Source organism: Vibrio sp. QJM3NY_15 (assembly GCF_057785995.1).
This window is the reverse complement of record NZ_JBYMCW010000003.1, coordinates 57,672-173,014: the sequence shown is the minus strand read 5'-3', so window position 1 is coordinate 173,014 and position 115,343 is coordinate 57,672. Positions and strand designations below refer to the sequence as shown.

Below are 115,343 nucleotides of genomic sequence, written 5' to 3'. Positions count from 1 at the left end.
TATAAGCCTGTCCCAATCTTAGGTCAATGCTCCGTAGAGAGACGGCACTAAATAAAGCCTTAGATAACTTAATTGATTACTCATCGTACCAATCACTACAAGCCACCTTCTCAAAGAATCAGTTGAAATGCATATTGTTGCTTATTTTAATTTGAGGTAACCTTCACATTGGGAATGTTCCCAATATTAACAATGGACAAAATTTAAATGAAAAGTGTTATTGGCTTTGTGACCGGCATTATCGGCTTTATTGTTCAGTCTAAAGACGGCATCCTTCCCCCAACATCGCAAGCATTAGATTACTTAGAGGAGGCCGTATGACTTGTGATGTCATTAAAGAAACGGGAGTCATCGCTTGTGACAACGCGACTCCTTTACGTTCCAAAGTTGCCATTTTCGGGGCGGGTATTTCTGGCTTAGCAATGGCTCATAATTGTGTCAAACACGGTTTTGATGTTGCCATTTACGACAAAGAGCTCTTCACCGGAGGTAAGTGTATCGGAACGGTCGATGAGAGCGGTGCGGTTCACGAACTCACTCATCGACAGTTTTTTGCGAAAAATCATAATTTGATTAATTTTCTGAAAGAGATCCCTTCGGGCTCTGGAAGTTGTTTGGATTCGCTTTACCCTCAGGAGCTCGTCCAGTTTTCGTGGGCACAAAGTAACAAGACAATGCAGTTTCAACGTGGCTACTTTACCCGCTTGGAAAAGCTATGGGATGATGCAAAATCCGCTTATTCAATGATTTACGCTCAAGTATCATTGACGGATACGCTCTGGTTTAAGTCACAATTACAAAAGCCTTACACAACGGAGGCGTTACTTGGTGTTTCTGTGAGTGACTTTTTCTCCTATGACTCCAGGCCGCGACTGGCAGCTTTCCTCCGACCGGTATTATTAGGTTGGATTGGAGCCACCGACAATACACCAGCCTTGGCGGTGTTGGATTTGCTCAATAATAAAGTGGGAGAGTTGCACGGTTTAGCCCCCGAAGCGTACAGTTTGGGGATGAAGGAGCCGATTAGCGATGCACTTATCTCCCCACTGACTCATTACCTACAAAAGCAAGGTGTTCAATTTCACCTTGGTCATAAAGTGAAATCTCTTTATCCCAATAAAGCTCGAACTCGTATAGACGGCGTCCTTTTGCAAGGTGAACGTTCCGTTCAGGCCGATTTTTACGTGTTGGCACTCCCAGCTCACGTTACCCAGTCTCTACTTTCAGAGATAAGCTCTGCGTTGAGTTATGAATTCGTACTGAGCCACGGGTTTCAGTTTTATTTTTCTCGAAGACCTGACGCATTGAAGGGCAGGACAGTTGGTTTGGTACTCGATTCTCCTTGGGGATTGAGCTATCACGTGACTACTCGTTCTCACTCAAAAGGGGAGACAACGTGCCTGTCGGTGACGGCGACGGCACTCGATAAAGCTCGAGGTCTCCTCTACCAAAAACCGATGCTGTCCTGCACTGAAGATCAAGTGAGAGATGAACTATTGTATCAAGTTCTTGGGCGATTAGACTTATTAGAGCACCCTGCTTACCAAGGGTTTAGGGTGGGCCTCGGTGCGAAAATGGTCACGCCAGAAGAGTTAAACACCTTATATGCCGATCACTTTTATGGCGATGCCGTTATTAATGAACGAGGACAGGCTCGCCATTGGGTTCTGCAACACGCGTTAACTCAACCGACCTCTCAGAATGCGTTGACGACCACTGTGCAAAACTTCTCGAACGTTTTCTTAAGCGGGGAATATTTGTCGGACCCGAGACAAACTTGGCGAGTGCCTGTGACATTAGAGCGATGCATTGAAACAGCCAATCTGTGTATGATGGATCTAGCCGAGCGCGCGGCCTGCTATAAGGAGCAAAATGCATGAAATCTGCCTTGTATTCTCCCTTATCCTCCGGCTTATTCTTAACTCTGTGTGGTGTGTATGGCTATGGTTTTTATTGGCTTGTACAGAGCTCGATTTGGTTTGCGTTAATGCTCACATTAGTGCTGCCTTTGCTGTTTTGGCCGTTGACTCAACCTGTTGAAAATGCGGGCGAGATAAAGCGTATCCTGTGCTTAGAGACGGGGTTTAACTTGTTGTGTTTTCTCGCGGTGAGCCAGTGGCTCAGCCTAACGGACTTTGATAAAGGGTTGATGGTGTTTTTTGTTCTCCAATCCGTTGGTTTTATCTTGGTGCAGTTCAAAAAGAAAGCGTATCTCTCGATGCTTATTTCGGTGGTGCTTGCAGCGACGATCGCGCATTGGATGTGCTCTGGTGAGCAAACGAGCCTACTTTGTGAGGGAAAACTATTATTAGTTGGCAAGGCGATACCTTGGCAGTTAAGTGTTATTTATGGTGTTTGGTTGATACAACTTTTGTTGGTGGAGTATCGTGCTGTCTTACCCAAGTTGACATTGATTATTGGCCATTTAGCCTCATTTTTGATTGCGATTGGAGCCGATGACTTTTTCCATGCTCGCATCGTAACGGCCAGTCATCTTCTTTTCCTTAGTTTGTGCTTTAACCTAAAAAGTATCGATTGGGGAGGACGTAGTTTCGCAACTTCGAATCATTTGAATCAATTTATTCAAGGTCTTGCTATTCGAACCGCTCTTTCTAAGCTATTTCTGGTCTTGGTGACGAGCACCTATCTCAGTCTTTTTATCCTATAGGTTGAACGTACTGGTGCCTTATTTGACCAAAATAGAATCCGCATTAAACATCTTTCTTTCGTGAAACATCAAGACTTTGATGTCGTAAAAAATAGAGTGTAATGCTTTTGATATGTCGGATAATAACCCGACAGCGCCTGTTCTCACTCTAGAAAAATATCTTCACCATAAAGGCAATTTATGTATAAAAAAATAATGCTTGTCCTTGCTATGAGCATAGCTTTCATGACGTCAAACAATCCCGCTCTTGCTAAGGATAACGTCAGTGTTAACACCTCTTTACCGTTTGAGTCCCTCCCTCCCTTTGATAAAGCGTGGCGGCTTGATTTTGCGAAAGATTACGCGCACATGATTCTTTCCTTGCCAGACCCTATACGAGTGGCGTCAGATAAGATAAAAGAAGTATTAACTCAACACGGGTACCATGATATTGATCCTGATGCAGTTTTTTATCACCACTTTGACGGGGCCCAGAGTAGTCATCGAACTTATAATGGTTGGGCTCATTACGAGCACCCAAGCGAATCTTATACACTCACTCAAGCGGTTATGCTTAATGCCTTCAGTCGTTATCGAGACTCGTATCCTGGCACCATCAATGTTGATACTGGGATCTATACACAAGGTGCGACTGGTGAAGCGTTCGATGAAAAAAATGAAGTCCGCTTACTTTCATCGACCCTGTGGAATATCGCTTACAACGAGTTAGATATTCAAGGCGTTTATAGTGAGGCGTTAACAACGTTTTGGTCGGAGAATACAACACGCTACACCCAACTAGTGAGAGACAGTTACGCCTTTTCAGCCTATCAGCAGTACCATCATGGTTTGCTCAACCAAGCTCAGTATCAACTCGCCATCGCCACACTCTCTTCTTCTCAAAGAAGAGAGGTCAGTGTGTATCGTTTTGATGTCTACGGTTATGACTCGACTGATATCTTATTGATTGAGTCTAAAGACGGCCAAGGGGGCTTGCTCTATACTCCAGGCGCTCAGCAACCATTTTGGGCGTACCGCAGTGAACGTCAGCTCAAAAAACACTTATTCAAGAGTTTAAGAAGTCCCTCAAACCGAAAACATTTACAGTCACATTTCAGCCTTTATTTAAGGCAAGATGGCGCAACGTATTCCGGTGTGGATACGGCCTTAAAAGCATTTGCCACGGATAATTGGTCGGAGGGCTATATGATGATGAAGCGTCATCGTATCGACGGGAATGTGTTTGCTCGAATGACGGAACAGATGAAATCGCGTTTAGTCAGTGACGGAGATACCATGATCAAATCTGATCTTGAGGCACAACGCGACTACCTACTTTCTGTGGCTTATAGCGTCATGACCCTATTGCCGGTGGTTGAGGTTATTGCTCCTGAGATGGGTATTCCATTGAACATTGGTTTAAGTGCAAACCTGTTTGGATTGAGTCTTGACAAAGCGTTACACGGTGACACATTGCAAGAACGTTTAGAAGGCACAAAGATGAGCTCAATCAACGCCGCGATCATTGGAGCGACGACGCTTTTGCCCGCCCTTGCTCAATATGGTCGTGCATTAGCAGAAGCGACTGAAATTGCGACAGAGTCTCTCCCTAATGTTATGGTGGCCAACTTTGGTTTTCCCATCGAAGAGATGGAAGGATTCACCTCGATGCCTCGTTTAATCGTGCACCCTCAAACAAGCGAAGAGCTCTTAGGTGTCAAGTTAACCAATAGTGGTCGAAGTACTTTACTTCGTTCAGATGGGTTTGCTTACTATCGCGAAGTCGATCCTTCTAGTGGGCGATTAATAACGGACACGCGTATCGTCAGAACCGTTAACCCTGATACTGGAGAAGTACAATGGCTAGAGAATGCTGGACTAAGAGGGGGAGGTGATGTCGTCAACAATGATGTGACTTCTGAAAGCGAGAGAAGTACGTTACCTGAACTATTCTTACCGGAAGATTTGCCAGAACGCCCTGGCATGGGTGGATCTGGCTACGCTGATATGGGGGGAGGACGAGAAGACGAAGCATTGAAAGATTTTTTCGAGCTAGAGCAGAAGGTCGACCCCTATGCTTACCTAACCGACGTCGACAAGCTTCATGAAGTGAGTGCTAGAGCACAGCAGGAAATTCGCTCCCTTCCATTTTATCGCAATTACGATCCCGAGGTGAGAGGCTCATTAGTCTTTCGAGGCGATAACCGCCTACCGGATGAATTATTTCACTCTGGTTTCAATCGTAAAGTAGAGCCGATTGAGTATATTAGGCATGCTCACCATACTCGTGGGATCCGCGGCGTGATTTCAACCACAACCGATCAACGTATTGCGGTCAACTACGCATTACATAATCAACGTGGCTATGTGTATGCGATAGAGTTGAATCATGGTGGGAAGTCGGTGGATACGTTGTTGAGAGGGAAGTCTCTCAGTGAGATTGCGACCTTAAATATTCCGCCAGAAGACATTATGTTCGCGCTAGGGCCCTTCACGGGGGCTGAAACGTCGTACTCAACGCTAATGGAGAGCGAAGAACTTAGAACGGCGGAACTGATGATTAATCCTCATTCACAAGTTTCGTTGGAAGTGGCAGAAAGGGCTTTTGAGAAGATGAAAGGCACGTTGAAATACCCATTCAGTCCAGAGGTGTCTTTTAGCGAACGATATACAAAAAGAGCTGATTTATTTTGGCATGAGGCTGAAGCCCCGTTGCCGCCATTTGACTAATTCGGACTATTCCGGTTGCTTGTGCCTTGAAGTTCTTGGATTTGACCTGCTCTATCAATACTCAATGAAAAGCCTAGATGTTCAGTGAAGCCTTTTATTGAGTTTGATGGGAATACCATTATGGAGTATTCAAACTTCAGTTTGATGTTATTCGTTGAGTCATCAATTTCTGCGAGGTTAGTTTCAGAACGGAATAGGATCTATTTCTCGACGATATCTCCAGTGTTTGGTGCTGATGGGGTTTAGTATTCGTCTAAGTACTCAATGTGGATGTCAGTGAGGCTTTGGAACTGAATCCATAACTACGATCTGATCCGCTACATTCAGTCCCTCTCGTAGCTTTATGCCCAGATCACGTTATAAAACAACCAACTGGAAGCCGTACAACCAATCACTCATTAACCGTGGTTCTCTGACCTTTTTGATTGATGAAAAAGTGATGAGTGGCTGGGCGCAAAGCAAACAGAATAAGCGCGGGAGGCCTCGTCGATTCAGTAGTTTAGCTATCACGATAGCGCTTCAAGGGTTTATCAGCTCAATATTTATGCTAGCCCATGTACCACTAAGTTGTCCGCATTACACCAGTATACGTCGTAGAGCAGAGCAAGAGAACAGAAAATAGGAGCGATGTGTCAGGTGATGGTGCTTATGAAACGAGAGCCTGTCACGATGCGATTAAGATTAAGCGAGTAGTTGCGCTTATTCCTCCAAGAGAAGGGGGGAGCGCGGTCATCCCCGAAATCTCGGCGTGGGTTGTCAAAAGTTATACGGCTCAAATAAGTATTGGAAAGAGCGGTATGGTTACCACAAACGCTCACTCTCAGAAACCGCAATGTATTGAGTTAAACAGTTGCTAGGGGGACGATTGAGCTTAAGAAATTACAATGCACAGGTGGGGGAAACTTACGCAATGATAAAAGCGTTGAACAAACTTACTGGGCTAGGTATGCCTGAAACGTGTCGTGTTGACTAAAAAACACCCGAAACGGGGCTGCTCTGTCTCTAAACTGAATTACGCAACAAAGCCCCTTTGATGTAAAACCGAGGCTGCAACAAATTCTGTGTAACTGCCATTTAGTTAACGTGCTTTTCGAGACGTTCCTCGAACTCGATAATAAACCGACTCATAGCCTGACGCCAGTTTTGAATGGGCATCGTCCATTTCTTGCTTGCGTCTTTGATTACTAGGTACACCACGTTGATTGAGTTCAGTTAGAACACTCAGCCAAAACTTAGCACCCTCGTTTTCTGCTATCCACATGCCCATTAACTCTTTCTGACCATAGGTGTTAACACCTAGAGCGAGGAAGGTCGATTTATTGGTAATACGCTTGTCTTGGCGGATCTTGAACACAATACAGTCGAGATAAACGATAGGATAATGGCATCGAGTGGCCTAGATTGCCACGCCATCCTACAGCTGCAGCATATCACTGATGGTTGTTGTACTCATGGTTAGAGAACCGTACTAACGTATGCACCACAGAATAACTTGAGGCACGAAGCGTTTCATTGACTTACCGCGACTAACTTCAGGTTATGGTAGTTTCATACTTGAACTGATTTTTTCAATAAGCCTAATCAAACCTCTATGAGAGAGGCAATGATTACCCATATGAAAAAAGCTGAACACTTATGGTTTCCTCCGATAACGACTGGCTAAGCTCACCATCAATGGGAATAAACTCACAAAAAATGATTCATATCAAGTGAATGTGAAATATTTTCATTTTTTTGTGACCTTACATCAGATTTAGTTCAACTCTATACTTTCCTCATACCACCGCACTTAACGAGAAACCACTTCATGAGAACATCGTATTCACTGGGTAATAACATCACATTTAGCTATCCTAAACGCGAAATCCAAACGGACACGGGCGTCATTAAGCTTGGTGGTCGAGAGGCAAACATAATGCTGTTGCTCCTGGAGTCACCCAATACTCTGTTATCCAAACAATTCATCAATGATGAGGTTTGGGGCAACATCTTGGTCGCCGAGACATCTTTGACCAAAGCGATTTCTAACATCCGAAAAGCGCTTGCGCACCACTTAGATATCAACTGTGAGCTCAAGACCTTTCCGAAACAAGGTTATATGCTAGCCATAGATAACGATGTTCTCGAACCTACGGTCATCTCGGATGAAGCGTTGCACTCTGAATCAATTTCGCCAAATTGTGCCTTGATATCAGAGAGCGAAGCTCCATTATCCGAATTAAGTGGCGAGCGTCAGGCTTCTTTCTTTGGAGCCTTGGGTCTTTTACCGGTTGCATTCGTTGCGTTCTCTGCTTCCATCGTCACCGTGTTAGCCGAAGTAGCAGCGGTCAGGCTGCATCTTTTCTAAAAGGGTTGTTGAAAAAATAGTTTGAAATCTGGAATGGACATTTTATCGCCCAATTCTAGTCATAAACGTCGAAGACATCGTACAACTTATTAATTCTCATGTACTTGTTCTTTTACCGTCACGACGTAACTAGAAATCAAATTGCCCCTTGTTAGCCTCCGCTCCGTATGGTTTCAAATCCTTGACTAGTTAAGCAGACTCGTTTCATATCTTGAAATCATTGGTGGCAACAATTCGTTTGTAAATCGGCGTATGATATGCTTGAGTGCCGTTCTACAAATACTTAACCTGCCGATGCTCAGCATCTTCGTGTAAGCGGTCTCTTGATTACGCTTATGGGTGAAATGAAAATCTAACGTTTCAATAGCCCTATAAAAGATACTACCGCTTGCTTTTGAACTTAACGTAGATCTCATCCAGTTACTATGACCTATCGATCAGCAGCGTAATTGCTTACGTAAAGCGGCACTGTATTGAGTAAATCAACGGACACACCAGAGAATGGTGTCAAGGGCGAAGTGTTTCCATTTTAATTCGGATTTGGCCATAAGACGAGAATCGGCAGAAGATTATACATCAGCTCGTAACTCCCCCGAGTTTTTGCAATAGCCTCCTCTATTACTGCCTCTACTCGCTTATGCTGAGCTGGTTCCTTAAGGATTAGTCCTTTTAAATTGAAAGGTCTGCTTACTGAACCAGCCTTTAGTTCGTTTTTTGCCCAAATTTAGGTTAAGTCGTTTTATTTGACCGACCAAATTCCGAAATGATAAAGTCGCACATACGTGATGCCAGTACCTGATGTACTTCCTGACTCGGGTGCACTTCATCATGGAAAACATGGCGATGTGCAGGGTTAAAGGGTTAAAGGGTTGACTGTTGTCTTTAAAACCAAATACACGAGGTAAATCTATGTAACCAGCCTGGTTCTCAATAGTTGTATCGTATCCAATTTCTTTAGCCGTCTTTATTTGCTCCTTTAACTCCCCGCTAAAATCAAAGAAGCCTATCTTCACCCCCTTTTTCGCAAATTTTTTTTGCAACCCCTCCAATTTATCCTGGAGAAGCTTATTGTGGTAATTAGAAATACCTGACACTTCATCCCTATACTTCCTATTTTCTTTCTGTGCATGCGCAGTCGTCGATAGGTCTGGAATTCCAGTAACTAGAATGTTTTTTACCCCTTTAGATTCCACCATTTTAGTGATTTCTTTTTCATAGCAGTTGATCACCTTCTTCACATCGTGTTTATCAAACGTCATATAATCATTTGCGCTAAGTGCCAATATCACCATATCCCCATTCAAGAAACCTTCTTTTTTTTCATGTTTATGAATTTGTCGCTTCATGTTGGAAATAAACCAGAACGTCGGGTTTAATTTTGAGTAATTACCGGTAACAGCTCCGCCCTCTGCATAGTTAAGCAACTTAAAATTGTTACGCGTCTCATCATCCTTCATGTGTTTCTTCAAATAGGCGCCTGATGAAATAAAATCCGCCCAAACGAAACCGTTAGTAAACCGGCCTTTATTGTATTGTCTGGATGACAGCATAATTCCAAGAGTTTTCGATTTCATACGCCCCTCAGAATCCGACAAACTTTCGCCAATTACCACCAATCGTTTGATATGATCGAGCGTCTGGGAAGAATTTTTAACCGGCGGTACCTTCGTCATTTCTTTATTTTCAATAGCCAGTTCGAACGGCCAATTTTTATTTTCATTGCCATCGGTTGAATCATGCTTTAATTCAGAAATGTCGGTAAAATTTACGTCTACTCCATGTAATGAACGAAATACCAACGTTTTATTATTATAATTTTGGTTATGCGAGATTTTGGTTACATCTATCTTCCTCTCCGCTAGTTTCTTATTTTGTTCTATGGAAACAAAAGATCGGTCTAAAATAAAAAATTTCATATTGGGTATGTTAACTAATAGTTAATGGGACATTCATTTTCCCTACCTGATCAAAATTAACACGAGATATTTTCTGAAATATTATGTCAACTTCCAAGGTAAAAATATAGTCTGACGCGGCCCCAAGTTTTAGTTACCGAGTTTATTTATTACAATCATTAACGAGGTGATTTATTCTGATAAAGCGTCGGTGGAAATTTTATTTAAACTAATTGAATATGCTGTCGTTAGACCAATTTTTTCTTGAAGGTAGAAGTGCCTTTCCCCAGAAAATCGCGATGAACATATATTTCAAAATATTTCAAAAACAGCCTTGTAAGTGCGGCAGATTTAAGTGCTAGAGTAAGCTTTCATATTACTAATATCTGATTTTTTATGATAAGAGATGCTTTGCTATTAGGCCTCGACGGGTCTGTTCAAAACGAGAATAACAAAAATGACAACTCAGAGTTTGCAAGTGATATCACTTCTATTAAGCAAGTAGATAATACGAGTATGCGCCTTATCGCTAGAGGAGGGCATGGTAGTGTTTTTTTAAAAAATAATACAAATACAGTTATTAAGTTTGCGAATAATATTTGTGATAGACAATCTCTCGACAAGGAGGCTCAAATACTTAAAGAACTAAAAAATTTAAATTGTGTTGTGAGAATCAGAGAATCTCAAGATGTCGAAAACTTGGCTTTGGAGTATATTGATGGTTTTGATCTTTCTGAGGTAGAAAACTTGTTAGCTTCATCATTATTGAGCAAAAAAATATATATTGGCGAGTACTTGAATACGATCTTGTACTTAAATAAAGAATTATTGAAGTCTATCCAATCGGTAAGTCTTGCAGGCTTTAGTCATAACGATATAAAGCCGTCGAATGTTATGTATGACAAAAATACAGAATGTCTGAAATTAATAGATTTCGGAGAAGCATCCTCAATCGGCTCTGCTTACCGCTCTGGGCACGAAACGTATGCCTCGCCTGAAGGTCTATCGAGTATGGGTAGCAATAATAAATTTAATGCTGATGAAAGTGTTGATAGTTGGTCATTTGCACAGATCTTATTTAAGCAAGCTTCTCTGATGTTAGATGGTACAGCTGAGGCTTATCAATTTGAATTAGGCGAGCTTCAGTTTGGCCCTCGAGAATTTCAGGTTTTTCAGTTGTGGCGAGCTGCAGAAAAGTTTGTCAAAGACGGAAACTCTGACTATTGTGTACTTCCTAAAGACAAAGTTGATAGGGGTATTAAAAACCATTGTGGTGGGTATATTGAATCGGCAATCATGAATTTTGAACAGTATTCCGTGTTCAAAGAATTTGTAAATAATTCTTCAGATTTAATTAACCAATTGATGAAACCAAAGAAACATCAGCGGATTATACTTAATGATGCACTAAAACATAAGACTTTCGATTCAATGAATGAACATGAAGCTCGTCGAACGCTCAAGAGTTTAGTTAGAGTGCAACTTGACGATATTAATAGTGACAACTATTTATCCTGATAGGGTAGATAATAAATCAGGCTATTGCAAAAACTCGGGGAAGGTACAAACTGATGTATGACCTTCTGCCGATTTTTGTCTTATGGCCAAATCCGAATTCAAATGGAAATACTTCTGCCCTTGACACCATTCTTTGGCGTGTCCGCGGATTTATTCAATACAGTGCCGCTTTACGTAATAAATTACGCCGCTGATCGATAGCTCATGGTAACTGGATGAGACCTACGTTAAGGTCAAAGGCAAGCGGTACTATCTTTATCGTTAGATTTTCATTTCACCCATTAGCGTAATCAAAAGACTGCTTGCACGAAGATGCCGAGCATCGGCAGGTTAAGTATTTGAAGAGCGGCATTGAATCGTATCATACGCCGATTTAAAAACGAGTTGTTGCGACCAATGGCTTCAAGATACGGAAATTAACTAGTCAAGGATTTGAAACCATACGGAGGCTTAACAAGGGGCAATTTGATTTCTAGTTACGTCGTGACGGAAAAAGACCAAGTACAGGAGAATTAATGAATTGTACGATGTCTTCGACGTTTACGCCTAAAATGGGGCGTTAAAATGTCCATTCCAGACTTCAAATCATTTTTTGCAACAACCCTTTTAGAAAAGATGCAGTCTGACCGCTGCCACTTCGGCCAACACGGTGGCGATGGAAGCAGAGAACGCAACGAATGCAACCGGTAAAAGACCCAAGGCTCCAAAGAAAGAAGCCTGACGCTCGCCACTTAATTCGGATAATGGAGCTTCGCTCTCTGATATCAAGGCACAATTTGGCGAAATTGATTCAGAGTGCAACGCTTCATCCGAGATGACCGTAGGTTCGAGAACATCGTTATCTATGGCTAGCATATAACCTTGTTTCGGAAAGGTCTTGAGCTCACAGTTGATATCTAAGTGGTGCGCAAGCGCTTTTCGGATGTTAGAAATCGCTTTGGTCAAAGATGTCTCGGCGACCAAGATGTTGCCCCAAACCTCATCATTGATGAATTGTTTGGATAACAGAGTATTGGGTGACTCCAGGAGCAACAGCATTATGTTTGCCTCTCGACCACCAAGCTTAATGACGCCCGTGTCCGTTTGGATTTCGCGTTTAGGATAGCTAAATGTGATGTTATTACCCAGTGAATACGATGTTCTCATGAAGTGGTTTCTCGTTAAGTGCGGTGGTATGAGGAAAGTATAGAGTTGAACTGAATTTGATGTAAGGTCACAAAAAAATGAAAATATTTCACATTCACTTGATATGAATCATTTTTTATGATCATGCCGACATCGATAATGGGCTGAGCCAGCCGCTATCGGAGGAAATCATAAGTGTTCAGCTTTTTTCATCTGGGTAATCAGTACCTCTCTCATAGAGGTTTGATTAATGATGTCCCTGATAGAGACCATATGTGTTAGCCGAGGTCGCTTATTGGAATCGGTTGCGTCATGAGGGTCTCTATATGATCCCGATACGTTTGAGAGTAGCGCTTGGCGGTGTTTAGGATGATAGGATTGGCAAGTAACCGCAGAAAATCAAATTCATGGATGTATAAATTGCCAAACTTTGCATCAGGTAATGAGCAAATCGATTGCCCTCCTAGTGCTTCAGCAAACATTAAGCCTTCCCGACCTCGAAACACAATGACCACTTTTTTTTTCTTGGGGTAACGTTCGAGTATTAAGTTGGTGAACAATCCACATAATAAGAAAAAATGTTCAGATGAGCGATAGTAGGTTAACGTCACCGCGACACAGTTTTTTTCCGAATAATCCTGCTCATTCCTAGCGAAACCGATGCAATCTAAATGTGCGTTAAACCCGTGCAGCATCCAGACAAACGATTCTATCCCTGCATTGTCTTTCTCGCCAATAGCCAATAGCTCTGCGTTGACGTGGACATTGCTGCTATGAACTTGCTCGGTTATCCGCTTTGATGCGCCGATCTTGTCTGAGAAGCGTTTTACGTAAGGATAAAGATCCGTGTTTTTCCCCTGATGATGGAATAAGTATTCCTGATTTTCATACGCTAATATTTGGTGGTAAGGTGAATCAAAGCGATTGAGAAAATTGGTGAAAATGCGTTCATCGGGGTTACTGATTTTGGCCTCCTCAAAAGCGTCTATGTACGCGGGAAGGCACTGGCATGATTGGGCAATTAACAATTGTTTGTGAATACTGGGTTTTGAGGAACCCTTGACCCAACGGCTTAAGGTTAGGGAATCCAAACCGTGAAATTCTTCGTGTCCCAACTGGAGTTGAATCAATAAATCTTTCTTTGAGAGGGTGACTAAAACGTTATTTTGTAGGAACTTATCAAATGCATTCATATTATAAATTATAGAGATTTATTTTCATTCACTATAGATAGGGCTAAATCACAAATCAATATTTCTAGTCGCCATTAAAGGGCGGTATCACACAATTCTCCAAGATTGCCTTGCTGCTCAGTGTTTAACTAAGGTTTTCGCTCGTTTTTTCTGAAAAAGAAGGTAATGGTTTTACTGTAGATATGGTTCATATAACCAGTGATAGCGGGGTATCTTGTTGTAATAAAACTGGTAAAGCAATGTTCTTTACTAACGGTTTCAAACTCAAACTCAAACTCAAACTCTCCCATTGTGACCAAATACAACAATGATATAAAACTTAGATGAAGCTATAGATACTCATGTAGGTCTGACCTCCGAACCACATAGACACTATGTGGTAGAGTGGAGGTAATAAGTGAATCGAGCTAGTGAGGCTGGCTTTGCTCTCTGAAAGCTCTCCCAAGATGAAGAGAGGAAAGTTGGGTTCAGCAATAAAGCGGTAGTTTGTGTATGTTGCGTGACTAAACCATCTCAATTATCACCGTTTTTGTTTTATTTCCTGCAGAGCATAATTCACTAAGGAAATACCTTAATTACTTGCGTTTTATTCAGAGTTCATTGCAACCTTCATGCTTGAAATATTCCTCTAAGAAGCCAAAAATTGACCTAATGACTGCATTTTATACGCGGTGACCCCCTTCAACTCGTTCAACCAATGTTGAAAAACCTCTGCACCCAGCATAGAAATGCAGTGGCGGCTTTTCGGATCGGAATCTAAGTGGATGAACAGAGTTACGTAATGCGTAATGTTCTACGTCTCTGTCTACATCCTCTTTATTCAACCATTAATTCAACGAACAAGGCTATGGTCACTACTTGCAGCACTTAGTTAACGAGCTCTGTGGTGGACAGGTTGTTCAAAAATGCCTTTTGATTTAATGGCTTCGAATAGTAATAGCCTTGATGCAGAAATACGCCCTTTTTTCGTAAGTAATCTGCCTGTTCTTCATACTCTACACCTTCAGCTATCATAGTGATATTTGCAGTGTGTCCAAATTCAATGATGCCGTCTAAGACGTTAATCTTGATGTTGTCTGACATAATCGTGTCAACAAACATTTTGTCAATTTTTAGAATATCAAAACCTAATTCTTGTATGTATGAGAAGCTTCCATACCCTGTCCCGGCATCATCAAGTTCGAAAATAACACCGAACTGGGAGAACTTATCCATTATTAATCGTGCTTGTTTAGGATCTTTAAATGGTTCCCTTTCGGTGATTTCGAAAGCGAGTTTAAATGGGGGAGACGGATGACAAAAATCCAGCAGCTCTTGCACAAATTCAGGACGATCGAGTTGAGAAGGCGTGAGATTAAAACTGAAGATAATTGACTGACATATCGTATTATTCTCTTTTACCATTTTCCGTGTTTGATTAAGTAAGGATATGGTAATTAAATCAATGTATCCCGTTGATTCTGCCAACGGAATAAATACGTTGGGCATCATGATCCCCTTGCCGTGTGTCCAACGTGCAAGTACTTCGCAGTGTTGTCTCTTATTGTCTCTTGAATCCACAATTAACTGAAAATGCGGTACGATTTCGTGATTATGAATGGCTAGCTTTAGACGGTTTTTGGGCGATTGATGTTGGTTTGTCCTCCAAATCGAGATATAGCCAAAGGCAAATATATAGAAAAAGATGGAAACCACACTCCAAATGAAGGCATGCTTAGCATAAAAGGTGTGGATGGTCTTGATGTTGAACTTGAACGAAACAGGGATGTCCCCTAGGTAAAAACCCACCGGATGACCAGGTTGCTTTCCAATGCTGACCGATGCGCAATTTTGGCAGTCATGAGCACTAAAATACAAAGTCCATGGCTCTAGTAATGAGAACCAACGTTTGTCACCGATGTTTTTCGCCAACATGAGCTGCGAGCGACCATTAAGCAGTGATATTATGTCTAACTCCATGTCTTCTTCGTAAATATATCGATTCAGAATATTAGGCTTGTCAATCATCACATGGCTGTAACCGGGGCGGCTGGTACACGCCTGACGGTTATCCTCTAACCAGCCAATTAGTCGAGAGTTCAAGTCAAAGAATTCTTCGTCTCTTAGTCTAACTATGGCATCTTTATCGCAAATACTTAAATCAGACGATAAAGTGATAATTCGCTGTGAGGTGTCGTTAAGCTGCTGTTGAAATTCTTTGTGAAACGCGCTCTGAAAGTTTTGTTTAAACAACGTAGAATATGTGTAGAGTGTAACCTCAAATGAGGCGACACCAATAACTATTGCGCCCCCTAAGGTAAGTAAGATTTTTCTTTTTGAAATACCTGATATCATTAATATTAGCCCTTAATTTGTGGCACTGTTTTATTATTAATAGCTCTTTTCTGACGAAATTCCCAGTTATTGGTGTTCTTGGTTGCGCTTGTGTTTTTACTGCTGCCCCTTGCTATAGCGGATTTTCGAATCTGTAAGGAAATGGCGATTCGCCACTCTGTGACTGATACATAAAAAAGCGCACAACCGTGCGCTTCATTACGGTTTAATAGTAAGCGTCTTTAAATCGACTCATTCAATCTTTTTAATAAACGTCGTAACCTTTAACTTTGATCGTTAAAGGTACTCGAAAATGTCTCAGCATAGACCTCAGCAAGAATGGCTACGCCTTGTGCAGAAGTATTACAATAGTGAGCAGTCTGCCGCTCAGTTTTGTTTAGAGCACAATCTTCACCCAAAAACGTTTGACAACAACCGTCGCAAACTACACCACTTAGTCAACATGCCTAAAAAACGAGAAGATTCACTTTCTGAATTCATTGTTGTTGAAAAAACAGCTAAGCCAAACACCAAAACCGAGCAACGGCCTACCTCTACGTTACCTACGGAATTACGCCTTGAAGCGGGGGCATGCTCTCTTCATATACCTCGTGATGTAACACCTCAGTGGCTCGGCCTTCTATTGAAGGAGCTTGCTGTTGTATGAAAATGCTCCCTGATATCTCTGTTATCTATCTCCACAAAGCGCCCGTCGATTTTAGAAAGGGCATTAATGGCTTGAGCTTTATTGTTGAACAGAATATGAACCTTAATCCCTTCTCCGAAGCGCTATTCGTCTTCTGTAATCGCACGCGGGATAAGCTCAAAGTTCTCTACTGGCAGCGTAATGGCTTTTGCCTCTGGCAAAAGCGACTCGAAAAAGACAAGTTCGCTTGGCCAAGAAAAATGCCAGGGAAAACCCTCTCACTAACGGAAGAGCAGTGGCATTGGTTGCTTGATGGACTCGACATTGAAAAAATGAAACCCCATCAAACATTGAATTACCAAAGTCTTAATTAAATTACAAAATAATAGCGGATAAGGAACTTTCGCGTAACTCTGCGATCTTCCTTATATGCCAAATAAAAATAATCCAGATGAGCTAACGCTCTTACGTTCAAAAGTGACTGAGCTTGAATCTACGGTACTCACACTTCGCCAATCTCTAAACGAGAGCGAAATAACTATCCAATCGCTGGTTGAAAAACTCAACCTAGCGCGGCGTAAACGCTTTGGTAGCAGTAGTGAAACCCTGCCCCTCAGGACTTAGAGTTCAATGAGGCGGAGACTCATGCCGATACGACAGGTGAAGATGAAGCGACCAGCAATCAGAATGATGAAACATCGGACGCGAAAAGTACTTCATCCGAGACAAAACGTCGTGGTCGCCCGAAGCTTCCCGAAGGCTTACCACGAGAGCGAGTTGTGGTGGACATACCAGAAGCAGAAAAAACCTGCTCGTGTTGCCAGTCGATGCTCTGCAGGATGGGACAAAGCACTAGTGAAAAACTGGTGTATATCCCAGCCAGGTTGTATGTCGAAGTCACCGAAAGGCCCAAGTACGTCTGTCGTCAATGTGATGCGTTAGGAGAGAAGAGCGTTGTTGCAATGGCTTCACCGCCAGCATCGATTATCCCGAAAAGCATCGCGACGCCCTCTTTGCTTGCGCAAATCATCACGAATAAATACCACTATGCCCTGCCTCTCTATCGTCAAGAATCGTTGTTCAGACAATATGGGTTAGCGCTCAGCCGAAAAACGATGAGTCAGTGGATACTGCGTTGCGCTGATAAGGTAGAGCCGTTAATCGCCTTACTGAAAGAAAGCCTCCTTGCTCAAGATGTTCTGTTCGCGGACGAGACCACGTTGACCGTGCTCGATGACGAAAGAAAGAAAAGTTACATCTGGTTGTATGGGTGTGGTCCGGACCGAGGAGGGAATGCGAAATCCCCCGGTATCGTCTTGTTCGACTACCAGGAAGGGAGTCGCGGTCACCACTGCCCTGAATGGTACCTGTCAAACTACACTGGATACCTCCATGTTGATGGGTATAAAGCGTATGAAAAGACAGAGGCGAAGTTGGTGGGTTGCTGGGCCCATGCAAGACGCAAGTTCATAGAGGCAGAGCAGAGCCAACCAAAAGGCAAGCAAGGAAAAGGGGGTAAAATCCAGTGGGCAGTCAGTTGGTTCCAAAAGCTCTATCGTGTTGAACAAGCACTCAAAGATAAGACGAGGGAAGAGCGATATGCAACCCGCCAGTCAAATACTCAATCTCTGCTCAATGAGTTCAAAGCGTGGTTAGATAAATCGGTCACTCAGGTGCCCCCTAAAAGTAAACTGGGAGAGGCGATTAGCTACAGTCTCAATCAATGGTCGAAGCTAGTACGAGTTATCGATGATGGTCGGTTAAGCATGGATAATAACCGAGCGGAACGTTCAGTACGTCCGTTCACGGTAGGGCGGAACAACTGGTTGTTCTCTAAGACTCATAATGGAGCCCGCGCCAGTGCTGTGCTGTACAGTCTTATCGAAACCGCGAAGGCTAACGACTGTGAGCCGTATGAGTACCTCGAATACGTGCTACGAGAAATCCCGAAACTGAAGAGTGAGGAGGACCATGGTCATCTTCTTCCTTGGAATATGCCAAAAACAGACTAGTCCCCCTCCCCGAATAGCGTTCAGAATGACAGATACCGCCTTAGTTGGCGGTACCTGTGTTGATATTAGAAAGTCAATGAGTCGGTTCGTAGACGCTTACGATAGGATTAACTCCAATGGGTTTTGTTGCGTAATTCACTGGAACTAAATCCATAACGATCTGACCAGCTACCTACGTCCACTATCTTTCGTAGCCTTTCTGACATTTTGGATTGATGAAGAAAACGTTTTGGTTACCACAATCGCCTACTCTCAGAAACCGCGATGTATCGAGTTAAACCGTTACTAGGGGATGATTGAGCTTAAGAAATTACAATATACAGACGGGGGAATCTTACGCAATAATAGAAGCGTTGAACAAATTTACGGGGTTAGGTATGCCTGAAACTCGTCGTGTTGATTAAGAAATACACGAAACGGGCCGGCTCTGTTTCTAAACTGAACTACGCAACAAAGCCGGTTTCGCTGTGTCTGTGGAAAAAATCGACTCAAAACTTGCATCGGGCTATGAATTGTTTTGTTATTGAACTCAAGGGATGTCTCGAGAGACATCCCTTGACCATCAGTTATTTTATCTAGATAAAATTCAATACTACTTAAATGTATTTATGTAGCTATTTATTTTAGAAGAATTGTTCATTGTTAGATCTCCAGTCCATGTGAATTCTTTAAAAACCGTCAACCCTGGATTTACTTTCAATAAATTCTCGATCAGTTTATTGTTTTCCTGATGAACCTTTGTATTATTTTCTTTATCATTATTAAGCATTTGATGACAATATATTCCGCAAACTTTTAATGTATCCGTACCTTTATAACCTTCATAAGTCCGGATGTTTGGTTTTCCTACTACAAGTATTTCGTTATGTTTTCCGTTCGTTTTTTCGATTACATTCCTAGGTGTATCAATTTGGGCATATGTGCCACCATTAGGAGTGTATCCCTTTTTCCCTTGGCCTTTGAAGTAGCTTTCCGTGAGTGCATATGTATTTTGGGGTTCTCCCGGCTTATTTCCAGCATGATTTTGAAACATCACATCATGTGGGGAAGTTGAAATGACATTTTGAGGTGGTGTGGCAAGTATCAAGCCTACATCAGCCCATTGTGATCTTGAGTGTTCTCCCGTCTGCACAACCGAGGTACTGATAACATCCCATGTGGATAATAGCTTTTCAGCATTTTGGGTTAAGAGTGGCGATTCATTTTTAAAGTCGCGAATGGTATGCACTAAAAATTGTTTAGAGTCTATATGTCTTGTGTTAATTAGATTACGTCCACTTTTCCTAGCGTCATTGGCAGTCTTAAGTGTCTGACTTTGAAGTTCTTTCCATTTAGGTAAAGCTGACGTATGACTTTTATCACTCTTCGAGAAAATATTGGAGTTAATTGTTTGACCAAAAATACGCATTATTATCACCATGTTTAAATAAAAATGTAGGTATTGCAGGCACTATTGTGTAAAAATCGAACCCACGACGAATTGATTATCTTTCACCAATTTATAGGTGTCGACTAATGGATTTCTGTGAAAATAAACCCATGAGGGATAAATTACGGTCTCTGAAAGAGGGTATTTATGATAGCCGTACTTCTTTTTCCAGTTCTTATTTGACCACTGACTGCTTGCTAGGTTAAAGCTTTCTCCCTGAAGGCTGATCTTAACGGAACTATGACCGTTTTGCTTCGAATTGCGAATGCATGAATAATGAGGACATGACTACGGTACCTGAGCGCGCTTAAAAATAGTATTGATGAACTCTCAACGACATTGAAAATAAGCGTTTGACGATAAGAGCCGTCGTAAATGGCTAGTCACCAAATAAACGAGGTCTTCCACGACCATCTTGATTTGTTTGTTGCTATTGTTGGTGCGCCTCTTAAGCGACCCACGATTGATTAAAGCTTGATTATATTGCTTCCAGTTAGTTGTTTTATAGAAAAGCTTGGTCATTCATCTAAGTCTTTGACTGAACTTAGTTGATCAGATCGTGAGTTGAAGGTTTAGTTCCTTGATTTATGAAACAAAATCTTGTTCAACCGCTATGTTGCTTTCAGAACCGTTTTTTAGTGATATTTTGTTGAGGCTTTCTTTAACATCACTCCGCATGTTATTAATTAATTTAATTTTTTTTAAAAAAATTGTCTCTTTCTCTATGTTGTGAAGCGCCTTTATTTTAACAGGTATAGTTGGTTCGTTATCTGTTCTATTATGATCAAGGACAGGGGTAACTGTAGTTTTTATTTTCATTTCTGATGAACTCCAAATTAATAGGGTTTTCATGCCTAAATATAACAATATTGTTTTAGTTTTGGCTAGTGAGAAGATGTGAAATATTGTGAGAAATGTGAGAGGTCAGATAGTGTGAGTAAGGGATGGTATATAATACTATAATTGTGTTGTGTGATTGATACCAAAGGGTCGCATTGTCAATATGTCCATTATTTTTATGTTAAATACGTAAGCGAGGAAGGTGCGATATTGGCCGCTTTTAGAAGGTCATGATATTTCAAAAAAATAAACAATTAACCATTTGGATTAACGATAAGGCCGAGTCAAACTGCTGCGATGATTCACTAGAGAAGCGCACAGAGCGTGTTATATAAAGGCTATGACGACAGTACAACTAGACACCAAAAATCTCCCCATCCCCTCGAAAGAGTTATCTTACCCAGTGCCGACGAACATTCATTTAATTTGGGTTGCACCTCTACCCAAAGCGGTACAATGCGAGCGGATTAAAGAATGGGTGCATAAAAAATCCGACGTAACTGTCTATCTGTGGGTCGACTCAAAGCTCTTTGATACAGGCAACCGAAATGAATTGGATAGCAGTGAAATTAGCCTCACTGATAATCTATCTAACAACACAAAAGAGTGCGCGAGTCGCGCAAAGGTTAATTCAAATTTAAGGCGTTTCCCACCAACTATGGGTGCTCAAGGTTATTATCATACAGGGGGAGTCATCAGCGATCTAAAACGTTTTAATGAGCTGGTTACCAACTTACAAGTGCTCAGCAATATTCAAGTGAAAGATTTATCCGATCGCCATGATATAAGGCTGATGAATCGGAACGCCTATCAATACCAGAGGACGAAAAGGGACACTGCGGTTGCTTTAAAGATTGTGAGAGACGATATCTTACATCAATATGGTGGCGTATGCGTAGATGTTGCGTTGTTGACTTGAATGCAAACAATATTTTAAATTTTACGAGTTACATTGTCACGAAAGGGTGGTTGGGGCTTTCCCAAATAACATTGTGGCTGGGCATATTAAAACCAGGCAGTGTTTCTCGGACATCCTGTTTGTGTGTCACCAACGCTATGGTGAAAACGTATTTATGTCGTAAAAAGCGAGCATCAGCGTCTAAAAAACATGAATTATTAGCGGCCGGCTATGGGCTTACGTAAGAACATCTACGGACGTTTTAAGGGGGAATACCAGTCAAAACCTCGGTTTTTGGTTCACCAAAGCAGTACATAATTGAGCGTGAATGAACCGTGCGTTGAATCAATTACTTTATTGGGAGAGGACTGAAAGTTGGTTTGGGATAAGGGAGAATATAGTGACCATTCAGGCACGTTACTTATCCTCAACTAAAAGCTCGTTATGAGTGAACTCTAAGGTTATTTCCGACACAAATGCCCCCTCAACTTTCCTTCATATTGATTCAATATAGTCATGTTTTTTCTCTTTAAGCTCCCCAAAACTATCCATTAATATTAATTATGTATTCCAGAACCATGATAAAAAGCTTATGTGCGGGTAACCGTCTGATGAGAGTATTGCGATAACAAAGAACTGTTCAGTATAAATTGAAAATAAGTCGATGACTGCAGAAGAAGCCGTAATTACTTTACGTTTCAGCGACCAGAAAACGGGTGATGTCCTATTTCCCCATATTTATTCAATTGTCAATGTTGAGCCCATGAGGCTAAATAAGTAAAGCTGAGTAAGCTGAGTAAGCTGAGTAAGCTGAGTAAGCTGAGTAAGCTGAGTAAGCTGATTGCTCAAAATGTTAGTGAGTAAGGAACGTTGAATTGATGTTGTCGGAGATGATAAGCCGAATTTGTCTTTTTGCGCCAAACGTCAAGTCTATGTAGGTTTTCAACGGTCATTTAGAAAATCTGTATTACGAAGAGGTTGGCCTGACTTTGGGCCTTACATCGAACTTAAATATCAATAAATATATTTACCTTTTTATATGAACAAACCGTTGGCTAACTTTCGGTGGGCCACATGAGTTATTGTCGATCGTCGGGAATTTAAACCATGTATGTAATTAATAGCTGTATAGATAATCAAGGATTATTGCTTGATTGTAAAAGAAAGTCGGATCTCGAAACCACTCCTGAGGTTACGCATGTTCGTAACACCCCGTTCCAGAAGTCAGAATATCGCTCGCCCTGCAACACATACCTCAGATGGCATTAATCGAATTAAAGCCAATACTATTTCCGCAATTAAAAATGGTGAACATCTGAATGACAATCTTGAGCAGGCTAATATGTCCTACACGAGAAAAACCTTAGCTCAAGACCTATTAAACTACTTACCTGAAAAGTGGGACTATATGTCTGACATTGGACTGCAGGGTAAGCTTGATGAAAGTGAGTTTATCGAACATTGCTGGGTTGCATATCAAAAGTCGTATCTCTCGAAGGGAGATATGGCAATAGGGAGAGGCAATCATTTAATTTGGGCTGATTTATATAACAAAGTCGGAAATATGTCTGATGCTCAGCATTTAAACACGGATAATAAGCGACACGGGAATGTATTAAAAATGGACAGGTGGTCTTTGATCTTGAATGATTGCTGGATCCTAGGTGGCATCCATAGAAACGCAACATTTAGGGTTGTGAGCAAAATTGAACCGAAGCAGTTACTGAATCCCAACACCAAACAGTTAACGGTTACGGCAAGAGAAATGTTGGGACTAGACCATTTTGGCTATCAATATCAACAAGCCGGAATGTACAAACTGTTTAAACCGAGTGAGTTACCGGTTTATAAGCGACCCAATGTCGCTGATTACGCGAATTACATTTCGACAAAAGAGCAAAGGGCAGAGGCCACGGTGAAGATATTTATTGATTCGCTGAAACATCAATCTTAGATACTGTCGATCTTACTATATCTAAGTCCGAGTGACTTGTGATGATTCAACTCGCCTTCTGACACAATCATCAAGCGTTTCAGGTCGGAATACCCGTTTCCAACAGTTCTCCGATTAAGATGGGCCGACATCACGGAAGTCCCATAGTCAACGGTGATGCTCTTGCTATTGAGTTAATCAATATTAGGAGTGGGCCGACGGAACCCTCTAAGAAATTCTTGTGAGTCTTTGTTCAGTGTACAGGATGATTATGGATTGGATTTTGCTTTTAACCGACTGTAATTATGGGTTTTATTTAAGATGTAAAGAAGATTCATAAATATTCAGCTTTATCCATTGGATGTGAGGGCGTGATCTCTTTAAAGTTTTTGTAGGTCGACAATTTACGACGAATTTAAATAGGTACCGATATGCAGAGTCTTGGCATTGAGCAAATTCAACCGTCAGTTATGGAAGAGACGTTTAATAATGTAGGTGACGGGTTTCAGGAGATCCTGAATCAGATGGATAAAATCAACACCAATCAAACTATTACCACCGTGGACACATTAGCGTTACAGCAATCTATGTTTCACTACACGATGTTTCAAGAAATCGTGACTAAAGTCGCCTCGAAGTCAGCCAGTGCAATTAATGAAGTGATGAAGGCACAATGATGAGAATGTTTGTCTGCGCGTTACTTGTGCTCTTGACGGGCTGTAGTGATCAAGGTGGTGCCACAATCGCGAAGTTTGAATCGTCGGATATGGCAAATAAGGTCGTTGTTTTGCTCGCGCATAACAAAGTTAAAGCGGTGTTGAGTCAGGAAAAAGACACTTACTTAGTTAGCGTAGACGACAACTTAGAAGCTAAAGCACGTGAAATACTCACCCAGTTTAATGCCTACTTTCAGAAAGAGGATTTGAATGAGTTACTGGAGTCCAAGTTTGCAAGTTTGAGTAAGCTGGAAATGGTTAAAGGTAACCTGTTAGAAGGCCGCGAAATTTACAACAAACTCAGTGTTATTCCTGGAATACTTAGAGCCAACGTGGTGGTAACGGGGGATAAGAACAAACGTATCTCCGTATTGGTGATAAGCCTAGCGGGAATTGATACCGCCAACAAACATAACATCGAACGTTTCTTGAAAGGAGTGGTTGAGGATGGCGACAAGCTGACCATTAGCTACTTTGTTCAAAGTGTTAATGACAGTGACTTGAGCGATGAACAAGATTAAGCGTCGACACCAAGTACTGCTGCATCGTTGTTTAGCTAGCAAGCAAGTGCCTCAAGACGTTTTTTTACTGTTGAGTAAGCTTTCGGAAGATGAAGTGAGTCTGTGTTTTGCAAACAAGGTACGAGACGTCCGCTCGACGGTAGATACACTCGGTGCGCTTGTCGAGTATCAGGCGGCTAAACAGGCAGCTTGCGTATCAAAAATATGCGCTCTGCGCCAACAGTTGGGGCAGGAGTTATCTCTATGGTCAGATACGGTGGGCTTTGATTCATTGAACTACACACTTAGTCCTAGAGAGTTAGGTTTGCTGGTTCTTAAACTCCAAAATCGTCGTCAAGCTGCCGTATGGGCGCTCCGTTTGGATATGGCCTTACCCCAAGAGGTTCTGTCAGTGAGATCCCCTGGTCGCGTGCGTAACTTAGTGTCACGCGTTTCGAATAAATGTTTGTGACGATAAAGGTCGCAAAAAGTAATAACAAGGTTTATGTATGAAGTCCAAATTAATCGACTTGGGTGAAACGGGTGAGGAATTTTACGCGTTGCTTGAGAATAAAATGGTAGAGCAGGAGATCGCTGCAATACGACGATCAAGTAAAGTGTCTATCTCCCAGCTCAAGGCCATATTTCAAATGGGTGTGGAGTTTTACAACCAGTTTCAGTTTAAGGAAGCTGAGATTATATTTTCCGCATACAGTGCTTTAAACCCCTACGACCATCGAGGTGCCGGATGTTTAGCGTCGCTTTATCTGGAAAAGAAACAGTTCCAAAAGGCACTGGATATGTTGAACATACTCAAAACCTATCCCAGTAATGATTTGGATGAGACAGTCCTAAATATAGCATTATGTCACTATAAATTGGGTCAAAAACTGGAGGCATCATCAATGTTGTTGATCGTGAAGCCGGAGAACTTAAGTGAGTTTTTCTCTCAACGATATTGTTACCTTAAACAACAGCTTAACCCTTATTTCTCTTGAAAATTAAATAATAACGTGGATAGTTTTATGCTTAATATTAATACTCTTCAATTGAATGCTGTAGCTTCCGGGGAAGGACCTTTCGTTCCAAAGAAACCGTCGTTACAGTTAGTGTTAAATAAACTTAATAATCTGACAGGCGAGTCAGAAAACATGGCTGATACGCTTGAAATGCAGACGGTTTTCGCGACGTCTAAAGGGGCTACTGAAGCATTGATGGCGGCATCCGTACACCAAAAAGAAATCGTTGCTCAAATGATGAGCTCTAACCCAGAAGATTCTATTTCCTTGGCATTAGCAGCAAGTATTGAAGCTTATGGGAAGCAATTAGAGGACATTAATGCTTGGACCGAAGGGGGCGTTGCAGTCGTTGATGCGTACCTTCCCATGATTTTTGAATATATTTGTCAAAGAGAAAACCAAGACCCTTATTTGTTTCTAGAGGATTTGTTTCAGTTAGTTCTTATCGATTTTTTGCTTAATGCTGAAGATTATGGTTTGGGAGATTTATTAAACGATACTGAGTTCATGGACGCCGTAGGAATAATCCTTGAGTTCACGGGAAGCGGAAACCATCACGATTATTTTGACGAAAAAAATCAACAACTAATAATAGATGCTTATGAAACGGTATATCAGACATTATATGACAGAGCTCCTAATAATTCTTTGATGGCCGATATATTTGATGTTATCGAAACAAATGGTGGAGAACAGAAAATTATTGAGGGAATGAGTGATGAACATTATGACAATAATGGGGATATCGAAGATGATGATTATATTTCTCCTATGCTTACTTTAACGGTATTAGGTATTTATGCAGGGGGGGAGGAAGTATCACCAGATGAGTGGGAGCTAATTTTGTCAGGAAATCGAGAAACCATTGAACAACTTGTTAATCCTAATGACGAGTACGATAACCTCATACACTATATTTTCGTGAATCAACCCCCCCATAATACAGGTGAAGGTTATTGGGATTACCAGGAAGAGACAGGTTATTGGGATTACCAAGCCCCAGATGGTTTTGGCTATGAGGCAGGATACTTCGATCGTTTTTTTAGCGATTTTCCGGGAAGAGAACTTAAAGAAGAAGAAATTGAAGAAGTCAACCGTATTGGCGATCAAGTGAAAATGCTTCAACAGACCTTATTGTACTGGCTGAAAATTTGCCGTGACGAACAAATGGCCATTGCACGTAATACTTAAATAATAAATAAATGTTAATTACAAATTAGTAATACCCTGACGTAGTTATTATTAAGTGAATCTCCTAAATAAAAAAGTATTACTAATTCCAGTTAAAGGTGAAATTAAATGTTCAATATTAATTCGGTTCGACTGGAGAATTCAGGGTTCAGTGAAAGCCACTCATCTCAGAGGAAACAGTTAGAGTTAAATAAACTTAATAATCTGATAGGCGAGTCAGAAAACATCGTTGATACGCTTGAAATGCAGACGGTTTTCGCGACGTCTAAAGGGGCTACTGAAGCATTGATGGCGGCATCTTTACACCAAAAAGAAATTGTTGCTCAAATGATGAGCTCTAACCCAGAAGATTCTATTTCCTTGTTATTAGCAGCGAGTATTGAAGCTTATGGGAAGCAATTGGAAGCTATAAATGCGTGGACTGAAGGGGGGGCTGCTGTATTAGAACCAATGTTGGATATGATCTATGAATCCATTTTAGTGGATGGAGTAGAGGGAACAGAATACGAAGATTTAATGCAGTTACTGATCATCGATTTGACACTACATGAAGAGGAATGGGGGTTGGATCCCTCCGAAATCGATAAGAAATATGCCTCGAAGATTACCGAGTTTTTTGGTAGCGGTCAACATAACCCGTATGGTGATTATGGTAATTATCCGCCAGAAAAAGTCATTGCTTGGTTTCTGGATAGTCTTATACCAAGGTTAGAGTCGAAAATTCCCAACCCAATTCCGAACACTTCTCTGACTGCTCAAATCGTGGAATTTTATAGTGATGATAATAACAAAAGAGATCTAGAGCAGTGCGCCAATGACTATTGGAGCGATCCTGACGGATTTATTAACGGGTCAGATGAATTTGAAGCGAAACAATGTGAACAATTAAGTCCTATTCTGAAAATATTTATTATTTCCGATGCCGCTGAAGAAGGAAATATTACAGCAGAAGAGTGGGATCAATTGATCACCGGTGATGTTTCAGATTTTGAAGAGTTGCTGGGGTTGGATGATGGAGGGCTTGGAATGTACCTCATGACTAACGTCGATGGATGGATCCCCAAAGAAGGAATGCATGGTCATGAGGGCTCGGACGAGCACTGTGAAGAAAATCGATACCCTGATTGGATTGGTTGCAATGGCGAGGGTAGCACAGGTATCTCCGCTGAAGATCTAGTGTTTACACTCAACAGTTTCCCTCCAAGAGACCTAACCGAAGATGAAATAGAAGAAGTCAACCGTATTGGCGATCAAGTAAAAATGCTTCAACAGACCTTATTGTACTGGCAGAAAATTTGCCGTGACGAACAAATGGCCATTGCTCAGAACACCTAATGAAGAATTTGTTGTGCACGGCACTCAGGTTTTAATTTAAAAAGGCATGACCATGCTGGGGACATGCCGCTCTATCAGAGTACACAGACAGGTTGAAAACTTGCTTATTCCTAGCCAATAACATGAAGAGAAAACAATGAGTACATTCATGAATACCATCACAGCCACATCTTATGTAATTCCTGTGGATGAGGAATCGTCTAACACTGCCAGTGAATCGACTCAAGGTAAGTCGTCCGACACGGTTTCTCCAGGAGAGCCTCTTCCTGGAAGTGCGGTTTCGCTAAGTGGGCTTTGGCGTTTAGTCGAAGACCAAATGAAAGAAGTTGCGAATGCCGTATCGGGTACGGCTAAGGGAAACTCCGAAGCGAAAAAATCATTAATTGAAGTCCAAAAACAATCGCAAATCAAACAGCTTGAGCAACGTGAGAGCGATATCAATGAGCAGCAAAAAGCTCAGAAAAAGAAAGGCTTTTTTGGCAAGTTTGCCATGGCACTAGGCTTTATTGCTGCGATCGTAATCGCGCCGTTTAATCCTGCGATGGCTGCGGTGATGGTTGTTACTATGGTCGCTAGCTTGGTTGTTCCTAAAGTCGCGGATGAAATCATGAAAGCGGCAGGTGTTCCAGAAGAAACACGCGCCAAGGTAACGATGGGACTTCAATTGGCGATTGGTATGGCCAGTATGGTGTTAAGTTTTAACCCAGCCAAGATCGTAACTAAGTTAGGTCAAGCAACATCAAAAATGGCTTCTAAAGTGGCTAGCACAGCGGCAAATGTAGCAAGTAAAGCTCCTGTCCGCTCGGCAACAGCGATGATGTCAAAAGTCGGGGAGCTCAAGAATATTGTGACATCAATGAAGGCAATGCGCCCTCTATGTAAAATGACGGAAAAGGCTGGCAAGATGCTTGACGATATCGCCGAAAATCTTAAGGATTTTATGGTCAACAGTGATAAAGCTTCACTACGAGCCTCTCGAATGAGCCAGGCGGCCGAAGTAGGCTCTAGCTCCGCCTCCATTGTCAGCGCTGGCTACGGCGTGAAATCAGCGGACATTATGAAAGATTTAGAGGTCAATCAGGCGAAGCAAGAAGAATTGGAAACGCGCATACAACAGATTATGAATATGTTGAATCAAGCGATGCGTGCTGTTTCTCACGCGTTCGAATCCATGTTCAAAACCAATACAGATCATCACGACTTTAACGAAAAAATGATTTCAATCCATATGTAACCAAGCGGGTGAAAAAATGACAACAAACAATATCAATATGATGACAGTTAGTGAAGTGCCAGGGATTGTTACTTCGTCTCCCCTTGTTGGTCGCAATTTGGAATTGCAAAACCAGATGCAGTTAGTCGCTAAGGCTTTAGTGGGTACAGAGACAAGTGTCACGAATAGTCAAATGAATGACCTTGTCCAATTGTCTGTGGCTTTTGCGAGAGGTGATTTTTTAGTTGCTGATGAGAATCTAAACCGCTTAAGCGAGTCTTCGAGTACTGCACACGAAACTTCAATATCGGCTGAGTCAGTCGATCCCCATAGTAGCGTAACCATGGCGGATCTGCTTGCTCTGATGACACAAATCATCGAGTCTTCTCATGAACTTCGATCGCAAGTGATGCAAAACCGTATCAATGAAGCTTCCGCAACTTGTGATTTAGCTGTCTCGTTGGCGGCGGACAAATGCCGTGATGCGCAGACAAAGTTCGGTATTACTTTAGCCGCATCAATTGTCACGATGGGCGTGTCGACGTTTGCAACAGTGCGTATGGCTCAGCCTAAAACATTACAAGACAAACACGTACAAAGCATGTCTGGCGACAAGACCACTACGGTAAAATCTTTGGATGCCACATCTCGCAATGATTACGCGGCACGCTTGCAGGATGCGCGTACCGGGAAATATCGAGGGGTCTCACAAGGTGCTGAAATGGCGCAAGGCGTTGTGGGTAATGTCAATGAAATCCAAAATTCGGCGCAGATCCGAAATCAGGAAGAGACGCAGGCAACCAAAGACATGAAGGAGAAATTCGATTCTCAGCTAGACCAATACATCCAAAATCTGACTCAAGAGACGGCTAAGCTAAATGAGATCTTGGATTCGATCGCGAAAGCGAGCCTAGTCACGAACCGATAATAGGGAATGAGCGGGCGTGCCCGCTCATTTTATACTATGCGAAACATTTCGATTTCCATCCCACAACGAACCGAGCGAGTATCGAGAGGATCACCCGTTAAGCAAACGCGGGATGAGGGCAAGCTCAAGCGAGTACGTGATGTCAAAGGCATTGAAAAACGTCAACGGAAATACCCTCGTATTTTTCGTGTTCGACGTAAAGCTATGTCACCACAAAACCAGCGCCAGTTTGTCAAAATGATTAATAGTTATCAGCTTAGAGCTTTACGTGATTGGCAGGGGTTTGCTGACGCCTTGCCAGAAGCCGAATCTTTAAGCGAAGCCCAATTATTCATTCTGCAAGCCGCTCAGCAAAGTCAACATTTGTACCCAGCGTCAGTGAAGAAGACCCTTGGTAAATATGAGCAGATTTTGGCAACACTCAATGATGATTCGGAACCCAGTAGCGAATCTCTGCAACAGCTCATTGCTTATGACCACTACCTGGAAGGGTTGTTGTCTATGTTGGTGCTATGTCGTCGCTATGATAAGCCAAGCAAAAAACCGCCGAGGGACACCGATGAACATCAGGAAGACACCGATGAATAAAAAGCGGATCGGACATTGTAATTTACTCAACACTTCTTGGGATCCCTATGCGTTAATTGCCAATAAATCAAAACGTTTAAGTTGGAATAATGTTAGTGAAGCAGACGCGCTTCTGAGTAAAAAGGAAGTTATCGAATGGTTCGCTCTGCTGCGAGAGTATTCGGAGCAGACCGTACAAGCTATTCTTGTTGATGGTATTTTAAACAGCGAGTTTCACAATATAACCTTTATTCTCACCTTAGTGCAGAAGGCAGATTTCAAATCGGTTGCCTCCAAACAAGCGTATCAGATACTTTATGAATTTGTATCTCAAACGCCAACGGGGATCAGGGAGTGGATCGGTGACAAAGAGTTTTTAATGAGTAGAGATGTGTTGGCGCTACTATCTCGTAACAGGTAAACAATAATGAAAAATCAGATCGCAATAGTAGAGCCGGCAGCGCAGCTGTCTCGTCAGTCGCTTGACACCCTCAATAGTGTAGCGGGCCATGTATTTAACAACGGCGCCGTCGAGATAGAATTTCATGGCGTACAACCAAACGCAAAGCTACCGATGACTGGCGTCATTTTTCAGTTGAGCCATCAGGGGATTGAAGCCGAAGGGTATGTGCCCATTGAGGACATTCAACGGCTATTAGCGTTGGATATCCAGCACCTTGACTCTGAATACGTGTCCTACCTTTTAGCTCAGAAGGCCGCGAAGTATGGAGTCAGTGGTATACGCTATGTGGACGAAGATGCGCATGAATTCCTACCTTTGGTTGAAGCACAGTTTTGCTTAGGTGAGTTTACAATGAAGGGAGCCTTGAAAGTAAAGAAACTTTTTGTGGAGGAAGCCTTCTTGCGCACAAAAAAACAAGAGATCTCTGAACAGCTCAAACTGTCTGTTAGTTGGGCTCCTTTTGAAACGGCGTTACACACCGAAGAAATAGCCACTCTGACTGCACATGACTTAGTGCTAGTGTACCCCAAGTAAATGCCTGTGCTTAGCCCCATAGAACAGTTTCTATTGCGACTCGAGCGGAATGAACGAGATGTGTTCAGCCACAATCTCGATCATGTTTTGCTTCCGATCGTTCCATTTTTTCAGTTAGTTCATGTCGTGAACATCGACCACGTTTTAAGGCTGTTGAGTCAGTTTGAGCAAGGAGAAGGGAGCGCCCTTATCCGGATTGATGGATTTCTTACGTTAGCGGCAGAAGAAAAGAGTATTCCAAATGAAGATCTTCGACGTTGGACTATTAATTTATTTGAAGCCATGAGGTTTTAATATGCGTATAGCAGAAACAGTAGCCCCAAATTCCCCCGATGCTAGTTCATCTAAAGTAACTGGCCATGAGGATTTACAGTCGGCAAACAGCGAGCCATCGTTGTTGTCTTCATCCAAAAATCCGTTAGTAACCCCAGAGTGGAAGCGGGCACCAGATTCTGTTTCGGTTGAGCCAGCTCTACTAGAAGGCCAGAGTGAAAAAACAAACGAAACCCAATCGTCCTCCAAAGGAGACGATGCTAAGTCGAAGCGTTCCACATCGAATAAGTACAGTAACAAAACGAAAGCTAAGGTCCATTTAGGAGCCTGTTCTATTGGGGCTCTCACATTCGGTATTCTCGCTGGCCCTGTTGGGCTAGTGTTTGCGCCTGCCTACTTAAATGCAATATGCATGGCGACGTATGGAGGGCAAGGGTTCTTGGTCGGGGATAACAACACCAATCAGGCTAAGCCGGACTTAGAGGAACCGGATTCGGACCAACCAACCTCTTCAGGTAGTCAGGTGCCTCCTAAACCCACGCCCCCCAATTCGGAGGAAAGTCCGAGTAACGATGAGGAGGGCGAGGATAAGAAAGATAAGCCGCCAGGTCAGTTCTCATTCAATGGAAAAGGCGGTAATTTTACCTTTGCACCTGTCAATATCAATTACGCGCCGAACATTATCATCAGCGGTAATATCTATTTCCAGCAAGCTCCCGAACAGTCGGTGGCACCGGATGACAATGCAAGAAAAGGGACAACGAAAAAAGACTCTGAACAACAGACTGACCAAGTTATCCAAGATAACAAAGTGTCGGTGACAAATATCACGAAGATGACCGCGGATCAGGTATCTAGAGGCGTTAACACACAAACCAGCGAGTCAGGCGTCGAAATTGCGGAGGAGTTGATGGTTGATGAAGTGGATGCTCATCAGGTCACTTTCAGTGATGGCGCAAAGGCCATTATAACTGGTTTACCCGAAGCGGCGTATCATCGCGGCAAAGGCTTCAGTACGTTTAATGACGCCAGTGTTAAAGAGTCGCAGCAATCTTATGCTGATGAAAAAGTTAAGAAAGGTTCAGTCAAGGTTGGGGGAACTCACACTTGGTATAAAGAAGACAGAGGCCAATGGACGCTTAAGCCTATTACGATCCAAGATAGTATTGAGACATCACGACGTGATTACGAACAGAACGTTCCCCATAAACATAGTGATGGTGCAGGTTTACCCGAAGCGGCGCCGTCAGCGCAGCAAGGGGCTATAAATGAGAATACCCAGTCAACATTTGTTCAACAACTTGGTAAGAGATCAGAGCCCTCAACAAACGAGGGCATTGAGCCCGACAAAGATACGGCCAACTCTGGGGTAGGGACTAATAAAGTTAGCGGCAGGGAACAAAGCAGTGAAGGTTCTCCCGTCATTTTAAGCCCAGGTTCAGCACAAGCCCTCCCTGGAGGTCTGCACAGTAATAGTTCAAAAGGAGCAGTCTACAGTAATGAGGCCACCTTGAAACAAGTTAAACAAGCGGCGAACAGTGATGCTCCCCCTGTAATTTTAAGTCCAGGTTCAGCACAATCCCTCCCTGGAGGTCTGCACAGTAATAGTTCAAAAGGAGCAGTCTACAGTAATGAGGCCACCTTGAAACAAGTTAAACAAGCGGCGAACAGTGATGCTCCCCCTGTAATTTTAAGTCCAGGTTCAGCACAATCCCTCCCTGGAGGACAGCACAGTAATAGTTCAAAACGACTATTCAACAATATAGAGAAGTTTTCCCTAAAAAAACCTGAAAAAGACACGTCCAATGATAAGAGCGAGACCCGGCTCAGTCTAGTTTTGATGGGACATAGAGCATCTTATCCTTTGAACCGGGAAAAAATGGTTTACGAGCGCAAGAGAGCATCGTTATAGAAAAAAGCATCATGTTACGTAAGACTAAATCTCGATCCTTCAGGTTTAGTCTTTTTTTTTCTTTTGAGTGCGATGGTGAAGTTTGGTTATATTACTGCTCGCTCAAGAGATGAGGTGAAGCGTGTATATAGAAATAGAATCGGCACAGCGTGCAATTCCACAAATTAGCTTAAAACGAGACCGTCGGTCGAATGTGGTAAAAAAGTCTGAATTACACTTGTATCAGCAAGCTCAATCTCTTCTGGATAACTTGAAGGGGCGCGTTGACGAATACCAGTCCATTCTAGAGCAAGAAGTGTTGCAGCTTATTGAGGAGAAGGAACAGACCTTGAATGCTCACATTGCTCTGGTTTTTAACGAAACGTTGGAAAGTTGGAACGCCAAACAAAGTCAATGGCTCACCGAGGCTGAGGATAAACTGTCGGCTCTATTGACAGAGCAAAGCCACATCTTGCAGGCGTTGAAAGGTGAATTGAAATGTTCAATGGTCGGCGCTATCCAGTCGCGATTAGTCAGTTTCAGTCAGGATGAAACTTTAATTCAGTACTTAGTAGATGCTCTGCACTCAGAAATTGACGATGTAAGCCACGGTTTGAAGGTAGACAAGGTAACATCGGAGACGGGGGTGACCTTATCGATCGAAAATGATGAACGATTGATTTGTATCAATACGTCCGAACTTATCGAGAAACTAAGAAAGAGCTTGGATACTCTGTGATGAAATTCTTTAAAAATCCAGCGTTTTTGTTTAATCCGAGTAGCGTCATTCTAGCCCTGTTATTGCCCACCATCATTTTATTCACACTGCCGGGTGAAGTGATTGATGCGTTTATCCTGTTGAGCTTCATTAGTTCAGTATTTCTGATGATCATCATGTTAGAAAATGATGAACCATTAAAAGTCACCTTTCTCCCAACAGTTGTGTTGTTGTTGACAACCTTTCGATTGCTGCTGTCTATTGCTACGACGAGAAACATTATTGCCAACGAGGACGTAGGAGACGTGATCGAAACGGTCGGTCAGTTTGTAATGGGCGGTAACTTAGTATCGGGGTTGTTGATTTTTATCATCATTACCATTGTGCAATTTCTCGTCGTGACAAAAGGTGGGGAACGAGTTGCCGAAGTAGGTGCACGCTTTTCACTTGATGCGTTGCCAGGCCGTCAAATGACGATAGATGGCGATTTAAAAAGTGGCTTGATCTCCGGAGAGCAAGCGCAAACATTGCGAGCTAACCTCAGTACCGAAAATAAACTATTTGGGTCGTTGGATGGCGCGATGAAGTTCGTCAAAGGAGACTCAATTGCCGGGATACTCATTAGTTTGGTCAACTTATTTGGTGGTATTTATGTGGGTATCAATCAATTTGATTTGTCGTTGTCGGAAAGTGTTAGTCGATTCTCTGTCTTGACCATTGGTGACGGGCTAGTATCGCAAATACCTAGTCTATTGTTGTCGATGGCCTGCGGTGTGTATTTGACTCGAATTAAAGGTGCAGAGGAAGAATCGAAACCGTTTATAGCGCAGTTAATGACGCAGATTGGCGTTTTCTGGAAAAGCCTCATGATGATAGCAGGCGTCGTTCTTATTTTGGGAGCTCTCAATGTTGAATTATTGTTCGTTTGTTTGCCGTTAGCGATACTCTGTGCTTTTGGGGCGTATTTATTACGACATAAGCAGGCGCTCCCTGAGGGCATAACCAGCTTTGAGGAAAAAGGCAGTGGATTGTTTGAATCGCTTAAATTTGTGGTACGAGAGGATAATCATCAAGGTGTGATCCATCAACGCTTAAAGGCTCTGGAAGACGCTTTATGGGGGCAAACGCTTGGTGCTCCCGCGATGATTGTTGACGACAAATCTGAGTACGACTTGGAAGTGTACATCGCCGACATTTGTATGTACCAGTTTCGCCATGACACGGCGGAGGATATCGTGGAAATAATGAATGATGGACTTTTTATGCATCACGAAAATGTCACAGAGGATTTGTCGCAGATAGTTTCATATTTTTTAAGAAAACGCTTGATAGAAAAATACAATCTGCAATTTACTAGTAATGTGATTGACGGATTAGCGCAGCAAAGCGAAGTAATGAAAGGAGAAATTGATTCTGCCATTGGGCTTAATCGAGTACATGATGTCCTGAAAGAGATGCTTCGTGCTCCTGAGTTCTTTTTAGATCGAATTAGTTTTTTTGAGGCTCTGATTTATTGGTCAAGAATCGAAAATGAACCCAAAAACTGGTTAAACCGTATTCGCTCTCAGGCGAAATATGAGATTACCTCACGTTTGATTAATTCGCACAATCAAATTCATGTTGCGTTGCTGCCGCCGGAGATCACCGAACAGATCGAGTCGTTTGTCGCAGGAGAAATCGAAGACATCAACCGAATGATCGAAGTCCAACAAGGGCTTCGACAGGAGCTAATTCGCTTAACTGAATTGCATCGTTGTCTGCCTACCTTGGTCGTGAACGATCCGGAGGTGAATATGGTGAAGTCGTTTCTCTATCAAGTAGTATCGACCTTGCCAGTTTGTAGCCATGGCGACATCGCAGACTCTAGCTGTGTGGCAACGTCGGACGTGATACAAATCGCTCAATAGGAGTCACTGTGGAGTCCTCAGAACCCAAAAAGTACCCGCCGACGGCAAAAAAGCTCCGCGGTTTAAAGAAGAAAGGTCAGTTTCCTAAAACAGAGTTGGCACAACCGACACTCGAACTGGTGGTGTTTACTTTTATTTTCATTGCGTCCATTTTTCTTGCTTTTGAGCATATTAATCAATGGATCGAAATGATGCTCTATGCTGACGTTGGCATTGGCCTATCGTCAATGATAGACACGATTGGGTGGGCAATTGCTGGTTTGGTGGGGCTTAAGTTGGTGGTAACACTTTTAAATTGGGTTGTCCTTAATAATACCGTGGTGAACACAGAATCCCTAGGATTTAAAATGGAAAAAATAAACCCTGTCACAGGGTTTAAAAATATCTTTGGTCTCGAAGCTATGTCTAAGGCGTTGCGTAAAGTGCTAGAGCTATTGTTTTTACTTTTTTTGTTGAAATACATCTTTGACGTGGTGGGTGGAGATCTGACTTCACTCCGTGAAATGAACAATCAGAGCTACTTTATCTATTACTTGATGAGTTTTGTTGGGTTGTCTTCAGCGGCGTTTGTGGTCTATGGCGTGTGCGTAGGATGCGTCGATTATCTTGTGGAACGATTTCATTTTCATAAAAAAAATCGTATGACCTTTACTGAAATGAAAAACGAGATGAAAGAAACCGAAGGGTCACCAGAGATCAAGTCAGAACGAAGGCGGCGAATGCGTGAAGTCATGGATAGTCCAATCACAAAAGGGCGCAAACCAACATTTGCTTTGGCAAACCCGACGCACATCTTAGTGCCAATTTGCTATGAGCCAGGCATTGATAAAGCCCCGCTTGTATTGACAATCCGTACCGACAGTTTAGCAAGAGAAGAACGTCAGCGGCTGGTCGCTCTTAATGTACCTATTATCGAGAACAAACCTCTGGCGAGAGCGGTTTATAAAGTGATGAAGACAGGGGACGCATACATTCCAAAAGAGTTTTATCGAGATGTCGCTGTGATCATTTCAACATTAAAAAGGCAGAAGAAGCGTGGAAATTAAATTGAGAATGACGATAGTAAGCCTTATGGCATTAAACCTTTGCGCCTGTAGCACGTCAAAAATTCACGATGACCACCCTATTTTAGATTATGAGTGGCAGTCAGATATTTACAATATGATGTATCATAAGGTAACAGACGTCGACAGTTTTCAGTTCTGGGTACGCCAGAATCCAAGTTTTATTAGAGGTTCACCTCACCTAACGGCGTGCGTAGAGGTCGCACAGCCAGTGGAGTCCAATCGTTTTTATATGGCTAATCTCAATACCTATGGAGTGTTGGAAGTGTACAGCTGTGATGGCGACTATTCGGTCTTTTCCAATATTGTGTCGTCAAGAGGCTCTCAAGGGCTTGATAAGGCGGCATGGTTAGCCGTCGACGGTGTAAGCACCACACAGTTGGACAACGGTCGGTATCGATTCACTTTTACGGATTTATTTCCGGTCAACGAATACCAACTAACTGAACCGGGCAAAAGGACATTGCAAAAGGTCGTGGTACAAGCCCATAAATGGCAGGTAACACATATTCGAATATATGGTGTGGCCGACTCGTCAGGTGGTTACTCAAACAACCAGTCTTTGGCTAATGCGCGTGCCCAGGTCGTCAAAGAGTTTTTAAGGGAAGAGGGCGTGCATCAAATACCTATCTCGTTGCGCGGTAGCGTAGAAAACGGATTACCAAGTGCTGAGGAGCGTATTTCTCAGCGACGTTTTATGATTGAAATGATGTTAGAGACACGATGAAGAATCAACAATTTTCGTTATTAATGAGTGAAGTAGCACAACTGGCACGAGGGACAACAATGTCTTTTCGAACGGGAGATGCATTAGTCTGTACCTATGATGGATTGCAGTGTCGAATCGAAAACGGCGCCAGCGTTGGACTTGATGGGCAGGTTATTGTGCTGGCAGCACTGGAGGGATTCATTGATGAACGAGGGGCACTTAAGTTGAACGCCCACTTCGGACTAACGAAGGACGGTTATATTGCTATGTTGTTTGATTCCAAACTATTTTTTGTTCGTCATCGACCTATGCCTAAGCACCCTCAACAAATACTCGATGTCTTGAGCCAAACTGTCACCACCATACGACAATTGAAAGAAGAGCTGTAAACGCTATGTGGTTGTTTGAAATAATTAGTGGGCACCTCAACGGGGTGACACTCCCGTTAGAAAAGTCTTTGTGTGTGACTGGTTCAACAGAATCTGACCAACAGGATGTATTGCAGGTACCCGAATATTTATCAAAAGACAAGTTGATCACATTAGATTTTGATGGAGAACGGCTGTACGCCCAAGGCTTCTATCGTAAAGATAGGCGTAAGCGGCTCATAGCGAATCGTATCTATCAATACCAAGGACTTACTTTCTTTGTCTATCAACAAGGGCAACGAGCCCCGAGACTTCGTCGATATCGTTTTAAGCAATACCAACCTCTGGTCCTGATCAGCCTGGTGCTAAATACCATCTTGACCACAGGCGGGATCATGTGGTGGCAGGCCCATCAGACAACGTTGATAGCTGATTATTGGAAGCAAATCGATTCCGGATATATCAAAGGCCATCGCTTATACGTCTACGATGAAACAGTGTTAAATGGTTTGCCGAAGTATTTGAGCGCGAATATGACCGTTATTAAAAATGAGAAGTATTTACGAATGTCTCAGCTGTCGGCGGAGATAGTCTCCTCTGATACTGAGCTACCTATCGACTACTCGTTCACAAGCAAAAAAGGTCGTGATCAAATTCGGGTACACACTGGCGAAATCGATAATCAAGTCATGTCGTTATTTGGCCAATCTGGAGTAAGTTTCGTCAAAGATGGTCAAAGCTGGCGAGTGTCAGATACTGAACGGGCCACACTTGTCTTAAAGAAGCATGGGTTGGATGATATAGCGAAACGCCTCAAGTCATTTGATGACAGTCATGAACGCATTGAGGCGGATGCCTTTCCTTACGCCATTTTTTATTCCACTCAATCGGTGCGCTACATCTACGATACGAGCAGCCGTTATTGGGAAGGAAGTCTTGTTCCAAACCTTGGTGTGGTACAAGCCATCACGCGTGAAAAGGTCATCTTTAAGGATGGTCCTAAAACCCGAATTTATTATATCCAAAATCAATAGGAGAAAAAGTATGTCAATACAGCAGTTCGCGACTTTTCCAGAAATGGCTTCGAGGGTACATGTTAACGCTCCCGATGCATCTCTAGAGCAAATGGTATTAAATCACCCATCAGTTCAGCGTATGATGAATTCGAAAGACAGTGGCTCTGAATCCGTGTCCTTATTTACTCCCGGAGCCACAGACCCGTTAGATCTGATCGATAAAATTTTATCTGACTACATCGAAGTCCAAACGGCCAAAGCGGATGCCATGGCGCAAGAAATTGAGGTAATGTCCAATGCGATTGCTGAAATTAACCGCCTTTGGGGGCTGGTCATGCAGGACAACATTGCGTTTACAGATCCCAACTCGAATGACACAACAACGCTTCTAGGCGATTTCAACTCTGACAGTTATTTGACAGAAATAGATCGTTTGATTAGAGAAGATTTAGGAAACCCTGATGGTATCGAAGTCATCACCGGCAGAAATCTCACTATTTCGAAAATGACGGAAGTAAACTATGGTGAACTTCAAGAATTAAACGCCACCATGACGGCGTACTGTGACACGATCCAAGTGGATTTGGACACCAAGGAGCAAGAATTTAAGAACGTCATGACCGAGATCACTTCTGCGCAGGAAGAAATTCGTGATGTCCGTCGTGCGATTGTCGCCGTTACACAGGGGTAAACTATGAAAATTGCAATCGATGTTGTGATCGGGCACACCACCTTGACGCTCGAACAACTCAACCATTTACACAAAGGTCAGGTTAAACCGCTGACGGACTTTGTTCAATCTTCCGTAATGTTGAAAAGTGGTAATGAATTGATCGCCACTGGTACCCTGATCAAAGTTGATGATGGGTACGGTGTGCTAATCGAAGAGATTAACCAGCAAAACAGCTAGTTGTGTGAAAAATAAAGAAGGTATTGGCAGGGCTTAGGCCCTGCCTTTTTTTAGAAGTTTTGATTCCGTTGGATTGAGATTTCATAAATTTTCCAAGGATTTTCTTGTCTCTTTGTGTGATAAATAATGCAATATGATCTACATCACGTCGCGTTCTAGAAACAGACGCAATTCAAGGTGGTTTTGTAGTGAAAGTATTTTCGCTTGTCAAAGGCAAGTGGGGGCTGAGATCGAACACATAACTAAGTGTCGAAAATGAAATGACGGTAAAAGTTTAATTTATGATTAGAAATTATGTGCTAGGAAATCAGACGGTTTTTGACGTGCTAAAGCGAGAAGTGGTCTCACCAGAACGGAATATCACGCTCGGAGGACGAGAAGCAGAAATCCTTAAGTTGCTATGTATCCACACTAATGAGGTGATCAGTAAAGAACGAATGCATGAACAGGTGTGGGGCAAAGTGTTCGTAAGTGACACTTCACTCACTAAGGCGATATCAAACCTTAGAAAATCGTTGGCCCGATTAGAATCTTTATCGTGTGAGATTAAAACTATCCCTAAAGAAGGATACATGCTGATTTGTGAGGATAGAACCATATTTGAATATTCTTACGAGAAGATGCCTTCGCTTAACATTAAACAGATAAACAATAAAAAAAAGACACGAGGGCAATCCAAGTTTGTGTCCGGCAGTTATGTGGGTAGCCTCGAGGTGAAAGATGCCGTTATCACCCGACGGAACTTTTTGAGCCTCTTTTCCGCATCGCTTTTAGCCTCTCTCATGACGGGCGCAATCCTTTTACTGTTCAGGTAGAAGCCCTGTTCAAGTAAAATTATCGTGTCCAGATCGTCGTTACTAAAAACACCTTGAGAGGGGTAGTAGAGCACGTTCACGCTACCCCACATGTAGGCTATCCAGAGGGAGTCACCTCGTTCCTTCTAGACCACGCCATTACTAATGCCTTGCCAGTCAATGCGTTCTACCGTCCGTCCAGATATAGGTTACATCGCCACACCTCTTGCCGTCATTATGTCCGCAATGGTTCTCTCTCCAGTGGAACCGTTGCTAAACTCAGACGACAGAGTTCTCTCTTTATTCACCCAGTAATGGTAGTTACTGCGATGAACCCCGAACACTTCGCAAAGCCCTTTTACTGCATAACTCTTCTTGAGCTTCTCGATCATAGAGAAATGTTCAGGGAGTCTGACATCGAGAGAGCGGTTGTAGCCTTTTTTATATTTCTTTTTCTTCCTCAATGCGCTTAATTTTCTTTTTAAGATCACGGATTTCTCTTTGTTCTGGGTGAGTGGTGACGTACTTGGTGTGTTTTCAGCTCTTTCTGCTTTGAGTAGTCTTACCCAACTTTCTAATGCGCATTTGCCAATGCTTCTTGTTTCGCAAGTTTTTGTAGGCACGTCCTTGGTCAAGCACTAGCTGGACGCATTCAGTTTTAATCCAGGGGTTAAAAGTGCGTCTTTCATGATTAATTACAATGTCACCTTTTTAAGTATTGTGATGATCATACATCACCTCTTAATCAGGTGACCAAATTCACTATGCCACTTCATTCTGTATCTCCGTCCCGTTTACATGGATTGAAAACGCATAGATGGAATACTGCTTTGGCTGTAAGCATACCAAGAAAGATGTCGTTACAAAGTGGCCTATGCCTTGAAAGCAAACACAAAGGGTTTCTTGCATTTATCTTTGTGAGGTCGTAACGGATATCGCCCTCCACTTAGCCAATGAATCCAAGGGTGAACATGAACGCAGGAGATTGCCAAAGCAAGCCAGTGTACTGGCACACGTATGATTACGGGACTATCCACGGATTCAATGGTTATAACGATAGCAGAAAATACAGTAACTTAGTTTCTTCATGATGAGCGTGATTAGGACTTATCCAGAGTGAAAAAAGTGAGAGATTCTGACTATTTCTGGCCAACCTATGAAAGGGGTGATTTATCACGTTTATTCACTTCCTATGACTTGGAATGGGAGGGTAAATTACGCTCTTTGCAGCACAGTACTGCATCTTTTTAGTTAATCTACATAAAGGAAAGAAACCATGTCAGAAATGAGAGTAGCAGCGCCAACCGCCGATAGAGAATTAACAACAGCGGATGTCGCAGATAGTTTTGAGAGCTTTATTCAATCTGCGGATGACGATGTAGAAACATTTATTACGAGCAATACAAATGCTGATGGAGTCCTTGAAATGTCGGCTTCTCAATCTTTAGAGCTTCAGCAGTTAATGGCTGACCAAAGTATTGCTGCGCAAACGGGGACTTCTACCCTGAAAGGGGTCAAAGATTCCATTGTTGCTGCAGCGCGTAATATCTAATTCAGGAGGGACTGATGCCTGACGGTATTGATAATGGCTTGTTACGCCCTGGTCAATTGACAACTAGTGACGTAGCTGATGCCTTTGAGGGTTTTATTCAATCTGCGGATAGCGATGTAGAAAATTTTATTACGGACAATACAAATGATGATGGAGTCCTTGAAATGTCGGCTTCTCAGTCTTTAGAGCTTCAGCAGTTAATGGCTGACCAAAGTATTGCCGCGCAAACGGGGACTTCTACCCTGAAAGGGGTCAAAGATTCCATTGTTGCTGCGGCGCGTAATATTTAACCGTTGCAGGGCTAACGCCCTGCGACCTATTAGAGGTTGTCATGATAGAACTGTTAAATCCAGATAATGCCTTTTCAGGGGCGAACTTAATCGTATTATTGACCTTAGCAATGGTGTCTACTGTCCTATTTATTTGTTTTTCGGGGTTTGTTAAATACAACATTGTTCTAAACATCATCAAAAATGCGGTAGGTACACAACAAATTCCTCCATCGATTGTCGTTAATTTGTTAGCGGCATTGATGGCTCTGAACAGTATTTGGCCCGACATTACCCCCGGCCTAGAGAGAATTAAACCGTATTTCTCCGAACAACAAGGGGAAGAACAGGCCTTCTCTCTGGATATTCAGGAAATGCAAAACCAAGACCAACCTCAAAACATCACGATGTATTATTTGGTCGCTCACTTGTTTGAGTACTTTCCTGAGTTGCTAGAACGTGCAAAGGATAACACTGACACTTTGATGGGGATGATAGAGCTCCCTCTAAACTTTGATAGCAATGCGGATACGTTTAAGTACTTCTTGGGTAATTTGATCTTAGATTTGTACCAAGGTTTTGAAATGGGCCTTAAGATCTACATGGTATTCGTCAGTATCGACTTTTTGATTGCGGTGGTGTTGAGTGGCGTTGGTATGACGATGCTTTCACCAACGGTTATTTCGACACCGATTAAGCTGGCGATTTTTTACTTCTCTGACAGTTGGACTATGTTGTTTAGGGCGATGGGATAGCATGGAGAGCTTGCTATTTCCCAATTGGATGCTCTTTGCTGGGCTGTTTTTGTTTTTGAAAGTGTATGAGCCTACCCGGCTCTATTTGGACAACATTTGTTGTCTGGCTATCGCAATTGCATGTGCCATGTTTTTGGATAACCAACAGGCGTTGACTGATCTCAATCTTGGTTGGGTGGTCGCAGTGGTCATGTTCGCTTTATTGATGTCTGTTCCGTACTTGTTAGGTGGCACTGTGGGTAGTGTGATCCAACAACTATTGCTTCTCAACGAACAGTCGGTGCAAGACAAACGTTTTACAGACGAATCCGAATCACTCGCAAAGATAAGTAGCTTGCTGTTTGTATATTACGCATTGGCAGACGGAGCTCTATTCAGGCCGTTCATTCAACTCTTGAATTCGCCTACGTCCATCGGGATACACACCGATTTTGAACACTTATTTTTCTTGATTACTGACAGCCTGTGCATGTTGGTCGTGGTGTCTGGCAAATACATTGTCTTGATGATTGCCATCACGGTGTGCTGTGGTTATGTCGATTTGTTTTTTAAAAAGGCATCACTATCCCAATTCGTGACACCCAACATAAAAGCAGTGTTGGTGGTGATTTTGTTAAACCTTTGGTTTTTAAACGACCAGTTCTATGTCTTTAAACAGTTAATGCAAAAGGTAGGGTATGAATAACATACAAACGCAAGGTCTCGGCCAGGCGACCAGTACTTACGAAGAACCGAGTGATTTTGAAACGATAACCAACGAACTTGCTCAAAAAAAAGATACGCCTGAGGGCTGTGAAAACGGCAGTTCTGATGAGGTTCTTGGAGACGAAGAAGCAGTGGAAATGGTTTTAGAACAGACTATTATCAATGAAACTATTCGTCAAATGAAGCAAGACCAGCAACGGTTAGAAGAGATTTTCAATGAAACTTAAAATATGGCTGTTTGCGTTATGCATGGTGACCGGTTATGCCCACGCTAACGTCTTTTTCAAGCAGCAAGATATGAATGTCGGTCAAGCGTTGAGTGCCATTGCCAAAGACATGAAACTAAAGTTTGTGGACGATTTGGATGGTGAGGTCGGCAGACAAGTGATTTCTCGTCCACTGTCGGGCGAAGGTAAAGCGCTACTCTCTCAGCTATCGCAAGTCTACGATTTTGATTGGTATATCTACGGAAGTACACTGCGAGTGCAGTACGGAGAAGCGTACATCAATTATTCGTATCGACCAAAAAACATTCGACCAAGCGCTTTACTTGGCGAGCTAAAACGCACGTTTTTGACCAGTTCGACAGTCAAAATGGCGAGCGTTGAACGAGGACACTCGGTTTTATTTTCTGGGACCCGAGAATTTGTAAACGACGCAGTCAGCTATGCGGCGATGGTAGACAAAAACCAGTTTTTGGAAAATGGGAATAAGCTTGAGCTTGCCCGGATTAACTTTGATTACTTGTCAGTCGTAGATCGAAGCATTGAGACTTTTGACGGCAATGTCAACTTCCCTGGTGCGCAGTCGCTCATCGCAGCTGCCATCACAAATATTGGCCAGTTTGAAAACATCAGTGATCGGCAGGTGCTAGAAAAAGCCTATAAAGTGAAACTTAGTGACGGCGACAAACAGGCCCTAGATGAGGAAGAAAAAACCTCGAAAGTTCAGGTGCTGCCTTCTGCTAACGCACTCTTGATTCGTGGGACACCCGCAGAAGTGAAGTTGGCTAAACGCATTGCAGCCTTGATTGACATTAAAAGTCAGCAGCTATTATTTTCTGTGAAAGTGTATGACGTGGCTGTAGACCGCAATGAAACGATAGGACCAGACAGTAGTCTGCTCAATGGTTCACAAGGGATATACGATGTACTCTCATTGCCCTTTAGCGAAACCAAAACGTTTATGAAAGGGTTCCAAGCGACCACATCAAATGGCTTGGCACATGGTGTCTATGAGACGAACTTGCTGGTGCTGGAAAACCAGCAAGGTCACTTTGGCCGAAAGGAAACAGCGACCATCAGTTTGATCTCAGAAAAACAGGTTCAAACACAAGAGATCGAAGCGGATAACAGTATTTATGTCACTGGGCGTTTGCTTCCTTCTGGGCGAGTCCAAGCGAAGGTGGAATATAAAGAAGAGAGTTTAGATGACGATGAAGATGACGAAGGCAGTCAGTCGATTGAACCACCGAAAGTCAGCTCGCAATCTCTAGAGTCCGAAGTCTATATTAAAAAAGATCAAACGGTGATTTTAGGTGGTTTTGACAACACGGTGACACAGTCCACGGAAGTGGGAGTTCCCGTTTTATCCAGTATTCCTTTTTTGGGCGTGTTGTTTAAGAACACACACGAAACCAAGCGCAAATATAAGCGTTACATCTCCCTTTCTTTCAAGGTGATCGAGTGATGTTTGAGCATTACTTTAAAGTTATAGAGTCTTGTCAAGATACGGTTACCTGTCATGCCTCCATCGACACCTTTGTCGGCCAAGAATGTTTTATTCATACGGTAGACGGACAACGTATTAGGGGGGAGGTGGTCAAAGTACTTGGGCACCGGGTGGAAATTAAACTACTCCAACCAGGCGCAGTACCAAGGGGAGGGAAAATTGAGATCACCCCAAATCGTTTTTGTTTCCCACTCAACGAACAAGAGTTGGTGGGCAAAGTGATCAATTGCTACGGTCAGACCTTGTATGGTCAAGAGTATCTCGGTCAACCTGGAGACTATCTGGACTTGCCCATTGCCGTTGATCCTATACCATTGGCTATGAGAGCGCCGATTACGAATGTGTTTCCAACAAAATTGAAGGTCATCGATGGGCTGTTCACTATTGGTGAAGGTCAGCGTTTAGGTTTGTTTGCCCCTGCTGGGGCGGGGAAAACCACCACCGTTTCGATTATGGCCAATAATATGGACGCCGACGTGGTTATCTTCGCGATGATCGGTGAACGAGCCCGAGAAGTGGTGGAGTTTCTGGAAGGCGAAATCGGGCCAGAGGTGATCCAAAAGTCCATCACAATTGTTTCGACGTCGGAAGCTAACCCATTGGAAAAAGTTCGATCTGGGTTGGTTGCTGTCTCGATAGCACGACACTTTATGGAGCAAGGGAAAAAAGTCGTATTGTATTTCGATTCGTTAACACGTTTTGCGCGTGCACAGGCTATGTTGGATGGCACCCCGATAGAAGGCGGGATCCCCATAGGAGTTTCCCTTGCGTTGTCGCGTCTAGTAGAAAGCTGCGGTAACTCAATTCATGGTTCAGTAACGGGTATTTTTACCGTACTGATTGAAAAGGAAATCGATGAAGACCCAATTGCCCACGAAGTAAAATCGCTGATTGATGGGCACTTGGTTTATTCAACGACCATTGCGTCAACAGGCCGCTATCCAGCCATTGATGTGCTGAAAAGCAAAAGTCGTCTACAGAACAAAGTCCAAGACGCCGAATACGTCAGCATGTCCGAGTCGATCAAAGACATGGTGTATCGGTACTTTAATGTTGAACTGCTTATTCGAGTGGGTGAATACGAAAAAGGCAACGATTTGGAAACCGATGAGGCAATTGAACGGTACCCTTACATCATGGAGTTTCTAAAGCAGGGCTTTGACGGAGTAGAATATGAAGAAACCCTCGAAGCAATGGGTCGAATTCGGTCAGCTTATTGACATTATTGATATTCGAATTGGTAAGCAGCAGCGTAAAATCATCAAGCTCAAAAAGGAGCGCCAAACGGTTCTTAACCAAATCCAAACGTTATGGTCTCAGATTGAACAAGAACAAATTACGCTAAAGTCGCTCAATGTTATCCATGAAAACAACGCATTGGAGCGCCTGTTTCTGCGACGGGAAGATTGTAAGTCACATATTGAATCATTCTTTTTTGAAGTATCTATCAAGCAGCAAAAAAACGACGTATTAGCTAGCGAATTAGAAGCTAGCGAAGCGAAAAAAAAACAGTTGGAGAAACGAAAAGATGCATTGGGTGAACTGCGAGATCTGATTAGAGATAAGGAGCCATAATGGAAATTACCCCTGTAAATTTGTTACTGAATAGAGTCAGCGAAAGTTGTAATTTTGAAGATGAACTTGATGCGACAAACGACGCTAACACAGAGACGACTGATGGAGAGGTCTCAGAGCAGGATAGCGAGGACAAAAAGGTAAATCGTCTGGTTGAGAAGCAACGCTTAGTCAAAGAGCTGGCTAGAACTCAAACGTTTACTCGACATAAGAATAAATTTGGTCAAGTAAAGAAGAGCTGGCGTCGAGACGAAAAATCCGAGCTAGAAAATCAGAATTTGGCTTACAACCTGTCAATCGTACAGACGCTTGGGGGAATACCTTTCTCCTCTAATGACACTGTTGTGATAAAAAAGCCTATCGCCATAACTCAAATAAATCAGCCACGTATTTCAGGGGAACGCATGGTGAAATGGCACATTGAAGCTCAACTAAATGCTTCTTATCAAGCCGTTCCACGCGCGTTTGCGCTGAGCGATTGTCTGTTTTATGAGACACATAAAATCAAGAGTTATCGAGTGTTGTACCGAAATAGATACTACCTGTTTGAATTTGAAGGTGGAGAGATGAAAGAATATTGCGAGGTAAAGCATGACCGTACTTGATGTGACCGCCGCCTGTTTAGGTATAGTGAAAGACGCGATCATTATTTTTTCACTCAGTTTTGTGGTTACTGGAGTATTAGTCGGTATGTTACAAACGGTGTTTAGCGTTCAAGATCCCGGCTTACCGATGGCATCAAAACTCGTGGTATTTATGGTGCTGTTGACGCAGATGGGAGGCGGCATTTACGAACAATTTCACATGTTGTTCCGGCACTTATGATGTTGGAACTGAATTCATTTAATAGTTAAGAGGAAACATTTTTGAAACAGTTAAGAGAAGTCGTCTTTGAATCATTAGTGAAGAATTTAGGAGTCGCACCCACATTACTCTCCAGAGTGGAAGGCAATGAGCCTATTGTGATAGAGCTGTCTGGAGGGGAAGAAATTTATGTGAGTTTTCATGAAAAAAAACTGCATACCTATATTGAAATACCATTTAGGGATCCGAGAGTCGTTTCTTTTAAAGCTGAGAAGTTTATTGAAGCATTAGCCAATGATGAAGAGCTGTTTATGAATGTCCAGAAAGACAAGGTCATCGTGTATGCCGAACTTGGAGAAGATATGACGCACCTTGAACGGAAATTATCTGACAAATTTAATACCTTTAATAATTTGGCGCACCAGTTAAAAATTTAGCTTAGTAGGAGCGATAACTACTATATCACTATAAATGGTGGGGAGAGAGTAATGGAGTATGCAAGCTGCACTTTTCTCATCTTGCCATTAATTACTTAATAGAGTGTATTCGAATGGAATAACTCTCACTACCATTTTTATATAGAGGTCTGAATTTTGAAAATCCTTCCCCCTCAGAGCCACACTTCAATTGATGGAAATAGCTCCCCCAAAAAATCTATTTTTAATGTACGTAAAATTTCAAATGTACCTAAATCTATATTGAGATCCATAGCGGTTTTTTTTGGATTACGTTCTAACAAAAAGAGGCCCAACGTTCCTAAGAGTCATACACCTAATACCAAGGTAGCTTCGCAGCAAGCAAGCGGTAATAACTTATCAACTACCTCACCTTCGGTAAAAGCGATGCACCTGATGCACCTAAAGATAAGACAGATCTGCAACCAACAAGCGCTGATAACTTATCAACTACCTCACCTTCGGTAAAAGCCGATGCACCTGATGCACCTAAAGATAAGACAGATCTGCAACCAACAAGCGCTGATAGCTTATCAAATCGAGCATCCGCGCAGAATCGTCTTGATAAAAACCCAACATTCAAGGCTCTTCAAGAGAAGGTATTCTCTGAAATGACATCCAAGAATAGCTTGTTAAATCTAGAACAAAAGAAAGCTTTGGATGTAAAAAATAGAGAAGAACAAGAAGAGAAACGACTACAAAAACTAAAAAACGAAGATGGAAATATAGCATTAACGTCAAACGATGAACCAATACCTAATCCTAATTTTAAACCAGGACACATACCACCGCCACCGCCACCGCCACCAAAGAAAACACTTTCTGATGAGAAAAAAGTGTGGGCAACAGTCCAAGTAGACGATTCATTCAGCAAAAACAATAATAAAACTAAAGGTACCTCAACGCCTAAAGACAAAACACAACGTGCAATGCTCCTATCGGTGAATGAGGCTATGACGAATAGCCCTCTGTTTAAGGCGCAAAAGGAAGGTAATAACCAAGAGAATTAATTTTTACTATTTCAGAACGGTTATTTTCCCTGTTAATGAATACCTATACTGGTTGATTTACAGTTTAGGTATTCTCTTTATCAGATGTTGTGGTTTACTGACCAAAGCTGCCTCCCCGCAATATATCTCCACCAATATTAATAAAAAGACTCAATGTGAAAATCCTATCGCTTCATGCTGTATAAACCTGAGATACAGACAACATTAAGATATAATTGGTGATCAAGCATAAATTCGTAGCAATTTTCTTTAATCCTTCAACTCTTCTTTTTGTCCAATCAACGGCCTTTGAACATGGTAATTTTTCCGTTTACTGATAACCTCTCTGTATTAAAGCGTCACTTGAAATTCAATAAAAAAATAAGTCTGCTTTGCATTTAGAAAGTGTTTAATTCCAGTTTTTCACTTCGTTAGTATTGGGGGGGAATTTAACTCCGTGCCCAAAATTGGGCGAAGCTCATTTCAATTAGCTTAAATATTTTTTGGGAAGTCAAAAAATCAATTGGTTACATTCACATTTAAAAATGGGGGAGTAACTTATTCAATTGTTTTCTTTTAAATTCTGATGAAAATCGATAGATGATAATGCAATATCAATTTTAGTTTAAATTGAGAAAAGGATCACAAACGTAAACTATAAAAATCATAGTGATTAAACTTATTTTTTTGGAGGCGAAAACCTTCCCTAAAATTGCGTATCAATAGTGAAATACTCCAATAAGTCACCTCAAATATATGACAGGCTATTTCGTTTTCAACACAGATCTAGATCAACCAAAGGTTTTAGTTTTCATGATAAATAATAACGTTCTTACATTAAATTATCAATCGTTAAGCCCAGAAAATTCACAGGTAGAGTTAACATTCAAAACTAACGGCGTTAAAAGAGTCCCCGAAAATAAAACAATAAAACAATAAAAACATTACCCAGATTAGTCAAAGGAACTGCCAATAGCGTTGCACCTACGATTAATAATAATGTAGCTAGCTTCCAAAGCACAATCGCCAGCACACCTCTACCATCTGCAGAATTTACAGCATCAGAACGTAGTATTGATAAGGCTCAAGAGAAATTAGAAATAGCAGAGAGAAATAACGTTGAACCTGAACAGGCAATTCATGTAAAAAAGAGTTTTTTGAAAAGCTTTAAGAAAGGTAATGTCAAAGAGGCAATTAAACTGGCTTATGATAACCTACCTGATGGAGTTGTACCTAAGGTTATAGGTGGCACGTTGGCAACAATAGGCTTCATCGCTGGTACAGTCGCATGTGCGGCCACCGGGGGAACAGCACCTTTAATCGCGACCACTGTATTTGCTGGCATTAATGCTGCCCTTGGAGCGGCCGATGCTTTACGAGCATATAAGACCCGAAATAACAAAGAAAAACCATTTGCCAACGACAGCTTAGGCTACCTTATAAATAAAGTATGTGGTGATAAGCACAGGAAGATGTCCAATGGTATTTCCTCAGGTTTGCGTATTGGTTTATTTATGGGGGCGATTGCAGCCTTTGCAGCTAATACTGCTACTGCAGGTTCAGACATTGGACACTCTGTTGCTGCATCAGGTTCGGACGTTAGCCACTCTACTGTTGCGGCCCCGCACTGGACTCATGCTACAGAAGGGGCAACTCTAGTTCTAGAGACAGCTGCTAGTAAAATTGAGCTTTCTCAATCTGAGCGTGACCTTAATATTAACGGTCATTTTCAGCATGATGAATCTGGAAATAATGAAATGGAGTCGACTAACCTATAATGACTAATTTACAGCAAACACTAGTTCAAGTTAAACATGGGTTGGTATCAGCACCTGAATTACTGCAGAGTGAAGATACACACATGGCTAATTTGACATATCAACAAGGCGTTCGAGCATTTAATGCGAAAGATTACATTACAGCGTTAGACTTTTTTACCGTTGCAGTAATACAACTGCCATTTAATGCTACCTACTCATTCGCTTTAGCAATGACTTACCATGCGTTAAATGAGGAACAAGAGGCCATTAGTTTCTATATTCGTTCATGGCTTTTTGATGCGACAAACCCAGCGACTTGCTTTCGTTTAGGGCAATGTTATTTAACATTAAAGGAATATGCGGACGCTGTTGAGTCGGTGGAAACAGCGATTAAGCTGGCAGAGTTGGCCCCAGAACATCAAGAAATTTTAATGTTATCAAGGCAATTACTTGTTGAAGTCAAAGCTAGGAATACTTAGTACAATCTGATGTGTACTCTATTAATTTGAATCCCTGAAGTGGTCAAGTAAAACTGGCCACGGTTTTACTTGACCACTTCATTGGGAGCCTTACCGGCTCTTTCAATTTTGAGTTGCCTTACCCAGCTTTCTAACGTTGTTATTCCAATGCCCATCGCTTCGCAGGTTTCTTTGTAGATACGTCCCTGGCCAAGCACTAGTTGAGCGTATTCAAGCTTGAATTCTGGGTTGAAAGTGCGCCTTTCACGCTTAGTCATATTGTCACCTGTTTTAGTATCGAGATGATCATACATCACCTCTTAATCAGGTGGCCAAATTCACTATGCCACTTCACCCCTATGTCTAGGTCAGATACTAGAGCACCCTTCTTTCCTACGACCTGAAGCAGAATGAAATGTTGTTCATCACGAAGAGAGGGAAATCCATTGGGCAGTCTCTTTAGTGGCTATTAAGATCTCTGTCATATCGTGGCCATCTCACATGGGGTATGTGGCACGGTAAATATGATTCACTCCCTCATGGGGGAAAACTTCCTGTGAAGAAAGCTAACGCTGCCTTGTAATGAAGTAAGTAAAAACTAATTTTTTGCACGAAAATGAGCCCATTTCCAACTAGTCCACAACTCCTAAAATCAAACAGTTAAAGTAAAGCCCTGAACAATGGTATTGAATCAGACTATTACCACCAGTAGCTTCAAGACACGAAAGCGGACCTAGTCAACGGTTCAAGAATTCAAAGTCATCTGGATACTCAAAAAGGGGCAATTTGATTTTTGATTACGCCGTGACGGGGAAAAGAGTAACTGCAGGAGAGCTCTTCCTTCATTAATAATGATATTGATACTATTTGCAGCAAACAAATGGCTATCCGAGAGAGTAAATCAGTTTTTGTAACAGCCCCTCGTTAAGAGTGGAAGATTGAATTTTTTGTCACTCGGGTGTTTTCTTTCATATTTACCTTCGTAACTTATCATTATTAATCTAAGACCATAATGTATATATTCTTCTTAGTCCATTGAAACGTCATAAGGAAATTAAGGATGAAAAAAAACAGAACTACCACAGAATGGATAAGCGCGTTACTCATCACCGGTGTATTATTGGTCGGTTGTAAAGACAAGGCCCTGTTCGAAGAGGTCGACCTCGGTAACGTGGAGGTGAAAACGCGTTCATTTCAGATCCGCAGCTTGCTCGTCACAGTCGACAGTGACACGTTACCTGTGAATAGCACCGTCACGTTTGAGGTGTTCGCTGAAATGGAAGCTTTGTTTGATGACTCACAAGAGATTGCCGCGCATAGCCAACCATCCAGTGTGAACATTTCAGCCTTATCTGAGCTCACGTTTGAATCCATGGATCCGGAGATCTTGTATATTTCAGAAAAAGAGCGAACAGGTTTTGCTCGAAAGGAAGGTTCTGTCACGGTATACGCTCACTTTAGAGGTGTGCAGAGTGCACCGAAAACGCTGAAGGTATTACCAGCGTTAACCTTGCGTCGTGAGGTTGATAATTCCGATAAAAACAGCTCGAGGGTCGCCCCTTAAAGGGATTAGAGGCGAGGACAAGGTAGGGTTATAAACTAATTTTCAATAATTCAAGGAGAACTCTTGAGGATTACGGCTTTTTAACAAAAACGTCTATTAGAACGCGAGTCAACTCATGCCCTTTGAATTTTATCGAACTGGGTTATACAGTGGCGAAAATCTTCAATTACTTTAAAACGATTGATCTCGGAGTCACCAGTATGTTGCCTATGTCTGTAGCTTTTACCTACATCAATTTAGCTTAGTGTAGTAATCAACGAAAATTCCCCACAGTTTTATAAGTTTCCTAAGACTGTCTTTCCGACTCATTGGGTGTTAGCCCAGCGTTGTATTGATGGGACATACCTGGCTGTAGTACTTAACAATAGAGTGTCTATCATCAGCCAAACTTTGAACCCTATATGTTGGTACCCATTTTTGGCTTAAAGCTTCTGAATAAGCATCCATCGGAGCGTTATCTCAACAATTCCCTCTCTGATATAAGCTCTGCTTAATCTAATAGCGCTATAACGTTTTTCGGTATTCTCTACTTGTATAGTGGCTATCTTAATAGCTATGAAACATGACTCCTCGTGGTTTCCCACGATGCTCATAAGCCATCTTAAGTGCTTTACTCGTTAACTCACTATCTGGTGAACGAGATATTACCCAACCAGACGGTTTACGAGTGAATAGATCAATAACGACAACCAAATAAGCCCAACGATCTGATCAGTTACGTCCACTATATCTCGTAGCCTCATGCCTAAATCTCTTTACAAAACAACTAACTGGGAGCAATACAATCACTCATTAATCGTGGTTCTCTGGCCTTTTGGATTGATGAAGAAAAGGAAATTCTAAAAAAGGCTACGGCTCTCTTGATGTCAGACTCCCTGAACGGTTCTCGATGCTCGAAAAACTCAAGAAGAGTTATGCTGTGAAACGGCTTTGCGAAGTGTTCGGGATTCATCGCAGTAGTTATCGTCATTGGGCAAATAGAGATAAATCTCTGTCGTCAGAGCATGTGCTTGTTCGTGCCGAAGTTCGCCGATCTTATGAGCTGAGCAATGGTTCCGCTGGAGCGAGAACCATTGCTGACATAGTCACAGCGAGAGGTATTCGACTTAGTCGTTACCGAGCGAGCAAGTTCATGAAAGAACTAGACTTAGTCAGTTGCCAACCACCAAAACATACGTACAAAAAAACACAGCAGGAACGTGTTCATATACCTAACCGGTTAAATCGTCAGTTCGCGGCGATGTGACTTACATCTGGACGGGAGAGAGATGGTCTTATCTAGCCGTTGTTATTGACTTGTTGGCACGAAAAGTCATCGGTTGGGCAATGAGAGCCGCGGAAGGCCGTCTGGTGTAATGTTCCACTCGGATCAAGGTTGCCACTACACGAGTAAAAAATATCGTCAGTTGCTATGGAGATATCGAATCACTCAAAGTATGAGTCGTCGAGGGAACTGATGGGATAATAGCCCTATGGAGCGAGTGTTCAGAAATTTTAAAAACGGAATGGGTACCAACGAATGGCTATAGAAGTTTTACAGAGGCACAGAAAGCAATAACGGATTACCTGGTTGAGCATCGTCCGCATCGATACAATGGTGGATTAACACCAAATGAGTCGGAACGACAGTTCTGGTTCCCTTATAATACTGTGGCCAGTTTTACTTGACCGCTACACTAATATCTAAAACCACTGATGCTGTTTTAGAACAAGTTGTTGAGTGGCAAGCTCGCCCTCTTGATTCGGTTTACCCCATCGCTTACCTGAACTGCATTGTTGTGAAGGTGCGACCACATCAACAAAACCATTTACCTTACTCTCGGCGTCGATATGGAAGGTCGAAAGAACTTCTTGAGGTGTGAATGATATCCTCATCGCTTGTGTTGATGCCCTCAAGGGCTTTCCTAATGCCATCAATGCAGTTTATCCAAAAACTCAAATCCAGCTCTGTATCGTACACATGGTACGAAACTCAATGAAATACGTTCAGTGGAAAGACTACAAAACCACTACCGCAGACTTAAAGGAAATCTATCAAGCTACGACTGAAGATTAAGCTCTGTTGGCGCTAGAGCACTTTGGTGATAAATGGAATGAATAGCACCCTCAAGATATCCGTAGAGCTATCTATACAGCGAATGAGATTGAATCTCTGAACAGAGTGATCAGAAAAGCGACCAAGAAACATAAACTGTTCCCGACAAATGAATTGGCTAAAAAGGTGGTGTACCTAGCGATAATGGATGCTTCCAAGAGGTGGACAATGCTAATCCATCACTGGAAGCAAGCTCTAAACCGTTTTATGATTATGTTCGAAGATCGATTAACTGAATACTTGTAACCAAGAGTAGTTACACAGAATTATTTACAGGGTCTCAACGGTTACCTTTTGCTCAATACACCTATTTATAAAGTCTTTATACTTTGAAATTTCCTCATTTTTATCAATTAGTTTCATCGCCATTATGGAGCTTAAATTATCTGCCGGCATTTTATTAATATCAGAATACTTAGCAACCCATTGGAAAGTAGTAATTACGTCACCCAATGGCTCTGGGAGCTCACTCAGTGACGGTATGAGTTTTTTATCCTTGGAGAATTTATCAACCAACTTACTGATATTAGCTTTATCTTCAACTGTCAATGCATTTTCAAATTCCTTTTTTATAACACTGGAAATTATGATACCAGGCTCTTCACCACATTTACCTACTAATGACTCCATATTATCAGTAGCTAGGATAGCTTGCGCTGTGGGGCCACCTGCAGTTACAGATAGCCTAAAAATCCCCTCAGTCTTTAACAATTCAGGAGCTCCGTTTAACTTAGAAGTTAGTTGACTCAGAAATTGAGCAGAGGTCATTTCTGTTTTATATGACGATTTTATAGTCGCCGTTAATTTCTGATATTTTTCCTGCTTATCCAATAACTTGTTCAGCTTTTCCGCATTGCACTGGACTTTATCTAAAAGATTTAAACACTTACCTTCGTTTTTTTCTTGCTTTACACTCATAATCTTACAAGCAAGATCATGTTTACCCATTTTTTCTGCCGCACTTGAGTGATTCAGTACGTGAGCTCGAAAATTATTAACAACCGGCATAAAATACCATTAAATAAATTTTTATCACGCTAATAATCCCCCATACCACGACTAATTTCACGAGACTATTCCTGAAGTATTCTGAAAATACTCTACCGCTACGTTCTGAGGCTGATTGTCTTTGTAAAGCCCATTTTAAATGCCTCCCAAATAGAAATGTCCCTTTATGATCTAAATAGAGTGGGTGAGATAATTTTTGCTTTAGGATAATTGAAGTGTCAGGCGCGATGAATCACAGCTAACGTTTGGCGGGACGTGAGTTTTTGCAATAAGCCCGCCGAAGGAGAAGCGCATACCTATATGAGATCAATATTCCACTTAAGTTCAGACCCAATGATTTGAGGGGCACGACTTACTTTCCACATTGCTTCAATAATCTCTCCAGTACCTTTCTCTACTATAACTGCATCCATGGTGACGTTACTTGGTGATTTTTTTATGCTCAATATTGCATACACATCAGAGCCAGGAGGAATTTCAACTTCACCTGATTCTATTTTTGTTCCCTTTGAGTCAAAAATTTCACTCTTGTATTCAATCTGAAACCCAGACCGAGGAAATGTTGTCTCTAGCATTGAATCTTGTTTAAAAACAAAGAGTTATTGAGCCGTAGTCTTGCCTTGAATGAGTTTACCAATTAGATTACCATCACTATCTATTCTAGAAGGCTTAGCAACGCTTGAAATATTTAAACTGTGCCTATCCGATGGTGCTCTTCTTCGATTCCAATCACTGTGCACAGTATTCCCTTTCAGCGGTTTTCCTTCATGTACATTAAGTACTTTTTCTTTGGTCTGTCCTTTTGAGGTGATAAACAACCCCTTATCCATGCTAGCAATGCCAAAACTACGCTTATTTATCACCTCAAGTCCTAAATTACCTAAGGAGCCTTTATTAGCTTTTAATTTGATAACCTCAATGTGGGCATTCTTTAATAGATCTACCTCTGGTAGTGATTTTCTTTCTACGGAGCTAATTTCTACATTTGATATTTTAGATACAAATAGTTGATTGAATATATTACCATCTGTTTTTAGTGCACTGATTGACCTATCGACTTAATTGCTTGCTTTCATAAAAACCACATTAATTATAGGTATGAAAAATTTCATTGTGAAGAGCTAATGCGACGAGTAAAGTCACACTAGCTAAAAGTTTGGATTAAGTGACGTTACGTCAAATATTGAGATGTATATATGATTTAATATTATCGACTTGTAATTACAATGTCAGCTAGATCTCTTTCTTTTGAATTTTCACCTCCACCTTTAGATATTTTCGTAATCCTATCACCTTCAATAAAACCCATGGCAATTGATGCTGCACCATCTAAATTTAATGATTCATCATTAGGGGTAGACATAGTACTTACTGTGTTATTCCATTGCTTCATAGTCATTCCTAAATCTCTATCCCCCCCTTTTGTTGTTATCGTATGCATTCTAACACTGTTATCGTTATTCAAAGTTATGGCAGCGCGTTCATTCCTATTACTTGAGTGGGTTAAAGACCCAGCATATGTATTTAATTTGTTTGGTGTTTTCTCTGAGTCAATAAAATAGGTGAACCTATTACCTGTAAATTCAGATTCACTTTTTAAAATAGGGCCTGACGTGAGAATGATCTGACCATCTTTGTCTGTTAATGTTCCATAGTCAGTTTTCCACATATTAGGGACTGGGATTGTGTTTTCTTTTCCTTTGGTTTCACCAACTGTATATCCTATTGGGGCAGGGATACCATTAGTGGTTTTCAATCCGTCTCTATGTACAAAAAAACCACCATTTATAAAAGTAGTACCTTTTCTAATGGTATTTCCTTGAATTATGCTTGAGGGATTTGTCGGCGCTTGGTCATCTTTAATAGCCAAAACATCTACATTAGAACGACTATTAATTGTTAATAGAGAGTCATACTGAGCATCTTTTTGCACATTAGCCATAATTTTGGATAAACGACTGTGATCTGCAAACATTAAATTTTGGTCATTATGTTTTATTCTAGTATGGATAATGCCTGGTTGAATGGACCTAACTGAAACAACTCTCCGAACAATATCCCCAGCCTCTTGTGCCTTTTTCTTGTTATCTGCAATCACTGTCTTAACAGCACCAGCAACATTTGCTTTTTTTTTAGCATTTTTACCTAGTGTGTTTTTTTTATTAATCTCTTCCGATTTCAATTTCCCACCAGAAGGCAATGGTAATTGTTGGCTGGTATTAAACACTTTATTAACTGACCGACTGAAAAGGGAAGAAGATTCTGAATTACTACTTACTGGTAAAATGGAAGGTGTGGAGATAACTGGTGACAAGATTGTTAATGGCATAAGTACCTTAAAGCATTGAATTACAGGATTCTTCATTATCTCCCCACCAACAGCAAACCTCTTGTGAGTATTTCAGAAATATCCCGAAAAACTCTATAGTTACGTTCTTTTCTGGATTTTTTAGTGTAAATGAAGTGGTCATGTAAAACTGGTCACGGTTTTATGGGTAAACCAGAATTGTCGCTCTGACTCATTAGGTGTTAATCCACCATTGTCTTGATGTGGCCGATGTTGATTGTAATAACCAACCAGATAATCTGTTATTGCTTGGTGCGCCTCTGTAAAACTTCTATAGCCATTCGTTGGTACCCATTCCGTTTTCAAACTACTGAAGACTCGCTTGATAAGGCTATGACGCTCCTATGTCAGCATTTATGTCATAACAGAAAGATCTTTCAATATAATGGGGTAAAGTTCACGAACGATATAGTGTTTCAAACACCTTTGTATTTCTTTTGTCGAAAGGCCTTCTCCGATTCTCCTCGCTACATATAATTTTGTTCTAGGATCACTTCTCATCCTTATCAAATCTACTGTCCATAATGCATTATTGGCCTCTCTTGATCCCTCACGGTTTAGTCGGTGTCGGGATGTCTTTCCTGACGAAGCTTGTAGCGGACTCACTCCACAAAGTGCTGCAAATGCAGACTCTTTGCCTAATATCTGTGGGTTATCACCTGCTGTAACCAACAATGTCGCAGCTACACATGGTCCAATACCGAACTGTTCCAGTAATGTTGAAGCACTTTCTTTAGTGAGCTTCCGTAATACTTTGTCTATTGTATGTGGTTCATCGGTTAGGTCTTGCCATCGATGAGCTAGCATCTTAAGTGCTGATATGAGTGCGTATGAAAGAGGATCTTCGGAAGTAGATTCAAGCGATAGGCAGGCTTGAATGCATTGAAACGTCGAGGGAACATAGTACATTTGTTTAATACATTCAGGCGCAGTGACTAGTAAAGTAATGCACGAATCTGATTTGCATTCTGAGCCCTTGATTTTACAGAGCCTCTTCGTACCACCATAAAATAGCGAAGAGCTTCAACTTTACCGTCATGCGACTTAGGTGTCGCTGTAGATCCCTTGGCTAGTACCGATCTAGCTGCATTTTCGGTCGATTAGGTCAATTGACTTCATAAACACAGACGTTCGATTGCTCTAGAAAACGGCAAAGACCAACACCATAAGAGCTTGTACCTTCAATATCTGCTTCGATCAATTGACCGAATGAACGGCACCAGCCAAATAGTTCTTGAGATCCTTGCTCACAAACAGGAAATTCTGTTGTATCTACATGCTGACTCCTAGCACTAAGAAGCACAGCCACATGCTTATCTAGACGCGTGTCCACACCTAATTTAAGTGGATTAGTAGTATGTATTTCAACCATCATTCTACCCTCAGTATCCAGCTCTGGACGAGATAAAGATAGTGCAAGACAATGCTCCTATTAGGTCACAGAAGTTGGTCGTTGATAACTTGAAAACCGTGATGACAGGTCAACACAAAGACACTCTGTTAATCCCAGTACGAGTCAGAACACGTTTATCAAGAGCATAAATATAACCTTTATATCTCAACAAAAAAAGGGTTGAGCTAGCTAAATAAGTCAGTGAGACTCGTACTCATCGGCCCCAATTTAATCCGACATTTTGTGGAAACTTTAATCTACATAACCCCGAGTGAAGTGCCTCATTTTTACATTATTATTCAATAATAATGACATGATTTTTTGAAAGTGATCACGCCTAATTAGGAGTACTAGGGTATCTGATCATATGTGAGAGAATAGTGCATACTACAACGCTATTCTTTGGGCATTTGGGCAATACCGATTGAACGAATTTTTAATAAAAGTTGATTATGAGAATACTAAAAACGTCTACTCTGAACCGTCCCCTCAAACGGGCATGCTCACTAACGGAAACGCTAGCGGTCAAACAAATTACTAATTTACGAAAGAATACATCGGCCAATGAAACAAAAAGTGCTTTGGATCTCCGCCAGCGTCAAGTGACAGGTGATAGTAGGTATCTCAATGAGCCTACTAATAAATCAGAGTTGCTAGAACATGTTAAAAAAGAACTGTGTCAAGACGTGACCTCTCAAGAAAATCCGAGTGCCTTTGTCATTACAGGCCAAATGGGAGCCGGAAAATCGACCGCGACAAAAACTTGTTCTAAACAATTCAGTGGTAACTGCGTGGTGGTTGATTACGATGATCTGAAAAAATATATTCCAGGCTATTCGGAGTTGGCAAGGAGTGGACATCCAGGCACAGTGCCAAACTGTCAACAAACGGCATTGTTTCTATGTGAAGGTTTAATAAAGCACGCGCTTAGAAATAAATTTAACATGGTGATACAACGCTCCATGTTAGATCAACAGCACTCGATATCAAACGTTCTGACTGACTGTAAAAACAGTGGATTGAAGACTAACTTAAAAGTGTTGGCCGTGGATAAATCATTAAGCCGAATAGGGATATTTACAAGATATGAGTCAGCACTAAAACAGATTGATGAGGGAAAAGCAGTACCTGATGGCGCAAGAAGAACGCCCTTGGACAAACACGATGAAGCATATCGAGATATGGAAAACGTCGAGAAATTTAAAGAGCTTCTTCCACTATTAGATACGGTCACAGTGACATCTAGATCCGGGGAGGAGTTTTATATAGGAACTAAACCTGACGAAATTGTCGAAGCCTTGCAAAAGGGCAGATTGGCTAGCAAAAATGACAATAATTCACGGTTAAAGTCATTCAATATTCTAGCTGAACTTGTGAAGTCTAACGTCCAATCCTCTAACTACAATTACTATTAGCCTCCCTGGATAACACTGGCCCTCATCTAACGAGCTCAAGATTCCTCAGGTACCGCCCCCTAAATCGGTACCTGTCAATTCTTTCTTTTTATAAATATCCCCATCGATACGCGATAAAGGCTGTAGTGATTATCCTGGTTTAGGGCAAGTCACAACGGCTCAGAAAATAAGATTATTTTTCACAGCACGAGCTCCCTGAGCATCTTTATGATTACGCACGACAAGGATCTCGTTTCAGTAAGGTAACTATTTCTCATCATGCCAATGGGCGGAATGGTTCATGGTATGTGTGATAATAGATGATTAGCACAAGGCACTTGATCGGTCTCGTCTTCAAATAAACCAGACATCGACGTTATCAAGCCCCATGTGACCGAGGATATTAAGGATCGTTTCAATTTTGAATTTTTTAAAATCGTCTGGGATTTACTGGGATTGATAAGGAAGCGATAAGTGGCTGGGCGCAAAGCAAACAGAATAAACACGGAAGGCCACATCGATTCAGTAATCTCGCTATTACGACTGCACTCATGGTGAAACAAGTTTTCTCTGCAGCTAAGAGTGCTACAAGGGTTCATCGACTCGATATTTAAACTAGCCCATGTTCCGTTGTCCGCATTATACCTGTATCAGTCGTAGAGCAAAGCAAGTTGAGGTCTCATTTAAGACTAAAGCGAGAAGAGCAATACAGCACCTAGCCATTAATGCACTGGCCTTAAATTTTATGGCGAAGGTGAATAGAAAGTAAAAAAACACGGGACAGATGGCAAACGTAGAGTAGTTTATCTGGGTGCATAGACAGGAAGATACCTGTCTATGCCTTTTATAAACAGTAAAACTAACAAGTCGTTAGTTGCTGCAGTAGGCAGCCTATGTTCATTAGTCGGTATTGATGAGGTGCAATTAGAAAAGGATACAATTATCACCTCTCGTTCGTCCTATGACCTTAAAAATTAAAACACTAATCTAGAAGAGGATATTGAATATGAATCCGGCCTTATCATTGAATTGCTTCTCCAATGCGAGTACGAGTGAAATTAACATAAGTTCGCCTAATCAACCAAATGGTAGGGACCTATGGGAGATATTAAAAGGAAAGCAACAGGTAAGTATGATATGTGAACGTTTGTGGCACGATTGTGATAAAGATACTAAGTATCAATTAGTTGAGCAGCATATTAGATGCTATCCAGAGCGTAAGTTTAGTATCTCAGAAAAAAATGGAGACAAAACGATAAAAAAGAATGGTTTCAGCATGTGAAAGATGAGGTGCTGGTAGAGCCATTTGAATCAGGGGTTAGCTCATTCTTCTCTATGGTTTATAGCAATGGGAAACCGATTATCGGTGTTATTCATCCACTGGGAACAACGATCGAAAGTAAAAATTACGAGAACAAAAAGAAAACAGTGAGTTATGAAAAGATAGATGCATTAGTGGATGATGAAATACGTCGTACTGGAAGAAGCATTCCAACTACATCCCAAATTGATGAACTATTTGATCGGTTTATGTATTGTGGTGCTTATCGCTTCAAAGAAGAAGCTCCAATCCAACAGTGTGTATCCAAAGTAGACAAATTGGAACTTGAAAAATTACTGACAGATCTAGGAATAAATAAATAGTCTTAGTTATGCACAAGTAGGTGTTTAGTCCTGTGCGGTGATTCAGATAATCAAACGTCAACATGCCGCCTTTGCTGTAATGGCGTAGACACGAAGCCGACGGGCATTTCAGGTAGCGGCCAAGGTAACTGACCGTTTGTAAGATATTGGGTTCTGTCGCAAACAGGAGTGATCGGTTAAGCTCTTCATCAAAATTCACCACTGCCAACGCTATGACTATCAAATTTACAGGTCGTCACTTTCCTTCCGACATCATTCTTCAGGCTGTTCGTTATTACGTTTCTTATAAGCTGAGCTACCGTAAAATCGAAGAGATACGCACTGAGCGAGGTATCGATATTGATCACTCGACCATCAATCTGTGGGTCATCAAATACGCCCCACGATTGGAGCACCGAGCACGCCGAAGGAAGATGCCTGTTGCCGTTTCGTGGCGGATGGATGAGACCTACGAACCGGCGACGGTGTCGCCTGAGCGGCCTATGGCCGAAAACAAAGAGACTCAACCGACTAGAGTGTTGTGCATGAATCGCTTACTCTATAGGTAATGCATCCGAACAAGCCCATCAAACAACTCTTCAATGCCAACGATACTTGGCTGAACTATCTCAATAAACATCGGGGAACCCCTCCGAACCGTCGTCATTGAAAACGTCACCAAGATGCTCGCTTGCAGTACCGCCGCTTTTGGCTCTAAAGAGTATCGATGCAGCCATGCCAACTGCACCCATCACAAATACATTCACCAGACGTGTAAATCTCGCTTTTGCAGCAGTTGTGGCCTATTTTTCGGGATAATCGTTTTCTTCTCAATCATCTCTTTAGTTGTGCGCCAAATCTTCTTAGGATGGGCAAAGCAACTGGATATGGATATCGGCGTGTTCTGTGTACTTCACACCTACGGAAGAAAGCTGAATTGGAATGTGCACATCCATTTGTCTGTCACACGTGGAGGTTTATGTAAGAGGACAGGCCTGTGGAAGCCCATTGTCTTTAAAGCTAAGACTACTGAGAAGTGTTGGCGTGCCGCCATCACTCAACTTCTTAGCTCCAATTAATCAGAGTTAGATTTGAGTGGAGAGGGCTGCCCTTATATTCGCAATGAGCAAGATTGGTCACGATTTCTAACCAGCCAATATGCCGTCGATGGAAGCTACACTTTGCTAAGAAAACGGCCAATGTGACCCCCACCATGACCTACATGGGTTGATACCTAAAGCGGCCACCTATATCTGCGTCTAGGTTACGACATGATTTCCAGGGAGGCTTAGTGACGTTTGATTATCTTAACCATAGGAATGGACGGAATCCCTCATTTTTGAGTCCAGAAGCACTGATAGAGCGCATGATTGAGCATATCCCTGATAAGCACTTCAGAATGATTCGATACTTTGGTTTTCTATCGAACCGACGCCGTGGTGAGATGCTCCCTAAGGTCTACGATGCCTTAGGCATCGCACCTAAAGACTCACCAGAAATGTCCGGTTACGCCGCCATACTAAAAGGCTATGTGAAGGTTGACCCGTTTGAGTGCATTCTTTGTGGTCACAGCTTAACATTCATTCGTTTTAGAGTCGGAGAGCCGCTGTCGGAGTTGGTCCATCACGCCCTCATTCAATCCCAAATCAGGTCAATTTAGATTTTTCGTAGGATGAGTGTATCTGAAATAGCGAAAACAGTGTGAAAGTGTTCAATTAACACTCGACTTTAAATTGTAGGACAGAAGTTAGGTCAGTCAGGCACTCATTCTGGCATGAGTCATGCCGCGATTGTTCAGGTCAGGAAACATTGAGATTCCTTACCTGCGAGAAATCCCGAAACTGAAGAGTGAGGACGACCATGGTCATCTTCTTCCTTGGAACATGCCAAATTCGGACGAGTCCCCCGCCCCCGAATAGCGTTCAGAATGACAGGTACCGCCTTAGTTGACGGTATCTTAGTTGATATTAGAAAGTCAATGAGTCGGTTCGCAGACGCTTACAATTGAATTACGCAACAAAGTCCATTATGAATCATAATATAGATGCAGAACTCTTTATATGGTGTCAAATCAACAGATTTTCAATTGATCTTATTTACAATTAAAACATCAGACATGTATTGAGATTTGCTCACAAGTTTAGTTTGCTGTGGCGGAGAGGTTTGATGGCAAATACTACTGGCCCACTCTTAGACTCGCTTCCTCAGTTATGCGATTAAATTGAGTGAGGTAATAGCATTCTTGGTAAGTATGGAATTGTTTGCTTTTTTCAGTTACCTTCTGAATGCGCATCGTATTATTTAAGCCTTAGTACTCAATGATGCGTTCGCGTCTTAATTTGTTCTTATGCAAGCTAAGGCGCACCTATTTTTCAGTGCTTTTGCTAATTTAGCAAGCCATGAATAACTACAGGTATGCCAACGTAAAAAAAGCCCACTCTCAGACTGGGTGTGAGTGGGCAAAGTAGGTATTACAATATAATATTTCAAGCGAAGTATGCACACGCGACCATATACAACTAGACTACAAATTATCAATAAATCAATTGAAAATCAATAATACATTGATTTATAATCACTTCCCGTCTTCTCTCTTATTGTTGTAGTTTGTCGTTATTATCTTCCGCTCTATTTAACTTTAAAGGTCAACCCGTACAGTCTGTAACGCTCGAAAAGTGCACTCATTCTATACTCATCAAATGTAAGCGAGACAGACGCTGTAAAGTCGTTGACCTGAAGTGATCAAGTAAAACTGGCCACGGTTTTATGGGTAAACCAGAATTGTCGCTCTGACTCATTCGGTGTTAATCCACTATTGTCTTGATGTGGCCGATGTTGATTGTAATAACCAACCAGATAATCTGTTATTGCTTGGTGCGCCTCTGTAAAACTTCTATAGCCATTCGTTGGTACCCATTCCGTTTTCAAACTACTGAAGACTCGCTTGATAAGGCTATGACGCTCCTATGTCAACACTTATGTCATAACAGAAAGATCTTTCAATATAATGGGGTAAAGTTCACGAACGATATAGCGTTTCAAACACCTTTGTATTTCTTTTGTCGAAAGTCCTTCTCCGCTTCTCCTCGCTACATATAATTTTGTTCTAGGATCACTTCTCATTCTTATCAAAGCTACTGTCCATAATGCATTATTGGCCTCTCTTGATCCCCCACGGTTTAGTCGATGTCGGGATGTCTTTCCTGACGAAGCTTGTAGCGGACTCACTCCACAAAATGCTGCAAATGCAGACTCTTTGCATAATCTCTGTGGGTTATCACCTGCTGTAACCAACAATGTCGCAGCTACACATGGTCCAATACCGAACTGTTCCAGTAATGTTGAAGCACTGTCTAAAATCGACGGGGGCTTTGTGGGGATAGATAACAGAGGTATCAGTAAACATTTTCATACAACAGCAAGCTCCTTCAATAGAAGGCCGAGCCACTGAGGTGTACATCACGAGGCACATGAAGAGAGCATGCCCCCGCTTCAAGGCGTAATTCCGTGGGTAACGTAGAGGATGGCTGTTCACCATTGTAATACTTCTGCACAAGGCGTAGCCATTCTTGTTGAGATCTATGCTGAGACATTTTCGAGTACCTTTAACGATCAAAGTTAAAGGTTACGACGTTTATTGAAAGGATTGAATGAGTCGATTTAAAGACGCTTACACTATATCTCGTAGCCTCATGCCTAAACCTCGTTACAAAACAACCAACTGGAAGCAATACAACCAATCACTCATTAACCGTGGTTCTCTGGCCTTTTGGATTGATAAAGAGGCGATAAGCGGGTGGGCGCAAAGCAAACAGAATAAGCGCGGAGGCCTCGTCGGTTCGTTATTAAGCTCTCACGACTGCGCTCATGGTGAAGCGTGAGAGCGCTGCAAGGATTTATCGACTCGATATTTAGACTTGCCCACGTTCCATTAAGTTGTCCGTATTACACTTATATCAGTCGTAGAGCAAAGCAATTTGTGGTCTCATTTAAGACTAAAACGAGAGGAACGATACAACACCTAACCATTGATGCAACTGGCCTTAAGGTTTATGGCGAAGGTGAATGGAAAGTCAAAAAACACGGGACGGATGGCAAGCGGAGAGTCTGGCGGAAGCTGCATATCTAAGTCGATGCAAGCTCATAAAATTATTGCAGCCGAGCTAAGTTTATCGACGGTTACAGATGGCGAAGTCCTTCCGAACTTACTGAAATAAACAAACCAAAGTATCCTTGAGGTGTCTGGTGATGGCGCTTACGACACGAGAGCTTGTCACGCTGCTATTAAGATTGAGCGAGCCGTTGCGCTTATTCCCCCAAGAGAAGGGGCAGCCCTCTGGGAGCGTGGTCACTCTCGAAATCTCGCAGTGGGTTGCCAGAAGTTATACGGCTCAAATAAGTATTGGAATGAGCGGTATGGATACCACAGACGCTCACTGTCAGAAACCGCGATGCATCGAGTTAAACAGTTGCTAGGAGAGGACGATTAAGCTTAAGAAATTACAATGCCCAGGTGAGAGAAACTTGAGCGATGATAAAAGCGTTGAACAAGCTTACTGGGTTAGGTATGCCTGAAACTTATCGTCTTGGCTAAAAAACATGCGAAATGGGGAACCTCTATCTCTAAATTTAATTACGCAACAAAGCCGCACAAAGAGACATGAATATGAGTGATGGAAAAGGATAAATGACTTTGTTCTTTTCTCTTGGGGCAGGAAAGTCTTCTAAAAAATCTTCAATATCGCAAAGCAAGATAAGTAATCGTTATTGGCATTTGATCAAATACGATGGGCAATCGTAATAGATTTTGGTAAAAATGCTCATAAAAAGTCGCAGGCACTACCCCCTCTCTCATGTAACTTGTGTTTTTTCACAAAAATTCATTAGTTCGGTTGATTGAATGCATGGTAAATATTCCCTCTACTTGAGGCTGGCCTAAAAGACATAATGCATCTTTGCAACGTACGTTTTAAATCAATATAGCATGTTTTTGGGATTAATCTGAGGTGAGCTGATGCCTGCATTTCAATATAGGTAATACAAAGTTTTTACAGTGAAAACTATCCTGACGTGTGGAATCCACTCCTCTTTCGGTCGAGCTAAACTTGAGCGAGACACTTGATAAAAAGGACTTCACTATATTGAATTGACTAAAAACATTGTTGCTACTGACCTAGCAAAGAACACATTACAAGTTTGCCATATCAGTACTTATGGCGAGTCACGCAATTACAAAGTAATGGGTCGACAAAAAGTAAAAGGATTTTTAGCAAGGTTATCTTGCTATTTATGATCGAAAAATGTTGAGCTTTAATTTTATCACTACAACGGAGGGTGCCTTAAGTTGGGCATCAAAACGATATGGGTATCTCGAATAGAATCACCAATCATCATTCATTGGATGAAGCTGTGACATGCAAATTAAATAATAAAACGGTGTCGGGGTTTGAGGTCCAACGGAACGAAAGTGTACGTTTAGAGGGTTAAGTCATTGATTTTTAATCTACTACAATTCGAATTCGACTCGGTTTTTATCACCTTCACCAACGTTCAAGGATCTTAACTCTCCTTTCTCTAAGTCTTCCGGCAACGTAAAGGTATAATGACCTAACATATTGATATGCTTGTATATTAGTGGGGATAACCGAGAAATATCTTCTTCTATAATTTCTTCATTATTGGACCGCTTCCAATTTAATGCTTCCTGCATATAGAGAGTGTTCCATAACACGATGGCATTGGTAACGATGCCTAAAGCGCCTAGCTGATCTTCTTGCCCCTCTCGATAACGCTTTTTGATTTCTCCACGTTGACCATAGCAAACTGCTCTAGCGACTGCGTGCCGACCTTCTCCCCTATTGAGTTGTGTTAAAATCCTGCGACGATAATCTTCATCGTCTATATAATTAAGCAAGTACAATGTTTTGTTTACTCTGCCAACGTCCATAATGCCTTGAGCTAAGCCTGATGGACGGCTGCTCTTGAGCAAAGAGCGAACCAATTCGGATGCCCGAATGGTGCCAAGCTTCAACGATCCAGCGGTTCGCATCATTTCATCCCACTGTTCTTCGGCTTTTGAAAGATCCGTGCAGCTTCGAGCTAAATCATCTAACAGACCATAATCAGCAAACTTGTCTACTCGCCAAAATACCGCCTCTCCTGCATCAGCCAATCGAGGGGAGAACTGATACCCTAACAGCCAGAATAAACCAAATATAATATCGCTAGCGCCAGCAGTATCTGTCATGATCTCAGTTGGGTTGAGCCCCGTCTGTTGCTCAAGTATTCCTTCCAATACATAAAGTGAGTCTCGTAACGTTCCCGTCACCACAATTCCATGAAAGCCAGAATATTTATCTGATATGAAATTGTACCAAGTAATTCCACGTCCAGAGCCAAAGAACTTTCGGTTCGGACCTGCATTTACTGTTTTTGCGGAGGCTATTAAACGCATTCCATCTGCGGAAGCTACATTTCCGTCTCCCCAAGCACTTGTCAACGGTTGTTTTATATGGAAATTAACGAGTCTAGTATTCGCATTAGTTAATGTTTCAGCTCGAACGTAATTTTGTTTAACCCAACTTAATCTGTGACGAGTTAAGGCAGGAACATTGGATTTGATCAGTGGTTCAAGACCGATATTGCAAGCTTCAGCCATCAACACTGCACATACACTTATGTGTAAACCTTGAGCTCTCGCTTCGGACTCTCTTACGTGGGTAAATTCTTGCGTAAAACCTGTCCAAGCATCAACTTCTAATAATAACTCCGTTAAATCGACTGGCGGGATCAATTGTTTGACTCGATGGTTGAGTGCCTTTAATGACAGAGGCTCTTCTAGTTTATCTAAATTCATAATGGTCAAAGATGGGTGCTTGCCATCGGTACAGATACTAACTTCTGTGTTTTCATCAAACCTTTCAGCAACTTCTCTCCATGTTTCATCCAATTGTCTCGCGAGCTGCTGCATGGCTTCGTGACCATTAGTTGAGTGGCCAAGTGCCCGACAAACAGGAACCCGTTGAGCTTGCCACGCCTCACCATGCAAGAGCTTTTCTCTGGGGTTTCCCCAACGGTCACTATCAGTTACCCAGACATCTCTGCGACGCAATGAGTCTTGCAAACGCTCTAAGAAACACAAAGAGTAACCAGCACGCTGGGTGCGGCCGTCACCATCGTATACGAGCCTTTTCCATGATGCTTTAACTATGTGCTCAGGCGCTCCATCTAAAAATCTCTTTTTGGTCTTTTTTAGCTCAGTAAGATAGTGGATACTTTCCAGCATGTTCTCCCCAGCGGTAACCGCTGAAAAATGAAGTTCCTCTAAAACTGTCGGTAAAAAACGTTTGACGCGCCCATATTGTTCAACCATTTCGTCATAGAAATAGTTGTTTTGTGGGCGAGCGATCTCATTTATTTTTTCTACAGACTTAAGTAAGTTCTCTTCCGATACTCGCTTAAATATCGACTTTCTAAGCATCTCGTCATCTGTATTTTCATCAAATAAAACAGAACAGGCTCTTGCTAAAAGCAGAGCCGCTCTATCAAGATCTTTTAATGTCCTCAGTCGCTTTTTTTGACCGATTTTTTTTGCTTCACGTGTGATGTCAGTGATCAACATATCAAGTACATCAATGGCATCATCCAAAGCAATGATCTCTTGTGCTTTGACAAAAGCAGTTAACACGGCAAGTTTTCGTTCCTCTGGCATTCGAGAAATATACTTAACAGAAACCATCCCCGCATAGCGAGCCAAATTACGAAGTTGTATAAGGGGAAGGCCTGTAAAATTCAGTTTAGAAATTTCTAAGTTACGTAGAGTAGAATATTGAGAGAGCGCGCTCAGAACGGAAGGACCACTAATATTGGTGGGTCCTTTTCTTAATAATTCAAGTCGTGATAAACGCAGCCCCTCTGGAACTTCCAATAACTCAAGCAGCTGAGCGCTTTGCCATTGGGTAGGAAGAGAAGCCAATTGCTTCCAAAGCCTTTTTTGTGCTCGCTCTCTAATTTCACTAATTAAGCGAACTAATGTTGTGGCGCCAGGTAGCAACACCTTATTTTGAAGTAACCAAGCGGTAGCAAAATCAAACATGAGCCCTGGACGTTCATTACTCAACCATGCTCGAGTGAATAGTTGCCTCTTTAAACGAAAGGACCAAGGAAAACTACCAAAATTACGATAACCGTAATGCTCTTTAATTAGAAAGGTATGTTCACGATGAGTTGTGGGGCGTAGAGCATAACGCATTAGCACTTGTGTGTGACGGACTCCAATTTGTTTCGCGACAAACTGTTTTACACTGGGGTAAATCGGAGCTAAGTCGGTAACGAACGTACCGAGAAACCGAACAGTGGTCAGTTGCAGTGCAATACCTAGCCGGTTGTGCTTCCCACGACACTGCTGGATAAATGCCAGATCTCTCTCATCAAGATGAAAGTAACGAGCCAGTTGAACATCATTTGGCTCAGCAGCGTAACACCCATAGTTTTGCTTTTGTTCATCGGTCAAAAAATCTACTGGCATACTCTTTCCCCACAGATTCAAAATTAACAATCTCGCAACTGTCCGAAATGTTATAATTTAGAAGACACCATAAAACAGATGCTTATAAGTGTCTATTTAATCGACAAAATCGAATAGTAGACAAGAAGTGTCTACTATTCGATATAGGAGACAGTTTTGAGGTTATTTGGGTATGCTCGCGTATCGACCAATCAACAATCACTCGATATTCAAATTAAGGCGCTAAAAAGTGCAGGCGTGAAACCGAGTAGAATTTTTAGCGACAAAGCTTCCGGCAGTAGCCATCAGAGGAAAGGACTCAAATTACTTCAAATGAAAGTGGAAGAAGGTGATGTGATTCTAGTCAAAAAGTTGGACCGATTAGGTCGTGATACCGCGGATATGATCAGTTTGATAAAAATATTTGATGGTATAGGTGTGGCCATCAAGTTTTTAGATGATGGGATCAGCACTGAAGGCGAAATGGGAAAGATGGTGGTCACCATCTTATCCGCCGTAGCCCAAGCTGAACGACAAAGAATATTGGAGCGAACGAATGAGGGGCGGCAAGAAGCTAGGCTAAAAGGAATTAAGTTTGGTCGTAAACGCTCTATTGATAGAAAACAAGTACATGATTTATATAAAGGTGGCATTGGAGCTACGCAAATTGCACGTCAATTAAAAATTGCTAGGTCAACGGTTTATAAGATATTAAACGACATTTCATGAGGTAATTTTACATTGATGGGGTTTGCGCCCATTTTAGCGAAAAGTCTAATGTAAGCTGTCAGCCCTTTATTTATAAAGGCTGACAGCTATGTTCTATCCTTCGTTATATTTCAATAAGGTCTTTACTGATCTGTTGGGAGTAGCGCAAGTAGTGAACTTGCGCTTGTTTGAGGGGTTATTTATATGCACTAAAGCATTTAAGTTAAATCAGAATGAAATACCTAGCCCTCTTTTAATAAAAGCTAAAAAACAAACCATAATCACACTCCACATTCCTAATGTATTAATCCACATAAATACCTTAAACTTTACAGAGTCAGTGGTGGATCGTTTACGAATAAATGGATACTTAACCCAATAATCAAAACAGCGACTACCAATCTCCCAAGATGCTTGATATCTAGGCCGCATATAGCCTTTTTCGTCATAATATTTATCTAGGTCTTTTGCTAGCTGCTGATCAATAAAAATAATATGCTTAAAGCTACCTAAAGACACGATAGCGTTCATAATAACTGCTGGAACAGCCCAAGCGGTAGCATAAGCTCCCAAAATAACCACTAACCAATTCAACACTTATTTACTCCAAAGCTTCTTCAACACTTTCGTATATAAAGTCACCTAAGGCTTTACCTGATGCAGCTCCCGCAACGCCACCTACAGCACCGCCAACAACAGCACCACTAATAACAGCAATAGCCAGCACAGGGGCGGATGCCGTCACAGCAACAGCCAAAGCAATGCCAACACCGACAGAGCCTCCTTTAACCCCTCCATACCAACCACCAATAAACCCCCAAACTTCACGGGTCGTTGTCTTTCCGCATTCGCCAGAGCCGCCTACTTTGCAAGCTTCATAAATGCTGTCTACGCCACTCGCAACGCCAATACCTAGACCGATATAACCTAACCCTCTCGCAGCAGAGATACCCTTAGCAATATTCGCGGTTTTCTTTCCAAGACTTGGCACAAAACCCGATTTCAATATTTCATCCGCGTGATGAATTACCGATTTAGTGGAGAGCTTTAAATTACGCTTAACCTGACGATAAGCTGGGATTTGGACACTGCGCTTGGAGAGCATCGCAAACGAGCCGTCCAACTTTTGAAATAACGTCGCTCGCTCTGCGATAAACGAACCGTAATTCATTCCACCGGTTCGGCTCGCCATAGCCACTTGTGACGCATACAAATCATTAATCTCTAAAACAACATTTTGGATGTTCTTTAAGTTCTGCTCAACAATCGCAGCCGTAGCCCCAACGCCAGTAGACACCTGAGCATAATAATCACTCGGTAATCCATCCTCTCTGATGCGTTTTTCTAACTGATGGGAGAATAAATCAAAGTGACGATGCAATGTCGCCACTTCTTCATTGTTCAGCTTAGCCAGTTCAGTACTCGCGGCTTGAGCCTCCTCTTTTAAATCCTTGAGAGCTTGCTTATCTTTCTCCTCAACAGGTTTCATTGTCGGTAGAACAACTATCTCTCCCTGCCTTACATAAGAATTCAAATGTCGATTCTGACCTTTAATGAAATTGATTGTTTTCTGAGAAGTCTCTGGGGTAAAGAGCCCATCCCACATCAAATCTAGTTGCCCTGTTTCTTCAACCTGATACCAACCAAGCATAAACACATTATCGAGACAAACCTCGGTAGGAATTTCAGAGAGAACATTCCGTTCTGGAGACGCTAGAGGGGAAGACGTGGGTATACTCCCTAAACTCGGAGAAGGAGAGGAGCTAGGAGCGAAGGAGGCCGTCTCTTGTCTCATTTTCGCAACAGTTTCAGCTTGCGCTTGCTTTTGGTCTATCAATGTTTGAGTTTTAGGCGCGACGATAGGGTTTTTCATCATCTTTTGTTGTTGTTCGGTTTGCGCCTCAAACATGGCGACCGCTTCATTATAGGTTGTCGTCGTACTTGGATCAGACCAATACATCGACCGGGAATGAGGGAAAGGGTAATTGTCTTTAGCCATCAGTCAGTTGCTCATTATTATATTCAGTAATGAGCATACCAATAATTTCAGGTGTTTATTATTCCTAGAAAGGCGTTTTGGTCAATTCACTGCTTTAAATGACATTTTGACTAGCCAAAGGCTCATAGTGAAAAATCGAATGTTAATAACAGCGAACTAACGAGCGACACGGTCACTTGTTTAGGCACAATAAAGTTTGTACACTAAATCAAGATTGGAATAATAAAGTTTGTACACTATATTGTTAAGAATATCAGATTCATTCTCTATCATCTCCCAACCTAACTTGATGTGCTGATATTTTCAGCTTTTCTGAGGGGTTAACCATCACATCCAATGCACCCCATACAGAGCCACCAAGAACCGCTATCGGGCGCTGCTGCATCACTATTCTTGATAGCGTATAACTATTCTCACAAAGGTATTGAAGTGAAATTTTTTGAGGATCAACCTCACGAAGTTCTTTAGTGCCTTTAAGGTGGCAAGACTTCTTTTTACATGTTTCACAGTTTTCCCCTTTCTTTTTAGCAAAAACTTCTTTCAACCGCCCCTGCTTTCTTGGCCCAAGATCTAGCCAAATTAAAGTTATATTCTCAGCAAAAAATTCATTTAGCTTTTCAGCTTCAAATGAAGAGCATAGCAAATACACACCAGAAAAATCTTTCCGATAATCAAATTCATACATTTCCCGAAACTTATGAAGGTATTGGCCAGAAACTTTCTCAGCAAAACTTTTCAACTCTGGGTCTTTAAACTCATGGTAGCTTTCCCAAATCCACTCGGCAAAGTCTTTCATAAGGCAACCTGGAGCAAATTTTATTGGAAAGAAATACTGGTCTCTTGTATCCCAAGTATCATGAATTTTAAAGCTCCTAGATCTTGTAGACGTTGACTGAACTCCTTTAGCTTTCAGAGGGTGATTGAATCCCTTTCCTTTCAGTAGTTTCTTTACTATCTTTAATGACTTATTGAATCCCAATTCGGGGAGCCTTTCTAAAGGTTTATTATGTATTAGGCACTTATCAGAAGCGCTCCAGAAATGACGAAAGTAACCATAACCAACCTTCTTAATTCCCTCTTCAATACAGAATTGGCAATATCTTATATCAAGATTCGAGGTAGCCCTCATTCTTGATCTCCGACCACTAAAGAAAGTTGGCTTTATTTGCGACGTATAATTGGTGGGGTTATCAAAGAGTAAATTGCCCTTACCGTTTACAGATAATTCCACGTCAATAATTTCTAACAATACATGATCAGGATACCTATAAAAAATATGTTCATAATCCTTCTGAACAAAAGGGCTATTTATCCAACCTCCTGAATTACCAATAATTCCTATTGGTTTAACATTTGGGTCATAAGCCCATAATGCTCTTAATAACGTACTATGAAGAGATTCATCATGAGGAGATTGGTCTCTCAACAACTGAATAAATTCTGGGCTGCTACTCATTCAAATACAACTCCGCCATGCCATCGAGCTTGCTTTTCACTTCTTTCCAATGCGGCATAACACTCGTCAGTAAGCGCCAAAATTTCTCGCTGTGGTTATGCTCTGCGATGTGGCAAAGCTCATGGAGGATCACGTAGTCAATGCATTCTTTGGAGGCTTTAATTAGATGTGGGTTGAGCATCAAGTTGCCTTTGGCCGAGCAGCTTCCCCATTGTTTACTCATGGGAAGAACACGAAAGCTCGGTATGCCATCAACCCAAGTGGCTTGCGGAAGCAATTCAGATAAACGTTCATGGAAAATACGCTCCGCACGTACCTTGTACCAGTTACGCACTAATGCTCGAACCATGGCTGTTTTGTCATCGTTAAACCGAGTTAAGGTGACCAGTAATTTACCGCGAGTCATTTTTACTGTTGGTAGTGCTTTGGCATCTTCCACGATCTTCAATACATAACGACGACCAAGGTAGAACTGCATTTCACCGCTGACGTAGTGTTTAGGTTGGACGTATTCTAAGTGGCTGCGGAAGTCTTTCAATGCATCGTAAATCCACGAAGCACGCTTCATCACAGCTTGATGAATGTCGTTACGCTCTGCATCTTCTGGAGCAGTAATCACCACCTCACAATTAGGATGAACCTTTATGGTGATTTTACGTTTCTTACCGTCCAAATGAGGTTTGCGGACGACTTCGTAACACAAAGCTTCGTCGCCATAGACGAAGCTGTATTCTTCTTTATTGCCTTCACTGGAACTTACCGACGTCATTAATGATGTCCTGACACGCCAAGGCGGGTAATTTTGATGACATCGGTAATGATGGCTTGGGTTTTATCCATGCCTACCGCTTTGAACAACACAGGGATTAACTTACGTCGGATCTGATTCTCTATTTCTTGAGGATTAATGGAAAACTCAGCAACAGCGGCGGTAACGATTTCATCGATTTGCAACGCATAGTTAAAGCACTTATCTTCTGACAAAACATGATCCCCTAAATGATGAGGGAACAGACCATAGAATGCCTGTACGTGTCGTTTTATTTTAGGGTCGAGTTCTGAGAAGCGATCCGCTGGCATACCTTCTACATCACGTTCTTTTACCTGCTCTTCAAAATCAGCAAATAGCAGATATTGCTTTACAGGTGCATCGAACATCTCTTTTGCTTGTTGAATTGCTTGCCTAAGCAGTTTCGAGAAGTATTCTTGGGCATACGGGTCATCGGCAAGGTCTTGTTCGATCATTTTAGTAACACGACCAGTGATCTTATCTTTTTGGTTGCGGGCTTCATCGTCGGTGAATTGCTCAGGCTTAATATCCCTCCCCATATTCCCAACTAGGTAAACGCCTTTCGATTCTTCAATTTCAACACCTGCAATATGCTTATCGAACATGGTGCGGATATTTTCAGCATACTCATCGTAATCAATAGTTTCTTCGGCATCTTCACGAACTTGCTTACGTAATTCAGCCATGGACTTGAGCGTTTTCTTATAGAGGTCGCGCTTATCGTCAAAGCTTTTATCTTCAAAGTAAGTTGCGGATTGCAGTGCCACTTTTAAACAATTTGAAAAAGCAGTGAGCGTAGAGTCGAAGTCATCACGTTTTTTCTGGTTGGTATCGGTAAGTTGCCCATCAATGGTATCAATTTTCGGAGCGAGCACTTGCCGTAGTGCTGGGCCATCTTGTTTGTTGGATACTTCGGCAAAAATTACCCACAGCTCACTGTATAAACCGGGTAGTTTTTTGTATTCCGTATCCATACGATTATAAAGACCTTTTAAGTCTTCAATATCAAAACCACCTTGAGTACGATCGGCAAGATCTTGATAGTCGGCAATGGTGGCATCCAATTCTTTCAAAATGCCACGGTAGTCGATGAGGTAACCGAACTCTTTCTTCTGATGCAGACGGTTTACCCGAGCAATGGCTTGGATCAGATTGTGTTGCTTCAACGGCTTATCGATGTAAAGCACGGTGTTCTTTGGCTCATCAAAGCCTGTTAGTAGCTTATCAACCACGATCATAATGTCAGGGCCATCATCCTTACCGAACTCTTCGATAATATGTTTAGTGTAAGCTTTTTCATCTTGACCAAAATCAGAGCTGAGTACATTCTCTTTCCACCAATTCTGAACGATATCCGTGCTTTCACCATCAACTGTATCGTGCCCCTCTCGCGTATCAGGCGAAGACATAGCAACAACCGAGGTTACCTTGCCTATTTTATCGAGAAGCTTCTTATATTGGATTGCAGAGGCTTTAGAGTCACAAGCAAGCTGGCCTTTTAAGCCCTGACGCTTAAAGTTTTGGAAATGATCCGAAATATCATGAGCAATAAGCTCGATTCGCCCCTCGGTTTGATAGATCTGACCTTTCTGAGCGAACTTCCTCTTCAAGTCGGTGCGCTGTTTTTCGGTCAGCTTATCGGTGATTCGATCAAACCATGCATCTAATGCTTTATCGTTGGTGCTCAGATCTGGCACACGCTCTTCATACAAGAGTGGCGTGACGGTTTTGTCTTCCACAGCTTGCTGCATAGTGTAGGAGTGGATGATTTTGCCAAACTTGTTTTCAGTCTTGTCGTCTTGTAACAACGGTGTACCTGTAAAGCCGATATAAGCGGCTTTCGGTAGAGCTTGCTGCATACGAATATTATTCTCACCGTTTTGGCTGCGGTGGCCTTCATCGACTAGAACGATCATATCTGGACTATCGTTGTAACATTCTTCCAACTCAATCGCTGTACCAAACTTATTGATGATGGAGAAAATAATACGCTCATTACCTTTACCGATTTGCTCGGCAAGACGTCGCCCTGTTGTTGCCATCGAGGCTTTACGATCTTTTTCTGATAGCGCACCACCAGAGGCAAAGGTACTCGCTAGTTGGTCTTCTAAATCAACACGGTCGGTTACGACCACTACTCGACATTTAGCCAGTTCTTTAATCCATATGAGTGCCTTCGATAAGAACACCATGGTGAACGACTTACCAGAACCTGTGGTATGCCATATCACACCGCCATTACGTGCGCCTTTCTCATCAAAAGAGGTCACACGTTCAATCAAGGCTTTGATGCCGAATACTTGCTGATAACGGGCAACAATCTTGCCCGCTTTTTTATCAAACAGGGTGAATAGCTGAGTCATTTCCAGTAGTCGGTCATGACGCAGTAGTGAAACCAATAAGCGGTCTTGGTCTGTCACCACTAACTCACCGCCAACAATCAGCGATAAATATTCATCACGTACTTTAGCTGGGCGATGACCAAAGATTCTATCTAGGCTGTTTTGCTCAAGAGGCTTGTTCTTTAAGCGCTCAAAAGTGGCTTCGGTGATCTCTTCTTCTTTCCACTTTGCCCAGAACTTACTTGGCGTACCACACGTTCCGTATAAACCTTCGTGACCATTAACCGACAGTAATAGTTGGCTATAAGCAAACAAATGAGGGATCTCATCGACCTTCTGATTGCGAATATTTTGAGAAATACCCTCAGCGACGGTCGGCTTACCTCCGTGGGACGAATCAGGACGTTTGGCTTCAATCACGACCCAAGGCAGGCCATTTACAAAGCAAACAATGTCTGGAATTCGGTTGGCAGTACCATGAGCATTTTCAACGACAAGTTCTTCGGTGAAGTGAAACTGGTTATTGTTAGGCGTTTGCCAGTCAATGACATTGATGGTTGGGCTGGCTTTCTTACCATCAACAAATTCGGTCACACCAATGCCGTAGGTCAGTGCGTTATAGAGTTTTTCATTCGCTGCTTTCAGCCCTTCATTCATAGCTGGGTTAGCTAACTCGTGGACAATTTTATCGATAGCTGCTTCTGATAACGGGTGATCTTTGCCCATGAATGAGTAGGTTTTGTGTTTCAACACATCACGTAAAACGTCAGGCAAAATCACCGTGGAGAGATTGCCACGCATAGCCATGCATTCACCCGGCGGAATAAATTGGTAGCCAAGATTGGTAAGCAAGGTTAGTGCAGGAATTTTTGAACTGAATTCTTCTTTAAAATTTGCCAACTGATTCATTTTCTTTTTCTCAATCCCAGTTCCGAACATTTCGAATTGAAGGCGAGTCTTTATATAACTCACGGTGTTTAAGAGGCGAGTTTGCTAACATGCCCACGTTCTGTTCTCTGTCAGCATGCTTGTTGCAACATGCACCACACGTGCATATATAACGTCCCTCGCTACACTTATCTGTAATTTCTCGGCTATCAATAAGTTCATGGCATTTGTAATATAAACAATGATTTATATAATATTTTTGACCAAATGCACCGCATCCTTCTGTGTTACAACTAAATACCGTTAATCGATAGGCCGCGTTCACAGGAGTTGTTATTAATTGTTTGGTGTTAGGGTCGATAGTCTTAACTTCCACCCTCGCGTACTTCATATCAGGTATCATCAAATTGCCGCAACAACGGCAGTTCAATCTCGAATGTAACTCACGAATTCTGTTTACATAACCCGCAAGTTTGATTGAGAAGTCACGCTTTGAAGGGGCACTCTCTACCGCATAGTTGATGCCATAATGCGCCAGCCAATCAAATACCGAAAAATCAAAATAGGGTTTTGTGAGATCAGGCATCACTTGGGGATCATGACACTCTTGTGAGCGACACAAAAAACGCGCCGCCCCCTCTTTTGGAGTCCAGTGGAATGCTTCACAGGAAAGGTGCATGTGGGGGTAACGGTACTTTAAAGTATTACATTGAGGAAAAAGCTTAAACAACGCTGAGTGCTCGATATCAATGTGTTTCGTTAATATAGCTTGCCAAAGTTTATGAAGAATCACTTTTTCAATATCATCATGGCCGTTGCCTGCAAAAATCAAAGGTAAACTCTCACTCAAGAACCACATTTCAGGGTCGTGCCACAACGCTTTATCATTTTGAACGTCACCGATAAAGCTCATGTCTTTAAAAAACATTTTCCGTTTAATCAAACAGGGCTTAATGATTGGCGCTATTACAGGGTGCTGGCAATAATCAGAAAATGAGTCAAATCGTTCTCTGTAAATATCACGAACAAAATCATCTACCTCAACCTGATTTTCGCGACTCACAGTTCCTTCAACAAACAGGTTCAACAAAGTAGAAAAAGGTACTTGGTTACCAAATTGCCCTTTCTCTTTCTCCCAATGTTTAGGATGTGGTGCTGCACAACTAAAAATTAAGTACAACACCGCACTTAATGAAAGGGCGTTATTCAACTGTGTTAAAGCATTGATACGTTCGGCTTCTGATATCGCCAATAAATGCTCACTAAGAGTAGCAAGGTTTGACGTTATATAGTTGGGTGACAAAAGCGCGTAACCAAGAGTGGCAATGCTGTCGGAGAAACCGAGCTTGCTAAACCCTGCGTTATCAAAAAGCACACTCCAATTTTTGCAATCACAGATCAATTCCGCAATCGATTGTTTATGTGAACTCTCCAAAGAGAGAGTACAGATAAATTTATGTCCGTACTCACTTTCACATAAACTTTTTAAGCAATCCTTTAGCTCTGAATTATTTTTAAGATTGAGCAGCGATGGCTCTTGTAACAGGTATGCCAATAGCGGGGCTATCGATCCCTCTCGGCCTTTTTTTAGCTCTTCATCAGTGATACCAAAAACAAAAATATTAAGAATATCTTCGTTAAATGGAAACAGTCTCGTTACGCTTTCTGCTTTAATTCCCTTTTTTCCAGCAACTTGAGTAAATAGAACCGAATCGCCCTCTTCTAGAGATGAGCAGTTTTCTAGTGATGATTTGTGAACAAAAGCGCTCTCTCCATTATCCATAGAAATGAAGCCAAAATCGTTTTCGCGGTCTGTTTTACTGTTATGACCACCAAACCATTTCACTTTGCCGAGGTGTAAAGTTGTCAATGTTACCTAACCTAACCAGACAATGCTGGCACCAACTGAATGACAAAATGGGCCACATTAGCAGCCCAAAATAGTGTTATTTTTATGCAGTAACCAAAGCTACGTTAATGTATTCTTAGCATTTACCACTAGGCGACAGGCTCTAAGATGACAGGGATACGTGACGCTTACCTGTTAAAAGTTGCTGCATCAACGCCTTTTTCTCTTGCTTGAAGTGCGCAAGCTTGGCTTCTAACAACTCGATTTCTTTGTCGGCAGCGGTGAGGACTGAGGCGATTTTTTGTTGTTCAGAAATAGGTGGTAAAGGAACGATAGTGTTTCTAACTTGTACCAAACTTATTTGTGGATATGCTTGACCTGTCGTAATTCTCTCAAAGTTGGATTGATATTTATTATCTTGCAAGCAGTAGAAAATGAAGTCGCTACAAACGTTTTCATCTTTTAATGTTACTTTTGCTATGTGCTGATTAATATTTGCTTGAGGATACTTATTTGGCAATCGACAAACTCTTCCAACGTTACCAGTAATCGTAATTAAAATATCTCCTGGATACACTTTAGATCTCGCCATTGCTTCATGTGCAGCATCGCAAATATAGTTGAGCCCTGACTCTTTAAACCCATTTTTACCTACACATTCACTTCTTAGAAACGGAATGCCATATTCTTGCCATTCAAAACCATAAGTCGTTGGAGTTGCTCCTTTTGTTATAAACGATGATAGTTTCTCTAGAGCTAATTCAGACCAGTCGTTAGGTAAACTTTCATAAGGTGTTTTAGATTTACGCCACTCCCCCACAAACGCTTTACCCGTTTCAGGGTCAAGCAAACGCTTTTGCCCCGTCAACAACTGCTGCATTAAGGCTTTTTTTTGCTGCTTGCTGACATCAATCAGCTTTTCTGTGGTAGCAATCGCTTTGTCCCATGCTGATAGGATTTTGGAGATTTTGCGTTGTTCTGGGAGTGGTGGAAGAAATACGTCTAAACCTTGCAGGTCTGTAGTATCTAACTTACCAGCACCAATTCCTGTACCTGTCACCATGTTCATCAAACGATGTTCATAGGTTAAAAACCAATACAGTAAAAACTCTGTAGTTAGTTCGTCTGCATGAGGAATAAGACACTTTACATCTTGATTAAACGACACTCTTCTTGCTGCGATACCCACAGGAATTTTATTCCAAAGCATGCTGCCTCGAACAAGCAGCAGTAGGCTATCTTTAGGTGCCATTTTCGCACCGTTACTGACAGCTAAATCAGTTATTTTTAGCTCAGACTTATTAAAATAATGCCCTCGCATTGAAGCTGCGCTAATCCAAGGAATTTCACCACTCCAATAATCAGGGTTGCTTTTTGATGGAGTTCCGCCTGATGACCACTTAGTAATGCTTGATAGTGGTTTAACCTCCCAACCATTAGGCACCATAACCTATCTCCTTTAGGTAACCCGCCATTTCAGCTTCAAGGTCAGCTAGTTCATTTTGCAGTGCCAAACGTTCTGTGCGAACAGCAACTAGGTCGATCTCTTCTTCTTCCTCAAAGGTATCTACATAACGAGGAATATTCAGGTTGTAGTCGTTCTCGGCAATCTCTTCTAGGGTCGCTAGGTATGAGTATTTGTCTGTGGTTTCACGTGCCTTGTAGGTATCAACAATCTTTTGAATATTGTATGGTGTGATCTGGTTTTGGTTTTTACCTGACTTGAACTCACGAGAGGCATCAATAAACAGTACCTTGTTATCATATTTCTGCTTTTTGAACAGAAGGATTGCCGCTGGAATCCCTGTACCAAAGAACAGCTTTTCCGGTAGGCCAATTACTGTGTCTAACAGGTTTTCATCAATCAGTTGTTTACGGATTTTACCTTCAGATGAAGCGCGGAATAGCACACCGTGAGGCACTACCACGCCCATACGTCCAGATTGCGGTTTAAGCGTTTCAATCATGTGTGAGATAAACGCATAGTCACCTTTGGTCTTTGGCGGAATACCACGGCGGAAGCGACCAAAATGATCATTACCAGCATCCTCAAAGCCCCATTTATCTAACGAGAATGGAGGGTTTGCTGTTACCACATCAAAGTGCAGCAGGCCGCCTTCTTTGTCTTGCAGCTTAGGGTTGCGAATAGTATCGCCCCATTCAATGCGGTGGTTATCTTCACCATGTAGGAACATGTTCATCTTCGCTAATGACCAAGTAGAGCCAATTGCTTCTTGGCCGAACAGCGCGTACTGCTTAGAACCAGAAAAGTTGTTTTGAACTTGCTTGCCGCATTTCATCAATAGTGAGCCTGAACCACATGCAGGGTCGCAAATTGTGTCGCCTTGTTGTGGCTCTAGAATGATAGATAAAAGGTCAGAAACTTCTGGTGGGGTATAGAACTCCCCCGCTGATTTACCGCTACCCGCTGCGAAATGTTTAATCAAGTATTCGTAAGCGTTGCCTATAACATCTAATGTACCCACGCGGCTTGGGCGAAGGTTTAGGGTCTCTTTACCAAAGTCTTCCAGTAGATGACGCAGGATGTCGTTCTTCTGCTTTTCATCACCGAGCTTGTCTGTGTTAAAGCTGATGTCTTGGAACACGTTTTTAAGCTTAGTGCCATTGGCTTCTTCAATCGCATGCAGGGCTTGGTCGATACGTGAACCGTTACCTGCTTCATGGCGAGCTTCGTATAAATCCCAGAACGTTGAACCTGTTGGGATCTTAAAAGACTGAGTTTCCATCATTGCTGCAATCAATTCAGGCTCGTCACCGTACTCTTTAGCCAGCTCATCCACTTTATCTTGATGCACATCAGAAATGTATTTAAGGAACAGCATGGTTAAGATGAAGTCTTTATAGATTGATGGATCTACGGTGCCGCGGAAGGTGTCGCAGGCTGCCCAGACGGCTTTGTTGATTTGATCTTGGTTGATTGGGGTATTCATCGTTATTTATTCTCATTAAGTAATTGTTGAAACATGCCTTGAAGCATTGTTTTTCGATTCATTAGCAGTGCTTGGGTTAATGCCTGCTCTTTTTCCCATAATTGATTGAGGTGAAGTATCTTCTTCTGTGTCTCGATAGGTGGGATATTGAGCTTTATCTCATTGCCAATAGATGTTTTAAGCATGACAGCCATAGATGATCCCTGACTGCCCGCACCTTCAGATAATAAAAATTGAATTGAAGGTTGGTTTAATGACCAACACAAGAATTCGGGTAGTACCTCAACCGTTGGTGTAATCACTAAGAACTGACTCGTTACCACCAAAGGTAATGAATCTTCCGCATTATCAACAACACAGGATGCTTGGAAGTAACCGCCCCTCGAACCTCTTGAAGGCAGTATTACAGTTCCAGACTCGACTAACGCTTTATCTTTACCCTGCCAGTCAATAGCTGGCAGTTTGCTTGGATCAAGCAAGAAGGAATTTGAAGTTTCGGCTATCTCACGCACATCTTTAATCTGAGCAATACGAGCACTGCCAGTTTCTGCCTCAACTTCTTCCACCTTTTCTCTAAATGTGTACCCAGTTCGAATATCGGCTACTTCACTGAGTAATCGAAGATTAGTGTTTTGAATCATAAGAACTCTCCGAATCGGCTTCCTTCACTAGAAAACAGGCTTTTTTAGTCGAACCATCACATTTGTAAAACTTTGCATCTGCCCATCCATACCGCTTTGCTTCGTCCAAAAACCACTGCTCCATTGTTACTGTGAGCTTCTTTCGTGTGCCATAGTGATGCTTGTTATAAATATTCATCACACGATCATATTCACAAATAATCGAGTCGTTTTCTTCTGCCGATATTGGGAACTGATATTTCGCACGCTTTTGAGCTTTTCCACTAATAGGAACAACGGTTTCTTGAATGTTTTGAGGGTAACTATCTTCATTCAGAAGTTTTTTCTGAATGAAAGTGGTTGTAATTTCTTGCACACGCGCAGTTATTTGGTAATCTTGATGCATAAATAAATCTCCTATATGTCTAATCGTCGTATTGAGGTTTAGATAAGGTTCAGGTGGCCGCCTGAACCTTGCCAATCACGCCAAATAAATGCAGTAGAGCGTCTACAGATAACGTAATGACTCCATATTAATATGGAGTCATACCTACGTCAATGATTTGTACACTTTTCTTCTACTGTATTTTTTATCAGAAAACAAAACTTCTGCCTAAAGCTTGCGGAATCTATCAAGTCAGATTCCGCATTGAGTTATTTCTGCTTAACCCGAGGATAGCGATGTGGGTGGGATGGCTTAGGTAATACGGATTCAAGCCATTCAGGTTCATGATGATATAGCCAGTAAAACGCTGCATTGCAATCTCGCTTTATCTCTTTTCTAATCTTTAACGGGTCATTGTGTCGGTATCGAAGTATCTGAGATTTGTAGCGTCGCCGTTTCGATTCATGCTTACACTGCCGTCTCCACTTAACCAACCCATTTACGCTAGAAATCAACATTTCGACACTTCCTGTTGATACAGATACACATTTGGCGATCACAGAACGATGGAAACCTTTCCATGCAAGTGCAATAACTTGCTCTCTGACGGATGCTTTTAACTTAATAGGCTCAAACAAATCTTCCATATCCGACGAGTAAGCGACTGACTTCACATAAGTTCTACTCTTGCCAGTTTGCTTACTTATTGAAGAAATTGGTAATCCTTCTTTTAACAACGACAAACATTCTTGCTCTACGCTAGAGATACTAACGACACAACCTTCACTGCGTACTTCTGGTGTTGTTTTAGCCCTTACCTTCTGCTTTGATAACCAGTATTCAAATATCAAATACTTAAAAATATGCTGTGAATATTGGTTATACAGCAAATTGGTAATGTACTTATAATCCGATTCGGATGATGGTAGAACGTCTGAAGATAGAAAATGCAATCGGCTTGTAAAAGAATAAAAGTCAGAGAGTAACTTTACCCTGCGAATTCAACCACCCTTGGTCACATAGCCAAGATTCGATAATTTGTCTGAGTAACTAGCCGACCTAAATGTAGAAATATTGTTTGATTGTTCTCGAAGTACTTGCCGAGAAAACTGCGCCAAACGAAAGCTTTCATCGCTACTTTCGTGATACTCGGCTTCAAAAGAAGAAGGATACCCAACTGATAACTTTAATCGTTTAGGAAGGCGAACATGCACTAGTTGCTGCTGATGATCACAACAAGATTCGATAGCAGGTATTTGATGAACTCGATGCCAATAAGCCACTCCAAATTGTCTGATATCTTCTTGAATGCAGACTGGGCACAGTTTGAGAGTTAATTCGCTATGTTCTCTCACGCACGAGAGCTGGCTTAAACGAATCGCCGAATAATTATCCGTTGAGAATATAGCTTCTGATAATTTGGCTTTGTATTGCGGGTAATAATGCATAAACAATGGAGCAAGAGTTTGCCCCATTAGCAGGTCATTATTGTTCTCATTGTACAGACTTGAAAGCGAACTTAAACCAGCAGTAAGTATTGGGTTAATACTTGCTCTATGGTCTCCGTATACGCTTTTGAGAAATTCAGATATGGGAACCGCACCTACATTGCAATATCTAATCATTCGACTAAACAGTAGCTCATCGGGTAATGCATCAGGTAAACGCATATCACCTCCGATAGGTTCGCCATACAGCTAAATTCTAACTAAACGTCTCCAATGGGTCGTCACACAAAACACCCGAAGCCCTTAGGCTTTCAAGTGGATCACTATCCTGAGAAGCCCTATGGATCAGATTAGTATCCAATATCCGATCACTCAAACTCTCTGAAAAAATAAGTTCCGTTAGTTCGCCAATGAACTCAGGATGATGTGGACGAGTCAAGTCTCCTGGTATCGTTACCACTTTAGATTTGGTATTGATGACTTCTTTCGTTGAAACATCTTCACGTCGATGGCTGTTCGGTTCAGTATGACCATCTTTTCGATTTCTTTTTAGGATAGAAATCGCGTGTTTCTTTCTCATTTCTTCTGTGAGATTTTTCGTTGCCCGTATAGCAATACTGGCTCCAAGATCAAGAACCTCTTCAGTAATCCTCTCGTCTGAAGAACCAATAATTGCCTTTTGAGCTGAATAATAAACTCGAACAGCCAAATCCATATTACCAGCAGACAGTGAGTATAGTTTATTGTTCAAACTTGGGGTCAACGGCGTTTCAACATTCGTCCACTGTAAACACCAAAGTTCATCCACGAACAATTCCCACTCTTCATCATTCGTCATTAGTTCTACATCGAAATAGCCACTACTTTCCGCACGTCGCGCTGATTTAAAACTCTTGCTGAGAAGTTCATCGAATGGAGGATTTGCACAGAAAAGTATCGGAATACCTAAATTGTTAACTAAGTTATGCAAAAAGCCTAAAAGTCGATCAGCACCGCCTGCTTTAGCAAGGTTTAGGTTTTGCATTTCATCAATAACCAAAATCCCGAGGAAATTTGATTTCATTTTCGATTCAATTTGTTGAAGTAAAAGAGCTATCGTTCCCGCAGGTTTTGTTGGAGGGTGTCCTAGTTTTTGATCTATTTGCTCTAAGATGCGATGGCAGAGTCCCTTCACACTTGAGTCATCGGGACAATCTACTTTAATCCAAACAACTTGCGGAATTGCTAATACTTTATTTTGGTAATATCGGTGTTCGATGACATCTGGAAAGCAGTTGAGTACCTGTTCAAGCATGCAGGTTTTACCTACTCCGCTTTCACCAATTATTGTTATTCCACTGCCTTTAGGTTCAAAAAAGCCTGTTCGGGGTTCAACATCAGGTCGATTATCTAAAGAATAATGTAGATAGTTCATTGTTGTGGGAGATAAAGGATTTTTTGCTGAATATCCCTCTTTGATCGCTATTTCGATGGCCCTAAATACATCAAAATAGAGAGGTAGTGGCTGCCTCAACGCTTTTAATCGGGTGAGATAGTCCAACCTTTCAATTGCCTCTAACTTTGTTTCCTCAACGAACCTCTCAGGATAATTACTCAGCTTAATAACTAACTCATCATCCTCAACCTTAGGTGGCAAAGCTTCAATCAAAGGATTACCACGATGCTCGGGTAATATCGCTTCATGATAAGTGGCTTCTTCACATCTCATTATCGTTGGCCCTTTTTCGCTTGAGCATTGAAATTACTTTTTTCTTCTTGTCATCTAGGTGTTTACTGGGTATATCTGATTCCATATCAGGCTTAGCTTGATGAGGTTGAGATTCTCCGTCCTCAATCCTCTGTGCAAGAATAGCTTCCCTTCTCCTTGCTTTCATGCCCTTTGTTCTCTCAGATTTTGAACTCAACGATGGAGCCAATGCCGCTTCTTCTTTTGCAGTTTCGATAACCTGATTTCTTCTCTGGTGACGCTCTATCGATTTCGATGTTGGCTTAGCTTTGTTTTTTTCCAACTTAATCCAATCTTCAAAATACAGGATGTCTGCTTGATGCCTATGAGCAAAATTAGCCGACTCCTTCATCAAGTAACATCGGGTAAAACCACTAACTTCCTCAAGCCTGACAAATATGAAGCTTGAATTATCATGATCAACTAAAGCATCTAGTTGCCATGAACCATTATTTCTCGCGATTACTTTCCAAGTATCAAAATCAGCATGATCTGACTCATAATACATTTGATCGTTCAGCCGAATTCCTTTGCCTGTCATGGTCACTTTTACTGTTGGTAATAGGCGAGAACGAATATGAGCCTCGTCTGCTCGACTTAAAGCATGACGCTGTGCTTTAACATGTAGATTCCAATAGTTTAGAGGGGTTGGAGAAAACCCTGACTCAATAAGTAATGTACTTTGCTTAGCTAAATCTTTAAAAATTGAACTGTTGTGCTCTAAAACTTCATCAATAAGGAGCTTGGTTATTTCTCTGAGCGTAAAAGTAGCATCTAACCTTGGGTCTCTATCACTTCTGATGTAATGCCGTCCTTTCGTAGTCCCTAGCAGCTCATGGACTAATTTCTCGTTCAATATATTGAAACGATGTTCGACTATGCCTTTCAATTCCGCCCTGTATGGGGGAGCAATACTCAAGTGGCCAATCAATGGCACAGCGAGACTTTCGGCATCCTGACAAATAAACTCTCCTCGATCACAAAGCAATCGTTGAGGTATGTGGTTACAAGGCCAATCAGCTTCTTCTATTTCAATACCAAATTCTGCGCAATACTCTTTCTTAGAGGTAAAGCTGTTAATTAAAGCCTGCCGACCAGCCCTCCAAGAAGCATATTCCATGGAGACATGCAGCCCGACAATCATTCGACTTTCTTTATCAACTACACAATAAACGGTTGGTCTCCCCAATACATGATGTCTCTGAAAGTCAGATACGATATGTACATCCAAAACTGTTGCATCCAATTCAAAGCAACTGCCAGGAACTTCTGTATGATCGGTAGCAGAACCTTTTAAACCTCGCTTATTGCGGTCAAAGTCACCCTGATTTGTTTGTTTACGTATTAGAATTTGTGCTGGAACTAGTTTTTTGGCCCAATAAACAAACGCTCGGTAATTAGGTACTAACGCTTCTCGTGACTCAAATTCAGCAGCAATTAGCTCCTCTGCATAATATTCTTTGAGCATTTTGTCATATACACGACTGAACTTAACTTTTTCACCTTTGAGTCCAAACTTCTTCATCGCCTTAAGAAACAAAGTTTTATCGTGCTCAGTAGTATTAACACCTTCAGGAACTTCAATACTTGGACTGGAGAGTTGTATCGGAGAACCACGCTTTGTTACACCAGCTACTCTTGATTTACCTCTACCCCCAGAGTTCTTATAGCTCGGTAAAAGTGCATTTCGCTCTTGACCATATTTCCAATAAAGATTTAGTGCTCGATAGATATTCTGGATATATGTGTTGCGGGCTTTCGCGTGTGTCGAAACAGCTTTACTACGAGGTTGCTCAACCAAATTTAGCAAAAAATATGGATCAGATGCTAATTCACTAATAAGTCGATATTTTTCATCTCTTTTTACAAGATAACTCTCTGAAATATCGTCTTCTGACTGCAATTGATAATACGGAAGCTCATATGAACTCAATTCGGAATTACCCGTTTTAATGGCCTCATTAAAAAAGTCAAAATCAAGCTTAAGTGGTCGTTGCAAAGCCTTTGATTCGAGCAAAGGAAAAAGAATGACGATATGTTCCTTTGTATATAGTTGCAAAACCCTGTAAAGACCATCCTCAAGACCATCTAAGTTATGAACTCGCCAAACACTATTTAATTCAACTTGCATATTGCTGTGATTTCCCATCCATCTTAACTTGAACAATTTCTATCATCCCAGATAGAACTATGGGCCGCGCCAAATCTACAATAACTTCTTTATCAGCTATTAAATACTTTAACAAAATCAATGCATCATCATTCGACATGCCGACTTGATTAGAAAACATGTCACAAACATCGCTTAATTGCATTGTTCCCACCGTCAATATACGCTTGGCTTCTTCTCTAACTTTATTCGAAGGTGATGAGTAACTCTTACGTTTAGGATCGGTAATCCATTGAATATTCTTTGACTTAATCTGATTCAGTTCTGACAGGCAAAATATGTGAAATGGAATACCTAATAACTCCCACCAAACTCTTTCAATATCGAGCTTTTCTGCCGTCCTTTTATCTGAAAGCTTTTCACTAGGCTTCACAGAAACAGCTTCATACCAAATCCGCTTTCCATCACTACAGGTTAAAAGGAAATCAGTGGTCATGATGATTGGGGCTTTGGTTATTGGGTGCTTAGGATGCTCAACATCAAGCAGCTTAGATATTTTTAATGAGAGAGTGAGAGGAAGCAGAGGAAACTGCTCTCGAATATCGGTAACTGAATCGGAAAACTCAGCTAAATAGAAAAAACATGTCTCTTGCTCAGATAAGGTATGGTGAGTTCGTCCCGATTTTATTCCGTCAATCTTACCGCTGTGACCATGAGACTTAACATCCTGAACTCTTATCCAAGGAGTGTAATTAGCTCCTTCACCTAAGCCATATTTTTGTTTTAAAGCCCGCTTGAAATCAGCGAGCTTTTCAAGTTTTCTTCGTCCAGCCACAACGCATACTCTATCTAATTCGATAAAATATATTATAGCCTAGTGTACAAACTTTATTATTCCAAATAACATGTATGTACAAACTTTTTCAACAGTGTACAAACTTTATTGTTCCAAAACATCACTCTCGGCAATAAATTGAAGATATTCAGCTCGCCATCTTATTCATTGCTGAAATGAATAAGATAAATTGAGGGAAATGCATATAAAATCAATAATTTAACTATCTAATCGTACACTTTCGTTCCGTTGGACCTCAAACCCCGTGTCTGAAAAAACCATAAACAAAATGGTTAAAAAAATACTTAATGTATCCAACCCACAGGATAAACTTACAGTCCTAAAATCGGCTTTTGATGTTGCCAAGAAGATAAAAGGGAAACAAGCTAGAGAAAAAGTTACCTTTCTTTTAAAAAGTAATATTGACTTGCTTACACCGCGCACTTCAGATTCATCAGGTCCTGAGCATGAAATCGCTCATTTAACTTCTGTAGCGGAGGTTGGGGTATTGTCTAAATCTAAAGGGAAACGCGTCGCAAAATGGATCGAAGATCTTCCATTAACTGAAGATGCGATAAAGTCAAAGCAGCCAAATTTAAAGGATCTTCCAAAAATAAATGCCCTAAAAGGCTTTAAAGGTGACCTCAATATCAATGGACAGAAGATCTTTAGAAACTTCGTGTCAGTAGAGCCTGGAGTTTTATCTAGAGGAGCTGCTCCTCATTATCATAAAGTCGACAGTTCCCAAAAAATGTCTGTTGACGCGATTAATTTTCTTAAGGGTCAGGGTTTTAATCAAGTTATTAGTCTTAATTCAATTGAACTCAGTCACTCAGAAACGAAGTCTTTGGCTAAGGCAGGGATAAAATATATTCATATAAAAACAGAGGATTTTTCAGTCCCAGATAGAGAGCAATTACTACAAGCGTTAACGTCCATTAAAGGGAATAATACTTATGTATATTGCGGTTATGGTGCAGGAAGAACAGGGACTTTAGTGTCTACTTGGCAAGTATTAAATAACAAGGAAACTTTAAGGGCATCTACAGTTGAGAAAGAAGAGCAACTAGTCATGTTAAAAGACATAGATAAAAAACAAGCGATATCAAAAAGTATTGAAAGCCTTAAGGTATGGCGTCCAAGAAGCTGATTTGTAGTGGCATAGTTAATTTGGCCACCTAGTTAGAGGTGATATCATCACCTTAATACGCAGATATGAAAAATCCATAAATAACAACAAAATAACAACAAAATAACAACAAAATAACAAATAACCTTAGAAAATTTACAGCACATTGAGGGGTGGAAATTAAAATAATTAATCTATTAATTATATAAAACCCAAACAGGTCCTACGTTAAATATCACTTAATTTCTATTAAAATCAATAGTTTATTATTGTCAATCCCATTTTAAAATGTCCCGTTGTTAGGTCTTTCGACTGGAGGCTTTGAATGGTTCGAATTCTTCTTGTTGTTGCTGAGCAAACTTTAAAACTTGCCCGAGGCGTTTGTTGTCGACAATTTGGGCTTGTTGAACGTGCTCGAGTTTGTCGAAGGTTTTGAATTCGAGTTTTAGATGCCCGTATTGGGTGGCGATTTCACCGTTTGGGTAGTCGAGTATCTTGACGTGTTCGTGCGCGAGTCGGCTGTTTTCTTCAGTAGGTTCAATGAGATAGATCACTTTATCGTATTGAAATGTCAGCGACTTTGAGAGCTTGCGGGTTTCTTGCCAACTGAAAATATCGTCGAGTTCTTGCTTGGACTCTCGAACCGGACGATGCATGTCTTTTGGGTATTGAGCGGGCTTAGCAAAGCGATGGTTAAAATCGGCGATGAAGTAGGGAAGCCAGGCGTTGGCTTGTTCGATGGTGTCGATACCTTGTAAGCGCATCTCTTTAACCAGCCGGTCTTGCAGCGTGAGGTTGGCTCGCTCCACGCGTCCTTTGGCTTGGGAGCTGTTGGCACAGATGAGTTCTATGGCCAGTTCTTTCAACACGCGCCCGTATTGAGTTTGGCCAACTTGTTTGTGTTTCTCCTGATTCACTCGAAAAATCGAGTGCTTGTCACTGTAAAATGCGATGGGTTTACCGTGCTCATTAAGGTATTCACGCGTGGTCAGCATGTAATCAAACGCGGATTCTGTCTCACTGAATCTTAGGTTCATCAAGCGGCCAGTCGCATCATCAATGAACACTAGTAGGCAGCATTTGTCGCTGCGGCCCTCAAACCAGTCATGATGTGAGCCATCTATCTGAATCAATTCTCCAAGACAGTCTCGACGGTAACGAGGTTGATAGACTCTAGGTTTTCGTTGTGAGTGCGGGATCCAAAGGTTGTCGGCGATCATCCATTGGCGAAGTGTTTCTAACGAGATAGCTAAATTATGATTTTCTATGATCTTTTCACGTGCAAATGTGGGCGAGAAATCAGAATAGTATTTATGGATAGTCGAAAGAATCTCTTTGCGATACTCGTCAGAATAACGTCGATTACTGGGTTTACCTCTAGAAGCATGGGTTAAACTAGCCGCACCATGTTCGCGTAGTTTGTTCATTAACCTTTGAACTTGACGCTCACTTAACGAAAGTATCTCTGCCGCATCAGTACGACGCAAACGATGTTCACAGACGTCTTGAATAACTTTGAATCGACTAATTTCTTTTTCACTCATGGCAATCAACATCTCAGTAGTCCTTAGTAACCGAAGCTGGTACATGAAATGTAGCCAGCAACCAGCACTAAGGTGACATTTTAATCTAGCTCAAAAGTGACATTACTATCTGGGGCCTACAAGTCATGTCATGTCAATCCCCGATAGAAATGTCCTCTTCTCTCCCCATTAGAAATGTCCGCTTTGGGGAGAAAATAAATTGAGTTAACTTGAGTGGCTGGCGGTGAATTGGTCTGGTTCAAGGAGGACTGGATTTAATGCTCTTAGCTGCTCATTCATTGCTTGTCTCTGACCAACAATACTGACCGCGTTTGAGTTCCTCTTACGTTTGTTCTTAGCTTCAAACTCATCTTGCTTATCTTTGGCAAACAGCAATACCTGACCAAGTCTCTTGTTATCGACTACTTGACCTTGTGACACCTTTTCTAGTTTGTCGAATATCTTGAATTTTAATGAGCTATGGCCATAGCGTACGCTTATTAGTCCATCTAAATGTTCTAAGATGAGTATATTTTCTTTTACTAGTTTTGAATTTTCTTCTGTATTATCAATCAAGTAAACAACTTGGTTGTATTGGAACGTCAAGGCATTTGATAGCTTGCGTACAACTTGCCACGAAAAAATATCGTAGAGTTCATGCACATCTTCTCTTAATGGGCGGTGCATATCTTTCGGGTAGTTTGCTGTTTTTGCAAAGCGGCGATTAAAATCCGCCATGAACTCGGGTAGCCATAGATTGGCGTCGGCTATCGTGTCTAGTTTTCTTAACCTCATTTCCTTCACCAAGCGATTCTGGAGCGTTAAATTGGCTCGTTCGACTCGACCTTTAGCTTGTGAGCTATTGGCGCAAAAGAGCTCGATGCCGAGCTCTTTTAATGAACGACCAAATTGAGTCGAGTTTTTAGCCTCTATTCCTTTTTTGGTGCTGGAGTGAAATATTGCGTGCCGGTCACTGTAGAACGCCTGTGGCTTTCCGTGAGCTTCGACGTATTCACGTGTAGTAACCATATAATCAATGACGGATTCCGTTTCGCTGAATCGTAGGTTCATCAGGCGACCTGTGGCATCATCGATAAAGACGAGCAAGCAGCATTTAGGGCGACGACCTTCAAACCAATCATGATGTGAACCGTCAATTTGAATAAGCTCTCCCAAACAGTCACGTCGATGCCGTGGTTGGTAAACCTTTGGTTTACGTTGAGATCTTGGTTTCCAGATCAAGTCCGCAATCATCCAATTACGCAGCGTTTCTAGTCCTACAGGAAGGTTATGACACTCTAATAGCTTCTCTTTGGCGAAAGTGGGAGGGAAGTCTGGGTAGTGTTCTCTAATCGTATTTAAGACTGTCAGGCGGTATTCAGGTAAGTGGCATCGATTGCTTGGTTTACCTCTGGCCTTATGAACGATCGATGATGGACCGCTTTGCTCTAATTTCCTGACTAGTCGCCGCACTTGTCTAGGGGATATGTTTAATCGCTTTGCGGCATCACACTGACGTATTCGACGCTCGATCACGTCTTGCAATATTTTGATTTTTTCTAGTTCTTTGGTGCTCATGGTTATCAACATTCCGGTGAATCCTCTTTAGGTGATAAGACATAAAAGAGGACATTTCTAAATGGGTCAAACCGGACATTACTATCGGGGGCTCACATGTCAACTGCGTATTATATACATTATGTTAAATTAATTAGAGCCTATCTCAAACCCAAGGTTTTCTGTAACTAACAGATGACTCAGTGATTTTTCATTCTGAACTCGGCCATTGAGGTTTTACCTATTTAGGAAAAATTATGTATGAAGACTGTCAGGTGTGAGCACATAGCGTTTGCTGCTTTCTTGCCTTTTACTGGCCGTCTCTTCTTTCCTTTATATTGGAAATTGTGTTCATTTCGTTTCAAAAACAAGCCCAATCACTCCATCGTCTCACCTCCCCCGACCTCAAAATATGCTCGAAAAAGCACTATCGTAAACTCAAGAACACCACGATGTCACCTTAAAATGGGAAGTAACACGTCAGTCGCAATCGCGGTTTGAAGTATGTAAACGCTTCCTTGCTACCTTGAATATAATAAATTTCATTTTTCCTGCTTTAGAAACATTGTAAATCGCTTTGGATATGGCCTAGAAACAACAGAGATGTCCGAAAACGTGATGTTCCATTCAGATCAAGGGTATCAGTATAACAGCCGTAGATATCGTCAAAGACTTTGGCGATATCGTATAACTCAAAGCATGAGCCGTCGTGGTAATTATTGGGACAACGCTCCCATGGAAAGGCTATTTGCTTGGAAACCGAGTGGATACAGCAACAGGTTACCTGACACAAGCTCAAGCCAGAAAGACATCAACCATTACCTGATGAGTTACTACAATCGGCAACGGCCTCATCAAGAAAATAATGGGCTGTCGCCAGTAAATATCGAAAATCGGCTTAAGTCAATACCCGGAATTTGTTGACCAGTACAGACACTCTTTAGAATCATAAGTGCCGCCACCTGATACCGCACGGACCTTCCTTCGAAGCGGGGGAGTTACGCTGGTAGTACTTCACTATCTCCGACATTGACCATGCTTATCTATGCACTAATGATTTCACGCGTATCTGCATCAATAGCGAGTCATCCACCCAGAATGTAACTGACTCTCATTTGCATAGAGCTTTGTAGTATTAACTCCAGTTAGTTATCTTCTTTTTCGACTTACCTATCCCATGCATCTGCTACATGGGATCAGATCACAGTTATAGAAAAAGGTTCAATTCGATTTAGGCAACAACGCCATAAAACCACGGCACGACCAACACTTCACCAGTACAAAAAATAAACCTTACTTTTCAACAAATTAAATTATAAACAATAGTTTTCATAGCGCAACAAAACAGTCATTTCATTGCGCTATTTTTCGTTACCTAATTAATTAACTTATATAAACTTTTTTTTGGCGATCTTAGTTATTCAGGACTTCAAGGAGGAACTTTGACTAATACCAAAAAAAATAATATAGTTAAGTAGCGTATCCTGAGGCTATACGTGGACTTCCCGCCAAATCTATAGAGAGCCTCAAACAGTAAATTCAAGAATAGTAAACCAAATGGTTATTTTTATATTTAGCTAATTATCGGGAAGTGATAGCGATAAATATAAATTTTAACATTGGGAAACCTATCATGAATAAAGACCAAAGTGATCGAATTATAAAAAAACTACAGCTTCAATCTAGGATATTAGCTAGGGAGGCTGGAATTCCTCTTACAAAGTCTCATTACATATTATATAAGTTCATTTATGAGAAAAAGTCCTACATTGAGATAGTTGAAGACATAAAAAATCAAGTAGACTCCCCATTAATTAGAATACTAATTGCAAATGATATTAGTAAAATTGATCGCTATGACTTAAAATACGTGCAAGATAGAATCTATAACTATACAAAATTTGTTAGCAAAGAAGCAAAGATCAGCAAGTACAAATCTAAAGTAATAATTAAAAAACTACTTCGCTGGCATTCACCCGAATATCAGTTAAATATAAAAACCGGTCACGATGAAATTATTAACTTAAATTTGATACTTAATGGCATGGAATCAATATATTCAATACCTGGAGATAAATCCTATTATTTCCTAGCTGAAGGAATTATCTCTAAAATTAACAAAGTTAATGATAAAAACTATTACTTCATGAAACTACCTTTAATTTATTTTGAACGATACTTCCTTACTAAAACGCATGAATCGTTAGGTTTTGATAACAACATAGTTTGGACATCTACATTTAGTAATATTTTCTATGAGATAGTTGCTGAAAGTAACGGGGTTGCATTACTTAAAATCAAACAGTGTGAACTTCTAAATGTAATTATAGGTACACCTTAATGAACATTGATTTAAAAAACCCCTTAACCATTGCAACAATGATTAAGGGGTTCTAACAAAAAGGTTGGTTTGTGTTTGGGTGCGCACTAAGTGACGTTACGTAAAATAAACACACTAACCATGCATAGATCTGCGTAATTTGTCACTTCGAGAAAAAACAAAAAATGAGATAAAACAGAAAACCCATAACGCTGATGAGATTTGTAGACTAAGTAAAGTTTCAGAGATAAGAGGTAACGCTATTGAAAAAAGGAATAGCGCTACAACAAACAATTCGCAGACAGCACCTAAAAAAGAATACTTATGGCGAAAAAGAGCCCATCTATAAATCATCCTTAACTCCATAAAATAACCTGATTAAAAAGGGCGAAGGAGCATGCCCCTTCGCCTTCTTAGGGATTGTATAAACAACCCCAAGCTGACTTAATATTATGCCCGATTAGAGTGAAATAATAAATATTTGAATATCTGATCACACTCGTTAAAAAAAAGTGGTGTTCATTATTCCTGTTATGTAAAATCCGCGAGTTTGTTGTAAGAAACAGTACTCAGAGCGCCTCAAACACTCATAGCAAAGGTTTCGGACACTTGATCAAGGCAATGCTTCCATACTTTCTGGTAAGTTTGTGACGCTTTTAAGTGCGCTCCCCGCGTAAATTAACATCTTTTTAATTCAACCAAAAACTATACCGAATCAACGAGAAATCACACCTTCATGGACAGTCACTAAAATTAAGTAGAGACTCAAAAATTAATCATTGCAACAATGAATAATTAAAAGTAAGTGGGGGCATACGTTTGAAATAGTTGGTATGATTCTGAATAATTCTTCATCATCCAAGACAAAATGAATATTTTCAATCCAACAGACATCGACAATGACGTCCTTGACAAGAAAAACATGAAGAACTCAAGGGTTACGAATAATAAAGGTGATTTGTCTTTTGGAACTATTCCTAAGTTGAATGATAATTTTCCAAAAGGGGAAATACATCTAAAACTAGGCGATAGTGGTTTCTATAGCCATAACCATCACGAACCTAAAGGAGCTTTTGGGCTACGGCACATCTGGGACAAGCACGGGGATGAACTAAACTCTCAAAATGCAGAGGATGTGGTTAAGTTTATTGAAAGCGTTCTTCAGGTAGGGGCAGAGGTGATAATTGACCCTAAAAAGAGCCCCAACAAGCCATTAATAGTCGAATCAAATACCGGTATGGTCGTCGTCGATTTAAAAGAGCCTCAAAACGAAGAGCCTTTTTACAACATCATTACTGCCTACGATAAGAAAGCTCATCCAGGTAATGTTATGGGGAATCTAGAGTTATATGTCTCGTCCTAAAATACGTTGACAGTATTTCTACTAAGTCAACAGCGTCAGCTGTTGGCTTTTTTCATGCACCTCATTTGGAGTTTTCATCCTGAGACTAAGGTGCGGCCTCATGTTGTTATAGGTACTTATAGACTCTTTTACTAGTTGTTTAAGCTCTCCGAGGTTTTTACACTTATCAAGTAAGAACTCTTGTTTCAGTATTCCATTTACTCTCTCTGCTAATGCATTTTGATAGCAGTCATAACCGTCTGTCATCGAGGGGCTTATGCCGCTACTTTTCAACTTATCTTGATAAACACCTGAGCAATACTGGAGACCACGATCAGAGTGATGGATACACGAACGATGATATTGACGTCCCTTAATAGCCATATCTAGCGCTTTTACAACATCCGTCGCCTTCATTTCGTTGCTTAGCTCGTAGCCCATAATTTTCCGACTAAACGCATCAGTTACCAATGAGAGATAGTGAACTCCTTCATCTGATTGGATATAGGTAATGTCACTTACTAACACACCCTCTGGATTGCATGGTTTGTAGTTCTTTAATAAGTTCGGATGTTTTTTCATCCAATGCTTACTGTTTGTCGTTTTTGTAAAACTACGTTTAGGTCTTACCAATAATCGTTCATCACGTAAGTAGTTGAAAAGAGCATCTCGACCTAGCTTGATGCCTTGTTCTTGCAACTTTGGCTTAAGTAAAAAGTAGAGTTTTCTAGTGCCAACCCGAGGCATATAACGTCTAATATCCAACACCATTTGTTTGATGGGTTTAAGTTCCAACTGGCGATGAACAGCTCGCTTTTCTCGTTGATAAACGCTTTGTCTCGATATCCCGCATAGCTTACATACTCGAACTAAACTTATTCCGTCCTGTTCTTGAAGACTTCTTGCTCCTTGGCGAGATACTTTTTTCTGAGGCTAGTTCCGTGTTCAGTATCAAGAATATCAACCACTCTATTTAAAAAGAGATTCTTTATTTTTTCGTCTTCCAGCTCTTTCTCAAGGCGCTTTATTTTCTGTGCTGGTGACTCTTTAGGCTTAATTGATTGGTGCATGGTATTCATCCTTGGAGTTTGCGCCCAATTCATCTTACCGTGCTTTCGAAGCCAAGTTAAAACAGTTGAACGGCCTTGGATACCATAAATGGTTTGGGCTTGTTTATATGTCATATCGCCTCTTTCTACAGCGGCGACGACCTGTAATTTAAAGCCTAGTGTGTAATCACGCTGAGTGCGCTTAACGTAGGTATTATTTGAAGTAGTCATAATTCGTCCTCAATGTGTAAACACATTTCAGGACGGGACAATAGAACGAAAAAAGCCGACACTACGTGTCGGCTTTTTTCTTAATAGGTGTTGTTCGTGGCGTTCCCTTAGCTCTATGGGGTCGGGACAGGTGGTTAACCTTAACAACTTACTATGACTTTCTGGCTAGCCATAGGTAGCTTACAAATATGTAATCAAGCCAGATGCAGATTACATATCAAACCCTTCTACACACTCAGTATGGCAAATATCCCATATAATTGTCAATTCATTTAAATAATGATATCCCACTGAATCTTGAATTCCCCTATCCTTCACTATTTCATTCGTTTATTGATAAGTTTGAATAGTGACTCAAAGCTATAAATTACTTCTTCTGGAAGATTGCTACCTTTACCTTCTGAGAGTTTACTCATAAATAATCTCGCAGGCTTTGCTTTCACAAATTGTTTCTTGATACCGGAATCTTTCATCGCTTTTTCGAATCGTTTGCAGACCCTTGGAATCTTATCGTTGTATGTGAGGTCATCGGTGGTTACCTCGCCTCTATAGGCTTCTTCTGCCAGAGAAAGGAAGTACTCGGGACCAAATAGGTCTTCAATATCTAATTCAGCAACGTCGTTCTCTGTTGCTTCAGATACTAAAATGACGTTCCTTTTAGTTAGTTTGTGATTAGTTATCAGATCGTTTTTAGTGGCAAGTGCTTCTTTTTCATGATCGAGCAACACCAATAAATTAAGATGTTGAGAAGACAATAAACTTACCAGATATGGTATTTTTTGAGCTCCGCCAGCTGGAGTTATAGTTATCTTATCCATCAAACCTGTCCTACCCAACGATTTCAGGTACTCAGACATCGATGACAGATACCAAAAATCAGTAACCCCCTCGACAACCAAATTGTTTGAGCCAATAAATAACGACTGAGAAACTTCATACCCGAGTGCCGCTTGCAAAGGGAATAGCGTAGTTGAATCACCTGTGGGGTCGTTAGTAACTGTTGTTCCTTTTTCTTGGCATATATTCACAGTCTTGACTGTGGAAAGTTGTTTTGTCGGGACTAGGAAAGGTGAGTGCGTTGTATAAATAATCTGATTGCTAAAGTCTTCATCAAGATGCTTTAACAGATCACTTTGGGATTTTGCATGTAGGTATAGCCCAGGTTCATCCAAAAGAATGATAGCATTCTCTGCATCACCGCCATGTGTATCTGCAAAAAACGTAATGTAGAATGAAAAAAACCACCTAAACCCTCGGCTCCTTTCGTTCAGATTAACTTCAACATCATAAGTAGACGTCGGATCGGATATATACGTATCGAAATAGTTGCCATCCAAATTGAAACGGACTTTCAACTCACGGTCTGTCCATAAGCGTCTAATCTCACTGGTAACAACAGCCCCTGCCCTGTTAACTAGTTGGTTTCGTGTCTCAGGATCTGACGCTAACTCTTGGAGCTTAATTGGATCTATATCCGCAACTTTACACAATTTAATGAAACCTTCGTCTTCTGCAGTCAGCTGGCTATTTTGTCGATGCTGACTAAGAGTGCCGAGGTTCTGATGTCCATCCAAATGTGGGTATTCATCGATGTAAACAAAAATAGGGAGGCATTCCACTATAAACTCACGAGCTTTTTTCTCTTGTTCACCATCATTTAAAGCTGTCACTATTTGTGCGAAGTCATCTTTAAGGTCGAGGTAGTCGTCTTGCCTCTCTAACGTGTATTGTGCAGCATCTCTAAGCGTATGATCATATCGGCCTAAAACTGCTTCCAACCAGGTCTCAACAGAGAGAGCCTCAGTTGCTTTCAACATGTCGACCTCTTGTACTACGGCTTTGACATTTTCAGCGTTATCCTCGTTTTTTAGAGCATCTAGGAGCGTAACGATCTTATCAATAATTCTGTTTATTGCTTTTACATCTAAGCTCTGGTCTTTTAAGCCAACCAAACCTATGTATTTTGTTTTTCCATATCGACGAGCAATCGTGACGGTTGAAACTTCAGACGCTCTAGGAAAAATAGAAGACAGGGACTCTCTTTCCTGTTGCGACAACGTCCATTCAGTATCAAGGAACCGTGTATTTTCGTCCTGTTCTCCAAGTCTGCGATGGCGAGGAAAGTTCTTTATAGCTTCAATCTCTGTCATACCGCCTGAAGGGTTTAAGTGTTGAAGAGCGAGTAATATATTTGACTTGCCACTTTCATTACGACCTAGTATTGCAGTTAAGTTGTCTGTCGTAATCTCACCGCTATCATTGATTGAACGAAAATTTCTAACTCGGAATTTTGTGAGTTTCATAACTATTCCTTTTAAGAGCCACTACTGACAATCTGCGCTAAAATTGCCGCAATTGCCGTTGCAAAAGCGCCAGTCAGCGCAACCCAAACCTTCATATTGTTGTGCCTTGAGTCTTCTTTAAGACGTCTATTCTCTGCCTCTAAACCAATCATATTTGTTACTAGGTTAAGGAGTGTCTGCATTTCTTCAGAGGATAATGGTGCTGACCATTCCTTGAGGCCTCCCTCTCCTTCAATTTGTTTTTTAGTTCTTCTCGCATACCTGATATGCAGAGAGTACAAAGGTTCTTTCTGAGCACTTAGGTTAGAGGACTTTCTAAAAAATGCAGGATATCCGTCAAGAACATTCTCTACATCTACCTTATCCAAGCCAATACTATCAGCAATATTTCTTGGTGTTCTACTGTTCCACTTTTCATGAGCACCGAGATGCTGAATCAATGCAATTAAGCAATGAAAATCGCTCGTGAAGCTGCGCTCGATGACCTCAGAAACGAGTGTAATTGATTTCTCGTTATGCATTTTCTTACCAATTTAATATTTTATATTAAAAGAGCTATGGAGATAGAAACCTCTCATAGTTTGTGGCTATTTTTTGAGCATACCAGACAGAAGGTAGAGGGTAGAGGGTGAATCTTTACTCATTGTTTTTACTGAATAAGTTAGCACTGGTATCGTAGTCTTTTTTGGATATCATCAAAAAAGATTAGTTTCAATTCATCCACTCGGCGCAGCCCCTCGGAGGGATTGCGCTATTAGGGATTCAGTCTGAATTGGAGCTCAAGACTTCAACTCATTTGCTTGGACTTGCTAGAGCGATAGCCACATCAAAAAATAGGATGAGAAAAGTATGGTTTTCCTGATTGCAAGTTCAAAGCTAATTGATGCCAGCTAACATGATCTGATACTTGTTGATATGGTGGTTGTGACTGGAACGATGAAAGTCCTTGTTTAAGTATCCAGTCCTCCTTTTGGGTCATATCAAGGAGAAAGAAGCCGAACCTTTATCGAGAGGGTTCGGCTTTTTTATTTACTAGGATAATTTAATAGACAAAGTTAAAACATTGACTCGAAAGGACGATCAAACTGAAGTTTGCAAGCAACGAAAGTATAATCATCAACAGGTCCTTTACGTTCTATTCTACGCTGTAGGCTGGCTGACATTTTTGTAACACTATCCATTGTTCTTTCTGAAAACCTTGGTGATTGCTCCCAAAATGAATGGGCACCATCGCTCATTATGTAAAGAGACAAAGTATCGTTATCTAATTCGAGGTCATCAATAGGAATAAAATAATTACTCGGGTCCATCGAAACGACTTGCGAGATAGCAGTGGTAATAATGTTTTTACCTTTTACGTTCTTAAGTTGAGACTTGGTAAAGAGTTTTTCATCAAGGAATTTTTGATGCTGAGTATGGTCTTTAGTCAACTGCTTTAATTTCTTACCTTGTTTAACATACGCTCTACAGTCTCCGATATGACCGATATGTAGCCCTCGAGGTTCAACGAAGTAATAAGTTAATGTAGTAGAAGCACGTTCGTAAGCAGAATCGTACTGAGACAATTCTTTTATTTTATTGAGTATATCCTTAAACACCGTCGTATAATCAGTTATATGGCCAACCGATTCGATTTGGTTAAGGTATTCTACAGCTGATAAAGAAGCCAACTCTGCTCCTTTATATGAACCAACACCGTCAGCTACCGCGAAAAACACACCACCTGCTATTGTTTTAGGCGCTAACATTGCATCTTGGTTAGTTTTTTCTACAGACTTCCCAAAAGTGAAGCATGAACTTTCAATAATTTTAATCATTAAGCAGCCACCTTAGATAAAGACTCTAATGCAGTTTTGAGCTCTTCGACAGAAGAGTAGCGGTTTTCAGGGTCCATTTTTATACACGTTGCTATGATTTTTTTTAGTGCGGGGTCTTTGACTTGTAATTGTTCGAAAACTTTACCTATGGCGAAAATGTCCGACTTTTCCGTGTAATCGCTACCGATATACATAAGCTCAGGAGCTACAAAGTTGTCGGTACCTAGTCTAATATTCAAAGAGGTTAGTACATCAGATTCACCACTTGGGATAGTCTTTCGGACTAGACCGAAATCCGAAATCTTATAAACCCCGTTTCCATAGCGCAAGATGTTACATGGTTTGATATCGCGATGAAGATAGCCCAACCTATGAATGTGAGCTACACCTTCGCAAACCATTGAAATGATCTTCATTTTTTCATCTTCTGAGAGGTCTGTAGAAAGAAGCGACTGCAAATCACATTCAGCAAGTTCCATAATAAAGGAAGGTGTTTCTGTGTTGAAAAGATCACAAATGTAGATACTGACTATATTGTGATGCTGACACTTGCTTTGGCTAATCACTTCCCTTATGAAGCGCTCTTTATACATCTTCAGATCAACTTTAGGGTCTAGTACTTTTCTAGCATAAAAGCCCGAATGGGTTTCACTTAGATTGAACAATTCGATTCTATCTACGTAACCAAAGCCACCATTGCCGATTCGATTTAAAGTCTTATATCTATAGTTTGCAACCTGATCCACTAGGTACCTCTAAAGGCTGATTTTTCAAAATACTAATATGAAACATAAACGTCATATTCAAGGGAATACATATTATGTTATCCCCCTATGGTTAACCAGTTTAATATTAACCTTGTTGTAAAAAGAGATGACCATGATCAACTACTTAGCATTGAATGGCTTGCAACAGGTTGATAGACCGTTGAATTAACCTCGTGATACGGCATGGAGATTCACAACGAACTGAATTAGAACGAATGGATAACTTTTAGTTATTTAAGTACTTTCACCGCTCGGCGCAATCCCGTAGCTGGCGTAGCCAGTCGGAGGGTGAGCAAGCGGAATATCGCAAATCTTTTTCTATGGCACTGTCACTGTAAAGCCACTTCTTTTATAGATCGATCAAGTTAATCATTCGTACAAAACTGACGCGCTACGCTTGTCGGATTTGGGCGATGGATAACTATTCGCTCGTTCCTCACGAAAGTTCCCCACACTCAAATCTGAGTGAATACCGCTCTTTGTCTATTAATTCTTATGTTTTGCTTACCTGTTTATCTGTAGGGTTCCCTTTCAATAATTCTTTAGGAATCCATGTAATAAAATCTTTAGGGGGGAGGAGAACTATGAGTTTTTGGCGATTTTGATAGAAATTTCAGAGGGATTTTTACTTAATGGGTATGGTGATGAATCGTATTTTGAGAAGAAGATCACACTGGATTTATTCCAGGTGTATTGAGTCCTACCAAACTAACGGTATGAATGAAATTTAAAGGGGTTATTCAGGAGGAGTGTAATCTTCCCATTCAGGTATATCAGAAATATGGGCGTCATCGAGAAGCTGATTGATATGATCAACTCTAGAAGAAGCTGCTTGTTGAGTTGCTTTGTTTTCTTTGTTTTTCTTTCTTAGGTTACGGTTGAGCATTGCTTTTGCTTTGCTGTAGAACAGTCCAAACTTCTCAAGGACAAACTCGTACTTGTTAGCAATTTGTCGTGGTGCAGACTCGCCTTCAATCAGAATGAATTGAGCGGTTGATATTAGTCGTCCGGATTTTTTTGCTTTACTGATTAATTCAGTGACGTAATTGACGCAACGCCCCATTCTTGCCGCGATCTGCTTTCGGCTTGGGAACGCGCATTGATTAGAAAGGTTGTAAAAGGTGGATATAGCAATCAATAAGGATTTCTCATCTGCTGGGATGCTTTCATCGCAAGCAACTGCATTAGTCAGTTGGTTGTGATGTTCGAGAAACTTTAGGGTTTGATCAGATGTTGTCATGACACAGACCTTCTACATCTGACCATAAGTGTCTTTGAACACTGGTTGAATGTGAATGCTGACTGTGTCTGTTTAGAGTTAGTTGCAGTATGCAACTATAGATTAATTTTTTCATTTTAGATTCCGAAGAGATTTAGAAGGTTGTTTGGATTGAGAGTCCATACAATGAATCTATAATGTACATAAGATCGTAGAAAAGATCAAATGGCCTGAATTTTAAGAACAAAAAAGCCGTCTACTCTTCGGGTAAGACGGCTTTTTGCAAATGCTATATAGTTAGGTTCTCACACCCGACACATTCTAACTCTTGAAAAATACACTACATAGAAAACTATGTAGTAACGTGCTATGTAATGCACTTTTGCTCCAAGAACATAAACACATTTTAAGCTTTTATTGCTTATTTTTCAAATAAAGTTTTGCTTTAAAACTTATTTATACTGTATAGCACTCGTCCAATGATGCAAGATTGACTAAATTCTTTATGTGTCACCCTTTCATCTGCATATTCTTGGTTCAAGCTCTTTATCATTAAGCCATTAACTGTATGTTCAAAACGCTTAACTCTCAGTACATCGTCTTTTTTATAAACATATATTTTACCATCTATGATTTTTGTATCCGAGGTGTCTATGAACACGACACCATTATCAGATATTGCGGGTTCCATTGAATCACCATGTACTCGAAGCGCGATAGTATTTTTCGCTATATCCTCTGGAGGTATAGGGATTAAATGACCACTTATCATTAAAACATCAGAATGGCTATTATAACAGCCGACACCTGCACTACAGTGAATATCTTCGTAAAATGGAACTTCAAATAAATCATCTTTATTTGTATGTTTTACTCCATTAATTAGCCACTCATAACTCTCATTGAGTATGCCACATAGTTCTATCAATCTTTTTTGAGAGGGTAAATTAACATCATTTTCCCATTGATTGACCGCTGATTGACTAACTCCTAATAGCTGAGCCAGCTCTTTCTTGGATATATCTAAATTATTTTCTCGAGCTTTTTTAATTCGATACCCTAGTGACATCAGTGCTTTCCAGAATGTTAAATAATACTTCTCTAATTCTCCTATCTATTAGGAATAGTATCTCTTTAAATATCCCTGTTTAGCTTTAATTTTAAAGCTAAACTTTACATAGTTATTCTACTCGTTTACTATCAATAGTGCTGATCAAATGATCAGGCATGGATAGTAATTATGAAACAAGAAAATAAGAAGAGTACCCAGCTAACCGTGGCGCTCGATCATGAGACCAATATTCGCTTGGAAGGGTCAGCATCGGCGTATGGTCGAAGCAAACGCATTGAGGCTCTGTTTGTGTTGCGTGCGTTTTATCGTTTACCAACTGACAAGCAGAATGACATTTTGTCTCCCGATAATGGGCTCGACAAAATCTAGTTTTATCTCGCTCCTTGTGTGAGTTCAGATTAGGAGTGAAGTCTCATCATGAGACTCGAAGGTGGGCTGCCTTCACTATTGCAGAAAGCGCCGCAGAGGGGCGCAGGCGTGCGTAATATGCCTAATAAATTCAGGAGCCATCACTGGGGCGACGTCCAAGGCTGTTTTTCTACTCAATTAAGCGTGCTGGTTGAGGGGTGAAACAGAGTTACTTGGGAATACCAGACCTCACATCCTTTGGATGTGCGCATTCTACTACAAGAATGCTCAAGCCAGTTTGTAGCACGGCTCTTGAAAGAGAGCCCATTCTTTTTCTTTTGTTAAAGAGAAAAAGAATGTCCTAAAAAGGAGTGTGCATGATGCAAATTGTATATGGGTATTGTAGTGAAGATGAAGCGACGGATTTGTTAGGTCGTTTTGTTGAACAAGGCGATTTTATTGACGCTAAAAAGTTGGGTCATGTCGGGGGGGAGCACATTGCGTTCGCGGCCTTACTCCCTCTGACTGAGCGCCTTTCTTTTCCTTTTTATTGTAAAGGCGTTCATTTAGTTGCCATTCAAAAACAAGCCCAGTACTCGGCTCATCTCACGCCTCCAATATCCTGTAATGCTCAAAAAAAACGCTATCGTAAACTCAAGAATACTGAAATAAGCCCTCGAAACTGGAAACAACACATGAGTCGTAATCGCGGATTGAAGTTCGTTACGTCTTCGTTGGTATCTTAGGGTTATCCGTTTTTCCGGGTCACCTCAGTGGCCGGTGACCTTAATCTCCCCCCCCCCCCCCCCTTTATCTATTCTCTTTTGCGCTTAACCGCGTGAGTAAACTCTTCCGGTCTTTCGGCTGGTCGCTTTTTGGCGCCGCGTCGCGGCGTCCTAGTACCTTAAAAGTAAGGAAATTTTCCTATGCAAGTTAAAAAAATACCTCTTAAACCCCTGCCATTGCTGGCAGGCGTGGCCATTCTATCGGTTGCCCTGGCCCAGCCTGCTCTTGCCGCCGACTTATTTGCCACGGGTAAAGACATGGTGAAAGAAACCGCGGGCGATGATTCGGGGATTGAAACCGCGATGCTCGGCTTTTCCGCGCTCAGCGCGGCGGTGGTCGGCATTACCTCGCGCAACTGGTTTGGCGCCGTCGGCGGCTTTGCAGGCGGCATGATGTTCTGGGAGGTGGTGAAGCCACTGGTTGGCTTAGCGTAATCATAAGGCGGCGATGACATGGAAAATAAAGCGCAGTATTACGCGATCCCCAAGTACCTCAATTCAGGCAAACGCCTGTGCGGCCTTCCAAGAGAAGAGCTCCTTCCTGCGGTGTGCATCTTTGCGCTTGGCTTTTTTGCCAAACACTACGCGATTGGTTTTGTCCTCGCGGCGGCTTGGTTTATGGGATTGAGGTACATAAAAACGCAATACGGTGAACACATCGTCGCCTACGCCCTTTATTGGTGGGGCAGCGCTTCGATTAATCAAATGCTGTTCAAACATACCCCACCGGCGATTAAACGCTATTGGTTGTCTTAAGGAGTCGTATGGAAATTTCGAACAAAAAAGACCTGTTGGCGATGAGTAAGATGCTCAACGTATTTTTGGCGGTGGGCTTTTTCACCGCCAGCTTCGCCTGTGTGGTGCTCGCGGCGGCGTTGACCTACCTCTCACTCAAAGAGAGCCGAACGCTGATTCCGCCGACGCTCTCACAAGCGTTTTCGGTGTCCAATGGCGACGTGGATGAATCGTACTTGATGTTGATGGGCAGTTACTTCTTACACCTGAAATACGACATCACCCCCGCCAGCGTCTCTCGTCAATACGGGTTACTGCTCGATTATGTGCCCGCTGAGTCCTGGTCGGCGGTTCAACCGACCTTGCTGTCGGACGCGCAACAAATCACGACCAGCAACATCTCCAGTCGATTTGTGGCGGATAAAGATGGCGCCTTAGTGGCGTTGGGAACGATGCAGTTTAAACAGACCGGCACGCTCTACAAGTCTGTGGGTGACCGCGACTTAGCGCCTGAGAAAGTCACGTATGTCGTGCAAATGGCGTACCCCCATGGGGTACTGGAGCTGATTGGTATTAAAAGAGAAGGAGAACCCTCGTGAAACGCCTGCTGACCTTAGTGCCGTTACTGGCGGCCTTATCAAGCCCGTTATCGCTGGCCGACAATGTGGCGAAACGAGAAATTGATTTTAACGATGGGGACACCATCCCCGTCACCCTGTCTTCCCTTAACATCAACCGTTTGATGGTCAAGGACGATAAAATCGTCAACATCACCTGCCCCAGTGGCTTTTGTACCACGACCGCCAATCAAAAGGATAAAACGGGCTCGGTGTCGCTGAAAATCAACATTCAATTGCCGTTCAATGTTCATGTCACGACCAGTAAGGGGCGAGTCTTCTCCCTGTTTGTGAGCCCGAAAGCGACGCCGTCGGTAGTCACGGAGTTTTTACCCTCGGACAGAGCGCGTCAACAACCTTCAGTGTTTGACCGTGCGTTTGATTACCCCTCAGCGCTGGCCGAATTCACCAAACAAATGATGCATTGGCAATTCGATGGGACGCCAATTTCCGGTTTCACTGTGCATCCGGTCGACCCTGAAACGTTACCGCCTGACGAGGGTGCCTTACCCCTTATTCCGCAAGTGGTGTTTGTCGGGCAAGACTACTCGGGGATCATTTACGAGGTCCAAAACCGCTCTAATGAGACCGTCACGTTGACCACGGCGCAGTTTTACAGTTACGCGGCGCGCAGTGCGGCGCTCGACCGTTTAACGCTTGGCCCCAACGAGAGCACTCAGCTTTACCTGATCACGGGTGGAGGGGTGAGCGATGTTCGATAAATTCAGAGAGCGCTTTTTTAGCGATAAAGAGGGCGATTTTGACCGTGGCGGAGACATCAACGCCGAGACCACCAAGCGCAATCAACACATTACGTCCGTGATTGTCTTGTTTCTCGTGTTGGCCGTCCTTGGGGTGTACCAGTACACCCGTCCTAAAACGGTCAAAGTGGCGCCCACGACAGCGGTGGAGTTTGGGGCCATCGTGGATAAAGGCTTCACAGAAAAAGACAACCAGTCGGCCCTCACTCAGCAACAGATGTTGATTGCCACGCTCACCAAAGAGATGCGCGATCTTAAAGGGAAGATGCAAGGGTTTAAGAAAGAGACCGAGCAGCGTATCCGCAGCGCCAAGTTGGACACCGCGTCTTTGGTGGAAGACAAGGTGCGACGTGAAATGCAAAGCACGGTGGACGAGCTGAAAGCGAAGATGGCGGCGATGCAAAGCCCGGCTTCACCGCCTGTGGATGGGTTCAATGATGGCGGTGAGGCCGCGTATCCCCTGGTGGGCGGCGATGAGACGTTTGGACAAGCGAGGCTCCCTCCTCGGCCTTTGCCTTCCTCAGACAACAACCCCAACCTCGACACTCTGGCTTACCTCCCACGCCAGCAACGCTCCTTTGCTCAGCATCAGTTTGATAGCACAGATTTTTCGTGGCAGGAAGAGACCGAAGTGCCCCGCCGAACCACGGACAATTATGTCCCGACGGGCACGTTTGTCACGGCGGTCGTGACGGGCGGCGCGGACGCGAATGCGGGCGTTTTAGGGCAAGGCGATACCACCCCCATGGTCTTTCAGACCTTGAACAACGGCATCTTACCCAATGGTAAGCCCTCCAAACTCAAAGATTGCACCATCACAGGGGCGACCTACGGGGAAATCTCGTCGTCACGGGGCATTGTTCGGACTCACCGCATGAGTTGTATCTTCGACAATAAAGACATTTTGGACGTGGCGGTCAAAGGCACGGTGTTCAATTTTGGTCGTAACGGCATTCGCGGTACCACCATTTTAAAAAATGGCAAAGTGGTACAGATGGCTGGTATCTCTGGCATTTTGACGGGGCTTGGGGAAGCCGGTAAAGGTTTGTCGGAAACCACGTCTACCTCGGCGCTTGGCTCAACGAGCAGCGTCTCGGGCCAAGACATTGGCCTCAACTTGTTGGGGAATGCCACCGCGTCGGTGGGCGCGAAGTTGGCCGATTACTACATCGGGCTGGCAGAAATGTATCACCCCATTGTTGAAATCAATCCAGGCTCGGTGGTCAACATCGTCTTTCTGGAGGGGTTCCCGCTCGATCCGCTGGAAGCGGCCGAGTATGAACAGGCCCAAGCCCAAGAGCAGTCCTCTCAATCGAATCAACTCATGGAAGTGATCAGCAACGTGACTCAGAACCCATTAGCGAACCAAATCAACGCGCAAGGCATCCAAGTGCCGTCGTCGCCGTTTGGTCAAAAATAAGGAAACGTCATGCACAAACTCATTGTGTTTTTACCCTTGTTGCTCGGTGGCTGCGCGGCAGGCCTGGGCGAAGATTTCAGTTGTACGCAGGTGGGCGGCACATCCGGTTGCACCACCATGGATGAGATACGGCGCCAACCGATGGGGACCTCCCCAGTGTCTGCGGCGCAGGCGGCCCCTGACAATGTGTTCTTAACGTTGCCGCGGCGTGATCGTCAAGGGGTGCCTAAACGCACTCAAGATACGGTGAGAAAGATCACCATTTTCCCATTCACGGACACGCTCGGGCATTACGTCGACACCACGGATATTTACGTGATACTCGATGAAAGTCGTTGGTCTGGGCGTCCCGCTAATGCTATCTGGAAGGATTAAGCATGCTCAGTCAACTGTTGAAACGTAAACCTTCGTTGGGGCTTGGCGGTTTAGTCGCCGACGCCAATCAGCATCAAAACCACTTCCATCATGAATTGCCGTACCGCGACTTTGATGCGCAGACCCAACTCTTTCATAACCGAAAATCGTATGGCTTTGCGCTTAAGCTGACGGTGCTTGGCGGGGCCAATGACGAATTGGTGATGTCGCTCAACAAGATGGTGATGGATTTCCCTCAAGGCGATAAGTGGGATTATCAATTGTCGATGTTTGGTCACAATCGAGTCGCGCATTACTTAGAAGCCAATGGGGACATCATGGCCAAGCGAGGCGGTATTTGCCAGCGCTTAGCCGAAGAAGAAGTGCGCTACGCGGGGTTTTCTGCGGCGAAAGGGTTTTTCCATCGTCAGCGACATAAGTTTGATTTACGCGATTACGACGCGTATTTCTTCGTGTCGACGAAAGAGAAAAAGACCGATAAGTTGGATGATGTGCGCGCGGCGATGGAAACGGCGCTGTTGCAACTCGGTGTTGAGACCGCGCGGGTCGACCCCAAAGGGCTCATTACCTTTGCGGGTGATCTCTTGAACTTTGATGCCAAGCAAGACCGCCCGATTGAGCGTGACTACAACCCGTTCGATCCGATCAACCGCCAAGTGCTGTCGCCGGATACCGAGATGATAATCAAACGGGATCACATTGCAACGCGTCACACCAATCCTTTCGGTCAAGAGACGCGCGGGCGCACCGTGTGCATGGGACTCTCTCGAGCCCCCACCGACTTTCGGTTGTACGCGATGCCCGAAGCGTTTGCGTCGATTCGTAATGTCTCGCGCATGTTGACGTGCCCACATGTGTTGTCGTTGAGTTTTCGTCACAACGTCACGGGTAATTTTGAGCACGAGAACAACAAGAAAATTAATGATTTGACCAAAACACTGAAATCTCCGATGGCCATGTTTTCGCCCACCGCGGGTGAAGAGTTGGAAGAGCGCACGGCCTTGCAAAAGGGGTTGGCCGACAAAGCGACCTCGGTGTGCTCGATGGTGTTGAACTTGACCTTGTTTACCCATAAAGCGCAGCAGCGCCACGATGTGCAATCGGCCAAAGAAGCGTTTTCGGCCACGGGACTCGACATCAAAGAGCAAATCATGATGCAAAGTCAAAGCGTGCTCAGTGCGCTGCCGTTTTTAATGAGCGAAGGCGTGTGGGAGGATTGTGGTCGAGCGGGTCGCGTCCGA

97 protein-coding genes and 20 pseudogenes (1 of these 117 only partly in view) are annotated in these 115,343 nt (G+C 41.9%); 72 read left to right on the top strand and 45 right to left on the bottom strand.

What is annotated here, in order from left to right:
- The first annotated feature begins 317 nt into the window (after positions 1-317).
- From AC3CKG_RS25490 to AC3CKG_RS25475, 4 genes and pseudogenes are all read left to right on the top strand, one after another.
- Positions 318-1,880 (top strand): NAD(P)-binding protein, encoded by a 1,563-nt coding sequence (locus tag AC3CKG_RS25490; protein ID WP_488530032.1) that lies wholly within the window; start codon positions 318-320, stop codon positions 1,878-1,880.
- Positions 1,877-2,668, top strand: a complete 792-nt coding sequence (locus tag AC3CKG_RS25485; protein ID WP_488530031.1) for a hypothetical protein — start codon at positions 1,877-1,879, stop codon at positions 2,666-2,668. The genes AC3CKG_RS25490 and AC3CKG_RS25485 overlap by 4 nt, the downstream gene beginning before the upstream one ends.
- Before the next feature lie 225 nt (positions 2,669-2,893).
- Positions 2,894-5,377 (top strand): dermonecrotic toxin domain-containing protein, encoded by a 2,484-nt coding sequence (locus tag AC3CKG_RS25480; protein ID WP_488530030.1) that lies wholly within the window; start codon positions 2,894-2,896, stop codon positions 5,375-5,377.
- Between the two features lie 343 nt (positions 5,378-5,720).
- Positions 5,721-6,350: pseudogene (locus AC3CKG_RS25475) on the top strand (transposase).
- Positions 6,351-6,566: 216 nt separating this feature from the next.
- Here AC3CKG_RS25475 and AC3CKG_RS25470 read toward each other — a convergent pair.
- A pseudogene (locus tag AC3CKG_RS25470) lies at positions 6,567-6,784 on the bottom strand (transposase); the annotation flags it as partial.
- Positions 6,785-7,184: 400 nt separating this feature from the next.
- Between AC3CKG_RS25470 and AC3CKG_RS25465 the strand changes: the two are divergent.
- On the top strand, positions 7,185-7,724 hold the full coding sequence (locus tag AC3CKG_RS25465; protein ID WP_488530029.1) for a winged helix-turn-helix domain-containing protein: 540 nt from the start codon (positions 7,185-7,187) through the stop codon (positions 7,722-7,724).
- 653 nt (positions 7,725-8,377) lie between these two features.
- Here AC3CKG_RS25465 and AC3CKG_RS25460 read toward each other — a convergent pair.
- Positions 8,378-9,640: an SGNH/GDSL hydrolase family protein gene (locus AC3CKG_RS25460; protein ID WP_488530028.1), complete on the bottom strand. Its 1,263-nt coding sequence runs from the start codon at positions 9,638-9,640 to the stop codon at positions 8,378-8,380.
- A gap of 375 nt (positions 9,641-10,015) precedes the next feature.
- Between AC3CKG_RS25460 and AC3CKG_RS25455 the strand changes: the two genes are divergently transcribed.
- Positions 10,016-11,137 carry a protein kinase domain-containing protein gene (locus tag AC3CKG_RS25455; protein ID WP_488530027.1) on the top strand — a complete coding sequence of 374 codons (1,122 nt, stop codon included), beginning with the start codon at positions 10,016-10,018 and terminating at the stop codon, positions 11,135-11,137.
- Positions 11,138-11,439: 302 nt separating this feature from the next.
- Positions 11,440-11,610, top strand: a pseudogene (locus tag AC3CKG_RS25450) (DDE-type integrase/transposase/recombinase); the annotation flags it as partial.
- Positions 11,611-11,743: 133 nt separating this feature from the next.
- On the opposite strand, the gene AC3CKG_RS25445 reads toward AC3CKG_RS25450, so the two are convergent.
- The 3 genes from AC3CKG_RS25445 to AC3CKG_RS25435 form a co-directional block, all read right to left on the bottom strand.
- Positions 11,744-12,283: a winged helix-turn-helix domain-containing protein gene (locus AC3CKG_RS25445; RefSeq protein WP_488530026.1), complete on the bottom strand. Its 540-nt coding sequence runs from the start codon at positions 12,281-12,283 to the stop codon at positions 11,744-11,746.
- 257 nt (positions 12,284-12,540) lie between these two features.
- Positions 12,541-13,455 carry a hypothetical protein gene (locus AC3CKG_RS25440; RefSeq protein WP_488530025.1) on the bottom strand — a complete coding sequence of 305 codons (915 nt, stop codon included), beginning with the start codon at positions 13,453-13,455 and terminating at the stop codon, positions 12,541-12,543.
- Positions 13,456-14,322: 867 nt separating this feature from the next.
- Positions 14,323-15,789 (bottom strand): EAL domain-containing protein, encoded by a 1,467-nt coding sequence (locus AC3CKG_RS25435; protein WP_488530024.1) that lies wholly within the window; start codon positions 15,787-15,789, stop codon positions 14,323-14,325.
- Positions 15,790-16,081: 292 nt separating this feature from the next.
- On the opposite strand from AC3CKG_RS25435, the gene tnpA reads away from it, so the two are divergent.
- From tnpA to AC3CKG_RS25415, 4 genes and pseudogenes are all read left to right on the top strand, one after another.
- Complete coding sequence (tnpA, locus tag AC3CKG_RS25430; protein WP_108188340.1) at positions 16,082-16,435, top strand: IS66 family insertion sequence element accessory protein TnpA; 354 nt, start codon at positions 16,082-16,084, stop codon at positions 16,433-16,435.
- Positions 16,432-16,788, top strand: coding sequence for an IS66 family insertion sequence element accessory protein TnpB (gene tnpB / locus AC3CKG_RS25425; RefSeq protein WP_488530023.1), 357 nt, complete (start codon positions 16,432-16,434; stop codon positions 16,786-16,788). The genes tnpA and tnpB overlap by 4 nt, the downstream gene beginning before the upstream one ends.
- A gap of 55 nt (positions 16,789-16,843) precedes the next feature.
- Positions 16,844-18,426 (top strand): annotated as a pseudogene (gene tnpC / locus AC3CKG_RS25420) (IS66 family transposase).
- Between the two features lie 219 nt (positions 18,427-18,645).
- Positions 18,646-18,830: pseudogene (locus AC3CKG_RS25415) on the top strand (IS5/IS1182 family transposase); the annotation flags it as partial.
- A gap of 188 nt (positions 18,831-19,018) precedes the next feature.
- On the opposite strand, the gene AC3CKG_RS25410 reads toward AC3CKG_RS25415, so the two are convergent.
- Both AC3CKG_RS25410 and AC3CKG_RS25405 read right to left on the bottom strand, forming a co-directional pair.
- Complete coding sequence (locus AC3CKG_RS25410; RefSeq protein ID WP_280620468.1) at positions 19,019-19,834, bottom strand: hypothetical protein; 816 nt, start codon at positions 19,832-19,834, stop codon at positions 19,019-19,021.
- Positions 19,835-20,440: 606 nt separating this feature from the next.
- Positions 20,441-20,674 carry a hypothetical protein gene (locus tag AC3CKG_RS25405; protein WP_488530022.1) on the bottom strand — a complete coding sequence of 78 codons (234 nt, stop codon included), beginning with the start codon at positions 20,672-20,674 and terminating at the stop codon, positions 20,441-20,443.
- A 361-nt stretch (positions 20,675-21,035) separates the two neighbouring features.
- On the opposite strand from AC3CKG_RS25405, the gene AC3CKG_RS25400 reads away from it, so the two are divergent.
- The 23 genes from AC3CKG_RS25400 to AC3CKG_RS25290 all read left to right on the top strand — a co-directional run bounded on the left by AC3CKG_RS25400 (position 21,036) and on the right by AC3CKG_RS25290 (position 41,663).
- Entirely contained in the window at positions 21,036-21,614 is a 579-nt protein-coding gene (locus AC3CKG_RS25400) for a hypothetical protein (protein ID WP_488530021.1), read from the top strand.
- A gap of 1,129 nt (positions 21,615-22,743) precedes the next feature.
- The gene (locus AC3CKG_RS25395; protein WP_488530020.1) at positions 22,744-23,547 is read left to right on the top strand and encodes a hypothetical protein; all 804 of its coding nucleotides are present in this window, start codon (positions 22,744-22,746) and stop codon (positions 23,545-23,547) included.
- A 410-nt stretch (positions 23,548-23,957) separates the two neighbouring features.
- On the top strand, positions 23,958-24,203 hold the full coding sequence (locus AC3CKG_RS25390) for an EscF/YscF/HrpA family type III secretion system needle major subunit (protein WP_102482127.1): 246 nt from the start codon (positions 23,958-23,960) through the stop codon (positions 24,201-24,203).
- Positions 24,200-24,763, top strand: coding sequence for a type III secretion protein (locus AC3CKG_RS25385; protein ID WP_102482126.1), 564 nt, complete (start codon positions 24,200-24,202; stop codon positions 24,761-24,763). Before AC3CKG_RS25390 ends, AC3CKG_RS25385 begins: the two co-directional genes overlap by 4 nt.
- Positions 24,750-25,214, top strand: coding sequence for a hypothetical protein (locus AC3CKG_RS25380; protein ID WP_102482125.1), 465 nt, complete (start codon positions 24,750-24,752; stop codon positions 25,212-25,214). Before AC3CKG_RS25385 ends, AC3CKG_RS25380 begins: the two co-directional genes overlap by 14 nt.
- A gap of 37 nt (positions 25,215-25,251) precedes the next feature.
- The gene (locus AC3CKG_RS25375; protein WP_488530019.1) at positions 25,252-25,740 is read left to right on the top strand and encodes a tetratricopeptide repeat protein; all 489 of its coding nucleotides are present in this window, start codon (positions 25,252-25,254) and stop codon (positions 25,738-25,740) included.
- Positions 25,741-25,767: 27 nt separating this feature from the next.
- A complete protein-coding gene (locus AC3CKG_RS25370) occupies positions 25,768-26,952 on the top strand; it encodes a hypothetical protein (protein WP_488530018.1) in 1,185 nt (394 codons plus the stop codon).
- 108 nt (positions 26,953-27,060) lie between these two features.
- A complete protein-coding gene (locus AC3CKG_RS25365) occupies positions 27,061-28,287 on the top strand; it encodes a hypothetical protein (RefSeq protein WP_488530017.1) in 1,227 nt (408 codons plus the stop codon).
- Between the two features lie 136 nt (positions 28,288-28,423).
- A complete protein-coding gene (gene sctE, locus AC3CKG_RS25360; protein ID WP_488530016.1) occupies positions 28,424-29,521 on the top strand; it encodes a type III secretion system translocon subunit SseC family protein in 1,098 nt (365 codons plus the stop codon).
- A gap of 16 nt (positions 29,522-29,537) precedes the next feature.
- Positions 29,538-30,428 carry a type III secretion system protein gene (locus tag AC3CKG_RS25355; RefSeq protein ID WP_488530015.1) on the top strand — a complete coding sequence of 297 codons (891 nt, stop codon included), beginning with the start codon at positions 29,538-29,540 and terminating at the stop codon, positions 30,426-30,428.
- A gap of 36 nt (positions 30,429-30,464) precedes the next feature.
- On the top strand, positions 30,465-31,016 hold the full coding sequence (locus AC3CKG_RS25350) for a hypothetical protein (protein WP_488530080.1): 552 nt from the start codon (positions 30,465-30,467) through the stop codon (positions 31,014-31,016).
- On the top strand, positions 31,009-31,416 hold the full coding sequence (locus AC3CKG_RS25345) for a hypothetical protein (protein WP_488530014.1): 408 nt from the start codon (positions 31,009-31,011) through the stop codon (positions 31,414-31,416). The genes AC3CKG_RS25350 and AC3CKG_RS25345 overlap by 8 nt, the downstream gene beginning before the upstream one ends.
- Positions 31,417-31,422: 6 nt before the next feature.
- The gene (locus AC3CKG_RS25340; protein ID WP_102482119.1) at positions 31,423-31,992 is read left to right on the top strand and encodes a hypothetical protein; all 570 of its coding nucleotides are present in this window, start codon (positions 31,423-31,425) and stop codon (positions 31,990-31,992) included.
- 295 nt (positions 31,993-32,287) lie between these two features.
- Positions 32,288-34,177: a hypothetical protein gene (locus tag AC3CKG_RS25335; RefSeq protein WP_488530013.1), complete on the top strand. Its 1,890-nt coding sequence runs from the start codon at positions 32,288-32,290 to the stop codon at positions 34,175-34,177.
- A gap of 121 nt (positions 34,178-34,298) precedes the next feature.
- A complete protein-coding gene (locus AC3CKG_RS25330) occupies positions 34,299-34,895 on the top strand; it encodes a hypothetical protein (RefSeq protein WP_488530012.1) in 597 nt (198 codons plus the stop codon).
- Positions 34,892-36,781 (top strand): FHIPEP family type III secretion protein, encoded by a 1,890-nt coding sequence (locus tag AC3CKG_RS25325; RefSeq protein WP_488530011.1) that lies wholly within the window; start codon positions 34,892-34,894, stop codon positions 36,779-36,781. The genes AC3CKG_RS25330 and AC3CKG_RS25325 overlap by 4 nt, the downstream gene beginning before the upstream one ends.
- A gap of 8 nt (positions 36,782-36,789) precedes the next feature.
- Complete coding sequence (locus tag AC3CKG_RS25320; protein WP_488530010.1) at positions 36,790-37,827, top strand: EscU/YscU/HrcU family type III secretion system export apparatus switch protein; 1,038 nt, start codon at positions 36,790-36,792, stop codon at positions 37,825-37,827.
- A 25-nt stretch (positions 37,828-37,852) separates the two neighbouring features.
- Positions 37,853-38,572, top strand: a complete 720-nt coding sequence (locus AC3CKG_RS25315; protein ID WP_488530009.1) for an OmpA family protein — start codon at positions 37,853-37,855, stop codon at positions 38,570-38,572.
- Positions 38,569-38,943 carry a hypothetical protein gene (locus AC3CKG_RS25310; protein WP_488530008.1) on the top strand — a complete coding sequence of 125 codons (375 nt, stop codon included), beginning with the start codon at positions 38,569-38,571 and terminating at the stop codon, positions 38,941-38,943. Before AC3CKG_RS25315 ends, AC3CKG_RS25310 begins: the two co-directional genes overlap by 4 nt.
- A 5-nt stretch (positions 38,944-38,948) precedes the next feature.
- Positions 38,949-39,956 (top strand): hypothetical protein, encoded by a 1,008-nt coding sequence (locus AC3CKG_RS25305; protein WP_488530007.1) that lies wholly within the window; start codon positions 38,949-38,951, stop codon positions 39,954-39,956.
- Between the two features lie 10 nt (positions 39,957-39,966).
- Positions 39,967-40,629, top strand: a complete 663-nt coding sequence (locus AC3CKG_RS25300) for a hypothetical protein (RefSeq protein WP_488530006.1) — start codon at positions 39,967-39,969, stop codon at positions 40,627-40,629.
- 3 nt (positions 40,630-40,632) lie between these two features.
- Positions 40,633-40,848, top strand: coding sequence for a FliM/FliN family flagellar motor switch protein (locus tag AC3CKG_RS25295; RefSeq protein WP_102482110.1), 216 nt, complete (start codon positions 40,633-40,635; stop codon positions 40,846-40,848).
- 281 nt (positions 40,849-41,129) lie between these two features.
- Entirely contained in the window at positions 41,130-41,663 is a 534-nt protein-coding gene (locus AC3CKG_RS25290; RefSeq protein WP_488530005.1) for a winged helix-turn-helix domain-containing protein, read from the top strand.
- 188 nt (positions 41,664-41,851) lie between these two features.
- Here AC3CKG_RS25290 and AC3CKG_RS25285 read toward each other — a convergent pair whose 3' ends face one another.
- Positions 41,852-42,265: a hypothetical protein gene (locus tag AC3CKG_RS25285; RefSeq protein WP_488530004.1), complete on the bottom strand. Its 414-nt coding sequence runs from the start codon at positions 42,263-42,265 to the stop codon at positions 41,852-41,854.
- 653 nt (positions 42,266-42,918) lie between these two features.
- Here AC3CKG_RS25285 and AC3CKG_RS25280 point away from each other — a divergent pair.
- The 14 genes from AC3CKG_RS25280 to AC3CKG_RS25215 all read left to right on the top strand — a co-directional run bounded on the left by AC3CKG_RS25280 (position 42,919) and on the right by AC3CKG_RS25215 (position 52,716).
- Entirely contained in the window at positions 42,919-43,194 is a 276-nt protein-coding gene (locus AC3CKG_RS25280) for a hypothetical protein (protein WP_488530003.1), read from the top strand.
- A gap of 14 nt (positions 43,195-43,208) precedes the next feature.
- The gene (locus AC3CKG_RS25275) at positions 43,209-43,484 is read left to right on the top strand and encodes a hypothetical protein (RefSeq protein WP_488530002.1); all 276 of its coding nucleotides are present in this window, start codon (positions 43,209-43,211) and stop codon (positions 43,482-43,484) included.
- Positions 43,485-43,525: 41 nt separating this feature from the next.
- Positions 43,526-44,218, top strand: a complete 693-nt coding sequence (locus tag AC3CKG_RS25270; RefSeq protein ID WP_102482106.1) for a flagellar type III secretion system pore protein FliP — start codon at positions 43,526-43,528, stop codon at positions 44,216-44,218.
- A 1-nt stretch (position 44,219) separates the two neighbouring features.
- Entirely contained in the window at positions 44,220-44,903 is a 684-nt protein-coding gene (locus AC3CKG_RS25265; RefSeq protein ID WP_102482105.1) for a type III secretion system apparatus protein VscT2, read from the top strand.
- Complete coding sequence (locus tag AC3CKG_RS25260; RefSeq protein ID WP_488530001.1) at positions 44,896-45,150, top strand: hypothetical protein; 255 nt, start codon at positions 44,896-44,898, stop codon at positions 45,148-45,150. The genes AC3CKG_RS25265 and AC3CKG_RS25260 overlap by 8 nt, the downstream gene beginning before the upstream one ends.
- Positions 45,140-46,612, top strand: a complete 1,473-nt coding sequence (locus AC3CKG_RS25255) for a secretin (protein WP_488530000.1) — start codon at positions 45,140-45,142, stop codon at positions 46,610-46,612. Before AC3CKG_RS25260 ends, AC3CKG_RS25255 begins: the two co-directional genes overlap by 11 nt.
- Positions 46,612-47,874: a type III secretion system ATPase VscN2 gene (gene vscN2 / locus AC3CKG_RS25250; RefSeq protein ID WP_488529999.1), complete on the top strand. Its 1,263-nt coding sequence runs from the start codon at positions 46,612-46,614 to the stop codon at positions 47,872-47,874. The genes AC3CKG_RS25255 and vscN2 overlap by 1 nt, the downstream gene beginning before the upstream one ends.
- The gene (locus AC3CKG_RS25245) at positions 47,828-48,229 is read left to right on the top strand and encodes a hypothetical protein (protein WP_488529998.1); all 402 of its coding nucleotides are present in this window, start codon (positions 47,828-47,830) and stop codon (positions 48,227-48,229) included. Before vscN2 ends, AC3CKG_RS25245 begins: the two co-directional genes overlap by 47 nt.
- Positions 48,229-48,834 (top strand): hypothetical protein, encoded by a 606-nt coding sequence (locus AC3CKG_RS25240; RefSeq protein ID WP_488529997.1) that lies wholly within the window; start codon positions 48,229-48,231, stop codon positions 48,832-48,834. Before AC3CKG_RS25245 ends, AC3CKG_RS25240 begins: the two co-directional genes overlap by 1 nt.
- Positions 48,821-49,054 carry a flagellar biosynthetic protein FliQ gene (locus AC3CKG_RS25235; RefSeq protein ID WP_102482099.1) on the top strand — a complete coding sequence of 78 codons (234 nt, stop codon included), beginning with the start codon at positions 48,821-48,823 and terminating at the stop codon, positions 49,052-49,054. The genes AC3CKG_RS25240 and AC3CKG_RS25235 overlap by 14 nt, the downstream gene beginning before the upstream one ends.
- A gap of 41 nt (positions 49,055-49,095) precedes the next feature.
- The gene (locus AC3CKG_RS25230) at positions 49,096-49,470 is read left to right on the top strand and encodes a type III secretion system chaperone family protein (protein WP_488529996.1); all 375 of its coding nucleotides are present in this window, start codon (positions 49,096-49,098) and stop codon (positions 49,468-49,470) included.
- A gap of 629 nt (positions 49,471-50,099) precedes the next feature.
- Positions 50,100-50,498, top strand: coding sequence for a hypothetical protein (locus AC3CKG_RS25225; protein WP_488529995.1), 399 nt, complete (start codon positions 50,100-50,102; stop codon positions 50,496-50,498).
- A gap of 1,136 nt (positions 50,499-51,634) precedes the next feature.
- Positions 51,635-52,255, top strand: a complete 621-nt coding sequence (locus tag AC3CKG_RS25220) for a hypothetical protein (protein ID WP_488529994.1) — start codon at positions 51,635-51,637, stop codon at positions 52,253-52,255.
- Positions 52,255-52,716, top strand: a complete 462-nt coding sequence (locus AC3CKG_RS25215) for a tetratricopeptide repeat protein (RefSeq protein WP_488529993.1) — start codon at positions 52,255-52,257, stop codon at positions 52,714-52,716. Before AC3CKG_RS25220 ends, AC3CKG_RS25215 begins: the two co-directional genes overlap by 1 nt.
- A gap of 65 nt (positions 52,717-52,781) precedes the next feature.
- On the opposite strand, the gene AC3CKG_RS25210 is transcribed toward AC3CKG_RS25215, so the two are convergent.
- Positions 52,782-52,973 (bottom strand): transposase, encoded by a 192-nt coding sequence (locus AC3CKG_RS25210; RefSeq protein WP_488529992.1) that lies wholly within the window; start codon positions 52,971-52,973, stop codon positions 52,782-52,784.
- A 782-nt stretch (positions 52,974-53,755) separates the two neighbouring features.
- On the opposite strand from AC3CKG_RS25210, the gene AC3CKG_RS25205 reads away from it, so the two are divergent.
- Positions 53,756-54,259 (top strand): hypothetical protein, encoded by a 504-nt coding sequence (locus tag AC3CKG_RS25205; RefSeq protein ID WP_488529991.1) that lies wholly within the window; start codon positions 53,756-53,758, stop codon positions 54,257-54,259.
- Between the two features lie 286 nt (positions 54,260-54,545).
- Here AC3CKG_RS25205 and AC3CKG_RS25200 read toward each other — a convergent pair.
- Positions 54,546-54,964: pseudogene (locus AC3CKG_RS25200) on the bottom strand (DDE-type integrase/transposase/recombinase); the annotation flags it as partial.
- 136 nt (positions 54,965-55,100) lie between these two features.
- On the opposite strand from AC3CKG_RS25200, the pseudogene AC3CKG_RS25195 reads away from it, so the two are divergent.
- Together AC3CKG_RS25195 and AC3CKG_RS25190 are read left to right on the top strand one after the other, a co-directional pair.
- Positions 55,101-55,927, top strand: a pseudogene (locus AC3CKG_RS25195) (IS3 family transposase); the annotation flags it as partial.
- Positions 55,924-56,600 (top strand): annotated as a pseudogene (locus AC3CKG_RS25190) (transposase); the annotation flags it as partial. The pseudogenes AC3CKG_RS25195 and AC3CKG_RS25190, both read left to right, overlap by 4 nt.
- Positions 56,601-56,624: 24 nt before the next feature.
- Here the strand turns inward: AC3CKG_RS25190 and AC3CKG_RS25185 are convergent.
- The 6 genes and pseudogenes from AC3CKG_RS25185 to AC3CKG_RS25160 all read right to left on the bottom strand — a co-directional run bounded on the left by AC3CKG_RS25185 (position 56,625) and on the right by AC3CKG_RS25160 (position 61,081).
- Entirely contained in the window at positions 56,625-57,362 is a 738-nt protein-coding gene (locus tag AC3CKG_RS25185) for a Rho GTPase-activating protein (RefSeq protein ID WP_488529990.1), read from the bottom strand.
- Positions 57,363-57,658: 296 nt separating this feature from the next.
- On the bottom strand, positions 57,659-57,937 hold the full coding sequence (locus AC3CKG_RS25180) for a hypothetical protein (protein WP_488529989.1): 279 nt from the start codon (positions 57,935-57,937) through the stop codon (positions 57,659-57,661).
- A 24-nt stretch (positions 57,938-57,961) separates the two neighbouring features.
- The gene (locus AC3CKG_RS25175) at positions 57,962-58,225 is read right to left on the bottom strand and encodes a hypothetical protein (protein WP_488529988.1); all 264 of its coding nucleotides are present in this window, start codon (positions 58,223-58,225) and stop codon (positions 57,962-57,964) included.
- 344 nt (positions 58,226-58,569) lie between these two features.
- Positions 58,570-59,727, bottom strand: coding sequence for a phosphodiester glycosidase family protein (locus AC3CKG_RS25170; RefSeq protein WP_488529987.1), 1,158 nt, complete (start codon positions 59,725-59,727; stop codon positions 58,570-58,572).
- Between the two features lie 102 nt (positions 59,728-59,829).
- Positions 59,830-60,036 (bottom strand): annotated as a pseudogene (locus tag AC3CKG_RS25165) (IS3 family transposase); the annotation flags it as partial.
- Between the two features lie 27 nt (positions 60,037-60,063).
- Positions 60,064-61,081: pseudogene (locus tag AC3CKG_RS25160) on the bottom strand (transposase).
- A gap of 473 nt (positions 61,082-61,554) precedes the next feature.
- Here AC3CKG_RS25160 and AC3CKG_RS25155 point away from each other — a divergent pair.
- The 3 genes and pseudogenes from AC3CKG_RS25155 (at position 61,555) to AC3CKG_RS25145 (ending at position 64,140) form a co-directional block, all read left to right on the top strand.
- Complete coding sequence (locus tag AC3CKG_RS25155; protein ID WP_488529986.1) at positions 61,555-62,517, top strand: zeta toxin family protein; 963 nt, start codon at positions 61,555-61,557, stop codon at positions 62,515-62,517.
- 434 nt (positions 62,518-62,951) lie between these two features.
- A pseudogene (locus AC3CKG_RS25150) lies at positions 62,952-63,255 on the top strand (transposase); the annotation flags it as partial.
- A 519-nt stretch (positions 63,256-63,774) separates the two neighbouring features.
- Positions 63,775-64,140, top strand: coding sequence for a hypothetical protein (locus AC3CKG_RS25145; RefSeq protein ID WP_488530081.1), 366 nt, complete (start codon positions 63,775-63,777; stop codon positions 64,138-64,140).
- A gap of 4 nt (positions 64,141-64,144) precedes the next feature.
- Here the strand turns inward: AC3CKG_RS25145 and AC3CKG_RS25140 are convergent.
- Positions 64,145-64,288, bottom strand: a pseudogene (locus AC3CKG_RS25140) (IS91 family transposase); the annotation flags it as partial.
- A gap of 64 nt (positions 64,289-64,352) precedes the next feature.
- On the opposite strand from AC3CKG_RS25140, the pseudogene AC3CKG_RS25135 reads away from it, so the two are divergent.
- The 3 pseudogenes from AC3CKG_RS25135 to AC3CKG_RS25125 form a co-directional block, all read left to right on the top strand.
- Positions 64,353-64,592: pseudogene (locus AC3CKG_RS25135) on the top strand (IS6 family transposase); the annotation flags it as partial.
- Positions 64,593-64,687: 95 nt separating this feature from the next.
- Positions 64,688-65,779: pseudogene (locus AC3CKG_RS25130) on the top strand (IS91 family transposase).
- Positions 65,780-66,726: 947 nt separating this feature from the next.
- A pseudogene (locus AC3CKG_RS25125) lies at positions 66,727-66,852 on the top strand (ISL3 family transposase); the annotation flags it as partial.
- A 9-nt stretch (positions 66,853-66,861) separates the two neighbouring features.
- Here AC3CKG_RS25125 and AC3CKG_RS25120 read toward each other — a convergent pair.
- The 3 genes and pseudogenes from AC3CKG_RS25120 to AC3CKG_RS25110 form a co-directional block, all read right to left on the bottom strand.
- Positions 66,862-67,068 (bottom strand): annotated as a pseudogene (locus AC3CKG_RS25120) (IS3 family transposase); the annotation flags it as partial.
- A 27-nt stretch (positions 67,069-67,095) separates the two neighbouring features.
- Positions 67,096-67,467: pseudogene (locus AC3CKG_RS25115) on the bottom strand (transposase); the annotation flags it as partial.
- Positions 67,468-67,547: 80 nt separating this feature from the next.
- Entirely contained in the window at positions 67,548-67,712 is a 165-nt protein-coding gene (locus tag AC3CKG_RS25110) for a hypothetical protein (protein ID WP_488529985.1), read from the bottom strand.
- Between the two features lie 99 nt (positions 67,713-67,811).
- Here AC3CKG_RS25110 and AC3CKG_RS25105 point away from each other — a divergent pair.
- A pseudogene (locus tag AC3CKG_RS25105) lies at positions 67,812-68,713 on the top strand (IS5 family transposase).
- 912 nt (positions 68,714-69,625) lie between these two features.
- Here the strand turns inward: AC3CKG_RS25105 and AC3CKG_RS25100 are convergent.
- On the bottom strand, positions 69,626-72,646 hold the full coding sequence (locus AC3CKG_RS25100) for a Tn3 family transposase (RefSeq protein WP_488529984.1): 3,021 nt from the start codon (positions 72,644-72,646) through the stop codon (positions 69,626-69,628).
- Positions 72,647-72,802: 156 nt separating this feature from the next.
- On the opposite strand from AC3CKG_RS25100, the gene AC3CKG_RS25095 reads away from it, so the two are divergent.
- Entirely contained in the window at positions 72,803-73,354 is a 552-nt protein-coding gene (locus tag AC3CKG_RS25095) for a recombinase family protein (protein WP_488529983.1), read from the top strand.
- Between the two features lie 207 nt (positions 73,355-73,561).
- Here AC3CKG_RS25095 and AC3CKG_RS25090 read toward each other — a convergent pair whose 3' ends face one another.
- The 15 genes from AC3CKG_RS25090 to AC3CKG_RS25020 all read right to left on the bottom strand — a co-directional run bounded on the left by AC3CKG_RS25090 (position 73,562) and on the right by AC3CKG_RS25020 (position 92,732).
- Positions 73,562-73,930: a hypothetical protein gene (locus AC3CKG_RS25090; protein ID WP_102479431.1), complete on the bottom strand. Its 369-nt coding sequence runs from the start codon at positions 73,928-73,930 to the stop codon at positions 73,562-73,564.
- A 4-nt stretch (positions 73,931-73,934) separates the two neighbouring features.
- Positions 73,935-75,332: a hypothetical protein gene (locus AC3CKG_RS25085; protein WP_488529982.1), complete on the bottom strand. Its 1,398-nt coding sequence runs from the start codon at positions 75,330-75,332 to the stop codon at positions 73,935-73,937.
- Between the two features lie 259 nt (positions 75,333-75,591).
- A complete protein-coding gene (locus AC3CKG_RS25080; protein ID WP_488528624.1) occupies positions 75,592-76,788 on the bottom strand; it encodes a hypothetical protein in 1,197 nt (398 codons plus the stop codon).
- Positions 76,781-77,557 (bottom strand): M48 family metallopeptidase, encoded by a 777-nt coding sequence (locus AC3CKG_RS25075; RefSeq protein ID WP_488528623.1) that lies wholly within the window; start codon positions 77,555-77,557, stop codon positions 76,781-76,783. The genes AC3CKG_RS25080 and AC3CKG_RS25075 overlap by 8 nt, the downstream gene beginning before the upstream one ends.
- Complete coding sequence (locus tag AC3CKG_RS25070) at positions 77,557-80,829, bottom strand: type I restriction endonuclease subunit R (protein ID WP_488528622.1); 3,273 nt, start codon at positions 80,827-80,829, stop codon at positions 77,557-77,559. Before AC3CKG_RS25070 ends, AC3CKG_RS25075 begins: the two co-directional genes overlap by 1 nt.
- A 10-nt stretch (positions 80,830-80,839) precedes the next feature.
- Positions 80,840-82,678 (bottom strand): cold-shock protein, encoded by a 1,839-nt coding sequence (locus AC3CKG_RS25065; protein ID WP_488528621.1) that lies wholly within the window; start codon positions 82,676-82,678, stop codon positions 80,840-80,842.
- 142 nt (positions 82,679-82,820) lie between these two features.
- Positions 82,821-84,104, bottom strand: coding sequence for a restriction endonuclease subunit S (locus AC3CKG_RS25060; protein ID WP_488528620.1), 1,284 nt, complete (start codon positions 84,102-84,104; stop codon positions 82,821-82,823).
- Complete coding sequence (locus AC3CKG_RS25055) at positions 84,094-85,608, bottom strand: type I restriction-modification system subunit M (RefSeq protein ID WP_488528619.1); 1,515 nt, start codon at positions 85,606-85,608, stop codon at positions 84,094-84,096. The genes AC3CKG_RS25060 and AC3CKG_RS25055 overlap by 11 nt, the downstream gene beginning before the upstream one ends.
- Positions 85,609-85,610: 2 nt before the next feature.
- Positions 85,611-86,249 carry a restriction endonuclease subunit S gene (locus tag AC3CKG_RS25050; protein ID WP_102548332.1) on the bottom strand — a complete coding sequence of 213 codons (639 nt, stop codon included), beginning with the start codon at positions 86,247-86,249 and terminating at the stop codon, positions 85,611-85,613.
- The gene (locus AC3CKG_RS25045) at positions 86,233-86,634 is read right to left on the bottom strand and encodes a hypothetical protein (protein ID WP_017089035.1); all 402 of its coding nucleotides are present in this window, start codon (positions 86,632-86,634) and stop codon (positions 86,233-86,235) included. Before AC3CKG_RS25045 ends, AC3CKG_RS25050 begins: the two co-directional genes overlap by 17 nt.
- A gap of 248 nt (positions 86,635-86,882) precedes the next feature.
- Entirely contained in the window at positions 86,883-87,287 is a 405-nt protein-coding gene (locus tag AC3CKG_RS25040) for a TnsD family Tn7-like transposition protein (protein WP_488528618.1), read from the bottom strand.
- Between the two features lie 327 nt (positions 87,288-87,614).
- Positions 87,615-88,283, bottom strand: a complete 669-nt coding sequence (locus AC3CKG_RS25035) for a TniQ family protein (protein ID WP_488528617.1) — start codon at positions 88,281-88,283, stop codon at positions 87,615-87,617.
- Positions 88,284-88,317: 34 nt separating this feature from the next.
- A complete protein-coding gene (locus AC3CKG_RS25030; protein ID WP_488528616.1) occupies positions 88,318-89,769 on the bottom strand; it encodes an ATP-binding protein in 1,452 nt (483 codons plus the stop codon).
- Complete coding sequence (locus AC3CKG_RS25025; RefSeq protein ID WP_488528615.1) at positions 89,759-91,918, bottom strand: transposase; 2,160 nt, start codon at positions 91,916-91,918, stop codon at positions 89,759-89,761. The genes AC3CKG_RS25030 and AC3CKG_RS25025 overlap by 11 nt, the downstream gene beginning before the upstream one ends.
- Positions 91,908-92,732, bottom strand: a complete 825-nt coding sequence (locus AC3CKG_RS25020) for a TnsA endonuclease N-terminal domain-containing protein (protein WP_488528614.1) — start codon at positions 92,730-92,732, stop codon at positions 91,908-91,910. Before AC3CKG_RS25020 ends, AC3CKG_RS25025 begins: the two co-directional genes overlap by 11 nt.
- 265 nt (positions 92,733-92,997) lie before the next feature.
- Between AC3CKG_RS25020 and AC3CKG_RS25015 the strand changes: the two genes are divergently transcribed.
- A complete protein-coding gene (locus AC3CKG_RS25015; protein ID WP_488530076.1) occupies positions 92,998-93,882 on the top strand; it encodes a protein-tyrosine phosphatase family protein in 885 nt (294 codons plus the stop codon).
- Between the two features lie 308 nt (positions 93,883-94,190).
- On the opposite strand, the pseudogene AC3CKG_RS25010 reads toward AC3CKG_RS25015, so the two are convergent.
- Positions 94,191-95,405 (bottom strand): annotated as a pseudogene (locus AC3CKG_RS25010) (ISNCY family transposase); the annotation flags it as partial.
- A 204-nt stretch (positions 95,406-95,609) separates the two neighbouring features.
- Positions 95,610-96,962: an ISNCY family transposase gene (locus AC3CKG_RS25005; RefSeq protein WP_488530078.1), complete on the bottom strand. Its 1,353-nt coding sequence runs from the start codon at positions 96,960-96,962 to the stop codon at positions 95,610-95,612.
- Between the two features lie 594 nt (positions 96,963-97,556).
- Between AC3CKG_RS25005 and AC3CKG_RS25000 the strand changes: the two are divergent.
- From AC3CKG_RS25000 to AC3CKG_RS24990, 3 genes and pseudogenes are all read left to right on the top strand, one after another.
- Positions 97,557-97,865, top strand: a pseudogene (locus AC3CKG_RS25000) (IS3 family transposase); the annotation flags it as partial.
- A gap of 709 nt (positions 97,866-98,574) precedes the next feature.
- Positions 98,575-99,282, top strand: coding sequence for a hypothetical protein (locus tag AC3CKG_RS24995; RefSeq protein ID WP_488530075.1), 708 nt, complete (start codon positions 98,575-98,577; stop codon positions 99,280-99,282).
- An 847-nt stretch (positions 99,283-100,129) separates the two neighbouring features.
- The gene (locus tag AC3CKG_RS24990; protein ID WP_488530074.1) at positions 100,130-100,624 is read left to right on the top strand and encodes a hypothetical protein; all 495 of its coding nucleotides are present in this window, start codon (positions 100,130-100,132) and stop codon (positions 100,622-100,624) included.
- Between the two features lie 21 nt (positions 100,625-100,645).
- On the opposite strand, the gene AC3CKG_RS24985 is transcribed toward AC3CKG_RS24990, so the two are convergent.
- From AC3CKG_RS24985 to AC3CKG_RS24955, 7 genes are all read right to left on the bottom strand, one after another.
- Positions 100,646-101,883 (bottom strand): IS3 family transposase gene (locus tag AC3CKG_RS24985; RefSeq protein ID WP_145572392.1). Its coding sequence is split into 2 segments (ribosomal slippage): positions 100,646-101,517 and positions 101,517-101,883, totalling 1,239 coding nucleotides; the frame shifts between segments, so codons are not numbered across the junction.
- 317 nt (positions 101,884-102,200) lie between these two features.
- Positions 102,201-104,186: an AAA family ATPase gene (locus AC3CKG_RS24980; protein ID WP_488530073.1), complete on the bottom strand. Its 1,986-nt coding sequence runs from the start codon at positions 104,184-104,186 to the stop codon at positions 102,201-102,203.
- A gap of 11 nt (positions 104,187-104,197) precedes the next feature.
- A complete protein-coding gene (locus tag AC3CKG_RS24975; RefSeq protein WP_102537203.1) occupies positions 104,198-104,707 on the bottom strand; it encodes a hypothetical protein in 510 nt (169 codons plus the stop codon).
- 534 nt (positions 104,708-105,241) lie between these two features.
- Complete coding sequence (locus AC3CKG_RS24970; RefSeq protein WP_488530072.1) at positions 105,242-106,003, bottom strand: PP2C family protein-serine/threonine phosphatase; 762 nt, start codon at positions 106,001-106,003, stop codon at positions 105,242-105,244.
- Positions 106,003-106,749, bottom strand: a complete 747-nt coding sequence (locus AC3CKG_RS24965) for a serine/threonine-protein kinase (RefSeq protein ID WP_488530071.1) — start codon at positions 106,747-106,749, stop codon at positions 106,003-106,005. Before AC3CKG_RS24965 ends, AC3CKG_RS24970 begins: the two co-directional genes overlap by 1 nt.
- Positions 106,750-107,506: 757 nt before the next feature.
- The gene (locus tag AC3CKG_RS24960; protein WP_488530070.1) at positions 107,507-108,010 is read right to left on the bottom strand and encodes a hypothetical protein; all 504 of its coding nucleotides are present in this window, start codon (positions 108,008-108,010) and stop codon (positions 107,507-107,509) included.
- 424 nt (positions 108,011-108,434) lie between these two features.
- Positions 108,435-109,058: an XRE family transcriptional regulator gene (locus tag AC3CKG_RS24955; RefSeq protein ID WP_102530551.1), complete on the bottom strand. Its 624-nt coding sequence runs from the start codon at positions 109,056-109,058 to the stop codon at positions 108,435-108,437.
- A 171-nt stretch (positions 109,059-109,229) separates the two neighbouring features.
- Here AC3CKG_RS24955 and AC3CKG_RS24950 point away from each other — a divergent pair, with 171 nt between their 5' ends.
- From AC3CKG_RS24950 to traC, 9 genes are all read left to right on the top strand, one after another.
- Entirely contained in the window at positions 109,230-109,430 is a 201-nt protein-coding gene (locus tag AC3CKG_RS24950; protein ID WP_016768232.1) for a TraY domain-containing protein, read from the top strand.
- Between the two features lie 359 nt (positions 109,431-109,789).
- Positions 109,790-110,155 (top strand): hypothetical protein, encoded by a 366-nt coding sequence (locus AC3CKG_RS24945; RefSeq protein ID WP_102340863.1) that lies wholly within the window; start codon positions 109,790-109,792, stop codon positions 110,153-110,155.
- Positions 110,156-110,335: 180 nt separating this feature from the next.
- Entirely contained in the window at positions 110,336-110,629 is a 294-nt protein-coding gene (gene traA / locus AC3CKG_RS24940) for a type IV conjugative transfer system pilin TraA (RefSeq protein WP_032545169.1), read from the top strand.
- Positions 110,630-110,647: 18 nt separating this feature from the next.
- Positions 110,648-110,950: a type IV conjugative transfer system protein TraL gene (gene traL, locus AC3CKG_RS24935; protein ID WP_016768463.1), complete on the top strand. Its 303-nt coding sequence runs from the start codon at positions 110,648-110,650 to the stop codon at positions 110,948-110,950.
- Positions 110,951-110,958: 8 nt separating this feature from the next.
- Positions 110,959-111,528: a type IV conjugative transfer system protein TraE gene (traE, locus tag AC3CKG_RS24930; RefSeq protein WP_102537202.1), complete on the top strand. Its 570-nt coding sequence runs from the start codon at positions 110,959-110,961 to the stop codon at positions 111,526-111,528.
- Positions 111,525-112,268: a type-F conjugative transfer system secretin TraK gene (gene traK / locus AC3CKG_RS24925; protein WP_488530069.1), complete on the top strand. Its 744-nt coding sequence runs from the start codon at positions 111,525-111,527 to the stop codon at positions 112,266-112,268. The genes traE and traK overlap by 4 nt, the downstream gene beginning before the upstream one ends.
- On the top strand, positions 112,258-113,727 hold the full coding sequence (locus AC3CKG_RS24920) for a TraB/TrbI/VirB10 family type IV secretion system protein (RefSeq protein ID WP_488530068.1): 1,470 nt from the start codon (positions 112,258-112,260) through the stop codon (positions 113,725-113,727). Before traK ends, AC3CKG_RS24920 begins: the two co-directional genes overlap by 11 nt.
- Before the next feature lie 9 nt (positions 113,728-113,736).
- The gene (gene traV / locus AC3CKG_RS24915; protein ID WP_016790712.1) at positions 113,737-114,102 is read left to right on the top strand and encodes a type IV conjugative transfer system lipoprotein TraV; all 366 of its coding nucleotides are present in this window, start codon (positions 113,737-113,739) and stop codon (positions 114,100-114,102) included.
- Between the two features lie 2 nt (positions 114,103-114,104).
- Positions 114,105-115,343 carry the beginning of a type IV secretion system protein TraC gene (gene traC, locus AC3CKG_RS24910; RefSeq protein WP_076645890.1) on the top strand. It continues 1,344 nt past the right edge of the window, so 1,239 of the gene's 2,583 nt are visible here — the first part of the coding sequence; it begins with the start codon at positions 114,105-114,107; its stop codon lies beyond the right edge, outside the window.

Coding starts and splice junctions, on each gene's coding strand:
- traE (WP_102537202.1), top strand. CDS start 110,959: ATGGAAATTTCGAACAAAAAAGACCTGTTGGCGATGAGTAAGATGCTC.
- AC3CKG_RS25180 (WP_488529989.1), bottom strand. CDS start 57,937: ATGCTAGAGACAACATTTCCTCGGTCTGGGTTTCAGATTGAATACAAG.
- AC3CKG_RS25270 (WP_102482106.1), top strand. CDS start 43,526: ATGATAGAACTGTTAAATCCAGATAATGCCTTTTCAGGGGCGAACTTA.
- AC3CKG_RS25390 (WP_102482127.1), top strand. CDS start 23,958: ATGCAGAGTCTTGGCATTGAGCAAATTCAACCGTCAGTTATGGAAGAG.
- AC3CKG_RS25485 (WP_488530031.1), top strand. CDS start 1,877: ATGAAATCTGCCTTGTATTCTCCCTTATCCTCCGGCTTATTCTTAACT.
- AC3CKG_RS25350 (WP_488530080.1), top strand. CDS start 30,465: ATGCGAAACATTTCGATTTCCATCCCACAACGAACCGAGCGAGTATCG.
- AC3CKG_RS25445 (WP_488530026.1), bottom strand. CDS start 12,283: ATGAGAACATCGTATTCACTGGGTAATAACATCACATTTAGCTATCCT.
- AC3CKG_RS25405 (WP_488530022.1), bottom strand. CDS start 20,674: ATGAAAATAAAAACTACAGTTACCCCTGTCCTTGATCATAATAGAACA.
- AC3CKG_RS25210 (WP_488529992.1), bottom strand. CDS start 52,973: ATGACTAAGCGTGAAAGGCGCACTTTCAACCCAGAATTCAAGCTTGAA.
- AC3CKG_RS24975 (WP_102537203.1), bottom strand. CDS start 104,707: ATGCATAACGAGAAATCAATTACACTCGTTTCTGAGGTCATCGAGCGC.
- AC3CKG_RS25005 (WP_488530078.1), bottom strand. CDS start 96,962: ATGAGCACCAAAGAACTAGAAAAAATCAAAATATTGCAAGACGTGATC.
- AC3CKG_RS25340 (WP_102482119.1), top strand. CDS start 31,423: ATGAAAAATCAGATCGCAATAGTAGAGCCGGCAGCGCAGCTGTCTCGT.
- AC3CKG_RS25110 (WP_488529985.1), bottom strand. CDS start 67,712: ATGTCTCAGCATAGATCTCAACAAGAATGGCTACGCCTTGTGCAGAAG.
- AC3CKG_RS25185 (WP_488529990.1), bottom strand. CDS start 57,362: ATGCCGGTTGTTAATAATTTTCGAGCTCACGTACTGAATCACTCAAGT.
- AC3CKG_RS25050 (WP_102548332.1), bottom strand. CDS start 86,249: ATGATTCAAAACACTAATCTTCGATTACTCAGTGAAGTAGCCGATATT.
- AC3CKG_RS25370 (WP_488530018.1), top strand. CDS start 25,768: ATGCTTAATATTAATACTCTTCAATTGAATGCTGTAGCTTCCGGGGAA.
- traA (WP_032545169.1), top strand. CDS start 110,336: ATGCAAGTTAAAAAAATACCTCTTAAACCCCTGCCATTGCTGGCAGGC.
- AC3CKG_RS25225 (WP_488529995.1), top strand. CDS start 50,100: ATGACATCCAAGAATAGCTTGTTAAATCTAGAACAAAAGAAAGCTTTG.
- AC3CKG_RS25260 (WP_488530001.1), top strand. CDS start 44,896: ATGAATAACATACAAACGCAAGGTCTCGGCCAGGCGACCAGTACTTAC.
- AC3CKG_RS25400 (WP_488530021.1), top strand. CDS start 21,036: ATGACGACAGTACAACTAGACACCAAAAATCTCCCCATCCCCTCGAAA.
- AC3CKG_RS25465 (WP_488530029.1), top strand. CDS start 7,185: ATGAGAACATCGTATTCACTGGGTAATAACATCACATTTAGCTATCCT.
- AC3CKG_RS25355 (WP_488530015.1), top strand. CDS start 29,538: ATGACAACAAACAATATCAATATGATGACAGTTAGTGAAGTGCCAGGG.
- AC3CKG_RS25045 (WP_017089035.1), bottom strand. CDS start 86,634: ATGCATCAAGATTACCAAATAACTGCGCGTGTGCAAGAAATTACAACC.
- AC3CKG_RS25100 (WP_488529984.1), bottom strand. CDS start 72,646: ATGCCAGTAGATTTTTTGACCGATGAACAAAAGCAAAACTATGGGTGT.
- AC3CKG_RS25280 (WP_488530003.1), top strand. CDS start 42,919: ATGTCAGAAATGAGAGTAGCAGCGCCAACCGCCGATAGAGAATTAACA.
- AC3CKG_RS25310 (WP_488530008.1), top strand. CDS start 38,569: ATGAAGAATCAACAATTTTCGTTATTAATGAGTGAAGTAGCACAACTG.
- AC3CKG_RS25290 (WP_488530005.1), top strand. CDS start 41,130: ATGATTAGAAATTATGTGCTAGGAAATCAGACGGTTTTTGACGTGCTA.
- traV (WP_016790712.1), top strand. CDS start 113,737: ATGCACAAACTCATTGTGTTTTTACCCTTGTTGCTCGGTGGCTGCGCG.
- AC3CKG_RS25060 (WP_488528620.1), bottom strand. CDS start 84,104: ATGGTGCCTAATGGTTGGGAGGTTAAACCACTATCAAGCATTACTAAG.
- AC3CKG_RS25080 (WP_488528624.1), bottom strand. CDS start 76,788: ATGAGTAGCAGCCCAGAATTTATTCAGTTGTTGAGAGACCAATCTCCT.
- AC3CKG_RS25255 (WP_488530000.1), top strand. CDS start 45,140: ATGAAACTTAAAATATGGCTGTTTGCGTTATGCATGGTGACCGGTTAT.
- AC3CKG_RS25345 (WP_488530014.1), top strand. CDS start 31,009: ATGAATAAAAAGCGGATCGGACATTGTAATTTACTCAACACTTCTTGG.
- AC3CKG_RS25085 (WP_488529982.1), bottom strand. CDS start 75,332: ATGGCTAAAGACAATTACCCTTTCCCTCATTCCCGGTCGATGTATTGG.
- AC3CKG_RS25300 (WP_488530006.1), top strand. CDS start 39,967: ATGTCAATACAGCAGTTCGCGACTTTTCCAGAAATGGCTTCGAGGGTA.
- AC3CKG_RS25295 (WP_102482110.1), top strand. CDS start 40,633: ATGAAAATTGCAATCGATGTTGTGATCGGGCACACCACCTTGACGCTC.
- AC3CKG_RS25315 (WP_488530009.1), top strand. CDS start 37,853: ATGGCATTAAACCTTTGCGCCTGTAGCACGTCAAAAATTCACGATGAC.
- AC3CKG_RS25055 (WP_488528619.1), bottom strand. CDS start 85,608: ATGAATACCCCAATCAACCAAGATCAAATCAACAAAGCCGTCTGGGCA.
- AC3CKG_RS24990 (WP_488530074.1), top strand. CDS start 100,130: ATGAATATTTTCAATCCAACAGACATCGACAATGACGTCCTTGACAAG.
- AC3CKG_RS25030 (WP_488528616.1), bottom strand. CDS start 89,769: ATGAGATGTGAAGAAGCCACTTATCATGAAGCGATATTACCCGAGCAT.
- AC3CKG_RS25155 (WP_488529986.1), top strand. CDS start 61,555: ATGAGAATACTAAAAACGTCTACTCTGAACCGTCCCCTCAAACGGGCA.
- AC3CKG_RS25460 (WP_488530028.1), bottom strand. CDS start 9,640: ATGAAATTTTTTATTTTAGACCGATCTTTTGTTTCCATAGAACAAAAT.
- AC3CKG_RS25435 (WP_488530024.1), bottom strand. CDS start 15,789: ATGATATCAGGTATTTCAAAAAGAAAAATCTTACTTACCTTAGGGGGC.
- AC3CKG_RS25205 (WP_488529991.1), top strand. CDS start 53,756: ATGAAAAAAAACAGAACTACCACAGAATGGATAAGCGCGTTACTCATC.
- AC3CKG_RS24970 (WP_488530072.1), bottom strand. CDS start 106,003: ATGATTAAAATTATTGAAAGTTCATGCTTCACTTTTGGGAAGTCTGTA.
- AC3CKG_RS25305 (WP_488530007.1), top strand. CDS start 38,949: ATGTGGTTGTTTGAAATAATTAGTGGGCACCTCAACGGGGTGACACTC.
- AC3CKG_RS24955 (WP_102530551.1), bottom strand. CDS start 109,058: ATGTCACTAGGGTATCGAATTAAAAAAGCTCGAGAAAATAATTTAGAT.
- AC3CKG_RS25490 (WP_488530032.1), top strand. CDS start 318: ATGACTTGTGATGTCATTAAAGAAACGGGAGTCATCGCTTGTGACAAC.
- AC3CKG_RS25235 (WP_102482099.1), top strand. CDS start 48,821: ATGACCGTACTTGATGTGACCGCCGCCTGTTTAGGTATAGTGAAAGAC.
- traL (WP_016768463.1), top strand. CDS start 110,648: ATGGAAAATAAAGCGCAGTATTACGCGATCCCCAAGTACCTCAATTCA.
- AC3CKG_RS24980 (WP_488530073.1), bottom strand. CDS start 104,186: ATGAAACTCACAAAATTCCGAGTTAGAAATTTTCGTTCAATCAATGAT.
- AC3CKG_RS25070 (WP_488528622.1), bottom strand. CDS start 80,829: ATGAATCAGTTGGCAAATTTTAAAGAAGAATTCAGTTCAAAAATTCCT.
- AC3CKG_RS24950 (WP_016768232.1), top strand. CDS start 109,230: ATGAAACAAGAAAATAAGAAGAGTACCCAGCTAACCGTGGCGCTCGAT.
- sctE (WP_488530016.1), top strand. CDS start 28,424: ATGAGTACATTCATGAATACCATCACAGCCACATCTTATGTAATTCCT.
- AC3CKG_RS25245 (WP_488529998.1), top strand. CDS start 47,828: ATGAAGAAACCCTCGAAGCAATGGGTCGAATTCGGTCAGCTTATTGAC.
- AC3CKG_RS24995 (WP_488530075.1), top strand. CDS start 98,575: ATGAATAAAGACCAAAGTGATCGAATTATAAAAAAACTACAGCTTCAA.
- AC3CKG_RS25455 (WP_488530027.1), top strand. CDS start 10,016: ATGATAAGAGATGCTTTGCTATTAGGCCTCGACGGGTCTGTTCAAAAC.
- vscN2 (WP_488529999.1), top strand. CDS start 46,612: ATGTTTGAGCATTACTTTAAAGTTATAGAGTCTTGTCAAGATACGGTT.
- AC3CKG_RS25440 (WP_488530025.1), bottom strand. CDS start 13,455: ATGAATGCATTTGATAAGTTCCTACAAAATAACGTTTTAGTCACCCTC.
- AC3CKG_RS25380 (WP_102482125.1), top strand. CDS start 24,750: ATGAACAAGATTAAGCGTCGACACCAAGTACTGCTGCATCGTTGTTTA.
- AC3CKG_RS25170 (WP_488529987.1), bottom strand. CDS start 59,727: ATGAAGAATCCTGTAATTCAATGCTTTAAGGTACTTATGCCATTAACA.
- AC3CKG_RS25075 (WP_488528623.1), bottom strand. CDS start 77,557: ATGACGTCGGTAAGTTCCAGTGAAGGCAATAAAGAAGAATACAGCTTC.
- AC3CKG_RS25240 (WP_488529997.1), top strand. CDS start 48,229: ATGGAAATTACCCCTGTAAATTTGTTACTGAATAGAGTCAGCGAAAGT.
- AC3CKG_RS25375 (WP_488530019.1), top strand. CDS start 25,252: ATGAAGTCCAAATTAATCGACTTGGGTGAAACGGGTGAGGAATTTTAC.
- AC3CKG_RS25025 (WP_488528615.1), bottom strand. CDS start 91,918: ATGCAAGTTGAATTAAATAGTGTTTGGCGAGTTCATAACTTAGATGGT.
- AC3CKG_RS24960 (WP_488530070.1), bottom strand. CDS start 108,010: ATGACAACATCTGATCAAACCCTAAAGTTTCTCGAACATCACAACCAA.
- AC3CKG_RS24920 (WP_488530068.1), top strand. CDS start 112,258: ATGTTCGATAAATTCAGAGAGCGCTTTTTTAGCGATAAAGAGGGCGAT.
- AC3CKG_RS25410 (WP_280620468.1), bottom strand. CDS start 19,834: ATGCGTATTTTTGGTCAAACAATTAACTCCAATATTTTCTCGAAGAGT.
- AC3CKG_RS25335 (WP_488530013.1), top strand. CDS start 32,288: ATGCGTATAGCAGAAACAGTAGCCCCAAATTCCCCCGATGCTAGTTCA.
- AC3CKG_RS25480 (WP_488530030.1), top strand. CDS start 2,894: ATGACGTCAAACAATCCCGCTCTTGCTAAGGATAACGTCAGTGTTAAC.
- AC3CKG_RS25035 (WP_488528617.1), bottom strand. CDS start 88,283: ATGCGTTTACCTGATGCATTACCCGATGAGCTACTGTTTAGTCGAATG.
- tnpA (WP_108188340.1), top strand. CDS start 16,082: ATGTCTCAGCATAGACCTCAGCAAGAATGGCTACGCCTTGTGCAGAAG.
- AC3CKG_RS24945 (WP_102340863.1), top strand. CDS start 109,790: ATGCAAATTGTATATGGGTATTGTAGTGAAGATGAAGCGACGGATTTG.
- AC3CKG_RS25385 (WP_102482126.1), top strand. CDS start 24,200: ATGATGAGAATGTTTGTCTGCGCGTTACTTGTGCTCTTGACGGGCTGT.
- AC3CKG_RS25265 (WP_102482105.1), top strand. CDS start 44,220: ATGGAGAGCTTGCTATTTCCCAATTGGATGCTCTTTGCTGGGCTGTTT.
- tnpB (WP_488530023.1), top strand. CDS start 16,432: ATGAAAATGCTCCCTGATATCTCTGTTATCTATCTCCACAAAGCGCCC.
- AC3CKG_RS25215 (WP_488529993.1), top strand. CDS start 52,255: ATGACTAATTTACAGCAAACACTAGTTCAAGTTAAACATGGGTTGGTA.
- AC3CKG_RS25365 (WP_488530017.1), top strand. CDS start 27,061: ATGTTCAATATTAATTCGGTTCGACTGGAGAATTCAGGGTTCAGTGAA.
- AC3CKG_RS25275 (WP_488530002.1), top strand. CDS start 43,209: ATGCCTGACGGTATTGATAATGGCTTGTTACGCCCTGGTCAATTGACA.